This is a genomic window from Corallococcus sp. Z5C101001, from assembly GCF_007352635.1.
GTDB classification, from domain to species: Bacteria; Myxococcota; Myxococcia; order Myxococcales; family Myxococcaceae; genus Corallococcus; species Corallococcus silvisoli.
This window is the reverse complement of the sequence record NZ_VKLU01000013.1, coordinates 1-113,649: the sequence shown is the minus strand read 5'-3', so window position 1 is coordinate 113,649 and position 113,649 is coordinate 1. Positions and strand designations below refer to the sequence as shown.

Below are 113,649 nucleotides of genomic sequence, written 5' to 3'. Positions count from 1 at the left end.
GGTTCCTGGGGCGCGCGCAGGTGATGGACGGCGTGCCGGAGATGCTGCTGGAGGTGCAGGTGGAGGGCACCTTCCCGGACGGCACCAAGCTCGTCACGGTGCACCACCCGGTGGTGGCGGAGCACGGGGACCTGTCGCTGGCGCTCCATGGCAGCTTCCTGCCGGTGCCTTCGCTGGAGCGCTTCACGGTGCCCGCCGCGTCGCCGGAGGGGCCGCCCGGGCACGTGCGCGCGGAGGGCGGCACGGTGGAGCTGAACGCGGGCCGGAGGGCCGTCAGCCTGCGCGTCACGCACCGGGGGGACCGGCCCGTGCAGGTGGGCAGTCACTACCCGTTCGCGGAGGTGAACCGCGCGCTGGTGTTCGACCGGGGCGTCGCCTACGGCCACCGGCTGGACATCCCCGCGGGCACGGCGGTGCGCTTCGAGCCGGGCGAGGTGAAGACCGTGTCGCTGGTGCCCATCGCCGGGGAGCAGGTGGTGCGCGGCGGCAACGCGCTGGGCGGCGGCAAGGTGTCCGACGCGGGCCGCGAGCAGCTGCTCTCGGCCGTGCGCGCGCAAGGCTTCGGTCACGAGGACGCGAAGGAGGAGGACCGCTCATGAGCCGCACGATGGATCGCCGCCACTACGCGGACATGTTCGGCCCCACCACGGGGGACCGGGTGCGGCTGGGGGACACGGGCCTGTGGCTCCAGGTGGAGCGCGACGCCACCGTGTACGGGGACGAGTGCAAGTTCGGCGGCGGCAAGGTGCTGCGCGAGGGCATGGGCCAGCGCGCGGGCGTGGGGGACAAGGGCGCGCTCGACTGCGTCATCACCAACGCGCTCATCGTGGACTGGACGGGCATCCACAAGGCGGACGTGGGCATCAAGGCCGGGCGCATCGCGGGCATTGGCAAGGCGGGCAACCCGGACGTCATGGCGGGCGTCACGCCGGGCATGGTGGTGGGCGTCACCACGGAGGTCATCGCGGGAGAGGGGCTCATCCTCACCGCGGGCGGCCTGGACACGCACATCCACTTCATCAGCCCGCAGCAGGCGGACGAGGCCATCGCCAGCGGCATCACCACCTGGGTGGGCGGCGGCACCGGCCCGGCCACGGGCACCAACGCCACCACCTGCACGCCGGGCGCGTGGAACCTGGCGCGGATGCTGGAGGCCACGGACACGCTGCCCCTGAACATCGGCCTCACCGGCAAGGGCAACACGTCGCTGCCGGACGGGCTGCTGGACCAGGTGCGCGCGGGCGCCATCGGGCTCAAGCTGCACGAGGACTGGGGCACCACGCCGGCCGCCATCGACACCTGCCTCACGCTGGCGGATGGCGAGGACGTGCAGGTCACCATCCACACGGACACCCTCAACGAGTCTGGCTACGTGGATGACTCGCTGGCCGCGTTCAAGGGCCGCACCATCCACACGTACCATTCGGAGGGCGCGGGCGGCGGCCACGCGCCGGACATCATCCGCGTGTGCGGCGCGCCCAACGTGCTGCCCAGCTCCACCAACCCCACGCGGCCGTACACGGTGAACACGCTGGATGAGCACCTGGACATGCTCATGGTGTGTCACCACCTGGACCGCGAGATTCCGGAGGACGTGGCCTTCGCGGAGAGCCGCATCCGCGGGGAGACCATCGCCGCGGAGGACATCCTCCACGACCTGGGCGCCATCAGCATGATGGCCTCCGACAGCCAGGCCATGGGCCGGGTGGGCGAGGTCATCACCCGCACGTGGCAGACGGCGCACAAGATGCGCGAGCAGCGCGGACGGCTCCCGGGCGAGCAGGGCGACAACGACAACCTGCGCATCCGCCGCTACGTGGCGAAGTACACCATCAACCCGGCCATCGCCCACGGGCTGTCCCATGAGGTGGGCTCCGTGGAGGTGGGGAAGCTGGCGGACCTGGTGCTGTGGCGGCCCGCGTTCTTCGGCGCGAAGCCGGAGCTGGTGCTCAAGGGAGGCTTCATCGCCTGGGGGCAGATGGGAGACGCGAACGCGTCCATCCCCACGCCGCAGCCGTACCTCATGCGCCCGATGTTCGGCGCGCGCGGCCGGGCGCTCGGCTCCACCAGCATCGCGTTCGTGTCCGGACGCGCGCTGGCGGAGGGCACCGTGCAGGGCCTGGGGCTCACCAAGCGGCTGTCCGCGGTGGCGAACTGCCGCCGCCTGGGCAAGAAGGACATGCGGCTCAACGACGCGCTGCCGGTCATCACGGTGGATCCCGAGACCTACGAGGTCCGGGCGGACGGAGCGCTCTTGCGCTGCGAGCCCGCGAGCTGGCTGCCCCTGGCCCAGCGCTACTCGCTGTTCTGAGGGACGCGGCCATGGCTTCCGGCTGGAGGGTGTTGCAGCTGGCGGACTCGGGCTTTCCCACCGGGGGCTTCGCGCACTCGGGGGGACTGGAGGCCGCGGTGCAGCTGGGCGAGGTGCGCGGCGCGGCCGGCGTGCGGCGCTTCGTGGAGGCGCTGCTCTGGCAGGCGGGCCTGGGCGGCCTGCCGCTTTTGGGCGAGGCGTGGCGCGACCCCGCGTCGCTCCCGGCGCTGGACGCGCGCGCGGAGGTGTTCCTCACCAACCACGTGGCCCACCGGGCCAGCCGCACGCAGGGGCGGGCCTTCCTGGACACCTGCGCGCGCATCTTCCCGGACGCGGTGGGGCCGGTGCGCGAGGCGGCCCGCGCGGCCGGGGTGCGCTTCCACCATGCGCCGGTGTTCGGCGCGGTGCTGCGCGCGCTGGAGGTGGACCTGGAGGATGCGCAGCGGCTCTTCCTGTCGCTCACGCTCCGGGGGGCGCTGTCCGCGGGCGTGCGCATGGGCGTCATCGGCACCCACGAGTCGCATCAGGTGCAACATCAGGCGACGCCGCTGCTGGACGCGGTGCTGTCGCACTGCAAGGCATTGGGCGTGGAGGACCTGGCGCAGCCCGCGCCGCTCTGGGACCTGATGGGCGCCACGCACGACCGGCTCTATTCGAGGCTGTTCCTGTCCTGACTCCAGGACGAAGGGGAGGGCGACATGCACGACGAAGACCACCGCGGACATGGGCAGGATGGACATGAGCACACGCACGAGGACTGGGAGCACCCCGGCCACTTCGACGCGCGCGACAAGCCGCACCGGCGGGACTATTCGCAGCGGGCGTTCACGATTGGCATTGGCGGGCCGGTGGGCAGCGGCAAGACGGCGCTGGTGCTGGCCCTGTGCAAGAAGCTGCGCGACGAATACCGGCTGGGCGTGGTGACCAACGACATCTTCACGAAGGAGGACGCGGAGTTCCTGGTGCGCAACCAGGCCCTGTCCCCGGAGCGCATCAAGGCGGTGGAGACGGGCGGGTGCCCGCACGCGGCCATCCGCGAGGACATCAGCCACAACCTACTCGCGCTGGAGCAGCTGATGGAGGAGCTGCACCCGGAGCTGCTCATCGTGGAGAGCGGCGGTGACAACCTGGCCGCGCAGTACAGCCGCGAGCTGGCGGACTACACGGTGTACGTCATCGACGTGGCGGGCGGAGACAAGGTGCCGCGCAAGGGCGGGCCGGGCATCACCCAGTCGGATCTGCTGGTCATCAACAAGACGGACCTGGCGCCGCACGTGGGCGCGGACCTGGGCGTGATGGACCGCGATGCCCGGAAGATGCGCGGCGAGGGCCCCTTCGTCTTCACCCAGGTGACGCACGACGTGGGCGTGGACGCGGTGGTGGGCCACCTGCTGGACGCCTGGCGGCGGCGCTAGAGGCGGCGGCCGGAGGCCAGCACGGGCGGTGACTGGATGTCACTCCGCCGGGAGGGGAAGACAGGGACCTGACGGACGGTCCTCCCCGGGGGCACTCCGTCACTGACAGCCGGGGTGGGATGTGTACTCTGCTGTCCGTGGGCATCCTGGAGCGGGCACGTGTGGAGTGGTTCGCGACGGCGTTCGGCCTCGTGGTGGGGACCACGATGGTGTTCGTGCCGTACGAATTCGGGGCGGCCCTCTTCCAGTTCATCTATCCGTACGTCCGCCCGCTCGGGAGCCTGTTCCTGATGGGCTCGGCGACGATGCTCGCCGCGCTCCTGTACCCCAGCTGGCCGGCCTTCGTGGGGTGGCTGGGGCGGGCGCTCTTCCTGGGCGCGGTCGGGTTCTACTGGTGGACCGCCACGGTCCTGCCGGGTGGACTCACGGGGCTGGTGCTGTACCCGCTGCTCGCGGGGCTGCTCCTGCTGGAGCAGGCCCCCCGCTTCCGGGGGCGGGGGCTGCTGGCGGTGTTCATCGCCGCCGTGGCGCTCTTCTTCGGGGTGCTGATGGTGCTGAGCCCCCATGGCTTCATCCGCTTCTCGTTGCTGGCGTTCGGTCCGTTCATCCGGGGGCTGGGCGCGCTCTTCCTTGGGACGGGGGTCCTGCTGTCGGTGGGGTTGTGGCGCGGGTGGCTGGGGCTCAGCCGGGTCGCGCTCGCGGGGTTGTGCATCCTGTTCCTGAACATGGCGCTCGCGTTGGGGTCGCGGGGGTCGTGGGCGGGGGTGGGCGTCTACGCGGTGCTGACCGTGTCGTGCGCGGTGTTGACGTGGGTGCGCGAGCTGCCGGTGCTGAGCGGGGTGCGCTGGCGGCTGTTTCGCGGCATGGCCCTGGCGTCGGTGCTGCCCATCCTGGGGGCGGGCGCGGTGGCGTCGTTCGTCGCGCAGCGGGCCATCGAGGCGGAGCTGCGGAGCAAGGCGCAGCAGGCGGTGTCCGCGGAGACGGCCTGGCTGGAGCAGACGGCGTACATGGCGCGCTCCCTGCTGCGCGCGCAGAGCCGGGATCCGGGCTTCATCGCGGCGGTGCGGGACGGGAACGTGGAGGGCATGAGCGAACGGGTGGACCTGCTGGAGAACGACTCCGGCCTGTTCGACGCGGCGTGGCTGCTGGACTCCGCTGGGAACACGCTGGTGCCCTCCACGAAGTTGAACCGCATCGGCGCCAACCACAACTACGCGAACCGGGAGTACTTCCAGCAGACCATCCAGGGCGACAACACGGTGCTGTTGTCCCGGCCCTTCCTCACCCGCGCGGGCCTGCCCTTCGTGGTCTTCACCACGCAGGTGGAGCTGGGGGGAGGCAGGCGCGCCGTGTTGGTGGGCGGGTTGTCCTTGAGGCGGCTGGGCCTGCAACCGACGCTGGCCTCGCGCAGCTACCACGTGGAGCTGTTCGACCGGCGCGACGGGACCCTGCTGCGGGAGACGGACCGCGGCGACGTGCTCACCCGGGCGCCGGTGCTGGGGATGCTGACGCCGCAGGCGCTGTCGACGCCGGAGGGGATGCTGGAGGCGTTCGACGCGTCGGGGCACCGGCTGCTGGTGGCGCACGAGCAGGTGAGCGAGACGCCCTGGACGGTGGTGGTGACGGCGCGGCTGCGCGAGGCGTTCGCGCCGGTGACGCGCATGGGGGCGTGGGTGGTGGCCATCGCGGTGCTGGCGGGCACCATCTCGCTGCTCTTGTCGCGGTGGGTGGGGCGGGACGTGGCGCGGCGGCTGGAGTCGCTGCGGGACGGCTTCGCCGCGCTGGGCACGCCCGCCCTGGAGCGGCGGGTGCAGGCCGGAGGGGATGACGAGTTCGCGCAGCTGGCGTCGGGCTTCAACGACATGGCGGCGCGCATCGACCGCACGCAGCAGGAGCTCCGCGAGGCCATCGACATCCGGGACCAGTTCCTGTCCATGGCGAGCCACGAGCTGCGCACGCCGCTGACGCCGCTGAAGGCGACGCTGGAGCTGCTCATCCGCCAGTCCGAATCCAGCCAGGGGCTGACGCCGGAGCGGCAGCGCGCCATCTTCGACCGGCTGAACCGGCAGGTGGACCGGCTGACGCGGCTGATTGGCGACATGCTGGACGTGTCGCGGTTGCAGTCCGGGCGCTTCGCGTTGACGGTGGCGCCCATGGACCTGGTGACGCTGATGCACGAGGTGATGGAGCGCGTCCAGTCCACGCGGCCGGAGCGCGAGGGGCTGTTGTCGCTGGCGGTCCCGGACGCGCCGCTGGTGGGCCGGTGGGACGCGCAGCGGTTGGATCAGCTCTTCACGAACCTGGTGGAGAACGCGCTGCGCTACTCGCCGCCGGGGACGCCGGTGGCGGTGCGGGTGCGGGAGGAGGACGGTCAGGTGCGGGTGGACGTGGAGGACCGGGGCATCGGCATCCCGGCGGAGAGCCTGCCGCAGCTCTTCACGCCCTTCTACCGCGCGGGCAACGCCGCCGAGCACTACGCCGGGGGCCTGGGGTTGGGGTTGGCCATCTGCCGTGAAATCGTGGAGCGCCACGGGGGCCGCATCCAGGCGCGCAGCGAGGGGCCGGGCCAGGGCACGTGTTTCACGGTGTGGCTGCCCCGTGCGGCCGTCTCGGGCGCGACCTGATGCGCTACGTGGAGGCGCGTCCGTGCGCGGCGCTGGCGCCGTACGTGGAGTGCTACTGGGCGCTGGAGCTGTCGGGGCCCGCGCCGGTGGGCGTGCACCGGGTGTTGCCGGACGGGTGTCTGGACATCCTGGTGGACCTGTCGGCGGGAGGGGGCCCGAGGGTGGTGGGGGCGATGCGCACGGCGGAGGTGGTGCCGTTGGGGGACGCGGCGTCCTTCATCGCGGTGCGCTTCCGTCCGGGGGGCGCGCAGCCGTTCCTGCGGCTGCCCTTGCTGGAGTTGACGGACGTGAAGGTGGCGCTCGGGGACCTCTGGCCGCGCGAGGCGCGCGAGTGGTGGGAGCGGCTGGCGGAGGCGGAGGGGCGGGCGGCGCGCTTCGCGTTGTTGGAGCGGCTGTTGCTGGAGCGGCTGCCCGGGAGGGAAGGGGACGCGGGGGTGCGGCACGCGGTGGACCTCATCCTGGGGGCCAGGGGGCAGGTGCCGGTGCGTTCACTGGAGGAGGTGATGGGGGTGGGGGCGCGGCAGGTGGAGCGGCGGTTCCTGGCGTCGGTGGGGTTGTCGCCGAAGGTGTTGTGCCGCATCGCGAGGCTCCAGCACGCGGTGGCGCTGTCGAGCGGGCCCCGGGCGCTGGAGGGCGCGGCGTGGGCGTTGGCGGCGGGGTACTACGACCAGGCGCACCAGGTGCGGGAGTTCCGGGCGCTGACGGGGTTGACGCCGGGGGCGTATGTGCGGGAGCAGGCGGAGGTCGGATTCGTCCAATCCCCTGGCGGAGGGGATGCGTAAGGTGGCGGCGTTCTTTTCTTGATGGGGAGGCACTCCATGTCCACCGCACCGCAGCAGGCCGAGCAGCACCACCGCATCGACTACATCGAGCTTCCCGTGAAGGACATGGCGGAGGCGAAGCGCTTCTACGGCGCGGTCTTCGGATGGAAGTTCGAGGACTACGGTCCGCAGTACACGAGCTTCATGGATGGCCGTCTGAGCGGAGGCTTCAACCCGGAGCTGGCGGTGGCGAAGGGGGGCGCGTTGATCATCCTGTATTCGAAGGACCTGGAGGCGACGCACGCGAAGGTGCGCGAGGCCGGTGGGAGCATCGTGCAGGACACGTTCTCCTTCCCCGGCGGCAAGCGCTTCCACTTCACCGACCCCACCGGCAACGAACTGGCGGTATGGGGCGATCCCTAGTCGCGTCCCTGTCTGGTGCGTGGGGGCGGCCGAGCGCCCGGGGTTCAGGCTTGGGGCGGGAGTCCTGGCGCGGGCTGTCCCGCGCGGTCCGTCCACCGGGCGCGGATCCATCCTCGGGCGGGCTTCTCCACGCGCTCGTAGGCCAGCACGCTCAGGGACACCGTGCCCACCGCCAGCGCGGAGACCGCCCACGCGGACGTGGGCGATGCGCCCAGTCTCTTGAGCACGGACTTCCACGCGAACATCACCGGCATGTGCAGGATGTAGAGCGCGTAGCTCGCCTCCCCCAGCAGGCGCAGCGGACGCGAGGCCAGCAGCCGCGCCACCGGGCCCTGGCTCCGAGGCAGCAGCACGATGAGCGCCGCGAACACCGGCGCCAGCAGCCCGTTGTGCAGCAGCGGGAAGGGCAGCGACGTGCTGCCCACCAGCGCCGCGATGACCGCCCCGCCCAGCGCCGCCAGCACCCAGGGCCGGGCGCGCGGGGCCTCCTCCGCGCGCAGCAGGAAGAAGCGCCCCGCGAGGATGCCCAGGACGAACTCCGGCAGCCGCGCCAGCGGATTGAAGCGCAACGCCAGCATCCACGGCCCGGAGTTGTACGCGGACGCCACGCCGCCCGTGTGGTCCGGATCCACCAGGATGTAGAGCGCCGGGAGCCCCAGCGCGGCCAGGTACGCCACGCCCATGCCCACCGCGAGCCCCCGCGTCCCCCACCGCCCCAGCCGCCCCGCCAGGAAGGGGAAGGTCGCGTAGAAGAGCGCCTCCACCGCCAGGGACCAGCCCGCGCCATTCCAGGCGAGCGCCGTCCACGGCATCCAGCTCTGGAGCAGCAGCGGCGCCAGCACCAGCGCCTCGCCCTGCCGCCACGCCTCCGACGGGTCCTCCAGCCACGCGTCGCGCAGGCCCTTGAGGAACGCGGGCGCGGCGATGGCCAGCCCCAGCGCGTAGACGGGGTAGACGCGCGCGAAGCGGGCCACCCAGAACGCCTTGCGCGCCTCGCGCGTGCCGGGCGGCCGCTCCAGGTAGTTGTAGCCAAGGATGAAGCCCGACAGGACGAAGAAGAAGCTGACGCCCACGTACCCGCTGTCCAGCAGCCCGTGCAGGCCCGGCGGGGCCTCCGTGCCGCTGAAGACCAGGTGATACACGTGGTAGGCGACGACGTGCGCGGCCGCGAGGAACCGCAGCCCGGTGAGTGCGTCCAGATGCTGCCGGGAGGAGGCCATGAGGGCCGCGAGTCTCGCAGCCCCCCGCCCACACCTCAATCGGCCCCCGCCGTCCTCCCTAGAGCTGTTCGACCCCCGGCACGCGGGTCGCTCCTCTGACGGTGGCCTTCGCCTCCTCGGGGCGCAGCCTGGCGCGCACGCGGGGGTCCAGCTTGAGGATGACCGCTTCCACGGCCTGGGCCTGGGTGAAGTCCTCCGCCGGCGTGAGCAGGAAGAAGCCGACGGCCGCGTCGCCCCCCGCCGCCAGCGCCACCTGCTGCACGTGCGTGATGAGGTCCCGCTTGGAATCCAACCGCCCCCGGCTGAAGGCCATCTTGCCCAGCAACTGATGCGAATAGCCGTCCTTCGTCGACAGCATGTGGGAGGTCATCTCGATGCCCTCCGGCAACGTCTCCTGCAGGAAGATGACCGACGCGGTGTCCTTCGCCCCTTCCGCGCGGGTGAGCACCTCGCGGTCCCGCTCGGGTCGGTACTCGCCGTAGCCCCGGTACTCGTTCTGCGCCAGGGCCTGCCCCTGCAAGCACATGGGGTTCGCACAGCCCAGGGATGCGCACGTCCCCCATGCGAGGAAGAGACAGAGGGTGCGGAGGTTCATGACCTGGCGTCTAACACACCGCGCTGGGGCTCCTCTGGACGCGGCGGGCACTCTCCCGAGGAATCCGGAAATGGAGTCCCTGGCCCGGGCGTAGAAGAGGCCTCATGCTCAGCCTGCGCAATCTGGTGAAGGTGTATCCGGGCCCGGTCACGGCCCTTCGTGGCATCGACCTGGACGTGCCCCGCGGGATGTTCGGGCTGCTGGGGCCCAACGGCGCGGGCAAGTCCACGCTGATGAAGATCCTCGCCGGCCTGCTGGAGCCCACCTCCGGGGAGGTGACGCTCGACGGGCTGGACCTGGTGCGTCATCCGGAGGCGCTGCGCCCGCACCTGGGCTACCTGCCTCAGGAGTTCGGCTTCTACCCGTACCTCTCCGGCCAGGACATGCTGCGCTACCTGCTGGAGCTCAAGGGCGTCACCGCGCCGCAGGGGCTGAAGGCGCTGTGCGCGGAGCTGCTGGAGCGCGTGAACCTCACGTTCGCGGCGAAGCGCAAGGTGAAGGAGTACTCGGGTGGCATGCGGCAGCGGCTGGGCATCGCCCAGGCCCTGGCGGGGAACCCCAAGCTCCTCATCGTGGACGAGCCCACCGCGGGCCTGGACCCCGAGGAGCGCCAGCGCTTCTACCGCCTCCTGGCGGAGGTGGCCGACGAGCGCACGGTGCTCCTGTCCACGCACATCGTGGAGGACGTGGCCATGCTCTGCCCGCGCTTCGCCGTCGTCCGCCACGGCCGCGTGATGGCCATCACCAGCCCCAGCGAGGCGAAGGCCGCCCTCCATGACACCCTCTTCGAGGGCTCCGTCCCCCCGGCCGACATGGCCGCCTTCCAGCAAGCCCACCGCGTCACCCAGGCCGTGCTCTTCGAGGGCCGCAACCGCGTGCGCATCCACGTGACCCCGGGCGCGCCCGTGCCCCCGGGCTTCGAGCGCACGCCGCCCACGCTGGAGGACGCCTACCTGCTCCTGATGAAGGACGCGCCCGCGCCCGTGGCCCCCGCGCCCGTGGTGGCCACCCCGGCGGTGGGCACATGAACCTGTCGCGGCTGGTCCTCGTGGCGCGCACGGAGTGGCGCCACCAGGTGAAGCGCCCGTTGTTCTGGGTGCTGCTCGTGCTGCTGCTGGCCATCGTGTGGGGCGTGACGTCCGGCAACGTCACCATCTCGGCGGGCAGCTCGGAGGTGGGCGGCAAGAAGGCCTGGGTGACGAGCGCCTTCGCCGTCGCGCAGACGGTGCTGCTGCTCACCTTCCTGGTGTTCACCTTCTTCGTGTCGGTGGGCGCGGGCATGACCCTCATCTCCGACGACGAGGCCCGCGTGCAGCCGCTGCTGCACACCACGCCGCTGACGTCGGCGGAGTACGTGTGGGGCAAGTTCCTGGGCGTCCTGGGCGCGTACGTGCTGGCGCTCGGGCTGATGATGGGAATGCTCGTCTTCTTCCATCACGTCGTGCCGCCGGGCGCGTCCGCGGAGTTCCGCGGGCCCTTCGCCGCGAGCCACTACGCGGGCGCCGCGATGTGGTTCGGCCTGCCGCTCATCGTCGTCATGGCGGGCGCCGCCTTCGCCATGGGCGAGCGCACGCGCCGCGCGGTGCCGGTGTACTTCCTGCCGGTGGGCCTGCTCTTCCTCTGCGCCTTCTTCCTGTGGGACTGGACCCCCGGCTGGTTGGACCCCCGCGTGAACCGGTTCCTGATGGCGGTGGACCCTGGCGGCTACCGCTGGCTCACCGAGACGTGGATCAAGGTGGACCGGGGCGTGGACTTCTACAACACGCAGCCGGTGGGGCTGGACGCGCTCTTCATCACCAGCCGTTTCGTGCTGATGGGCCTGGGCCTGGGCGCGGTGGCGTGGAGCGAGCGCCACTTCCGCCGCGCGCTCCGGGGAGAGGTGAGCACGAAGGCGCCGCGCAAGGGGCAGGTCGTGGCGGCGCCCCCCGCGCAGGTGGCGCTGTCGCACGCGGAGGCGCCGCTGTCCGCGCTGCGCATGGAGGTGCGGCCGCCGGGCTTCTGGACGGGCCTGTGGACGGTGACGCGGGCGGAGGGGCGCGGCCTGCTGTCACAGCCGGGGCTCTACCTGTTCCTGCCGCTGTTGATGCTCCAGATGGTGGCCCAGGCCGCCACGGCGGTGGGCCCCTTCGACACCAGCCTGCTGCTGGTGCCGGGGCGCTTCGCGATGCGCACGATGGATCAGGCGTCGGTGCTCGTGTGTCTGTTGTTGATGTTCTACGTGGTGGAGTCGCTGGAGCGCGAGCTGGCGTCTGGCTTCGCGCCCATCCACGACGCGACGCCGGTGCGCACGCTGTCGGTGCTGTTGGGCAAGGCGCTGGCGAACAGCCTGGTCGCGGGGGCGCTCCTCGCGGCCATGGCGCTCGCGGGCTCGCTGGTGCAGCTGGCCCAGGGGCAGGTGCCGCTGTCGCTGATGCCCTACGCGCTCGTGTGGGGGCTGCTGCTCATGCCCACGTTCTTCCTGTGGACGGGCTTCATCCTGGCCGCGCGCGCGGCCACGGGCGGACGCTTCGGCACCTACGCGCTGGCCCTGGGGGCGCTGGGCCTCTCGGGCTTCTTCGCCGTGCGCCGCGACCTCACCTGGGTGACGAACTGGCCGCTGTGGGACGCGGTGCGGTGGACCGACCTGGGCGCCTTCCAGGTCGACCGCGCGGCGCTGGTGCTCAACCGCGTGGCCGCGCTGGGGCTGGCCGTCTTCTTCACCGCGCTGGCGGTGCGCCTGGACGGACGTCGCGCGCGCGACTCCGTGACGACGCTGGAGGCGCTGAAGCCGTCGGGCCTCATGCGGGGCCTGCGGCGGCTGGCGCCGTACGCGGTGGTGCCGGGAGTGGCGCTCGCGTGGCTGGGAATCCTGGTGGGGCAGGGGCACCAGGGCGCGGCGGCGAAGAAGCGCGCGAAGGAGTACTGGCAGAAGAACCTGGCGACGTGGAAGGACGCGCCGCAGCCGCTGCTGGTGGACGTGGACCTGGACGTGGACCTGGAGCCGGAGGCTGGGGCCTTCCGCATGAAGGGCACGTACGCGCTGGAGAACGCGCGGGACGTGGCGCTGGCGCGCTTCGCCCTCAGCGGGGGCGATGCCTGGACGGACGTGCGCTGGACGCTGGATGGCGCGGACGTGACGCCGGAGAACCGGGCCGGGCTGTATGTCTTCACGCCGTCCCAGCCGCTGGCTCCCGGCGCGAAGGTGCGGGTGGGCTTCCAGTACCGGGGCCACTTGCCGGACGGCGTGTCCCGCGCGGGCGGCGAGGCCAAGGAGTTCATCCTGCCGTCGGGCGTGGTGCTCACCAGCGAGGAGCCCACGTTCGCGCCGGTGGTGGGCTACCAGGAGGAGCGCGGCGTCGACCCCAAGGAGAACCGCTACGAGCCGCGCGTGTATCCGGACGACTTCTACGAAGGCCCCACGGAGGCCGCCTGGGGCAGCAACCTGCCGTTCCCCTTCCGGATCCGCGTCAGCGGGCCGGAGGCCTACACGCTCAACTCCGTGGGCGTGCGCGAGAGCGACACGGTGACGGCCGGGCGGCGCACGACGGTGTGGAAGAGCGACCACCCGGTGAGCTTCTTCAACGTCATCGCGGGGAAGTGGGCCCGCGTGGAGGGCGCGGGCACGGTGGTGTTCCACGACCCGGCGCACGTCTACAACGTGAAGGAGATGTCGCGGGGGCTGGACGCCGCGCGCAAGTACTACTCGGAATGGTTCTACCCGTTCCCGTGGAACGAGCTGAAGCTGTCGGAGTTCGCGGGCCTAGCCAACTACGCGCAGGGCTTCCCCACGAACATCACCTTCTCGGAGTCCATCGGGTTCCTCACGCGCACGACGCCGGAGTCGAACGCGGTGCTGCTCGTCACCGCGCATGAGGCCGCGCACCAGTGGTGGGGCAACCTGCTCATCCCCGGCAAGGGGCCCGGCGGCAACGTGCTGTCGGAGGGCCTGTCGCACTACTCGGCGCTGAAGCTCATTGAACAGCTCGACGGGCGGGAGGCGCGCGTGCAGAACGCCCGGCGGATGGAGGAGCGCTACGGCAAGGACCGGCGCGTGGACGGAGAGCAGCCGCTGGTGAAGCTGGACGGCTCGCGCGAGGGCGACACGGTGGTCCTCTACGAGAAGGGCGGCTGGACGTTCTGGATGTTGGAGGACCTGATGGGCCGGGACGCGATGCACGCGGGGCTCCAGGCCTTCCTCCAGAAGTACATGAACAACACCGACCATCCGGTGCTGCAGGACTTCCTCGCGGTGATGCGCCCCTTCGCGCCGTCCCCGGAGGCCTTCGACCGGTTCACCCGGCAGGCCTTCTTCGAGGTGGTGGTCCCCGAGTACCGCGTCACCGACGCGGAGGTGAAGAAGGTGGACGGAGGGTGGGTGACCACCGCGACGGTGACGAACGTGGGCACCGGCCGCATGCCCGTGCAGGTGGCGGTGATGAAGGCCGGAGAGACCGACGCGCTGCTCAGCGCCGGGACGCGCATCGAACCCGGCGCCGGGGAAGAGGCGCGGGTGACGCTGCGCTCGGAGTTCCCGCCAGAGCAGCTGCTGGTGGATCCGGACGCCCGCGTGCTCCAGCTGCGCCGCGAGCAGGCCCAGGTCGCGCTCGCCCCGCCGTGACACGCTGACACGCTGACACGCGCGCGCTCGCGTGTCGGCGACAGGTTGTCAGCGCGTCCGGCGCCCCGGCGGGTCCTCGCTCTCTCGGAGCAAGCTGGCACATCGATTGCGATGGGCATCCCCCCGCACGACGGACCTTGGGGGTCCGGCGGCATGACGGGGGTTCATCGCATGGTCGCAGGACAGTGGGCGCTGGCGTTGTCGCTGGCGGTGGTGTCGACGTCGGCGTTCGCGCAGGAAGGCGTCACGACGGGTTCGTTTCCCGTGGAGCGGCGCAACGTGGTGACGGTGTCCGTCCCCATCCAGGCGGGCAGCACCCGGGTGGCGCTGGCGGGGGAGCGCGTGCTGGGGGAGCGCTTCTCGCTGGAGTTGGGCCTGTTCGCGGGCTTCAACCACATCCGGCAACGCTTCGAGGAGCCATGGCCCAATGGCGCGGTGGGGAGCAACCAGACGCAGTACGAGCTGGGTCTGATGCCCGGGGTGCGCTTCTACCTGGCGGGCCGGGCGCCCCAGGGGCTGTGGTTGTCACCGCGCCTGGAGGTGACCCTGGGGCGGGCCTCCCATGGGATGCTACCGAGCACCTTGAATGGTCCCCTGCTCCCGGACCTCGACGCCAACCCCTGGTCCGTGGGGGGGATGGCGGTCCTGGGGTACAGCGTGGTGGTGGATCCCGGCTTCACGGTGCAGGCCGGCGTGGGCGTGGGGGCCGTGCGCAGCGCGAACTCCTACGACCAGGGCACGTGGCGCTCCGACGGAGGCATGTCCGTGGAGCGGGCCCACGAAACGACGTGGAGCTTCGCGCAGCGGCTCCTGCTCAACCTGGGCTGGGCCTTCTGACGCTCAGGGCTCGTGGGCCTGGGCGCTCACGGTCCACGGCGTGCGAGAGGTGTCCACCAGAAGCAGCTGGAGGTCCCAGCTCCCGGGCTCGGCGCCGGGCGCGTCGGTGGCGACGGCGAAGAGGCGCGTGTCCGCCACGGGCGTGAGGGAGAAGGTGGTGCGCGGCGCGCGGTTGGCCTCGTTCGTGGGCACCACGCCCAGGGTGATGGCGCCCCCGGAGGGCAGCGGCAGGCCGTCCGGCGCGGTGGCGGCGGCGAAGGGCACGTTGAGGAAGGGCGCGTCCGGCAGCACGCGGCGCCCGGAGCCCAGCGGGCCCACGTCCATGGCGGGCGTGTCCGACGCCGCGTGCACCCACCGCAGTCGCAGGTTGGCGGGGTCGTCCGCGAAGCGCTCCGTCAGGGACAGCAGTGTGAAGGGGTGCGCGGAAGGTCCGGGCGGCGTCAGGTAGCCCGCGGCGACCATCAGGTAGCGCTCGCCCGGGACCAGGGTGGGCGTGGTGATGGAGGCCACCGGCGGGGCCGCGGGCCGCGCTTCCGCGGGCGTGGCGGCGAAGAGGTCCAGCACGTAGGTGCCCGGCGCCACCTGGAGCGGCGAGGACAGCGCGCCGGAGGTCAGGTCCCTGAAGAACGGGTGGTCGCCGGCGAAGAGGTCCAGCGGCGGGGCGTCCGGTGACGCGTTCAACACATACAGCGTCGGGTTCTGCCGCAGGATGGCCAGCGTGCCGTCGCGGCCGGCGGTGAGCAGCGAGAAGCCGTCGCCCGCGCGCGCGGGTTGGGACAGGAGGCCGGTGGCGACGATGAGCGTGTCGGTGCCGGAGCCGAGGGCGGGCAGGGTGAACGACGTCATCACCGGGGCCGCGCCGCCGCCGCGGAGGCCCACCTGGAGCGCCGAGCCCGAGGGCACCACCAGCGCCGTCTCCCCCGAATCACTGAAGCGCGCGAGCGACGCCACCTCCACCGAGCCGTCATTGCCCAGGTCCACGTCCACCGTGGGCGCGTCCGTGCCCGCGTTGACGACGCGCAGGCGTGCCTGTCCTCCGTCCGCGGGCACGGGGTTGTCGCGCAGCAGCAGCAGGCGGAGCGCCGCGTCGGTGGGCGCGGGCGGGGAGCCGCCAGCGGCCACCACCGTCCAGCGCGTCCCGCCCTCCATGCCCACCCCGAGCGAGAGCAGGGGCCGCGACTCCGGCGCGGCGCCCGTGGGGCGCAGCTCGACGGTGATGGGGCCCGCGTCCCGCGTGAGGTAGGGCGTGGTGGCGCCGTAGGCCACGGCGTTGGCCACGGGCGTGGGGTCTCCGGCGATGTAGACGTCCACCGCGGGCGCGCCCGGCGCGGCCTGCACGAGCCGCAGCTGCGCGCGGGTGGGCGGGACGAGCACCGGCCCGTCCTGCGTGGGAGGCGCATCCGGGGCGCCCACCGTGCCGCTCCCACACGCGAGCGCGAGCATGCCCAGCGACGTGAGCGCGACGATCCGCAGTGTCTTCCCCCGCAACCCGCCCATGTTGAAGTCCCCTTCTCCCGGCGAGCCACGGACTCGGCTCGGCACTGATGTCGTCGATCCCGGTAAGGGTGGACATCCTCCAAGGGGTGGCCACCCCCCCTTCGCGGCGGGACTGTCCGCCCGCGACGTTGTGCACTGGCGCACGTCGCAAGCCGAGGGCATCACGGGCGCGTGCGTCCTCCCCGGACGGTGGGTGTGATGGGCGGTGGGACCGGAGCGCCGCGCCTGAGTGCCTGCCCGGTCGCCGCGGCGCATCACACGCGGCGGGTGGCCGCCGGTTCACCTCGCGTCATCGCGGCCGTCGCGGGGAACCGCGCGCGTGGGTGCCTGGAGAGGCGACGGCGCTGGTAGGGTCGGCGCACCATGACCCTCGCGTCCCTTCCGCTCATCGTGTCCCTGCTCGCGGCCCAGACGCCCGCGCCGGCCCCGTCGAAGCCCGCTCCGGCGCCGGCCGCCGCGAAGGCGCCCTCCGCCGTCCCGGGGATCGCGCCGCTGCCCGGCCTGCCCAACCTGTGGACGAGCGGCGTGCCGCCGGTGCCCCCCGCGCTCTCCCAGCGCGTCCAGCAGTACCTGGAGTCGCGCTCCGCGCAGCTCCTGGACGTGAGCGGAGATGGCCAGCAGGTGCTCATCTCCACGCGCTTCGGGGACGTCAATCAGCTGCACCTGGTGGAGATGCCGCTGGGCGCGCGCACCCAGCTCACCTTCACGAAGGAGCCCATCAACCGGGCGCGCTTCCTGCCGGGCAACCCGCAGGTCATCTTCTATCTCCAGGACACGGGCGGCGGAGAGTTCTTCCAGGTGCTCAAGCTGGACCGGCGCACGGGGCGCTCGGAGCTGCTGACGGACGGCAAGAGCCGGCACGAGGAGCTGGTGGTGTCCCGGGACGGGCGCTGGCTCGCGTACGCGGGCACGGGGCGCAACGGCAAGGACACCGACGTGTACGTGGCGCCCACCGCGGACCCCAAGCAGGCGAAGCGCGTGACGGAGGCCGACGGAAGCTGGGCGCCGCTGGACTTCTCCGAGGACGGCTCGAAGCTGCTGGTGCGCCAGTTCCGCGCGGCGGATGACTCGGACCTGAGCGTGGTGGACCTGAAGACGAACGCGCGCACGCAGCTGACGCCCAAGGAGGGCAAGGGCAGCCTGGAGGCCGCCGTCTTCACGCAGGACGGGCAGGGCGTGTACGTGGCCACGGACCGCTACAGCGACTTCTCGCAGCTGTACCGCCTGCCGTTGACGGGCACGCCCCCGGCGTCCCCGCCGTCGCTGACGAAGGCGGTGCGCTGGAACGTGGAGCACCTGGAGCTGTCGCCGGACGGGCGCAAGCTGGCGGTGGCCGTCAACGAGGAGGGCTACGGCCGGCTGTACCTGCTGGACACGCGCACGCAGGCCCTGTCGCCGGTGGAGACGCCGCAGGGGGTCATCGCGGAGGTCCGCTTCCCGCCGAAGCGCTCGGACCGGGTGGCGTTCTCGCTCACGTCGTCGCGGGTCCCGCTGGATGTCTTCACGGTGGACCTGGGCACGAAGAAGAGCACGCGCTGGACGCGCTCGGAGGTGGGCGGGTTGGATCCCGAGACGTTCGTGGAGCCGGAGCTGGTCAGCTACCCGTCCACGGACGGCGTGAAGGTGCCGGCGTTCCTGTACCTGCCGAAGCACGTGAAGGGGAAGGTGCCCGTGGTGGTGGTGTTCCACGGCGGGCCGGAAGGTCAGAGCCGGCCTGGCTTCAGCGCGCAGATCCAGCTGATGGCGACGGAGCTGGGGATGGCGGTGCTCCTGCCCAACGTGCGCGGCTCGGAGGGGTACGGCAAGGCGTTCCGGGCGATGGACGACGGCGTGAAGCGCGAGCAGAGCCTGGCGGACATCGGGGCCACGCTGGACTTCGTCGCGTCGCGGCCGGAGCTGGACGCGTCGCGGGTGGGCATCTTCGGCGGCTCGTACGGAGGCTACATGACGCTGGCGACGGTGGCGTTCTACCCGGACCGCGTGAAGGCGGCGGTGGACGTGGTGGGCATCTCGTCGCTGCCGTCGTTCCTCCAGAACACGCAGGCGTACCGGCGGGACCTGCGGCGCGCGGAGTACGGCGATGAGCGCGACCCGGCCGTGCGCAAGGTGCAGGAGCGCATCTCTCCGCTGGGCTCGGTGGACAGGATCCGCGCGGCGCTCTTCGTGCAGCAGGGCGCCAACGACCCGCGCGTGCCCCAGTCGGAGGCGGAGCAGATCGTCCAGGCGGTGCGCAAGAAGGGCTCGGACGTCTGGTACCTGCTGGCCACGGACGAGGGGCACGGGTTCCAGAAGAAGCCGAACCGGGACATGGCCACGACCACGGCGCTCATGTTCTTCGAGAAGCACCTGCTGAGCCCGTCCGAGGGGCAGGCAGGCGGCACTGCGGACGGGAAATAGCCTTCGGCGCGCAACGACTTCCTCCGCGACGGAGATGGCGTCACCCAGGGTCGTTACACATTGTCAGTGAAGAGGGTGTGGGCCCCGGGTGGGCCCGGAGGAAGGTGTCCATGAAGCGCTTGAGCCAGTCTTTGCGTCGGGGTGTGGGGGTGCTGGGGGTGCTCGTCGCGGTGGGAGGCGCGGTCGCGGCCTCCGACCAGGATCAGCTCTCCTTCCGCATCGCGCGGCAGCAGTTCAACCTGCGGATGACGCCGGACAACGTCACGGGGCAGGAGTTCCAGGTGTCCCGCACACCGGGGGAGCTGCGAGGCCGGGTGGCGGACGCCACGGTGGCGTTGAAGCTGGAGGACCAGAAGGTGAAGGGCAACATCGGTCCGTCGGTGGTGAACCTGGACGTGACGAAGGAGGGCGACGCGCTGAAGGCCAAGGGTGGCTTTGGCGGGCGCCCGGCCTCGTTGACGCTCTCGCCGGAGGAGCTGACGGTGTACGTGCGCGACTGCACGTACCGGCTGAAGGCGAAGGAGCCGGGCCGCACCTACGAAGGGCCGCGAAGCTGCGACCGCTCCCTCACGCCGCCCACGCAGGTCACGCTGCCGGACACCTTCCTCGCGGCCTCGCCCACGGAGCAGGCGTCGCTGCTGCTCCTGGCGCTGTAGTCTCCTCCTCACCCCAGGAGGAGATGGAACGATGAACGGCAGGGCCCTCCGGTGACGCCGCGCGCGCTCTGCCTGCTCATCGCCCTGGCCGCGTTCGCGACCGCCGTGGGCACGGCGGCGTGGCTCGCGTGGCCGGGGCCGGACCTCACCTCCCAGGCCGACCTGTCCGTCGCCCCCGGCGCCGCGCGCCTCGGGCCCCGCGAGGGCTCGGGGGCCAGGGCCGTCATGCTCGCCAACGGCATCCGGCTCCCGAACGTCCCGTCCAACTGCCACGCGGACCCCCAGGGCTCGCTCGCCTGCGAGGACCGCTGCGACGCCGATGCCGCGTGTCCCGCGGGCGACGTGTGCGCGCGCCACCCGGACTTCGGCTTCCGCGAGTGCCAGCCCCGGCGCCGCTTCTGCGAGGACGCGGAGGACTGCCCCCCTTCCGAATCCTGCCACCCGGTGGACCCCTCCGCGTCCGGCCAGGTCCTGCGCCGCTGCACGCCCGAGGGACGGCTGCGCGCCGGCGAGCGGTGCGCGGGCGACGCGCAAGCGCCGGAGGGCCGCTGCGCCCCGGGGCTCCAATGCGTCCAGGGGGCCTGCGGTCCCCCGTGCGACGTGCACGACCCGGGCGCGTGCGCCTCCGGCACAGAGTGCGCACCCAATCCCTACCGCGTGCGCGGCGCCTGCGTTCCCACCTGCCGCGACCGCCCGTGTCCCGAAGGCGAGCGCTGCGCGACGGACGCTCCGGGCGAGGTGCCCCTCTGCCGCCCCTTCGTGGGGCCCGCCTGCGCGGACGGCGCGCCCTGCGCCGCCCACCAGGACTGCCTGCGCGGCTTCGCGGAGCCCTCGCTCGAAACCGAGGCCTTCGAGTGCCGGGCCCGCTGTGATGCGCGCACGCCCTGCGCCCGGGGGCTCAGCTGCGACGAGGCCAGCGGCTACTGCTTCAAGCCCTGCACCCGCGACACCGACTGTCCCACCCCCGAGCGCTGCCACATGCTCCACCGCCGCGAGTCCCAGCGCGGCTGCGGCGTCATCGCCGAAGGGCTCCCCGCCCTCCACCGGTGAGCGCCGGCCTCAGGCCCCGTGGGGCAGCTCCAGGCGGAACGTGGACCCTTCGCCCAGGACGCTGTCCACCTCGATGCGGCCGCCCATGGCCTCGACGATCTGGCGGGCGATCCACAGCCCCAGCCCGAAGCCGCCGTAGTTGCGCTCGGACACCGCGCGCTCGAAGCGGTGGAACAGGCGCGGCAGGTGCTCCTTCGCGATGCCGATGCCGCCGTCCCGCACCCGCACCCGCGCCCGGCCGTCCTCCACGGCCAGCGACACGTGCACCGGGTTGCCCCGCCCGTACTTCAGCGCGTTGGACATCAGGTTGGTGAGCACCTGGTCCAACCGCAGCCGGTCCCACTGGCCGCGCACCTCCGGCCCCAGGGCCAGCTCCAGCGGCGTGCCCGCGCGCACGTACTCCGGCTCGAAGCGTTCAGCCACCTCGCGCACCAGCGCGCCCAGCTCCAGGGGCTCCAGCACCAGCTCCAGCTTCCCCGCGCTCAGCCGCGACACGTCCAGCAGGTCGTTCACCAGCAGCGTCTGCCGCTTCACCTGCCGGTCCACCCGCTCCAGCCCGCGCTTGAGCCGCTCCGGGTCGAAGCTCGCGCCGGAGCGAGTCACCCCCGCCAGCAGGCTCTGCACCTGGAGCTGGAGCGCGCTGATGGGGGTCTTCAGCTCATGGCTCGCGATGGAGAGGAACTCCTCGCGCAGGCGGATGGCCTGCCGCGCGTCCCGGTAGAGGCTGGCGTTGTCCAGGGCCAGCGCCGCCCGCCGCGCCAGCTCCTGCGCCAGCGCCAGGTCTTGCACGTCGTACGCCCGCTTCGACGTGACGAACGTCAGCGCCCCCAGCGTGTGTCCGCGCACCCGCAGGGGCACGCACAGGTACGCGCACGTCCCGCCCGCGCGCGCGCACGACGGATCCGCCTCCGACAGCCCCGAGCGCGACTCCGGCCTCCCGGACTGGATGACCCGCGCCACCACCGCGAGCCCCGGCGGCGGCACCTCGCCATCCACGCTGCCTCCCGCCGTGGCCACGCAGCGCACGCCGCCGGCCTCGTCCTCCAGGAACACGCCGCAGGACTCCGCGTACGCCGGCACCGCCAGGTGGGCCACGCGCTCCAGCGTCTCCTCCTCCTCCAGGCTCCCCGCCAGCACGCCGCCGGCCTCCGCCAGGAAGCGCTGCGCCGCCTCGCCGCGCTGGCGCTCGGTGATGTCCACCATCACGCTCAGACACTGCGGGGGGCCGCTCGCCGGGTGCACGCGGCCCGTCCACACCGCGACCTGCACCGCGCCGCCGTCGCGCCGCCGCGCCGCCATGGGGGCGCCGTCCAGCACCGTGCCCCGGGTGGCGCGCTCCAGGCTGTGCCGGAACGCCTCGAAGTGCTCCGGCGGCACCGCGGGCAACACCTTCCCCAGCACCTCCTCCGTCGTCCACCCCAGCATCCGCTCCGCGGCCGGGTTCCACATCCGCACCGTGCCGTCGGGGTCCAGCAGCATGATGGCCGCGGGGCTCGCCTGGATGATGGCCTCCAGCGTCCCGTGCGCCTCGCGCAGCGCCGCGCGCGCCCGCTGCTCGCGCTCCAGCAGCCGCGCCCGCGCCAGCGCCTGCGCCGCGTGGTGCGCCACCAGCTGGAGGAAGGCCCGCTCGTCGTCGTCGAACGCGTGCGCCAGGCTGAAGGTGAACACCAGCACCCCCAGCGCGCGCCCGTCCGCCACCAGCGGCAGGCACGCCGACGAGGGCGACTGCCGCTCCGGCCCTGCCAGCGCGTCCTCCGACTCCAGCCACACCGGCCGCGACTCCCGCAGCGCCCGCGCCACCGGCGAGTCCCCGTGCAGCGGCAGCCGCTTCAGCCGCTCCGCCGCGTTCGGCGAGCACCCCGCGCAGCGCAGGAGCACGGCGTGGGTCGCGTCCGGCTCCAGGCCCCACAGCCCCCCGGCCGTCGCGTCCGCCACCGCCAGCCCCTGCTCCAGCACCACCTCCGCCACGCGCGCGGCGGTGAGCGCCTCCGACAGCTCCGAGGTGACCTGCTGCAACCGCGCGAGCCTCCCCGCCGCCACCTCCGCCGCCTGCCGCGCCTGCCGCTCCGCCGCGTACGCCCGCGCCACGTCCAGCGCCAGCGCCGCCCGGTCCGCCAGCTCCTGCAACAGGAGCTGCTCCCCCGAATCGAACGGCAGCGGCTCCGGCGCGTCCCGCCACACCGTCAGCGTCCCCAGCGGACGTCCCCGCGCGCGCAGGGGCAGCACCAGCACCGCCTCCACCCCCTGCGCCATGCCCGTGTCCAGCACCTCCGCCGCCACGCCCTCGTCCGCGCGCATCCGCTGGGACAGCAGCGCCTGCAGGCGCCCCCGCGCCTCCGGCACCGACGCCGCCGACGCCACCGTGCGCAGCCACAGCCCGTCCTCCGACAAGAGCCGCAGCGCGCACGCGGACCCCAGCAGCGGCACCACCAGGCCGCACAGCCGCTCCATCACCGCGGGCGGCTCCAGGGAGGCGTCCGCCAGCACCCGGGACGCCTCCGCCAGCAGCGCCAACCGCTCCTCGATTTCCGGAAGCTGCGCCCCGAAACGCCGCGCTTCCCCCAACCTGGATGCCACCATCGTCATACGGCGTCCCCCCGTTGCGCCCCCCATGGGAACACGCCTCCGCCCGACATGCAGTGCGTCCCAGGTCCCGTCATCCCTGCTTTCTCGGATGCAGGACACCCAAACCCCGGAAGCGTTGGTCGTGGGCACGCTCCTCGTTCCCCGGCCTGGGACCCCCAGGGGCAAGGCGCCGAGGCGCGCACATGCGAACACCCTTGACCGGTTGGAAAACAAAGGAGTGGCACGGCGCCGGTTGCGGCGGGCCAGGGTTCGGCTAAAGCGGGGGCCGTGAACGCACCCTCGGATTCATCCGCCGCCTCCTCGGAGGGGCCGGATTCTCCCAAACGCATCCTGATGCTGGCGCTGGGCGCGCTGGGCATCGTCTACGGAGACATTGGTACCAGCCCGCTGTACGCGCTGCGCGAGTGCTTCACCGGGCCGCACGGCATCTCGCCGACGCCCGCGAACGTGATGGGCGTGCTGTCGCTCATCTTCTGGTCGCTCATCATCGTGGTGTCGGTGAAGTACCTGCTGTTCGTGATGCGCGCGGACAACCGGGGGGAGGGTGGCATCCTCGCGTTGATGGCGCTGGCCATGCACCGCCCCCGAGGGCAGGCGCACCGCGCCCGGCCCGTGCTCATCACCCTGGGCATCTTCGGCGCGGCGCTGCTCTACGGCGACGGCCTCATCACGCCCGCCATCTCCGTGCTGAGCGCGGTGGAGGGCCTGAGCGTGGCCACGCCCGTCTTCGAGCCCTACGTCATCCCCATCTCCCTCATCATCCTGGGGCTGCTGTTCCTGGTGCAGCGGAAGGGCACGGGCGGCATCGGCGCGGTGTTCGGCCCGTTCATGTGCGTGTGGTTCCTGGTGCTGGCGGTGCTGGGCGTGAAGGAGCTGCTGCACAACCCCGCGGTGCTCTGGTCGCTGTCGCCCCTGCACGCCGTGCACTTCTTCATCGACAATGGCCTGCACGGCTTCCTGGTGCTGGGCGCGGTGTTCCTGGTGGTGACGGGCGGCGAGGCGCTCTACGCGGACATGGGCCACTTCGGCGCGGGGCCCATCAAGCGCGCGTGGTTCGCCCTGGTGCTGCCGTCGCTCGTCCTCAACTACCTGGGGCAGGGGGCGCTGCTCTTGCGCCACGCGGAGGCGGCCCGCAACCCCTTCTACCTGCTGGCCCCGGACTGGGCCCTCTATCCGCTGGTGGCCCTGTCCACGGGCGCCGCCGTCATCGCCTCCCAGGCGCTCATCTCCGGCTCCTTCTCCATCACCCGCCAGGCGATGCAGCTGGGCTACAGCCCGCGCATGGAGGTGGTGCACACGTCCGCGGAGGAGATGGGGCAGATCTACCTGCCCGGCCTCAACGGCGCGCTGCTGGTGGGCGTGGTGGCGCTGGTGCTGGGCTTCGGCTCCTCCAGCCGGCTGGCGGCGGCGTACGGCATCGCGGTGACGACGACCATGGCCATCACCACGGTGCTCGCCTACGTCGTGGCCCGCGAGCGCTGGGGCGTCAGCCGCGCCGTGGCCCTGCCCGTCGCGGGGCTGTTCCTGGTGGTGGACGTGTCCTTCTTCGGCGCCAACGCGGTGAAGATCTCGGACGGCGGCTGGTTCCCGCTGCTGCTCGCCGTCTGCATCTTCACGCTGATGACCACCTGGAAGCGCGGCCGGGACATCCTCGCGGCCAAGCTGCGCGCGGCGAGCATCAGCCTCAAGGACCTGCTGGGCAGCTTCGGGGACCACCCGCCCGTGCGCGTGCCCGGCACCGCCATCTTCATGACGGGCAACCCGGACGGCACGCCGCCCGCGCTCTTGCACAACCTCAAGCACAACAAGGTGCTGCACGAGCAGGTGGTGCTGCTCACCATCATCCCGGAGGAGATTCCCCACGTCCCGGGCGTGGAGCGCGTGGAGGTGGAGCCCCTGGAGCAGGGCTTCGTGCGCGTCGTCGCCCGCTACGGCTTCATGGAGAACCCCAGCATCCCGGACATCCTCAAGCGCTGCCGGGAGAAGGGCCTCCAGTTCCAGCTCATGGGCACCAGCTTCTTCCTGGGCCGCGAAACGCTCATCCCCACGAAGAAGCCCAGCATGGCCATGTGGCGCGAGGCCCTCTTCTCCTGGATGAGCCGCAACGCCCGCAGCGCCACCGCCTACTTCCGCATCCCGCCCAACCGCGTCGTGGAGCTGGGCAGCCAGGTGGAGCTGTAGCTCCCCCCGCGCCGGAGGCCCTCCTGGGGCCTCCGCGCCGCCGCTTTCCGCCCCACCCGCCACGACGCATCAGGACTTCACCCCACGAGAAGAAAATCTTGTTGGGTCACACCCGGCGTGTTTTCCGGGTCTTGGGCCAAATTAGAGGCACAACCCCTTGGAATCATTGATGTAGGGGTGGGGAGGGGTGGGTCTGATGAGACCACGTGGGGGCAACCCTGGGTGTGACTCGGCCCTTTACGTCCGCGCCTGCCTGCTTCATCTTGCGGCGCCGCACACCCCTAATTCCTGTTCGGATAAAAAAATACGGCAGGGCAGCAACACTTCCGCCGATCAATCGAGAATCTTTTCGCGGGGCAGAGAAAAATCCTGTCCTGTCGTAAAAGAACTTGGTTACCCTGCTTCCAGGTGTCCCCCGACACCCGGCGTCTGAAACGAGGTCAGCTCTTCCATGCTCCAGGCCATCGCCCCCGCCCCCCAGTCGTCGCCGGTGCAGAAGTCCGCCATGCCGTGGGTGACGCAGCCGCTGATGCCTCTGTCGGAGGCGGCGCCGTACACGGTGCTGAGCGCCCAGGAGCTGTACCCGCGCATCTGCGTGCGTGATCCGTACTTCGCGCTGAAGGACGTGACGGTGCTGCCGGGCGAGGTGGTGGCGCGCGTTCCGGTGCAGATGGTGTCGGAGGCGGAGGCGATGCCCATCGGCCTGGGCGAGGCGGGCCGTCACCTGGCCATCCTGGGGTCGTGCGGCGCGGCGCTGGTGGCGCCCAAGGACGGCCAGCACTTCTACCTGGCGAGCGCGGCGCGCGGTCAGTGGCTGCAGCCGTCGGCGCAGGAGCGCGGCACGGACATGCTCTGGGCGCTGGCGCAGGCGGAGTACACGGGCAAGCGCACCTGCACGGCGCGCACGCTGCTGTCCTCGTCGGACGGCACGCCGCTGTTCCGCCTGGAGGTGGACTACAACGTGCTGTCCGCGGCGGCGTTCACCCGCCTGTTCGGCGAGGCCCGCCAGGAGATGCGCCGCGAGCCGCGTCCCTCGGACACCGTGCAGCGCACCCCGGAGGAGTGGGCCAAGCTGCGCCAGAACCCGTACAGCAAGCCGCTGGACCTGCAGGACTGGCGCAACGAGGGCGACATCCTGAGCGCCTCGCTGGTGGTCACCCCGGAGCTGTGCAAGGGCCACTTCGCCATGCACCCGGTGATGCCGGTGGCCGTCGTCGCTGGCGGCATGACGCGGATGGCGACCACGCTGGGCCGCTCGCTGGAGATGAGCCCCGGCGCCCGCTTCGTGGCCAAGGACGTGAAGCTGTCCGCGGACAGCCTGGCCTACGCGGGCCAGAAGGTGGTCTTCGGCGCGCACCGCACCCGCGTCCGCGGCGCCGACCACACCTTCGCCTGCTGGGCGGCGGTGGGCGAGCGCGTCGTCGCGCAGCTGGATGTGACCTACACGCGGGTCGACTGATTCAGGCGGCTCGGGCGACGCGCGGCCCCGCGTCCCACGTCAGCTCCACTGGATGTCGTAGTCCACGCGGTCGATGCCCTGCGCCTTCGCGGTGGCCTTGCCCGTCAAGCCCAAGACCTTGAGTGAGCCGGTGAGGATGCCCACGTGGTACGCGGGCGGCATCATGTCCCGGCGCATCCGCAGGGTGCCCGACTTCGGCCCCGTCGTGAGGTACTCGCGGTTGCCGTAGGACACCGCCGCGCTGTACGCCATCTGCGCGCCCGCGAAGAGCTTCTGGGGGTCCCCCCGGGAGATGATGCCGAACACCAGCATCCCCGGCCCGGTGGAGTAGCGCGTGATGCTCACCTCTCCGCACGCGTGGAACACCCCTTCCGCGGAACCGAACGTCCCCTCCAGGAGATCCGCCGCGTTGAACATCAGCGTGAGGAACTCCCGCGCCGGGTACGAGCGCAGCTCCGCGTAGTCGTGGTCCAGCTCCCCCGTGCGCAGCTTCTCCATCCCGATGGCGCCCGCGTGCTGCTGCACCAGGCCGAAGACGGACTTGAAGATGAGGCCGCGGATGGAGTCCCCCGGTTGGAGGCTGGCGATCCGCGCGGCGAGTTCGGCCTTGTCCGATGGCATGACTTCCACTCCTCGCTTCCCAGGATGGAAGCCGGGTCCAGCTTAACGGGACACTCCCGCCTGTCGACAAAGCGCCTTCACCCGGCGTCACAGCCCACTGGCCACCCAGGCACGACGCCCCATGTCGGGGGCGCGGGCCAACGTGGTGGGTCGCGCGGGTCCCAGGTTCTCTGGTGGCGGATGGCCCCCGGGCCGGTCAGCGCTCGTCGAGCAGCACCGGGGCGAAGCCGGCCGCGTCGCACGACGCGAGCACGTAGCGCACGCCGCCGCGGTCGCCGGTGAAGCCCGCCGGGATGCCGCTCGAGTGCAGGTGGCCGTAGACGCAGACCTTGGGCGCGAACGCTTCAATGGGGGCGCTGAAGGCGGTGGGCCGCTCGTTGGCGTACACGGGGGGGAAGTGCACGGCGACGATGCGCGTGAGCGGCGTGGGGTGCGCCTGCTCCTTCTTCCGCGCGTCCTCAATCGACGTGGCCAGCCTGCGCGTCTCGCGCTCCACGTAGCCCGCGTCGGACGGCTCGTCGCCCATCTCTCCGCCGGGCATGGGCGGGGCCTCTGGCGCGGTCCACAGCCGCGTCCCCGCGATGACCCACGGCCCCAGCACCACCGCGTTGTTGTGGAGGAAGCCCTCCAGCGTGCGGAACGGCTCCAGCAGCTTGCGCAGCTTGGACGCGGAGTCGCCCCACCAGTAGTCGTGGTTGCCGCGCACCAGCACCTTGCGCCCCGGCCGCGCGTCCAGCCACGCCAGGTCGTCCATCACCTCGTGGGGCCGCGTGGCCCAGGAGATGTCGCCCGCGACGATGACCGCGTCCTCCGGACGCACCCGCTCATCCCACGCGCGTTGCAGCGGGAGCGGGTGGTCCGTCCAGCCGAAGCGGTGCATGTCCTTCTGCCGCGTGGAGGGCAGGTGCGTGTCGCCGATACCGAAGAGCCGCATGATGCTGGCGTCATAGCGGATGGCCCGCCCCGTGTCGGCCCTTCCCTCATCCCCGCCCCTTGGGCCGCCTTCTCAGGAGGTCCGGCAAGGCTGAAAATATCAATAGATACAGGAAGATATGTATCAAGTTGTTACGTTTCGGATGTCCTCCAACACGTCAGTGGAGCATGCGTGCACCACGTGTTCTCAAGGCCCGGGACAGTGGCTTCTGGGATGTAGGTAATTACATGATTTCAGGTGTTTGGGTTCCAGGGGGGCATTTCGGGGCCTGAGCAGGTGGAGCATGGATGCACCGGTCCTGGAGGCGAACGGGGGGCGGGCGGGGGGCTGACGGGGGCTGGCACGCGGGGTGCTGAAGGGAGGGCTCCAGACGCCTTCGTGGGAACGCGGAGGCGGACGTGAAGTCCCTCCCCCGACTTTTGGAGTCCCCCTCATGTCATCCTTCCGCAATCCCTTCGCGGCGGCTGCCGCCGCCCTGGTGTTGTCCGCGTGCGGTCCCCAGGCGCAGCAGCCCCAGGAGACGCCCGCCCCCACCGAGACGCCGTCGCAGCCCGGGGCGGAGACGGCGGGCAGCGCGCTGCCGCGTGAGTTGGATCCGCTGTTCGCGCAGGCCGCTCTGGAGTTCAACGTCCCGGCGGAGCTGCTCAAGGCGGTCTCCTACACGGAGACGCGCTGGCAGATGGTGCGGGGCACGGAGGAGTTTCCGGGCCAGCAGCCCGCGTCCGGCCTGATGGCCCTGCGTGGCGAGGACCTGGAGGCGGGCGCGGCGTTGGCTGGCGTGACGGCGGAGGCGGCGCGCACGGACGCGCTGTCCAACCTGCGCGCGGGCGCGGCCCGGCTGTCCCAGCTGGCCACCGAGGCGAACGTGGAGCGTGGGGACCTGGCGGCGTGGGCGCCGGTGGTGGCGCGGCTGAGCGGCATCAGCGACCCGGACGCGCAGGCGGAGCACGTGCACCGGGGCGTGTACGCGGTCCTCAACCAGGGCGCGGTGGCGCTCAACCAGGACGGCTCGGTGGCGGTGTCGCTGGAGCCCGTGCAGGTGGAGGCGAAGTTCGCGCGTCCCCCGGTGCGCGCGCTGGCCGCGGGCCCTGACTACGCCGCGTCCATCTGGCGGCCGGCGCCCACGACCAACTACGGTACGCGCACCACGGGCGCGGCGGGCGACCCGTCGATGATCATCATCCACACCTGCGAGGGCAGCTATTCCTCTTGCTGGAGCTGGCTCACCAACACCGCCGCGGGCGTGAGCGCGCACTACGTGGTGAACGAGAGCGGCAGCGAGATCTCGCAGCTGGTGCGCGAGGCGAACCGCGCCTACCACATTGGCGCGAACTACGACTGCACGCTCAACAGCAACAAGGAGTGCTGGCTCAACGGCACCCAGTCCAACCACTTCACCATCGGCATCGAGCACGGCGGCTACGCCAGCCAGACGTCCTTCCCGGCCGGGCAGATCGACGCGTCCGCGAAGCTGTCGTGCGACATCGCGCGCGACAACGCCATCCTCAAGGACAGCTACCACATCGTGGCGCACGGCAAGCTTCAGCCCGCGACGCGCACGGACCCGGGTCCCAACTGGCCGTGGTCGTCGTACCTCAGCAAGATCAACAGCTACTGCGGCACCGCGACGCCGTCCGGTGAAATCATCATCGACAGCAACAGCGCCAACAACGACGCGGCCAAGGCGCGCTTCGAGCTGACGGGCACGTGGACCGCGGGCACGAGCGCGGGCTACTACGGCAGCGGCTACTACTTCGCGTCCACGGACACGGTCTCCGAGCCGGCGACGTTCTGGTTCTACCTGAGCTCGGCGCAGACGCGCACGGTGGACGCGTGGTGGGTGGCGGGCACGAACCGGTCCTCGGCCGCGGCGTTCATCTCCTTCAACGCCGGTGGCACCAACCTGGGCACGGCGACCGTGAACCAGCAGGCCAACGGCGGCAAGTGGGTGCAGCTGGGCACGTACAGCTTCACCGCCGGCTGGAACAAGGTGCAGCTGAGCCGCTGGCAGGCGCCGGGCTCGGTGGTCATCGCGGACGCGGTCCGGGTGCGCTGACGTGACGCCACGGGGCCTTGAACGGACGTCGCGTTCCGGGTCCCTCCGGGCACGGCGGTGGTGGGCCGTGCTCGGGGTGTTGGGCGCGCTGGGGTGCCAGGGCCGCTGCGGCGGTGCTGGCTCGGCCCCAGCCGCGCCCGGTGCCCTGACGGAAGCGGAGCGGCGGGCCCTGCCGGGCGCCATCGTCTTCCTCTCGGAACGGGCGGGACAGAAGGACGTCTGGCGGGTGACGCCGGACGGGCAGGAGGCGCGGATCACCTCCGCGCCGGAGGACGAATACCCGGGCCCCCCTTCTCCCGAGGGACGGTCGCTGCTGGTGGTGGCGTCGGGGGAGGCGAACGGGCGCGTCTTCCAGCAGCTGCGCGTGCAGCCGCTGGATGGCGGCCCCGCGGTGGCGCTGCATCCGCCCCGGACGCGCGCGCGCAACGCGAGCTGGGGCCCGGACGGCACGTGGCTGGTGGCCGAGTCGGACGCGCAGGGCTTCAGCGACGTGGTGCGCGTGCGGCCCACGGCGGACGCGGTGGACACGCGGCTGACGCACGTGAAGGAGGGCTGCTTCGAGCCCGCCGTGTCTCCGGACGGCCGCGAGGTGGCGTGCGTGTGCAGCGGCGAAGGAGACCCGGAGGTCTACGTCTACCGCGCGGACGGCACGGGCGAGCCGCGCCGCATCACCACCTTCTACCTGGAGGACCGGACGCCGCAGTGGAGCCCGGACGGCAAGTGGCTCCTGTTCGTGAGCAACCGCGAGCGCAGGGAGCGTGTGTACCTGGTGCGGCCGGATGGCTCCGACCTGCGCGTCCTGTCTGGCGAAGGCTTCGCGGGCGACGAGCGCGAGCCGGCCTTCAGTCCGGACAGCCAGCGCGTGGCGTACGTGGCGCGGCACCCGGATGGGAAGAGCCGCATCTGGGTGGCGGACGTCGCGGGGGGCACGCCGGTGGCGCTGACGGACGGCGCGCACCGCGACGACATGCCGGCGTGGAGCCCGGACGGCAAGGCGCTGGTGTTCGTCTCCGAGCGCGAGGGCGACACGGACCTGTACCTGATGCGCCCGGACGGCACGGGCCAGACGCGGCTCACCACGGCGAAGGGCGCGGACTGGCTGCCCCGCTGGTTCGTCCCGCGGTGATCAGCTCGCGCGCTGGCGCAGGGGCTCGGAGTCGGACTCTGGCCGGGCGGAGGGGATCTCCAGCGGCACGCTGAAGAAGAAGGTGGCGCCCCGGTCGGGTTCGCTCTCCACCCAGATGTGGCCGCCGTGGGCCTCCACGATGAGCCGGCTGATGTAGAGCCCCAGGCCCAGGCCCTTGCCGTCCGCGGAGCGGCCGTCCTCCGTGCGGTAGTACTTGTCGAACAGGCGCGCCGCGTCCCGGGGGGACAGCCCCGCGCCCTGGTTGCTCACCGACACCACGGCCTGGTCGTGCACGGCGGACAGGCGCACGTCCACGGGCGACCCCTGGGGGCTGTACTTGAGGGCGTTCGTCAGCAGGTTGGTGACCACGCGCTCCAGCCGCGCCGCGTCCATGGGGACGGGGGGCAGCGGATCCGCCAGGTGCAGCCGGAAGCGCTCGCGTGCGTCGGGGGGCACGTCGCGCTCCAGCACCTCCTCCAGGAAGCGGCCCAGGTCGCGCGGCTCGCGGCGCAGGTTCACCCGGCCGGACTCCAGCCGCGAGCCCTCCAGCAGCTCTTCGATCATCGTGCTCATCCACTCCACGTTGTGGATGATGGCCTGGGCCATGTGGCCCTCGCGCTCCAGCTTGCGCTCGTGCAGCGCGCGCTGGAGCAGGTGGGCGCGCAGGTTGATGGTGTTCAGCGGGTTGCGCAGGTCGTGGGAGATGAGCCCCACGTACTCCTCGCGCAGCTTCTCCAGGTCGCGGCGCTCGGTGACGTCGCGCAGGATGGCGATGCGCGTGGCGTCGTCCTCGCCCTCCAGCGGGCTCAGCCGAACCTCCAGCGGCACGCAGGTGCCGTCCTGCCGCTGGCCGGACACCATCCGCCCGCCGGTGCCGGTCCCGGGGGTGTCCCCCGTGGGGGCCGGGGCGCGGAGCCCCGTGGGGACCAGCAGCGCGACGTCGCGCCCCAGCAGCGCTTCCCGCCGGTAGCCGAAGACGCGCTCGGCCTCCGCGTTGGCGAAGCGCACGCGGCCGGTGGCGTCCACCACGACCATGGGATCCGGCGCGGTGTCCAGGAAGGTGCGGAAGCGCTCCTCGGAGGCCGCCAGCGCGGAGGTGGCCCGCATGCGCTCGGTGTCGATCACGTCCAGCGCCCGCGCCGCCAGCAGCACCAGCGTGGCGCCACCGGCGGCCACCACGGTGGCGAAGAGGGGGAACTTCGCGTCGTGGCTGAGCCCGCCCGTCAGGTGCATCACCACCAGCGTCAGCCCCAGCACCGGCGGCCCCAGCAGCGTCACCGGCACCAGCCGCCGCGCCACGAAGCCCCCCAGCGTGTCGCGGGTGATCCGCGCCATCAGCCCCAGGTGCGGCCGGGCGCACAGCGTGCCCACGCCCAGGAGCATCAACACGCAGGTGGTGTGCAGCCCCATGCTGCGCTCCTGGAAGAACGGCACGGCGGCGGGCGTCACCAGCGGACCCAGCAGGAAGCCGTTGAGGCCCAGCAGCGCCGCCATCAGCGTGAGCGCCACCAGCGCGTCCGACCAGGACAGCCGCTGGGTGTGGCCCCGGTCCACCAGCGCCAGCGCCGGGCCCAGGAGCATCAGGCACAGCGCCGTCAGCGGCGACGGTCGGATGCCAGGAGGCGCGAAGCCGTCCTCCCCCAGCAGGTGCAGGAACATCGCGTCCAGGCCGCCGTTGCCCCCGGTGATGACGCCGTCCACGAGGCTCGCCGCGCCCAGCAGGGCGGTGCTCAGCGCCAGGAGGGTGCCCAGCCGGTGGCGGTGGACGCTGGTGGCGGCCGGCAGGCGCAGGCCCAGCGCGGCGCCCCCGAGCAGCAGGCCCAGCGCGGCGCTGGGGCGCATGGCGGGGAGCGCGGCGCCCATGGACTTGAGCACCATGACATCCAACGCCCAGCCCACCAGCACCAGCAGGCCGACCAGACAGGAGGCCGCCGCGGAGCTGCGCGCAAGGGCACGGGCCAACGCCGTGCTTGGTGGCATGGATCGGCCGCTCATCGTCCGCGTCCCCCCCGGAACGCCAGCCCTGCATCCTGCCACAACATCACGTCTTGAGGGGTTCTCCGGCAATGCGACGCCAGGGTTGGGCGCGTGTCCGCCCTAGGCAGGGCCGTCCGCCGTATCGAGCGCCGTCAGGGCGCGTATCGGCCTGGATACACGGTGAGCACGACGCTCATGCCCGGGCCCGCGTCGACGTTGCGCGGGACGTAGGCGTCCATTCCCTCCACGGACAGCTGGAAGGACGACACGCCGAAGCCGGAGTGCACGAAGAGGAACAGCCCCTGGGCCGCGGTGCCTGTCGTGTTCACGGACGCGAGGTCCTGGGACAGGTAGTAGACGCGGTCCGTCAGGTCGCTCCGGTCGAGCGCCACGCGCACCCCGCTCACGGGCTGGCCGTTCGCGTCCACCACGCGCCCGAGCACGAAGCCCGCGGTGGCCAGTGTGGCGGCGGGGTCCCCGGTGTGGCTCAGGAGGCGCTGCGCACCCACGGCGGCGCCCAGCTGGTCGACGAAGGCCACGGGCAGGGCCCAGACGCGCGCGTCGATGATGTCCGTGCGCGGGCGGGTGCCGGTGAAGGCCGTGTCGTAGACAATCGTGGTGCTGCGCACGAAGCCCTCATGCGCGAGTCCCACCCCGAGCCCCTGGTGCACGTCGCGCACGGGCACGTCGGTGATGCGGAAGGTGCCGTCGTCGGACACCTGCCCGGTGCCGAACGTGGCGGCCGAGTCGTTGACGGCCACGCGCAGGGGCTCCTCCGCGGTGAGCGCCATCCCGCCGAGCGGGATGCCCGTGGCCGTGGCCTCCGGGAACACGTGAGCCTCACCGCTCACGAGGATGCGAAGGTTCTCCAGATCCACCGCCTCGGCGTCCTCGGTCCGCACGCCGGGGTCCGGTGTGAAGCCGCCGTCGCCACAGGCCATCACCCACAGGCCCAGCACGGCACCACCCGCCGCCCGAATGTAGTGTTTCATCGCGCTGCAACCTCTTCACGGCACCGGGGGATCGCAATCCGTCCCGGGGCGCCGTTCGTCCCCTTCACGACGCCTCGGTGGGCCACGGGGCCGGACCCACCAGACACCGGGGGCTCCCGGTGTTGAAAACACGTCGGCACCGGGAGCCTGCCTTCCGTGGAGGACGGAAGGCCGCGCCCGGTGCCGGGGAGTCTCACGCGAGGAGCGGCAGGGGAGAGGCGGAGCGCCTACCAGCGCGTCCCTCCCTTGCCGGAGGAGCTGGAGCCCTTGCCCGTGTTCCAGCCGCCACCGCTGCTGCCGCTGCTGCTTCCACCGCCGCTGCTTCCACCGCTGCTGCCACTGCTCCGGCCGCCGCTGCTTCCGCCGCCGCTGCTGCCAGGGCTGCTCCAACCGCCGCCGCTGCTGCTTCCACCGCTGCTGCCACTGCTGCTCCGGCCGCTGCTCCCGCTATTGCTGCTGCCGCTGGGGCTGCTCCAACCGCCGCCGCTGCTTCCGCTGCTGCTGCTCCCGCTGTTGCCGCTGCTCCCGCTGTTGCCGCTGCTGCTGCTGCTGCTCCCGCTGTTGCCCCAGCCGCCGCTGTTGCCACGGGAGTTGTTGTCGTTGTCGTCGTCGCGGCTCTTGCTGGCCGGGGTGTTCCACCCGCCACCCTGGCTGTTGTTGTTGTCGTCGTCACGCGAGCTGCTCGCGGCGGGGGCGGCGTTGCTGCGGCCCCAGCCACCGGAGCTGCTGGGAGGCCGGGCCCCGGTGCCGGTGCCGCCCGGGGGCGGACGGCGGCCCACGTTGCTGGGGGCCGGGGCGGGAGCGGGAGCGGGCCGCGAGGGGGTGGCGTTGTTGCGGCCATACCCGGCGGAGGCCGCGTGGGTGTTGCTCCAGCGGTAGCCCCGGCTGCCGCGGTCGTAGGAGTAGCCCGCGCCCCACGAGCCCTGCGGGTAGAAGTCGTGCTGGTGGCGCCCGTGGAAGTTGCAGTACCCGCCGCTGGGGATGGGGTGGTAGTCCCAGTACCAGACGACCGTCGGGCCCCGGTAATAGTAGACGTCGTCCGTGTACACGTAGGACGCCTGGGGCGGCTGGTAGTCGTGGACGTGGTTGTAGTCCTCCGGGCACCAGCCGCCGCCGTAGTCGTCGGGGACGGGGTGGGCGCCAGCGAACCGGTACTGCGCCACGGGCGCGACGTAGGCCACGCGCCGGACCGGGCGGTGGGAGTGGGCCTCGACGACGCAGCCGGTCCCCATGAGCAGGGCGAGGGGGACGACCAGGGCGAGCAAACGGTTCATGAGGAGTCTCCTGTCGCGGAAGTGGACCCCCAAAGCGTCCCGCTCCGCAACCTCTGTGCCGTCCGACGGACCGGCGCCCGCTTAATTCATCCCGGCGGGCCGCCCGCCCTGGGAGGAGGGGAGGGGCCCACCTGATATGACGCACGGCGCGCGGCCTCCGGGGGCCGTCCCTGGGGAGGAGAACGGATGTCGGATGCGGATTTCGACCGCGGGATGGGGGCGTCCTGCGCGCTGCACCCGGAGCAGGGAGCCTCGGGCACCTGCGCGCGGTGCGGCAACTTCATGTGTGACGTGTGCAGCCAGGGCGGAACCTCGCCGCGCTGCCCCGCGTGCCGCGAGCGCTTCAGCGCCGCCTTCCCGCTGACCCGGGAGACCTGGAGCATCGGTGGGTTGTTCGCGGTGTGCTGGCCGTTGTTCAAGCGCGAGTGGGGCATGCTGTCGCTGGGGGCGTTGATCTCCATCGGCGTGTCCGGCGGCGCGCAACTGATGGTCCAGGTGGGCACGGGCATCGGTTCCGCGGTGGGAAGCGAGAGCGTCGCGATGGTGCTGGGCGGAGTGGCCTTCGTGGCGCAGTGGGCGGTGCAGGGCCTGGTGCAGCTGGGGCTCATGCGGATGTGCTTCGACGTGCTGAACGGCCGGCGCGCGGACCTGGAGCGCCTCTTCAGCCAGATGCACAAGGTGCTGCCCTACACGCTGACAATGCTGCTCGTCACCATCCTGGTGCTGGTTCCGATGACGCTCCTGGTGGTCCTGGCCGGCATTGGCTTCCTCGCGCTGTCAGGTGTCACCACGACCACGCCGATGGCGGAGGTCTGGCGCTCCGTCTCGCCCCTGCTGGGGCTGCTGGCCCTGGCCGTGATGGCGCTGCTGGTCCCGCTCATCTACGTCGCCCTGCCGCTGTACTTCCTCCAGCCGGAGCTCGCGTACGAAGAGGCGCCGCCGTCCCCCTGGAAGGTGCTGCGTCGCTGCTGGGATTACGTCCGGGGCGAGCGCCTCCCCATCCTGGGCATGATCCTCCTCATCAACCTCCTCCTGCTCGCGGGCTTCTGCCTGTGCTGCGTGGGGCTCGTTCCCGCCATGGCCCTGACCCAGCTGCTCATCGCGGGGCTGTTCCTGGCCCTGCGCTCGCCGCGGGACGAGGCCTCGGGGCCGCATCCGGGCTGAGCACCGGATGGGAGAGGCGCCTTCGCGAAAGGGGCGAAGGCGCGCCGGCGTGGATCAGTGCACCAGCCGTTCGGAGGAGCCGGAGCGGGGCGCCACGACCTTGCCCAGGCACGCGAGGATGTGCTCGCGGTACTCGGACAGCTCACGCAGGCCGCACAGCATCCAGCGGCCACCGATGACCAGCGTGGGGACGCCTCGCACGCCCCGGCTGCCGGCCAGCCGGTGCTCGTCGTAGATGAGCCGGCGCGTCTCTTCCGACCGGAAGGCCGCGGAGAACTGGTTCATGGCCAGGCCCACGCGCGACGCCAGCTCGAACACCACGTCCGAACGCGACACGTTGACGCCCTGCTCCAGCGCGGCGCGCTGCATGGCCCGCGCGAGGAAGGCCCGCGCCTGCGGCCCCTGCAACCGCGCGGCCTCCAGCGCCGCCAGCGCCGGCACGCTGGAGCGGGGCGGATCTCCCCCCAGCCACAGGTCCGTGGAGAGCAGCGCGGCGGAGGGGTCGGTCTCGCGCTGCGCGCGCTTCACCTCTTCCACCAGCCCGCGCACCTCGCGCTCCGTGGGCAGCACATCGTGCAGACGCAGGGGATAGGGACGCACGCTCCAGCGGACCGCGTCGCCGAACTCCTGGCGAAGCACATCCAACCGCTGGTCGGCGAGGTAGCACCAGGCGCAAAGCACATCCTGGTAGACGGTGATCTGCAGCGGCTTGTGCAGCGTTTTCATCGGGGGTCGCCAGATTAGAGGCGCATCCCCGTCGCTGCCAACACCCCCGGACAATCCGCGCCGCGATGCATTCCCGTATTCCTGAGGAGCATCCAAGGCGCCGTGCGCACCGTGAACCGTCGCACGCATGCCATGAAGCAGGCGGGCAGGCACACCGGCGCTGCTCGCGTGCCTGCTTTCATACAACCCTCAGGACGCGCGGCCTGCCCGCGCCTGCAACGCGTTGCCCCGGGTCCCCGCGTACACCAACGCGTGTTCGACGATGGTGCCCGCGATGTCCTGGCCGGTGGCGCCCTCCAGGCCCTCGAAGCCGGGGCTGGAGTTGATCTCCATCAGGCGCGGACCCTCACGGCCCTCCAGCATGTCCACGCCCGCGACCTCCAGCCCGATGATGCGCGCCGCCTTCACCGCGGCCTCCACGTAGGCGGGGGGCAGGATGATGGCGCGGCCCTCGCCGCCGCGGTGGATGTTGGAGCGGAACTCGCCCTTCTTCGCCTTGCGGCGCATGGCGCCCACCACCGTGTCGCCCACGACCAGCGCGCGCACGTCGCGGCCCTCGCTCTCCGCGACGAACTCCTGGAGGACGATCTCCTGTCCCAGGTCCCAGAAGGTGTCGAGGATGGTCTGCACCTCCGGCAGCGTGTGGGCGATCATCACGCCCACGCCCTGGGTGCCCTTGATCAGCTTGATGATGACGGGCAGGCCGCCCACCTCCTGCACCAGCTTGCGCACGTTGCCTCGGTCGTGCGCCATCACCGTGCGGGGCATGTCCAGGCCCGCGCGGGCGAGGAACTGGAGCGCGCGGAGCTTGTCGCGGCTGCGCGCGATGGCGGTGGGCGGGTTGAGCACCGGCACGTCCATCATCTCGAAGTGGTTCACCACCGCCAGGCCATACGCGGTGATGGAGGCGCCAATGCGGGGGATCACCACGTCCACGCCCTTCACCTCCGCGCCGCGGTAGGTCATGCGGGGACGGCCTTGCGCCAGCAGCAGGCAGCAGCGCAGCGTGTCGAAGACGAGCGGCCGGTGGCCCCGGGCCTTGATGGCCTCCACCAGCCGGCGCGTCGAGTAGAGCGAGCGCTTGCGGGACAGGATGGCCACCGTCTTCTTCGCGCGGGGCCTGCGCGGTCGCGGTGCGTCACCGCGCTCGGGTGCCTGTGCGCCAGGGGGGACCGGCGCCTTCTTCGGCTGGGCTTTTCGGGGGGGCATGCGAGGCGCGTGACACTAGCACGCACGGGCGTGGAGGCACGGCGCATGGGCACCCTTTGCTATCCTCGCGTTCACTGATGACCGCCCCGAACCCGCACCCCGACGACATCCACACCAACCCAGGAGACGTCGGACTCGAACTGTCCTCCCAGTCCCCCCTGCTGGGCGAAACGCTGGTGGTGGATCCGCGCGCCACCGTGAAGCTGCACAAGTGCCGGCTGCTGGTGACGTCGGGGCCGGACACCGGGCGCTCCATGGCCAGCGACAAGGAGCGGCTGCGCTGCGGTGCCCACCCGGGCAACGACCTGGTGCTGGTGGAGGACCGCACGGCGAGCCGCTACCACTTCGAGGTCCAGCACACCGAACGCGGCTACCTGCTGGTGGACCTGAACTCCACCAACGGCACCTTCCTGGATGGCCGGCGCATCGAGCGGGCCTACCTGTCCCCGGGCTCGCAGATCCGCGCCGGCTCCTCCGTCATCACCTTCGCCCCCCTGGACGAAGAGGTGGCGGTGGAGCCCGACCGCGAGGGCGAGCTGTGCGGCATGGTGGGCCAGAGCGTGAAGATGCGGCAGGTGTTCGGGCTCATCAAGCGCATCGCGCCCATGGATGTCTCCGTCATCATCCAGGGGGAGACGGGCACCGGGAAGGAGCTGGTCTCCAGCGCCATCCATGAGCTGTCCATCCGCCGCAAGGGCCCCATGGTGGTGCTGGACTGCGGCGCCATCCCCCCGAACCTCATCGAGAGCGAGCTGTTCGGCCACGAGAAGGGCGCCTTCACCGGCGCGACGTCCAGCCGCCCCGGCGCCTTCGAGCGCGCGCAAGGGGGCACCATCTTCCTGGACGAGCTGGGCGAGCTGCGCCTGGACCTCCAGCCCAAGCTGTTGCGGGTGCTGGAGAACCGCGAGGTGCGCCGGGTGGGCGGCAACGACGTCATCGAGGTGGACTGCCGCGTCATCGCCGCCACCCACCGCGACCTGGTGAAGGAGATCGCCGCGGGCAACTTCCGCGAGGACCTCTACTTCCGCCTGTCCGTCATCCACATCCAGCTGCCGCCCCTGCGCCAGCGCCGCGACGACATCCCGCTCATCCTCAAGCAGGCCCTGGCGGAGCCGGAGGTGGTGGAGAAGCACGGCCGCAAGCGCTTCTGCGCGGAGGCCCTGGGCCTGCTGATGGCCTACGCGTGGCCCGGCAACGTGCGCGAGCTGATGAACGTCCTCTCCCACGTGCTGACCTTCTCCGAGGGCGAGGAGATCCTCCCCTCCCACCTGCCCCCCCGCGTCCGGGGCCAGGCCCGGGAGGGGCCCCTGCCCTTCAACGAGCACCTGGCCTTCAAGGACGCCAAGGAGCAGCTCCTGGAGAACTTCGAGCGCGAGTACGTCACCAGCGTCCTCACTCGCTGTGAGGGCAACCTGTCCCGCGCCGCCCGGGAGAGCGGCCTCCACCGCAAGTCCATTGAACGGCTGGTGAAGAAGTACCAGCTCGACGCCAAGGGCCTGAAACCCCGCTGAAACATCGGCGTCACACGGTTTTCCCTTAGAGGAAATGTCACGCCCCAGGAAGTTTCCACTGGGCCCATCCTCTGCGACAATCCAAGACCCCCCTGACGCCGACACGGTGTGTCGGCGGTCACTTGACGGATACTGCGTGACTCCCCCGTCCCGCAGGATGCTTCCCCGCATGAGCGCACGTTCCCCCCGTGAAGCAGGAGAGTCCGGCCAGGCCCTGGTGGAAGCGGCGCTGTCGCTGCCCCTGGTCGTGTTCCTCATCCTGGGCGCGTTGCAGCTCTTCCTGATGATGCAGGCGCGGGTGATGACGCACTACGCGGCCTTCCGGGCGACGCGCGCGGGCAGTGTGGCGCACGGGGACTGCGAGCGGATGACCCACGCGGCCATCCTGGCGTTGATCCCGACGTTCCACTCGTTCATGGGGCAGGGGACGGGGTCGCTGAACGGTCCGCTGGGCCATGGCGCGGGTGGGGATGGGCCGCGGCTGCTGGCGAACGCCTTCGCGGCGCGGATGAACAACCGCTACGCGGGCTCGGGTGCGCCGGGGCCCGGCCTGGACGGCATCCACAACCGCAGCATCGTGTGGATTCTGCGGGACCTGGCGGGCGGCGGGGTGGACAGCCCGGAGGACAAGGACTTCGACCGTCCGGGGCACCTGCGGCGGTTGGAGGTGCAGCTGGTGTTCTGGTACCCGCTGCGCATCCCGTTCGCCAACTGGGTGATGTCGCGCATGTTCCTGGCGCACTTCGGCCTGCGTCCCTACACGGACGCGAACCCGCTGCTCGTCGCCGAGCGCAACGCCAACTGGAACGCGGGCGAGGTGTCGCCGTCGCACGTGCTGGATGGCGAGCTGGCGGCGGAGCTGGCGGACCGCGTGAATTCCCGGCAGTACGTCTTCCCCATCATCACGACGTTCACCATGCGGATGATGACGCCCGTGAAGGCGCGTTTCTTCGCCACCATGAACTGTCCCCGGTGACCTCCATGAAGCGCTCCTCCGCCCAGCGCGGTCAGACCCTGGTGCTGTTCGTCCTCAGCATGCTGTTGCTGGTGCTGATGGTGGTCCTCACGCTGTCGTTCACCATGAAGGTGCGCGAGCGCATCGAGGTCCAGACGGTGGCGGACGCGGCGGCGTACTCCAACGCGGTGGCCACCGCGCGCACGTTCAACACCATCGCCGTCATCAACCGCTCGGAGATCGCCCACATGGTGGCGAACGCCGGCGCGGCCAGCCTCTTGAGCTGGGCGAGCCTCTACCGGGGCGAGCTCAACGCGGCGAAGTTCGGCTACGCGTCGTGGCTGCCCGTCTACCAGGCGTTCGCCACCGCGGGGTGCCCGTGCGCCTGGAGCAACGGCTTCTGCGCGCGCATGTGCCAGTGCGGCATCCGCGGCGTGACGGACCTGGGCCGGCTGATGAGCACGCTCCAGCGCGAGGACATGCGCGTGGAGGCGGTGTTCCAGTCGTTGGATCCGATGGTGGGCTGGCAGATGCGCCTGCACCAGCTGGCCGCGGGCGCGCTCTACGCCTCCGCGCTGGATGATTTCAAGGAGCTCCAGGGCAAGGTGGGTGGCCAGGGCTTCGCCAACGACATCCTGGGCGACCTGACCTCGGGGCAGAACCCCCGCGACGCGGGGTGGCGCGCGCCCTCGGCGGGCAACGTCTCCAGGAACGAGCTGGCGAACAACACGATGTGCGCGGGCAGTGGCGCGGTCTGCGACCCGCTGCCGCTGACGGTGGCCCACAGCGTGGACGCGGCCATGGGCAGCCGCGGGTTCCACTTCGTCACGTCCCGCACCATCATGGATTACGCGGCGCACGACGCGAACCTGGCCTTCGTCATCATGCCGCCGGACATCGCCGCGGTCGTCGAAGGCGAGGGGACGGGCTACTTCGGCAAGCCGGTGCTCCAGTACCCGCTGTTTCCGCCCTATGCCCCCGCGGTGACGGCCGAGGACGCGAGCATCGTGGTCTACCTCTACAACCACATCGCGCACGGTGGCGGCCCGCCGTGTCCGGTGGCGGTGGGCGGTTCGTTGCCGGCCTACGCGCAGGTGGCGGCCTCCGGCGGCATCATGCCCACGCCCACGCATATGTGGCTGGGCGGCGCGGATCCCGCGGCGATGGCGCGTCACATGCTGGTTCCCTGCCTGGGCGGCGTGTCGAGCTGCCCGGGCATCTGGCCGCCCTTCATGGACTACAACCTGCTGGAGCTGTGGCCCAACGGCGAGGGCAACAACTTCGGGCAGCCGAAGAACTTCGCGGTCATCCAGCGCGACCGCAGCAACATGCCCGCGGCGCAGCAGGACCCGTGGAACCTGGCGTTCCGCTTCCGCTTCGAGAACAACAACCCGGATCCGAACGCGGGCAAGTTCGACAACCGCAGCGCGACCATGGCGGACGGCACGCCGCTGGGCATCCAGACGGCGCTGTCCACGGGCATCGCCTACTACCACCGGGGCCGCAGCCTGAGCTTCTCCCACTGGAGCGAGCCGCCCAACCTGCTCAATCCGTACTGGCGCGCCACGCTGGTGCCGGTGGACACCGACAACTCGGGTCTGGCGGACGCCGCCAACGCCCTGGGCGCCAGCTCTCCGGCTTCCGCCCAGATGATCCGGGAACTGCAGCGCGTGGGCTTCAGGGGGTTCCAGTGATGCGCGACATCCTTCGTCACCGTCGGCACGGCCGGGGCCAGTCCATCGTCGAGGCGGCCATCGGGGTCACGCTGTTCATCACCATCCTGGTGTTCGGCATCCACTTCGCGGAGGTGGGCTTCCTGTCGCTGAAGGTGCAGGAGGCCGCGGTGTCCGCCCTGTGGAACGGCACGCACGGAGAGATGCACGACATCCCCGTGGACTACGGCTCGGCCCATGACTCCATGCAGCGGGCGGGGGATGATGCCCAGGCGCGTTACGCGGACTTCAACGGGCTGTCGTCCGTCAACCACGGCGACACCATCACCCAGGTCTTCACCCGCGGCTCGGGCCTGCGCGTCGATTGCCGCCGGAACGGGGGGCTGGGCTGGAACGGCCCCATCCTGACCCGGCTGGTCTACCGCGACGAGGGCGGCACCTCGTGCGGCTCGCAGGCGAACCTGAGCTCGTGGAACCTGCCCAGCTCGTTCCTGGACAATCCGGGCGAGGGTGGGTTGTACAAGGAGCGGCACCAGGATGCCGTCCACGCCAACATCCAGGTGTGCGGCGTGGGGCGCGCGGTGGGCGGCAATTGCAGAGCCCGCTTCTCCATGCTCGTGGATGACTGGGGCCTGTCGAACGAGGTGGAGTCCAGCACCTGTCTGTTGTTCCAGGACATGGCGGTGCCCTGCACCAACGTTCCCTTCTATTCGGCGACGAAGCTCGTCTACGAGCCCACCACGCTGCCCATCCCGACCTACGCCAGCTTCCTGGCGATGGATGCCCTCTTCTACAATCCGCTGCCCCCCCTGGTGCTGATGCAGCGGGAGAACACCTTCTGGATGAGCGCGGCGGGAGAAGAGACCAACTTCATGCAGTACTTCATGCTCCCCGCGCCCCTGGGCAACCTGTGGAACACGACGCCCGGCGCGATGATTGGCATCACCACCCCCCATTACGGAATCTCCTATCTGGAGCGCACCGGCAACGGTGGCTGCTTCCTGGGAAAGGATTGTTGAGATGAAGAAGCGAAGCCTGCTGTCGGGTGGAGTGTTGGCGCTGGTGTTGGGCGTGTGTCTGACGGCGTCCACCGCGCGCGCGGACAGCAACTCCTGCAACACCGACTGCGCGACGAAGAACGGGGACACGCTCCAGGCCTGCATCAGCGCGTGCCCGTCGCCCGGGGATCCCGGCTCCGCCAAGGCCGACAGCAACCGCAGCTGCTCCGTGCGCTGCACCCAGAAGTTCCAGGCCCAGTTCAACCAGTGCAAGTCCCGCTGCCCCAAGGCGGAGGGCGACACGGGGCCGAAGAAGGCGAAGTCCGTCAAGGCCGCGCGTTCGCACCACTAGGGAGGGGCTGGATGCGGCGCGCGATTCGTAGGGCGGTCCTGCTGCTGGCGCTGGGGGCGGTCAGCCCCGGATGGGCCCAGCGGGCCAACTTCACCTGGGAGATTCCACAGACCGTCAGCGTGGTGGACGTGCCGGGGCAGGTGGACGCCAACGGCGTGCCGGTGAAGCTGCGGGCGGTGCGCAGCAAGGAGAAGGCGCAGACCATCCTCCAGAGCGTGGTGGACCGGTTCATCTCCTGGGGCTTCGTGGTGCCGGAGGCCTACAAGCAGCCGCAGTTGTTCCGCGAGCCGATGGTGACCGCCCTCGACACGCGCAACTTCATCTCCTACACGGCCATCCTCCAGGTGAACCCGGACAGCACCACCACGGTGTTCCTGGGGGAGGCGAACCTGGGCGCCGCGAAGGCGCCCAAGCCCGCGGGGCTGCCGCTCTTCCCTGGCGCCTCCAAGGTGCTGACGGCGGAGACGGAGGGCGCGCGCACGCTGAGCTATACGGTGTCCGGCAAGACGAGCGCGGACGTGGAGGCCTTCTACCGCGAGCAGTTGCTCAAGGCGGGCTACAAGGAGATCCAGCCGCGCGTGTTCAAGTCCTCCAGCGAGGAGATCGCGCTCAACCTGGGCGTCACCAGGGAAGGCCCGGTGGCGGTGCGGTTGGTGCGCCGCGCGGCGCTCCCGGATGACGGGTTGTCTCCGGGTGAGTGAAGCTCCTGGACGAGGGAAGACGTGACCGACATGAAGACCCGAATCGCGATGCGTGGCTGGTGGGGATGGGTGGCGCTGGGCGCCATGCTGGTGGCGCCCCAGGCGCTCGCGCAGACGTGCGACCAGAAGTGCTCCCTCAACGCGGGCTCCACGCTCCAGGCCTGTGTGAACAAGTGCTCCGCCAAGGACAAGACGTGCGCTGACCGCTGCACGAAGAGGTTCCAGGACACGAAGGCGAAGTGCGCCAAGAAGTGTCCCAAGGGCAAGGGCAAGTCGGAGTCCGCGCCTCACGCGCACGACCACGACGACTGAGTCCGCGCGTGTGATTGAAGGACCGGCGGGAGGGTGTTACGGGCGCGGGAGCCATGAGCGACGCCCCCTCCCGCAAGGACCTCGACACCACCGTCCACCTGCCGCGCACGGAGTTCCCCATGAAGGGGAACCTGGGCCAGCTCGAGCCGCGCCTGCTCGCGTGGTGGGCAGAGCACGGCGTGTGGAAGCAATTGCTCGCGAAGAACGCGGGCGGTGAGCCCTTCGTGCTGGCGGACGGGCCTCCGTACGCCAACGGCCACCTGCACGCCGGGCATGCGCTCAACAAGGTGCTGAAGGACATCGTGGTGAAGTTCCGGAACCTCTCCGGACGCCCCTGTGACTTCATCCCCGGCTGGGACACCCACGGCCTGCCCATCGAGCAGGCGGTGGAGAAGCGCCTCAAGGAACAGAAGCTGGACAAGCGCACCCTGTCGCGCGACGCGCTGCTGGAGCGCTGCCGCGAGTACGCGCTGGAGTTCGTGGACATCCAGCGCCAGGAGTTCCGGCGGCTCGGCGTCTTCGGCTCGTGGGAGGCGCCCTACCGGACGCTCGACTTCTCCTATGAAGCGCAGGAGGTGCGCGAGCTGGCCGCGTTCGCGCGCAGGGGCATGTTGTACCGGCGCAAGAAGCCCGTGGCGTGGTGTCTCCAGGACCAGACCGCGCTCGCCGAGGCGGAGGTGGAGTACGCGGAGCACACGTCTCCGTCCGTGTACGTGGCCTTCGACGCGGGGGCCTCGCTGGCGGATCGGCTGCCGCGGCTCCAGGGGCAGCGGGTGTCCTTCGTCATCTGGACCACCACGCCCTGGACCCTGCCGGCCAACCTGGCCATCGCGGTGAACCCCACGTTCGAATACGTCTTCTACCGGCTGGAGGACCGCGTCCTCTGCGTGGCGAAGGACCTGCTGGCGAAGGTGCTGGCGGAGGTGAAGGCGGACGAGCTGGCGGTGAAGCACGTGCAGCTGCCCACGGGCGAGGTGTCGTCACCCGCGCTGGTGGACCCCTCGCGCATCGTCGCGTACGCGACGGGCGAGGACCTGGAGCACGTGACGTATCAGCACCCGTTCTACGCACGGCAGGGGCGCGTGGTGCTGGGCGAGCACGTCACGCTGGAGGCGGGCACGGGGTTGGTGCACACGGCGCCGGGGCACGGCCAGGAGGACTACGAGGTCGGCCTCGCGTACGGCCTGGACATCTACAACCCGGTGCGCTCGGACGGCCGCTACGACGACACGGTGGGCGAGGTGCTCGCGGGCAGGCGCGTGTTCGACGCGAACCCGGTGGTGCTGGACCTGCTGGTGCAGCGGGGGGCGCTGCTCAATGACAAGGCGGACACGGTCACGCACAGCTATCCGCACTGCTGGCGCTGCCGTCACCCCGTCATCCAGGCGGCGACGTATCAGTGGTTCATCCCCATGGATGCGCCGTTCCAGGGGACGCGGACCTTCCGGCAGGCGGTGCTGGAGCAGGTGGACACGGTGCGCTGGGTGCCGTCCTGGGGACAGTCGCGCATCCGGGGCATGTTGGAGGGGCGCCCGGACTGGTGCATCAGCCGGCAGCGCAGCTGGGGCGTGCCCATCCCCATCGCGTACTGCGACGGGTGCGACGACGCGGTGGTGTCTCCCGAGGTGATGGAGCGCGTGGCGGCGGCGGTGGAGAAGGAGGGCGCGGGCGTGTGGTACCGCACGCCGGTGAAGGACTTCCTCGGAGAGGACTTCCGGTGTCCGCGTTGCGGCGCGGGTGGGTTCCACCGCGAGACGGACATCCTGGATGTGTGGTTCGACTCGGCGTGCATGGCGTCCGCGGTGCTGGAGAAGCGGCAGCGCGTGCCGGCGGACCTGTTCCTGGAGGGGAGCGACCAGCACCGGGGCTGGTTCCATTCGTCGCTGCTGGTGTCGGTGGGCACTCGCGACGTGGCGCCCTACAAGGCATGTCTCACGCACGGCTTCGTGGTGGATGGCCAGGGCGAGAAGATGTCCAAGAGCCGGGGCAACACGGTGGCTCCGGACAAGGTCATCCAGCAGTACGGCGCGGAGGTGCTGCGCCTGTGGGTGGCGGCGAGCGACTACCGCAACGACGTGCGCCTGTCGGACGCCATCCTCAAGGGCCTGTCGGAGGGCTACCGGAAGATTCGCAACACCTTGCGCTACGCGCTGGGCAACCTGCACGACTTCAACCCCGCGAAGGACGCGGTGGCTGGGGATGCGCTGCCGCCGTTGGACCAGTGGGCGCGTGGACGGCTGGCGCAGGTGGCGGCGCGGGTGCGGCAGGCATACGAGGACTACGAATTCCACCTCGTGTACGCGACGGTGGTGGACTTCTGCGCCAATGACTTGTCAGCCGTGTACTTCGACATCCTGAAGGACCGGCTCTACACGGCGAAGGCGGATGGGCCCGCGCGCCGGGGGGCGCAGACGGTGTTGCACGAGGTGCTCACGGTGCTGCTGCCGCTGTTGGCTCCGGTGATGAGCTTCACGGCGGAGGAGGCATGGCAGCACCTGCCGGGCGAGCGCGCCCAGAGCGTGTTCCTGGCGGGCCTCGCGGAGGCAGGGGCCGCGATGCCGCCGGAGCTGGAGGCGCGTTACACGAAGCTCTTCGCGGTGAGGAGCGCGGTGCAGGGCGTGCTGGAGGCGGCGCGGCGGGAGAAGCGCATCGGCGCGTCGCTGGAGGCGCGCGTGGTGCTGACGGCGGGTGGGGCGGTGAAGGAGCTGCTCCAGGCGCACCTCGCGGAGCTGCCCGGGCTGTTCATCGTGAGCCAGGTGGAGGTGGCGGACACGGCATCCGTCGCGGCGAAGGCGCTGGATGTTTCACAGGTGTTTGGAGAGGGCGCGCCGCTGTCCGCGGAGGTGCTGCCCGCGCTGGGGGCGAAGTGCCCCCGATGCTGGGTGTACTCGGAAGAGGTGGGGCAGGGCGGGGACGTGTGTCTCAAGTGCCGTGAGGCTTTGCCCTGAAGTGAGACATCATTCGGGGCAGGTGGATGTGCTGCCCCCTGGCTAGGTGTCGGAGGTCTCCAGCCGTCGCAGCGTGTCCACCAGGTTCTGCATGCGTTCGTGGTGCGTGCCGGGCCAGAAGACGCGCTGGCAGCCGGGGCACTGGCGGAAGTGGGACTGGCGCTCGGCGACACCTTCGGGGATGCGGCCGCGCACCTCCTCCGGCGTGGCGGGAGACAGCGGGGCGTTGCACGCGAGGCAGCGCGAGAAGGGCTTCATGCGCGACGTCAGGCCATAGCGCCGCACCACCTCCACCAGCTGGTGCGCCGGGTCGGTGGCTCGCGGGAAGTAGCCGTGCACGACCTCCGAACGCTTGAGCAGGCCCAGGTCCCGCGTGAGCAACACCCGCGATTCGTCGCGCGACAACCGCGCCAGGAAGTCGTCCGCGAAGTCGTTGCGCCACAGCGTGTCGAAGCCGAGCATCCGCAGGAAGCCCGAAAGCCTCCCCAGCCCCACGTCCAACACGAAGCGCGGCATCGCCGGGAGCGGCGGTCCCACGCGCGACTCCGCCGCCACGCGCGACACCCGGACCGTCACCGGATACACGTCGACGCGCGTGTCCGCCTCCACCCGGTGCCCGAACCCCACCGGCTCGCCGTCCACCAACACCACGTCCACCTCCGGGTGCGGCGGCCCCAGCGACTCGATGAGGTCCTTCACCGACGGGCTCCCCTGCAACACCTGCGTGAGCACCTGCCCCCGTCGCTCCGGTGCGAGGAAGTCGTTCAGCGCGCCGTGGAACCGCACCGTGAGCTGTCGTGCTGACATCCTGGACTCCTCACGTCTTGCTGCGTCGTGACTGGATTCGTTGATGTCTTCCTTTGAATCCGAGTCTTCCGCAGATACGTGTCGCGGTGGCTCTCGGATTCTTGAAAGGCAGGGGAGGGATTCCTCACGGACAGTCAGGGGACAGCTTCCTTGCAAACTTCTATAATCACGCGCCAGTCGGCGCGCCGAAGCCGATGGGTCACCCCCTCGACACCCTCGGAAGCAAGGATTCAGGCCCTGTATGTCCATGAAGCTCCCCCCGTTCCTCCGCCCACTCGTGGCGCTGGGGTTCCTGGCCCTCGCTTGTGGCCCGGGTGATGAGCCCACGCCTCCGTCGGATTCGGGGACCTCCGCTGATGCGGGCACCCGGAGCGACGCGGGCCCCACCGTGGATGGGGGTATCACCGAGGATGCTGGCTCCGACGCGGGCCCCATCGTCGATGCTGGCGAGCCCGTGGACTCGGACGACGCGGGCACTCCCGTTGATGCCGGATCCGACGTGGACGCTGGCTCCGACGTGGATGCCGGCTCGACGGTCGACGCGGGCACGGACGCCGGCTCGACGGTCGACGCGGGCACGGACGCTGGCTCGACGACGGACGCGGGCACGGACGCCGGCTCGACGGTCGACGCGGGCACGGACGCCGGTTCGACGACGGACGCGGGCACGGACGCCGGTTCGGGCTCCGACGGTGGCTACACGCAGATCCGCCTGATGGCGGCCAACCTCTCCAGCGGCAACGGCCAGAACTACGACCCCGGCCACGGCATCCGGCTGATGCAGGGCGTGAAGCCCGACGTCGTGATGATCCAGGAGTTCAACTACAAGTCGAACTCCGCCGCGGACATCCGGAGCATGGTCGACACCACCTTCGGCCCGGGCTTCTACTACTACCGCGAGGGCGGCGCGCAGATCCCCAACGGCGTCATCAGCCGCTACCCCATCATCGAGTCGGGTGAGTGGGACGACCCCAAGGTCGCCAACCGCGACTTCGCCTGGGCGCGCATCGACATCCCGGGGCCGCGTGACCTCTGGGTGGTCAGCGTGCACCTGCTCACCACCAGCTCCGGCAACCGCTCCGCGGAGGCCACCAGCCTGGTGAGCTACATCAAGTCGAACATCCCGGAGAACGACTACCTGGCCATCGGCGGTGACTTCAACACCGACAGCCGCTCCGAGGCCTGCCTCACCACCTTCAAGCAGGTGGTCGACACGGCCGGCCCGCACCCCGCGGACAAGAACGGCAAGGACGGCACCAACGCGTCCCGCAGCAAGCCCTACGACCACGTGCTGGTGGACAGCGACCTGCGCCCGTTCCAGGTGGCCACCGTCGTCGGCACCAGCACCTTCGCCAACGGCCTGGTGCTCGACAGCCGCGTCTACACGCCCATCTCGGACATCGCCCCGGCGATGAACACCGACAGCGGCGCCGCCAGCATGCAGCACATGGGCGTCGTGAAGACGTTCCTCACGCCCAACTTCTAGTCGGCGTGAACACGGCTCGGGCCGGTCATCGGGGGCTCCCCGGTGTCCGGCCCGTGTCTTTTCAGAAGCTCCACTTGTGCTTGTTCTTCGCGATGAAGCGCCCCACCGGCGGGATGCGCGCGATGAGCGGCGTCAGCACGAACACCGCCGCCAGCCTCAGCGGCTTCACCGCCTGCGAGGCCAGATAGGCCGCGCCCCACGCGCCCGCCTGCGCCCCCGTGCCCTGGGGCTGGAAGCCGGCCCGGATGGCCGCCCAGAAGCCCACGATGACCAGGCCGAAGATGAGGTAGTTCACCGCGATGGCCAGCGGGCCGTAGTCCACCAACAGCGCCTTGAAGCGCGCCATCAGCGAGGGCTTCGTCGCCGGCGGCGCGGTGGTTCCGGGTGGGGCAATGTCGGGAGCGGAGGGTTTCACGTCGGGCTCAACAGGCGCCATGGGCGCACCATGCCCGAAACGCGCGACCTCCGGGAGGGAGGAGGCGAGCGAGCTGGTGGACTCTGGACCGTGTCCGGGTTGTCAGGGCTCCCAGGGGCGCGATAGAGGTCGGGGCACCGCATGAAAGCCTCCCTCCGCCTCCTCCTCGTCGTGGTCCTCGCCGTGCTGGCGGCGGATCAGGTGACCAAGTACCTGGCCGTGTCGCGGCTGACGGAAGCCCTGGATGGCCGCAGCGGCATGTCGCGCGTCGCGGGCTTCCTCAGCGAGCGCAACCTGGACAACGACCCGCCCACGGAGGGCGTGTTCCGCAAGAACACCCGGCCGTACCGCTTCATCGAGGACTACTGGCACTTCCGCTACGTGGAGAACCCGGGCGCGGCGTGGGGCATGTTCTCCAACCTGCCGGACACCGCGCGCAAGGCGTTCTTCCACGTGGTGAGCCTGGCGGCGCTGGCGTTCATCCTGGCGCTGTACCGACGCACGGACGCGTCCCAGCGGCTGGTGCGCGTGGCGCTGGCGCTCATCACCGGCGGCGCGCTGGGCAACTTCGTGGACCGGCTCATCCGGGGCTACGTCATCGACTTCATCGACTGGCACTGGCGCAACCAGCCGGGCATGCGCTGGCCCACGTTCAACGTGGCGGACGCGGCCATCTGCGTGGGCGTGGCGCTGATGCTGCTGGACTCCGTGCGCCGGCCGGCCCCGGTGTCCACTCCGCCGCTCGTCCAGAATCCCTAGCACCCGCGTCCGTGACGCGCCGGGAGGGGGCGGATATAAGCCCTCTTCGTGCCGCGCAAATACGCCATCCTCCTCGCCCTCACCCTGGGCGTCATCGTGCTCGACCAGTGGACGAAGTACCTGGTCGTGCGCGACCTCACCACCCGCTTCGACGGGACCACCACGCTGGGCCAGCGGCTGGGCGCCCTGTACACGCCCGCGGAAGAGGTGGGCCGCAACGGCCTGCACTTCCAGCCCCGCACGCACGTGGAGGTGGTGGAGGACTTCTTCCGCCTCCGCTACGCGGAGAACCCGGGCGCCGCGTGGGGCATGTTCCGCGACCTGCCGCCCAACGTGCGCGGCCCGCTCTTCAACGTCGTGATGCTGGGGGCGGTGGTGCTCATCGTCTTCTACTTCCGGAAGCTGACCGGCACGGACCCCGCGGAGGTGTGGGCGCTGTGGGGCCTGCCGCTGGTGCTGGGCGGCGCGCTGGGCAACTTCATCGACCGCGTGACGCGGGCCTTCGTCATCGATTTCCTGGAGGCCCACTGGTACGACAAGGCCGCCTGGCCGTCGTTCAACGTCGCGGACGCGGCCATCTGCATCGGCGTGGGCATGCTCGTGGTGGACGGCTTCGTGCGCAAGGAGAAGCCCGCCTCCTCGACCGCCAAGGCCTGAGCGTCCCCTCGCCGGGAACGCGCCGCTGAAGTCCGGCCGGGAATGTCGCCTCCGGCCGCTCCGGTTGTCCCCGCCGCTCGTCCGGGCCGCCCCTCCGAGGTCCCCATGCTCCCCGTCCTGTTGCGCCTCACCTTCACCAGCCTGTGGACGCAGCTGCTGCTGTACGCCGTCGCGGTGGGCGTCGTGGCCTCCGTCGCCGTCAACGGCTGGAGGGGCACGCTGGGGCCGGTGGATCCAAAGTCCGGCAAGGAGGCGCCCGCGTCGTCCCAGGACAAGCTCCTGCGCGCGGTGGGGTTCGCGGCGGTGGGCGGCTTGCTCGCGTACTTCGGGCTCAAGTACGCGCTGCCCGCGGACGCGTTCCCCGGTGGCAGGGGCGAGGGCATCCCGCTGCACACCTACGGCGTGCTCCTGGCCACGGGCTTCGTCACCGCGGTGGCGGTGGCGGGCCGGCTGGCGCAGGACGAGTGGCGCCGGGTGACGCACGTGGAGGGCCAGGGCTGGGTGGACACGGAGGGGCCGAAGCGGCGCGAGCAGGTGATGGACATGGCGTTCTGGGTCCTCGTGGGCGGACTCGTGGGCAGCCGCCTGCTGTTCGTGCTGGTGAACTGGCGGGACTACGCGGACGACTGGACGCAGGCCTTCTCCCTGGGCGGCGGGCTGGTGTTCTACGGCGGCCTCATCGGCGCGGGGCTGGCGGCGTTCCTCTTCGCGCGCAGGCACGGGCTGGACTTCCTGCGGCTGGCGGACGTGTGCATCCCCACCGTGTCGCTGGGGCAGTGCCTGGGGCGCCTGGGGTGCTTCTCCGCGGGGTGCTGCTGGGGGGACATGGCGGGGAGCCACTCGGCCACGGGCGTCACCTTCCCGGGCTCCCGGCTGGCCCTGGACCTGTTCGGCCAGCCCGGGGGCGCATCCAGCCTGGCGTATGGCTCGCAGGCGGGGGACAGCCGCTTCGTCGTGGAGGCCACCGGTGAGGTGCTCCACCACGCGGCGCCGGGCGCGGTGCGCATCTCCGACTGGGTGGTCCAGCACGGCACCACCCTGCCGGTGTACCCCACGCAGCTCTTCGAGTCGGTGGGGCAGCTGGTGCTCTTCGTGGCGCTCCTGTACGCGCGCCGCTCCCGTCGCTTCCACGGGCACATCTTCGCCCTCTGGCTGATGGCCTACGCCGTCCTGCGCACCTCGGTGGAGCTGTTCCGGGGCGACCTGGAGCGCGGCACCCTGCACGGCCTGCTGGAGTCGCTGGGCGCCCACGGGCTGGCGGGCGCGGTGCCCCTGGAGGCCTGGTACAACGTGTCCACCAGCCAGTTCATCTCCCTGTGTATGTTTACGTTCGGTGCGGTGCTGCTGGCGCGCCACCGACCGGCGGGTGAGGGGGCTGCCCTGGGGTCCACACCCTCGGCGGCCTGAGGTTGCGAGCCGCGCCCGGGTTGGGGACACTCCGGGGACATGCCGCCGCCCGACAACGCCCGACCCGCCGTCAAAGGCGGGGCCCGGCCCTCCCAGGACGCCAGCTCCTCCAGTGAAGCCGCCCTCCATGAATGCGAGGAGATGGAAGCGGCGATCGCGGAGCTGCGCCACACCTACGAGCAGTACTTCATGGGGATGGAGCGCCAGGCGCCCATCCGCGCGCATGAGGACCTGAAGAAGCGGATGCTGAAGCTCAAGGGGGCCTTCATCCGCAGCACGTCGGTGAAGTTCCGCGTGCAGAGCCTCCACAACAAGTTCCTCACCTACGAGCGGCTGTGGACGCGCACGCTCCAGGAGATCGAGGCCGGCACCTACCGCCGCGACCTGGCCAAGGCCCGCCGCCGCGCCGAGGCGAAGAAGCCCGCGGCCGGGGAGCGCCAGAAGGGCGTGGTGGAGATCCCGGAAGAGATCTCCGACATGGACTTCGAGGAGATCGAGCAGCTCGCCGGGCGCCGGCCCATCAACGAGCCGAAGCTCGCCTCGGAGCTGCTGGGGGTGAAGGACGTGGCGCCGGTGGGCGGAACGCCCTTCCGGGGGACGCCCGCGGTGGCGGCGCAGCCGTCGGGGGCTCCGCCCCGGGGCACGCCCGCCGGGCTGGTGCCGCCCGGCGCCACGCCGAGGTCGGGCACGCCCTCGGTGGCGCCCGTGGGGGGCCTGCCCTCCATCTCGCCCGTGGTCGGCACGCCCCAGAAGGGGACTCCGGCGGTGGGCGCGGCGTCGAAGCTGCCCGCCGTGACACCCGCGGTGGCCGGGGGGACTCCGGCGGCGGGACGTCCCGCGGTGCCTCCTGGCATGGCCGCGAAGGCTCCGGCGGCGGCCCCGGTCGCCGCGCCGCCCCGCCCCGCGGCGGCGGGCCCTGGTGGCGGCATGTCCGACGACAAGCTGCGCGCGGTGTACGACGCCTATGTCACCGCGAAGCGCCGCTGCCAGGAGGACACGTCCAAGATGTCCTACGAGTCGGTGGCGGCCACGCTGCGCAAGCAGGTGCCGGAGCTGCTCAAGCAGCACAACGCGAAGGCCGTGGAGTTCAAGGTCGTCATCAAGGACGGCAAGGCCTCGCTCAAGGCCGTGCCCAAGTAGGGAGGCGCGGATGAACCAGGACCTGGAGGCGCTCAAGGCGCGGGTGGCTCGCCTGTCGGTGATGATCTTCGACATCGACGGCACGCTCACCGACGGCCGCATCTTCTGGGTCCCCCACTCCGGGTGGACGCAGATGTACAGCGTGCGCGACGGGATGGGCATCAAGCGCCTCCAGGAGGCGGGCATCGAGGTGGCCGCCATCTCCGGCGGGGACAGCCTCTCCGCGCAGATGCGCATGCAGTCGCTGGGCTTGCGCCACGTGCACTTCGGCAGCCAGGACAAGGTGGTGCACTTCGAGAAGCTGCTCGGCATCCTCAACGTGTCCGCCGAGCACTGCGGCTACATGGGCGATGAGGTGGTGGACCTGCCGCTGCTCAACGCGGTGGGCTTCTCCGCCACCGTGCCCGAGGCCCCGGACGAGGTGCGCGCGAAGGTGCACTACGTGGCCCAGCGCGCCGCGGGCTTCGGCGCCGCGCGCGAGGTGTGTGAGTTCATCCTGAAGCACCGGGCGCACGCCACGCCCTCGACGTGACGGCTCCTTCCCGTCGCGCGACCGCGAGCGCACCGGGCCTCCCACCACGGGGCTCCGGGTCCTCGTGCATCCTTCATCGTGCGACTCCTCCGGACATGACCCTCCCCATCCGAGGGGTGGGTGCGATGCGGTGAGCGAGGCCCCTTCTGACGCATCGTCAAACCCGCGGGAGAGGAGCGATGCCCGAACGTTCGCTCCTGGAAACGCGCGCATCCCCGCGGCGAGTGCGGGTTGTCGCTCCTGGAGGCCGTTCCTACCTTGCGCTGCCTGACGGCCGGTGGACGGTCCGAGACGCTTGGGAGGCGACGTGGGGATGTGGCGGGTAGGGCTCGGACTGGCAGCGGCCGTGGGGCTCGCCGTGGCCACCGGATGCGGCCAGTCCCCGGAGGACTCCGAAGCGCGCCTCGCGGCCCTGGAGGCCGAGGGCAAGCAGATGGATCAGGCCCTGGACGCGGTCGAGGACCGGCTCATGGGCAGCCAGGGCCGGCTCGCGATGTGGAACGAGCTGGGGAGGCGCCACCAGGAGGTGAGCGTCATCCAGTGCAAGGTGGCCGATGCCCACATCGCCGCCATCCTCAAGCACGAGGACAAGCAGAACCAGAAGGCGCGGACCGTGAAGCAGCGCAACTCCATGGCGTCCGTGGACGCCGCGGTGCTCACCTCTGGCAAGGCGCCCAAGCAGCGCAGCAACTGACCTGGGCGGCCGGCGCGGCGGAGCCGGGTGCTAGCCGGGCATGCGCGTGGCGCGGTCGCGCATGCGCTTCTCCACCGCGATGACGCCCCGGAGGAAGATGCCGGGGGCCAGCCGCCGCAGGCGCCAGAACCAGCGCGCATCCGCCATGGGCAGCACGTGCGGCGCGCCCTGGTCCACCGCCTTGAGCAGCCGCTCGGCGACCCACTCCGGGCCAATCTTCGAATGGTCCACCAGCTTGACGCTCAGGCGGCGCGTGCCCGGGTCGGAGTACGGCGCGGCCGCGGCGGCGATGTTCGTGCGGAAGAACGTGGGGCACGCCACCGTGACGCCCAGCCCCAGCGGCTGCAGCTCCGCGTAGAGCGTCTCCGACAGCGCGACGACCGCGGCCTTGGACGTGTTGTAGGCCGCCAGGTTCGGCGCGTACACGAGCCCCGCGGCGGACGCGATGTTGAGCACGTGCCCCGAGCCCTGCTTGCGCAGCCGGGGGACGAACGCGTGGCAGCCGTGGATGACGCCCCACAGGTTCACGTCCAGCACGCGCTTCCACTCCGCCAGCGGCAGCGTCCCCACCGCGCCGCCGGTCGCGACGCCCGCGTTGTTCACCACCAGGTCCACGCCGCCGAACGCGTCGTCCGTGGCGCGCGCCAACGCCTCCACCGCTTCCGCGTTCGTGACGTCGCACGGGTGCACCCGCGCCTCGCCGCCCAGCGCCGTGACGCGGCGGGCGGTGTCCTCCGCGGCGGCCGCGTTCACGTCCGACACCATCACCCGCGCCTGGCGGGCCGCCAGGGCTTCACAGAGCGCACGGCCAAGGCCACTGCCGGCACCCGTCACCACCGCGCGAGGACGTGAGGGAAGGCTCATGGTTTCAAGACTCCAGGGACGGCGAGGGGAGGGGGCGACGTCGTGACGCGACAGGGCTAGCACGCCGGGCGAAAGGGTGGCCATTCACCCGTGCTCGCTTTTCACGAAGCCCGGGTTTCCGACGGGCGGGCGGGCAGGCGCACGGTTCGTGACCCGGGGGCGGAAGTTGGCTAGAACCCGGGGCGTGCAACGCGTTGGGTTGGCAGCAATGGCGGTCGCGGCGGCCGGGCTCCTCGGGTGCAACAACCTGGAGTCCTGCGGTTCGACGTCAGTGGACATCACCCGGACCGACGGGGGTCTCTACCGTTGCGTGACCTCCGAGGACTGCCCCCGGACCTCGCGTGTCTTCGTCTGCGTGACGGACGTCTCCTCCGAGCGCGAGTGCGTGCGCTGCGACGAGACGCGCTGCGTGCGCCTCATCCCGGAGTCCTGCCAATGACGCGCGGCGCGCCGCGCTGGGCCTGGGTGCTGACGGTGGGGGCGCTCGCCGTCACCGGGTGCCGCGACAAGCCGGTGGACCACATGCAGCGCGCCCGGGACGCCATCTTCGAGAAGCGCCCGGACGAAGCGCTGGTGGAGTACCGCAAGGCGTACGACATGCTGCTGCGCGACGAGTCCGCGGAGGCGCTGGTGATGCGCGCCCGCGCGCTCAAGGGCGCCGCGGACGTGTACTGGCTGGAGCAGCGCAAGGTGAAGGAGGCGGTGTCCGTCTACCGCCAGCTCATCCAGCAGTGCCCGGAGTCCCCGGAGGCGCTGGACGCGCGCATCATCCTGGCGGAGCTGCTGCGGGTGCACTACCGCGACCTGCGCGGCGCCATCGACCAGCTCACCGCGGCCCTGCACCGCAACCCGCCGCAGAGCGCGGAGCTGCAGTACCAGGTGGCCAAGCTCTACTTCGAGCTGGCGGACTATCCGCAGTGCGAGCTGGAGGCGAAGAAGCTGCCCGAGCGCTTCGCCGCCAGCGCCTACGTGGACGACGCGCTGTTCCTCCAAGCGCAGGCCCTGGCCATGGTGGACGGCAAGCGCCAGGAGGCCCTGCGCACGTACGCGGACCTGCGCACGCGCTTCCCGGATTCGGAGCTGGCGCCGTACGCCCTCTTCGAGATGGGCAAGCTGCGCGCGGACGCGGGCGACAACGAGAAGGCCATCGAGACCTGGGTGGAGGCGTTGAAGACGCACCCGGAGCCGGCGCTGGTGCAGGACGCCATCGCGCGGGCTCGCCGCCGGCTGGCGAACCTCACGCCGGAAGGCATTGGTCAGAAGGAAGTGGCGTTCGACCGCAGCAAGCAGGCGCGCACCTCCGTGGAAGCCATGGGCGGCTCCGCCGAGGAAGCGGCCCACGACCGCGGCGACTGAGCGCCCGCCGTCCCTGGCGCATTCGCGTGCGCCCTCCGCTCCCGCGTGCCATGTAACGCTCCGAGCCGGGAGACGGCGGGGCCGTGTCCCTTGCGTGGGAGGCATCACATGAACGTGCTGGTGACAGGGGCCACGGCGGGCATCGGGCAGGCCATCGCGCGCCGCTTCGTGCGGGAGGGCGCGCGCGTCATCGCCGCCGGGCGGCGGGGCGACCGGCTGGAGGCGCTCCGGGCGGAGCTGGGTGAGCGGCTGCTGCCAGTGACGCTGGACGTGACGGACAAGGAGGCCGTGAAGGCCGTGTTCGCTTCGCTGCCCGCGGAGTTCGCGCCGGTGGATGTGCTGGTGAACAACGCGGGGCTGGCGCTGGGGATGGAGCCCGCGCAGGCAGCGCGGCTGGAGGACTGGGACGTGGTGGTGGACACCAACGTGAAGGGCCTCCTGTACTGCACGCGCGAGGCGCTCACGGGCATGGTGGCGCGCGACCGGGGCCACGTCATCAACATCGGCTCCATCGCGGGGGAGTTCCCCTACCCGGGCGGCAACGTGTACGGCGCCACGAAGGCGTTCGTGCATCAGTTCACGCTGAACCTGCGCGCGGACCTGCACGGCACCTCGGTGCGCGTCACCGACATCCAGCCGGGGCTGCTGGGCGGGACGGAGTTCTCCAACGTGCGCTTCCGCGGGGACGACGCGAAGGCCGCCGCGCTCTACGGCAACACCCAGCCGCTCACGCCCGACGACGTCGCGGACACCGTGTACTGGGTGGCCACGCGGCCCGCGCACGTGAACATCAACGTCGTCTCGATGATGCCGGTGGTGCAGGCCTTCGGCCCGCTGCTGGTGAAGCGCCAGGGCTGACGTCCGCGGGCGCGTGCCGCGCGCGCTCAGCCCGGCACGGGCAGCAGCGCTTCCAGCAGCGGCGCGGGCACCGCCGGGTCGTCCGCGTCCGCCACCAGCAGCAGGTGGATGCGTCCGCCCTCCACGCGCGCGTCCACGCCCTCCAGCTTCACGGCGGCGTCCACCGCGTCCAGGTACACCGGCGTGCCGTCCGGCGCGAGCACCCCCACCGCGGAGCCCCGCACCGGCCCATCCGCCACGCGGTCGCGGGACGCCTCCGCCGTGGCGGTGAACACCACGCGCCCGTCCGGCAGCGGCGATGCATCCGTGAAGGACAGCCGGACGCCGTTCGCCTCGCCCAGCTCCCAGCGGCGCACGGTGCGCACCGCCTCCGGCCCCAGCAGGCCCGCGTCCACGCTGCCCAGCACGCGGTCCAGGTCCAGGTCCACCAGCGCGTCCACGCCGCCCTCGCCGTTGCCCCGGTTGAGCAGCCGCAGCCGCTTGCCCGCCACCGCCGCGCCCTCCACGTTGAGCGCCACCAGCTCCCGCTCCAGCTGCACGTAGAGCGCGGCGCAGTCCACCGTGCGCGCCGGCCCCGCGAGCGTCCCGTTCGCGTTCAGGGGCAGCACCGCCGCGCGGCGCCTCGCGGGCGTCGAGCCCGACGGCAGGGCCAGCAGCGCCCCGTGCGCGAAGGACGCGCAGGGCCCCAGCCGGCACAGCGCCTCCAGGTCCGGCTTCGCCGCCTTGCGCGCCGCGTGCGCGTCCGGGAGGTCGCCGGGGAAGAGCCGCACGGTGTGCCCCGGCGCGTCGCCCGTGGCGGGGAACACGGCCAGGTGGAGCGAGTCGTCCGCGACGACGTAGAGCCAGTCCCCCGCGCGCACCAGCCCGCTGGCGGCGGCCACGTGGGCGGGACGGCCAGGGGCTTCGGGCGCCGCGAGGGTGAGCGTGCGCCGACGGGTGGTGGGAATCACGTGGGGCCTCCGGGGCTTCCGGGTGTCAGGCCCCGGAGCGTCGCCGACTACAGCAGGGTGCCGCGAAGGATGAGGCTGGCCGCCGTGAAGTAGATGACGAGTCCGGACACGTCCACCAGCGTGGCCACGAAGGGCGCGGACGCGCTCGCGGGGTCGAAGCCCACGCGCCGCAGGATGAACGGCAGCATGGACCCGGACAGCGTGCCGAACGTCACCACGCCCACCAGTGACGCGCCCACCGTCATGCCAATGAGCAGCGCGTGCTCCCCATAGCTGTGGAACAGGGTCTGCCACACCAGCACGCGCGTGAGGCCCACCGCGCCCAGGACCGCGCCCAGCGCCAGCCCGGTGCCCAGCTCCCGCCGGGCCACGCGCCACCAGTCCTTCAGCCGCATCTCCGACAGCGCCAGGGAGCGGATGATGAGCGTGGTGGCCTGGCTGCCGGAGTTGCCTCCGGAGCTGATGATGAGCGGGATGAAGAGGCTCAAGACCACGGCGCGGGCGATTTCATGCTCGAAGTAGCCCATGGCCGTGGCGGTGAGCATCTCCCCCAGGAAGAGCACCAGCAGCCAGCCGGCGCGCTTCTTGAGCATCGCCAGGAAGCCCACGTCGAAGTAGGGCGCGTCCAGGGCCTCCATGCCGCCGACCTTCTGGATGTCCTCCGTGGCCTCCTCCTGCACCACGTCCACGATGTCGTCCACCGTGACGATGCCCTTCATGTGCCGCGCCTCGTCCACCACCGGCAGGGCCATGAAGCTGTGCTCGGAGAAGGAGCGGCTCACCGCCTCCTGGTCCGTGTTCTCCGCCACCGTGATGACGTCGCGCTGCATGACGTCCGCCACGCGCTTGTCCGGCGCGGCCTGGAAGAGCTGGCGCAGGGACAGCACCCCCTGCAGCCGCTGCTCGGCGTCCAGCACGTAGGCGTAATAGACGGTCTCCACCCGCTCCCGCGCCTGCTTGCGCAGGTAGCCGATGGCCTCGTCGATGCTCATGTCCGGGCGCACGCGGGCGAAGCGCGGGTTCATCAAGCCACCCGCGTCGTCCTCCGCGTACGCCAGCAGGACGTTCACCTCGCGGCGGCTGGCGTCGTCCAGCTGCGACAGGATGGCGTCCACCTGTTCCGCCTCCACCGCCTGGACCAGGTCGGCCAGGTCGTCCGGGGGGAGCAGGCGGACCCAGGTGCGGCGCTCGCCCTGGGGAAGGCTGAGGATGAGTTCGCCCTGTTCGCGCGCCGTGAGGCCCAGGAAGAAGTCGTCCGCCACCGCCGCGGGCAGCAGCCGGAACCCCTCCAGGCGCTCGTCCACGGACAGCACCGCCCAGGCCTCGTGAAGCTCATCGGGGGACAACGCGTTCTGGCTCTGGGGACTCTCCACCATGACGACGGCCTCGGTAAGGGGGGAGGGTGCGCGTCTCGATGCGACGCGCGCGGGCCTCTCTACACCCCTGCCGCGGACACGGCGAGCGGAAGGCGCGAAACATCGCGCTGAATTCGCGTCCGCCTGCCTGGTCTGTCCAACCCTCCCGGCCGCCCCCCGGGCCCGACCCCAGGACCCGGTGCCCGGTCCAGGGGCCTGGCGGCCCCCGCGAGAGGGCGGCCCGCGAGGGGGTCAGGGCTTCTGCTGGATGAGCTCGACCTTGTAGCCGTCGGGGTCTTCCACGAAGGCGATGACGGTGGTGCCGTGTTTCATGGGGCCGGGTTCGCGGACGACCTTGCCGCCGGCCTGGCGGATGGCGTTGGCGGTGGCGTGGATGTCGCTGACGCCCAGGGCGATGTGGCCGTAGGCGGAGCCCAGCTCGTACTTCGCCGTGTCCCAGTTGTGGGTGAGCTCCAGCGCGGGGTGGGTGTCCTCGGGGCCGTAGCCGACGAAGGCGAGCGTGAACCGGCCGTCCGGGTAGTCCTGGCGGCGCAGGAGCGTCATGCCGAGCACGCGGGTATAGAAGTCGAGCGACTTCTCCAGGTCGCCGACACGGAGCATGGTGTGGAGGATGCGCATGGGCTGGCTATAACCGCCGGGGATGGCGGGGTGAAGCCGCGCGTGACGCCTCCCGTCGGGGGGTGACGACCGGGTGACGGACGGCCTCCGGGGGAGGGCGCGGTGCGGGGCCATGCGAGCAGGCGTCCGTTCGAGCGCGAAAAGGCGACACCCGAGGGCCACGCGGGACGGGGACGGGCGTCCGCCGCGTGCTATGGAACACGGCATGAAACACGCTCAAAGCCAGGCCCTCTTCGCCCGTGCGCAGGCGCGCATCCCGGGTGGCGTGAACTCTCCGGTGCGTGCCTTCCGCGGCGTGGGCGGCGACCCCGTCTTCTTCAAGGAAGGCGCCGGCGCGTGGCTCACCGACGTGGACGGCAACCGCTATGTGGACCTGGTGGGCAGCTGGGGCCCGCTCATCCTGGGGCACGCGTATCCGCCCATCATCGACGCCATCCTGGAGTCCGCCCGGCGCGGCACGACCTTCGGCGCGCCCGTCGCGGCGGAGGTGGAGTTCGCGGAGCTCCTCTGCGCCACGATGCCGTCGGTGGAGAAGGTGCGGCTGGTGTCCAGCGGCACGGAGGCCACGGTGGCCGCCATCCGCGTCGCGCGCGGCTTCACCGGCCGCGAACACATCCTCAAGTTCGAAGGCTGCTTCCACGGCGCGGGCGACCCGTTCCTGGTGAAGGCGGGCAGCGGCGTGGAGACGCTGGGCCTGCCGGACTCGCCGGGCGTGCCGGCCGCGCTGGCGTCGCTCACGCTCACCGCGCCCTTCAACGACCTGGAGGCCGTGGAGCGCATCTTCCAGGAGAAGGGCAAGGACATCGCCTGCACCATCATCGAGCCCGTGGTGGGCAACATGGGCGTGCTGGTGCCCCGGCCGGGCTACCTCCAGGGGTTGCAGGCGCTCTGCCAGAAGTACGGCGTGCTCTTCGTGATGGATGAGGTGATGACGGGCTTCCGGCTGGCGCGGGGCGGCGCGCAGGAGCTGTACGGGCTCAAGCCGGACCTGACCACGATGGCGAAGGTGGTGGGCGGCGGCATGCCGCTGGGCGCGTACGGCGGCCGGCGCGACATCATGTCCAAGGTGGCGCCGGAGGGGCCGGTGTACCAGTCCGGCACGCTGTCCGGGAACCCGGTGGCGGTGGCGGCGGGCATGGCGTGCCTGAAGGCGCTGGCGGCGCCGGGCACGTACGCGCGGCTGGAGCAGGTGAGCCTGCTGTTGGAGGAGGGCTTCCTCGCGGAGGCGAAGGCGGCGGGCGTGCCGGTGACGGTGAACCGCGTGGGCAGCATGCTCACGGTGTTCTTCACGTCGGAGCCGGTGTTCGACTACGGGTCCGCGAAGAAGGCGGACACGGCGAAGTTCGGGCGCTTCTTCCACGCGATGCTGAACGAAGGGGTGTACCTGCCGCCCAGCCAGTTCGAGGCGGCGTTCGTGTCGCTGGCCATCGGCGAGCCGGAGGTGGCGCACGTCCTCGCCGCGGCCCGCAAGGCGTTCCGCGCGCTTGGCGACGCCCGTTGAACCGGAGGCCCTGACCGGGCCCGTGCGCTTCGGTCCCTACACCCTCGTGCGCCGCATTGGCGCCGGGGGGATGGGGGAGGTCTTCCTCGCGCGCGAGGAGGGCGTGGGCCGGGCGGTGGTCGTGAAGAAGGTGCTGCCGGGGCTGGTGGACAGCCGGCAGTTCGTGGGCCGCTTCCGCGACGAGGCCCGCGTGGTGGTGCGGCTGGCGCACCCGAACATCGCGCGTGTGTACGCGATGGGGGAGGTGGACGGGCAGCTGTTCCTCGCGATGGAGTACGTGCTGGGCAAGACGCTCAGCCGGCTCGCGTACCGGCTGCGCCAGCGCCAGCGGCTCATGCCCCTGGGCCCGCTGCTGCAGCTGGGCCAGCGGCTGTGCGAGGGGCTGGCGTACGCGCACGACGCGACGGATGAGGAGGGGCACCCGTTGCATCTGGTGCACCGCGACCTGTCCCCCGCGAACGTGTGCGTGAGCTACGCGGGCGAGGTGAAGATCATCGACTTCGGCGCGGCGCAGTCCACGTTGAAGGAGCAGCAGACGGCGCCGCGCGTGGTGATTGGCAATCTCACGTACATGGCGCCGGAGCAGGCCCGCAAGCGCACGGTGGATCGGCGGGCGGACCTGTACGCGGTGGGCGTGGTGTTGTGGGAGTTGTTCTCATGGAAGCCGTTGTCGCAGCGGGGCGACCCGTTGGAGCGCTGGCGGCGCGCGGCCTATCCGCAGTGGGAGCCCGCGGGGCGCTACCGGCCGGACCTGCCGCGCGCGGTGGACGCGTTCCTGGTGCGGGCGCTGGCGTCCGAGCCGAATGACCGCTTCCCCACGGCGACGGCGATGGCGGAGGCGTTGGCGGCGCTGAAGGAGAAGCTGGCGCCGGAAGCGACGGATCAGGACCTGGTGCGGCTGATGTCGGCGGCCTTCCCTCGCGAGAAGGTCGTCGAGCAGCAGACGTTGGATGCCCTGTTGCGGGAACAACCCGAGCGCGCGAGCACGCAGCAGGAGTTCCCGTCGGTGGACCTGCCGCCCACGGCGGACCTGCTCCGGGCGCAGGAGGACATCGAAACGGAGGCGCTGGACGCGGCGAAGTTGCGACGGGCCGCGAATGTCTCCGCGGGCCAGGAGACGGAGGCGCTGGACGCGGCGCAGGTGGAGCAGGCGCTGCGGGCCGCGCGGCTGGACGCGGGGGCGGGCCTCTCCGCGGGCCAGGAGACGGAGGCGCTGGACGCGGCGCAGGTGGAGCAGGCGCTGCGGGCCGCGCGGCTGGGGGCGGGCCTCTCCGCGGGTCAGGAGACAGAGGCGCTGGACTCGGCGCAGGTGGAGCAGGCGCTGCGCGCCGCCGCGGCCTTGAAAGCGGCGAGCACGGAGGGGGCCGTGGCGCGGCGGCCGTGGGTGGTGGTGGCGGATGAGGGCGGTCTCCGCCGGGCGCCTCCGGTGCGGCTGCACAACCAGGAGGTCACGAAGGACGCCTGGGTGCCGGGCGTGGGCACGGCGGAGCCCACCGCGCCGGGACAGCCACCCCTGAGTGGATGGGGCACGAGTGCTGGCGTCGTGGAGCCCACCGCGCCAGGACAGCCATCACAGCGTGGACAGGGCACGAGCGCTGGCGTCGTGGAGCCCACCGCGCCAGGACAGTCCCTATTGAGTGGACGGAGCACGAGCGCTGGCGTCGTGGAGTCCACCGCGCCAGGACAGCCGCCACCGAGTGGGTGGGCCACGGGCACGGGCGCCGCGGAGTCCACCGCGCCAGGACAGCCACCACCGAACGGGTGGGCCCCGGGCACGGGCGCCGCGGAGTCCACCGCGCCAGGACAGCCGCCACCGAGTGGGTGGGCCACGGGCACGGGCGCCGTGGAGTCCACCGCGCCAGGACAGCCACCACCGAACGGGTGGAGCACGGGCCCCGGCATCGCGGAGCCCACCGCGCCAGGACAACCACGACCGAGTGGGTGGGCCCCGGGCCCTGGCATCGCGGAGCCCACCGCATCCGTGACGCCACCCCCTGCCGATGGGACTCCAGGCGCGGGCGGAGAAGCCGCCACCGCGTACGAACGCTCCATGCCCCACCGCGCGGAATGGACGCTGGGGTCGGGGTCGGACGACGCCACCCCACGAGAGGCTTCCACGCCGACGGAACCCTCTCGGGGCCCGGGCTCCGAGGACCCCACCGACCCGGGTGAAGGCGCTCGCGAGGGTGCGGATTCCAGCCCGGACAGGCAGGCTGCGGTTGGCCAACCGCGTCACATCGATTGGAATCCGAGCCCGGACGCGGAAGACTCCGCTTCACACCTTCGAGCGTCTCACCGTGAGGGGCCGCCCCTGGCCCCGGAGGACTCACCGATGCAGAACCGCCCCTCGCGCCCGGGCTGGACTCCCGGCGCAGGCAGTGAGGACTCCACGACGAACGAGCGGCCCTCGCGCAAGAGCGGAGCAGGCTCCGCCGGCTGGACGCCGGGCTCCGGCGAGGACGACGCCACCGAAGGCGCCGCTCCCCTGGCCCGCCACCCGGACACGGACGACGAAGAGGAGAGCACCGACGTCGAAAAGCCGGGACGCTCCAAGGCGAACCCGCCTCCCGCGCAGCGCGCCCCCGCGCCGACAGCGCGCCCCAATACCTCCGTGGGCGCGGCCCCGCAGGCACGCTCCGGCGCCGAAGCCTCTCCCGCGCGCCCCAACACCTCCGTGGGCGCCGCCCCCCAGGCGCGCCCCGCCGCTCCATCGCGTCCCGCCGGCGGGGATGACCCCCAGTCCCGTCCCGCCACGTCCGTCGGGGCCGCCCCCCAGGCGCGCCCCGCCGCCCCGCCGCCCACCGAGTCCTTCCCGGACGCCACCCGGCCCATGTCCAAGGAGGAGCTGCCCGTGCCCTGGACGCCCTCCGGCGCGGGCGAAGCCACCGAGGCGCTGGAGGCCGCGAAGATCTTCGGCGCCTTGTCCCAGACGACGGGCAACATGCCGGCCTACTTGGCGGAGAAGGCCGCACCCTACGTCCCGCCCAAGGAAATCCCTCGCAGGCAGGCGCCCGTCGTCGACGAACGGCCCCACGAAACCCGCCCGATGCAGGTGCGGACCAAGACGCGCGAAACGCTCGTGGGCTACGACATGGACATCTCCGCGGCCCTCAAGGAAGCGGAGCTGAAGCGCCGCGAGGCCGAGCTGGCGGCGCAGAAGCGCGACAACAAGAAGAAGAAGCCCGCGAAGTCCTCCGGCCCCGGGATGCCGCGCCTGTGGCCCATCCCGCCCCAGTACCGCTTCTGGGCCATGCTCGCGGTGGTGGCCCTGGCGGTCGGCCTGGGCTTCGGGCTGGTGTGGCTCTCCCTGGGCCTGGGGGGCGCCGACTGAGCCGCCTGCGTCAGTCCCTCGCCAGCAGCCGGTGCGCGGGCCTTGGCCCGTGAAGCCGCCGCCGGAGTCCTCCACCGGGTCGTCCGGCTGACGCGCGGGCTCGCGTCCCGCCGCGCGCCCTCCGTGTCCGGCTCATCCGCCCGTCAGGGCCAGGGGTGGGGTGGGCCCCAACTGGAGGAACAGCCGGGCGATGGTGCCCCCCTTCTCCGGTATCTCCAGCGACAGCTGGCCCTGATGCGAGTCGATGATGCGCTTCACCACGGCGAGCCCCAGCCCGGTGCCCTGGGCCTTGGTCGTGAAGAAGGGCTCGAAGACGCGCATGCGCAGCTCCTGCGGGATGCCTGGCCCGGTGTCGCAGATCTCCACCTGCACGCCGGCCCGCTCCACCCATGCCTTCCGCGCCACCACCCGCAGCGTGCCGCCATGGGGCATGGCCTGCACCGCGTTGAGCGCCAGGTTGAGGAAGGCCTGGCGCATGAGCCGCTCATCCACCGTCACCGACGGCAGGTCCTCTTCCATCAGCCACTCCACCAGGATGGGCGGAGGCTGGCCGCCGTCCACGTTGGAGAGCGCGCCGCCCACCGCCTCCTCCAGGAGCTGCGTCAGCACCGCGGGATACAGGTGCAGCGACGGAGGCCGAGCGAAGGTGAGCAGGTCCGCGACGATGCGGTTGAGCCGGTCCGCCTCCTCCCCCACGATGTCCACCAGCGGCGTCGCCGGACTCTCCGGACCGATGATGCGGCGGATGGTGGCCACCGAATTGAAGATGGCGCCCAGCGGGTTGCGCACCTCGTGGGCCACCACCGCGGACAGCTCGCCCAGCGCGGCCAGCCGCTCGCGGTGGACCAGCTGCTCCTGCGTGCGCTTCAGCTCCGCGTTGCGCTTCTTCAGGTCCTCCACCAGCCGGGCGCCCTCTAGCGCCAGCGACAACTGGTTGGCGATGGCGTCCGCCCGCTCCAGCTCCGGGGGCGTGAAGCGGCGCGGCCGGCGCGTCTCCACCATCACCGCCACGCCCACCATCTGCGCGTGCACCGCGAGCGGCAGCACCATGTACGCCACGCCGTCCGTGGCCCGGCGCAGCTCGTCGTTCATCCGCACATCCACGCGCGCGTCCTCCACCCGGAGCGGCTGGCGCGTGCGGAACACCTCGCCCGCGAGCGAGTTCGGTGACAGGTCCAGCGGCAGGTGGCGCCCCACCAGCTCCGGGTGTCCCCCCGTCGCCGCGCGGATGGCCAGCCGGGCGCCCTGCTCATCCGGCAGCAGCACGTACGCGTCCGGGACATCCACGATGCGCGCCAGGCTGGTGACGCCCGTGGCCAGCAGCCGGTCCAGCTCCAGCGTGGCCGCCAGCGCCTTGCCCACCTCGTGCATCAGCGCCAGGTCCTCCGCCCGGCCGCGCACCTCGTCCAGCAGCCGGTGGGACTCAATGGCCGCCGCGAAGTGCGTGCCCATGGCCTGGAGCGTCTCCACCTCCAGCGCGGTGAGCCGCCGCCGCGCGTGGAACAGCACGCTCAACGTCCCCACCCCACGCGAGCGCACCCGGAGCGGCACCGACACCAGCGTCTGGAACGCCAGCGCCCGCAGCGCGTCACGCGTGGGCGCGGGGCAGGCCTCCGCGTCCAGCACCTGCACCGCGTCCACCAACCCGCCCGGCCGGGGGAGCGACCCCAGGCGCGCGCGGCGCACGCGCGCCACCGCGTCCTCGGACAGGCCCCGAGCGTAGACCAGCTCCAGGGACTCGCCCGTCTCGTGCCGCGAGTCCGCGGGCAGCAGCAGGCACACCGCGTCGCAGCCCAGCAGCCCGGAGATCTCCTCCGTGCCGGAGCCGAAGAAGGCGCGCGGGTGCGGCGCGGAGGCGGCCTGGGACGCCAGCCGCCCCAGCGCGGTGAGCGCCGTCGCGCGTACGCTCAGCCGCTGGATGGTGCGCGCCGCGTCCAGCGCGGACGACACCTGGTGGCCAAACAGCCGCACCGCGGCCACGTCCTCCTCGCTCAGCCAGTCCGCCGCCAGCACCAGCATGGCCAGGGGCGCGTTCTCCACGTCGATGCGCACCCCCACCGCGTGCTGCGTCTCCGCGCGCCGGAACACCGCCAGCACGGAGTCCATGCGCGCTTCCGACACGAACCGGGACGCCTCCGCGCCCAGGTCCTCCACCCACGCATCCCCGTCGCGCCAGGTGCGCACCAGCGCCGGCGCCCAGCCGCCCGGCGCCTCCGCCCGCACGCGGCCCCCCAGGGATGGCGCGTGCGGCACCAGCCTCGGGGACAGCCCCGCCACCGACAGCTCCACCCCCACGCCGCGAGGCGTCAGCCACGCGAAGCCCAGCTCCAGCGACTCCAGCCCCCGGAACACCTCCTCGCGCACCGCGTCCTCGGAGTGCAGCGTCCGCACCGCGCTCCCCAGCTCCGCCAGCCGCCGCAACACCGTGCGGCGCCTGACCCGGGACGTCACATCCCGCGCTTGCACCACCCAATCCCTTGCATGGGAATGCACTGTCAATTCCACGCGGACTCCGCCGCTCCCGGCGCGGATCCACGCTTCGTACGTGCCCGCCACCGGCGTCGTCCCCAGCCGCCGCGCCATCCGGTCCGCCGGGTCCTCCTGGGGCCCGGGGTCCCAGAGGAGCGCCGTCACCGGCTGCCCCACCAGCTGCTCGCGTGGCACGCCCACCAGGCGCGACAGCGCCGCGTTCGCGTACACGAGCAGGCCGTCCCGAAGCACGAACACGCCCAGGGGCATGTCGTCGAAGAGGCGGTACCCCGCCCCGGGCTCTTCGGGAACCGTCCCCACCCGACGGTTCATGCGCTCTGTGCTTCTCACCCGCGTCACGTTGGCACCCTTGGGGGCCTCCGGTGAAGCCACCCCCGTCACCCAATCGCCCACCAGCGCACAACACGCCCCCACCGCGTCACGCCAACGCGCCGTTTCAAACCTTGCACGTCATGAATCACTTTCATCCACCCAACCCAGGGTGTGGCTTGGTTGACATTGAGAATGGAAACATCTAGAACCATGAATTTATAACAACGCGACTTGCGCTGGACTCCCAGGCCTGACCGGGAGTGACCAGTGTTCGCGTCACCCAGGGGAATGTCTTGAGCCTGCCCCGTGCGACTTCCGGCGTCATCGTCCAGCAGCAGGACGGAGCCTTCTTCCTTCTGGACACCGAAGGGGGAGAGGTCTTCCGGGTGAACGAGACCGCCGCGCGCATCTTCGAGCTGTGCCAGAGCGGCACGTCGCTCGACGGGGCCGTGGCGTCGCTGGCCCGGAGCGCGGGCGCGGTGGGCCAGGACGCGGACATCCGCGAGGACGTCCAGCGCACCGTGGAGCAGTTCCTGGAACTGGGGTTGTGCGAAGCCGCGCAGTCCGTCTGATCGCCTTTCGAAGTCGCCGCCCTCCGCTGTCCGCCGCGAGGATCCCCCTTCCGCGGCCTTGATGCCTCATTCATTCGAAGAGCCGCCCCGTGAGAGGGGTTGGGCCGCGCCATGCCCTGGCTCCAGGTGTCGTGGGTGTCTTGAGCTCAAGACACCTACCGACCTGGTCGTGAAACACGTGTTTCACGGCCGGATGAAGCACGTCTGGGTGTGCCAGGGAATGTCAGACCCCCGGGTCACACTCCGCCGCGCTTCACCGCAGTGCAGTCCCACGCAGCACTCATCCAAGGAGAAACACCATGTACGTCCAGGCCCAGATCGTCCGCGTCGCGGCGTCGTCCGACAAGTGCACCTGCTCCAACGGCATGACCGTCTTCACGACGAACGCGGAGTAGTCCTCCCCAACAGGTCGTTCCACCACACCCAACCCAAGGAGAAACACCATGTACATCCAGGCCCAGATCGTCCGCGTCGCCGCCGCCTCCGACAAGTGCACCTGCTCCGGCGGCATGACCGTGCTCACGAACAGCACGAGCGTGGAGTAGTCGCCGTCCGCTGCGTCCGTCGCACCGTGGTTCCCAAATCCCAGACGAGGAGAAACACCATGTACATCCAGGCCCAGATCGTCCGCGTTGCCGCCGCCTCCGACAAGTGCACCTGCTCGAACGGCATGAACGCGAACCTGTCGACCACCAGCGCGGAGTAGTCGCGTCCCGCTGTCTTCGCAGTGCCGCAGTCCCCACACCCCAGACGAGGAGAACCACCATGTACATCCAGTCCCAGATCGTTCGCGTTGCCGCGGCCTCCGACAAGTGCACCTGCTCGGGCGGCATGACCGTCATCGTGCGCAACGACGCGCTCAACCAGGCGGAGTAGCGCTGTCTTCAGCCGGGGGGAGGCCGCTGTCGCCTCCTCCCGGCTGTCTTTTCCTCCCCCGCGCGCCGACGCCCCATGTTTCCCGCCTCCACCTCGTTGCTGCTCTTCACCCAGGCGGACGTCGGCGGACACGCGCTCTTTCGCGTCGTGGCCGTGGACGTGTCCGTGCGCCCCGGCCAGGGTCGGCTGTGGACGGACCTGTCCCGGGGCAATGCCTTCACGCCCGCGTGGCAGGACCACGCGCGGCACCTCGCGGCGCTGGGCCGCGAACACTACGCGCTGCCGTGGGAGCGGACGGACCTGCACGTGTCGCCGCGCGGCAGGGGCGTGACGCTGGATGGCCGCAGCGCCTCGCTGCCGCTGTTCGTCGCGTGGGTGGCGCTCTTGAGCGGCCGCCCGCTGCCTTCGCCCTTCCTGGGCACGGGGGTGGCGCTGGAGGCGCACGGCGAGCGGCTGGCGCCCGCGCCGCGCGAGTTCCTGCAGGGAAAGCTGGGCGTGGCCCAGGCCTACGTGAAGCAGGTGTTTCCGAGGGCGGGGAAGGTGGCGGTGTACGTGCCAGAGGGCAGTGGCTTCGACGCGGCGCCGCTCACCGCGCTGGACGTGCGGCCGGTGCCCACGCTCACGAAGGCGGTGGCGGCGGTGCTGGGGCTCGGGACGCGAACGGACGCGGCGGACGCCGCCACGAACGGGGAGGCGAAGGAATGATCCGCCAGGGCGTGCGCGCCATCCGGGAGATGTACGGGCTGACGGCGGGGCTCACCAACCTGCGCGTGATGCTGGGCTCGGGCCTGGTGGGCATGGTGGCCGCGGGCCTGCTCAACCCGGTGATGCCGCTGTACCTGCGCTCGCGCGGGCTGGGCTTCCAGGAGATTGGCGTCCTCTACACCGTGGGCTCGTTGCTCCCCATCTTCGTGCAGCCGGTGCTGGGAACGTTGTCAGACCGCCATGGCAGAAAGCCCTTCGTGGTGGGCCTCTCGCTCATCACGTCGCTGATGGTGCCCGCGGTGGCCCTGGTGGATGACCCGAAGCCGCTCGCCGCGGTGATGATCTTGAAGATGCTCCTGTCGCGCAGCGCGGCGCCCGTGTCCAACGCGATGGTGGCGGACTTCGCGCCCACGAAGCAGCGCGCCACCATCTTCGCGATGCTGGACGCCACGTCGAACCTGGTGTTCGTGGCGGCGCTGTTCGCCTCGTCCGCGGTCATCCGCGCGCTGTCGGTGAGCGGCACGTTCTTCCTGGCGGGGGGCCTGTTCCTGGTGAGCAGCCTGCTGCTGCTGTCGCTGGACGACGCCCGGCCCGCGCCGCGCGCGGACGCCGCGGCCGGCGGGGTGCGGGCGGGGTGGCGGCTGGCGTTCCAGGGGCTCTTGTCCCCCATGACGTACGTGAAGCAGCACCCGGGGCTGCTGAGCCTGTTCCTCTGGCAGTTCTTCTTCACCTTCGCGCTGGCGCTGTTCCCCACGTACCTGCCGCTGTACGCGGTGGAGCTGGGCGCGCCCCGGGAGATGGTGGGCCCGCTGGTGGCGGTGTCGTGGCTCGTCTTCGCCTTCGTGCAGCCCTTTGGCGGACGGCTGTCGGACCGGCTGTCCCGGCGCGTGGGGCTCATCACGCTGGGCCAGGCGGGCATGGCGGTGATGGCGGCGGTGCTCGGCGCCTCTGGCTGGCTGCCGCACGGCTACGCGCTGGGCTCGCTGGTGGTGGCCTGGATGCTGCTCGCGGTGCCGGACGGCCTGCACCGCTCGTCCGCCGCCGCGCTGGTGGTGGAGCAGGTGCCTTCACCCACGGAGCGCGGCCGCTTCATGGGGGCGCTGGGGTCCTGCGCCGCGCTGGCCGGCGTGCTCGCGCCCATCACCTACGGCTTCGTCGCGCAGAAGGCCGGCATCGGCTTCACGTTCCTCCTCTCGTCGGTGTCCTTCGTGCTGGCGCTCGGCTGCGTGTCGAGGGTCCGCGAGTCCACCGACGCCCCCCCTGTCGCGGCCCCCGTGGCCGCCCTCACTCCCACCTCGGAGCCCGGATGAGCCCTCAGAGCCATGTGTGTCGTTGGGGCACCGCGCTGTTCGTCGCGCTGGTGCCCACCCTGGGATTCGCTGATTCGACCTACAAGGTCACGGCGACGCGGACGCAGGACGTCATCACCATCGACGGCAAGGGGGACGAGCCCGCGTGGCAGACGGCGCCGGAGATTGGCGGCTGGTACCTGACGCGCATCAACTACGGCAAGCCCGCGCCGGACGACACCAAGGTCCGCATCCTCTACGACAAGGACAACCTCTACTTCCTCTTCCACTGCCTGGACTCGAAGCCGGAGCGCATCACCGGCTACACGGTGCAGAACGAGGGGTTCCTCCACCAGGAAGACAACATCACCATCATCCTGGACACGTACCTGGACCACCGCAACGCGTACTACTTCTGGACCAACCCGCTGGGCGTGCGCACCGACGGGCGCATCGTGGATGACGGCGAGGCGTTCTCCACCAACTGGCGCGGCGAGTGGGAGACGAAGTCCACCATCGTGGCGGACGGTTGGATTTCGGAGGTGCGCATCCCGTTCGCGAACTTCCAGTTCGAGAAGAAGGACGACATCACCTTCGGCATGCTCCTGGACCGCGAGCAGTCGCGCAACCAGGAGTGGAGCAACTGGACGCCGGACGGCATGAACAGCGCGAAGGTGAGCCGCTATCCGCACCTGGCGGGGCTCAAGGACATCAACCCGCGCTCCATCTTCAGCATCACCCCGTACGTGGCCACCACGGTGGCGCTCAAGTACAACGACGACCGCGGCGCGTTCCGCCCCAACGTGGGCGCGGACGCGCGCATCGACCCGGCGCCCTGGGTGTCGCTGAAGCTGACGGCCAACCCGGACTTCAGCGACGCGGAGGCGGACCAGGGCTTCCTGCTGCTGGACACCGAACAGCCGCTGCTCCCGGAGCGCCGCCAGTTCTTCCTGGAGAGCGAGCACCTCTTCATCGCGCCCATCAACATCTTCACCTCGCGCCGCATCGCGCTGCGGCCGCATGACCGCGTGTGGGGCGGCCTGCAGCTCACCGGCAAGGTGGGCGGCATGAACTTCGCGATGATGGACGTGCAGCACCGCGACTTCACCGGCAAGGACGCGGGAGGCCGGGACATCTACGAGAACGTCAACTCCGGCGTGCTGCGCCTGCAGCAGGACATTGGCAAGCGGTCCATGATTTCGCTGGTGGCGCTCAACCGCAGCGGCCGGGGCGGCATCTTCGGGGACTCCGACTTCCAGACGCTGGGCGTGGACGGCAACTTCCACCTCTTCGAGGAGTTCTTCATCCAGGCGCAGGCGCTGCGCAGCTGGAGCCCGCTGGGCAACGTGGACGCGGACGCGTACCACGTGGGCCTGCACCGCTTCGACACGCTGTCGGAGTTCTGGTTGCAGTTCGAGGACATCGGGAAGAACTACGCGAACCCGCTGGGCTGGACGCCGGTGGTGGACAAGCAGGGCTACAACTCACACCTGTTCCTCAACCCGTTCCCCAAGTGGCGCTTCCTGCCCCGGCTGGACGTGACGTGGGACACGCTGTGGCGCCGCAACCACGAGCACCAGCGCACGCGCTGGCGCCAGCGGCTCAACGTCCAGCCGTACCTGCACCACGACTTCGCGCTCTACATCGACGGCGTCTACGACGACAACGAGGGCTTCAAGAACCGCGTGGGCACGTTCGGCTTCACCCTGTTCCCGCACGACTGGCAGAACTACACGCTGACCGCCATTGGCGGACGCTTCCTGGGCGGCGAGCTGCGCGGCCTCAACGGGGCCGTCAACTTCAAGGTGGGGCCGCACATCGTCGCGCGCTTCAGCGGCTTCTACACGCGCAACTTCGGCGTGCCGACGAACAGCGACCTCTTTGGCAAGTCCGGCGACGGCTACAGCTTCTCCGGCTACGCGCAGCTGCGCTACCACTTCAGCCCGGACCTCTACGCGCGCCTCACGCTGCAGAAGGGCGACGTGTACGAGCTGGCGGACTACAACTCCGTGAAGGGCACGTTCCTGGACGCGATGGTGGGGTGGCACTACCGCCAGTGGAGCGACATCTTCCTCGTCTACACGGATCAACCGTTCGCCGGCTCGCAGGAGCGGCGGATCCTCTCGAAGATCTCCTTCAACTACTGACCTTCTTGCGTCCCCTTGATTCGGGAAGAGAGCACACGCATGAGCACCGCCGACCCCGCAGGCCTCAAGCGCCGCTACGATGAGGTGTCCCCCCGGTATGACCAGGGAGGCCCCAGCCAGGTCGCCATCAAGCTGTTCTGGCTCACCTACGAGCACCTCACCTGGAAGCCGGTGGAGGCGCTGCTGCCCAAGGACGGCACGTCCTGGCGCGTGCTGGACGCGGGCGGGGGCGGGGGCAAGTTCGGCACGCGCTTCGCGGAGGCCGGCCACCACGTCACCGTGCTGGACATCTCTCCGGGCATGCTGGAGGGCGCGCGCGCGCAGTTTGGCGCCAGGGGGCTCCTGGACCGCGTGCGCTTCGTGGAGGGCAACGTGGCGGCGCTGGAGCTGGAGGACCAGTCGTTCGACCTGGTCTTCTGCGAAGGCGACCCGGTGTCCTACTGCCTGGAGGCCTACCCCCAGGCGGTGAAGGAGCTGGTGCGCGTGGCGAAGCCGGGCGCGCCGGTGGTGCTGGGCGTGGACAACCGCTACGAGGCGTTCTCCGGCTACCTGAAGATGGGCAAGCCGCAGGAGGCGTTCCGCACGCTCCAGGACGGCCGCACGACGTGCCCCTACGGCCTGCCGGTGCACGCGTTCACGGTGCGCGAGCTGGAGCAGGCGGTGGCGGACGCGGGCGCGGAGCTGCTGGAGATCTTCGGCAAGCCGGTGATGTTCTTCGACATGCTCAACGCCATGTCCGCCGCGCGCGGCGGCTCCGCGGAGAAGCCGTGGGACGCGTGGAGCGCGCGCGAGGAGATCCTGGCGTTGCAGGAGAAGCTGGCGCACGAGGGCTTCGCCGTCCTGGGCCAGCACTTCCAGGTGATGGCGCGGCGCCGGGCCTGAGGGGAGCGCGCACCGTGGGCCTTCCCTTCCTTGGCGTGGGACTCAGCTACCGCTGGGACCTCAATCCGCACCTCGCGCGAGGCAACCCCGGCGTGGACTGGCTGGAGGTGACGCCCGAGCACTTCCTGCCGCTCACGCCGGACGCGGAGCGGCGGCTGGACCTGCTCGCGAAGCGCTATCCGCTGGTGGGCCACAGCCTGGAGCTGTCGGTGGGCTCCGACGGCGTGGACGCGCCCGGCTACCGCGAGGGCTTGCGGCGCATCACCCAGCGCACGAAGAGCGCGTGGCACGGGGACCACCTGTGCTTCACGCGCGTGGGCTCCTTGCCGCTGCGCGCGCTCACGCCGGTGCCGCTGACGGACGAGGCGGTGGCCACCTGCGTGCGCAACGTGAAGGCGGCGCGGGAGGACCTGGGCGTGCCCTTCGTGGTGGAGAACATCGCCTACCTCTTCCACACCCCGCTCAACACGCTGGACGAGGCGGAGTTCCTGCGCCGCGTGGTGGAGGGCGCGGACTGCGGGCTGCTGCTGGACCTGCACAACCTGTACTGCAACGCGGCCAACCACGGGTTCGACCCGTATGCCTTCCTGGACCGTCTGCCTTTGGAGCGCGTGGTGCAGATCCACCTGGCGGGCGGCGTCACGATGGAGGGCTTGCGCTTGGACAGCCACTCCGCGCCGTCGCCGGAGGAGGTGTGGCGCTTGTTGGAGTACGTGGCGCCGCGCTGCCCGGTGCGCGGGGTGAACTTCGAGATGGACAGCGGCTTCCCGCCCTTCGCGCGGCTGGTGGAGGAGCTGGCCCGCGCGCGCGCCATCCTCCAACGCTGCGGCGCGCACGCGGCCTGAGGAAGGGCAGGGGAGGGCAACGGCATGGGCTATCCAGAGACCTTGGAAGTGCTGGCGAGGCTGCACGTGGACCCGCGCTTCCGCGCGGCATGGACCGAGGACGCGGCGCGCGCGCTGGCCCCGCTCCCATTGATGCCCGCGGAGGCCGCGGCGCTGTGCCGCGTGGACGGGCCGGTGGTGGAGCGCGCCGGGCGGATGATGGACTACCACCGCGCCGAGCGCGTGCGCGAACAGCTCCCCTGGGTGGATGAGGCGAAGCGGCCGGAGCTGGGGCCGCTGCGCCAGCGCTTCCTCCAGGACGTGCTGCCAGAGGTGCTCAACCGCGAGGAGGCCATCGTCTGGTGTCGCTTCCTGGAGGCGGACGCGCGGGCACCCCACGCGCCCCTGCTCCAGGGGCTGCCGGCCTACGTGCCGCAGCTGGCCCGCTGCGAGCGGCTGCGCATCGCGCTCGCGTGGGGCCTGTTGCCCCTGCCGCCGGTGGGGCCCCATGTCGAGGCCTTCGACTTCCCGGTGCTGAGCCTGCTCGCCGCGCTGGAGGCGCCGGGCTGGCCTCCGGCGGAGGCGCGGCCCACGCGCGTGGAGTACCTCAAGGTGCCGGGCCTGCCCGCGGTGATGGTGCGCGAGCTGCCGTCACCCTGAGGGAGCCTCCATCACTGTCAGCGCCTTGGGGCGGGGACCTCCGTCCTCAGTGGGGACGGCCGCCCGGCTTGCGGTGGTGCGCCTTCTCATAGGTGCCCATGAGCTGGGTCTCACCCACGATGTGCCCCTCCATGGCCTTGAGCAGGTCCGCGCGCGACGGGTGGCCCAGGTCCGGCAGCACCGTGTCCAGGGCGTACAGCCGGAAGAAGTAGCGGTGGTTGCCCACGGGCGGCATGGGCCCGCCGTAGTCCTGCCGGTTGAAGTCGTTGCGCCCCAGCTTCACCCCCTCCGGCAGCACGTCCAGGGTGGCCCCGTCCGGGATGTTCTGAGCGTTGACGGGGAGGTTGTAGAGGACCCAGTGGCAGAAGGTGCGCTGGGGGTTCGCGGGGTCCGGGGCGTCCGGGTCCTCCACGATGAGGGCCAGGCTCTTCGCGCCCGCGGGGAGGTTCTCCCAGTGGAGGGGGGGCGCCTTGTCGTCGCCCTCGCCGGTGTAGGCGATGGGGATGGGCATCCCGTCCTTGAACTTCGGCGAGGTGAGCTCGAGCGGTTTCGGCATGCGTGACTCCTGTGGGCAAGCCCGGCCAACGTGTCCGTCGGCAAGCTGGTGATGCCCCCGCCCCGGTGCGCAGAGGCGGAGGGCGCTCCGCCCGGCCGCCCGTCACCCCCCTGGGGGCATGCCGCCCGCTGATCCACCGGGCGCCCCCCGGGCCGCCTGCCATGGCGGGGCGGTTCCTCAGAGGAGGAATCCCCCCTGCTGGCACCGCGCCGTGGTAGCTGCGCTTGCGGGTTCGGCAACCCCTGCTGGACGCGGGGTGGCCCGCGCCCCCGTAGCGGTTGCACGCGCCGCGCATTCGGTGCTAAGCGGCGCCCGCGCGTGTATGGGCGGGGTCGGGGTTGGCGAAGGAAACCCAAGACTTTCCCGGGGTTTGGTGAGGCGTCCGCATGACAGACCAGGAGCCACGGGAGCGGGCGGACGCGCCGGGCAGTGAGCTGGGCGAGACGGCCCGGCAGATGCGGGCGGCGGAGCCGTACATCTCCGCGGTCTGGAAGCTGGTGGGCGGGGCGGTGGTGGGGGTCCTGGGAGGGTACTTCCTGGACAAGTGGCTGAAGACGTCACCCTGGCTGCTGCTGGGCCTGAGCCTGCTGGGGATTGGCGTGGGGTTCTACAGCTTCCTCCATGCGATGGCGCGGCTGGGGAAGCGCAAGTGACGGGGACGGGCGGCGGGAAGCAGGGGCGAGACCCGTTCTGGACGCACGCGGGGCTGGCGGCGACGGTGATGGGCGTGGGCGCGGTGGTGGCGGCGGCCTTGCCGAAGGCGGCGGAGGACCGGGTCGCCGCGCTGCTGGGCGTCGGGGTGGCGGCGGTGACGGGCGTGCTGGCGCTGGTCCTGAAGCGGCGCGCGGCGCTTCAGGCGGACCTGAAGGCGGCGTTGAAGGTCGTGGGTGTGGTGTTCGCCCTCAGGGGCGTGGGCGTGGGGATTGGGCTGGCGTGGGTGGTGTCCCGGGGTTTGAGCGCGATCGCGTTCGTGGGCGGCTTCTTCGGCGTCTACTTCGCGCTCCAATGGATTGAAGTCAGCTACGTGATGGCCGCTTCGAAAGACGCGGCGGGCGGAGACGAGTGATGCGCAAGGCAATGGTGCTGTTCGCCTGTCTGTTCGCGGGCACCGTGTGGGCCTCCGAGCCGCATGGCGGGAGCGCGGCGGCGGGTGAGCACGGCAAGCCCCACGACGAGACGGACGCCGAGGGCGAGGACGTCGCCGGCTACATCCTCCACCACGTGTCCGACTCGAACGAGTACGAGTTCGAGATCCCCCTCAGCCACGAGCACGTGGCCTTCCACCTGCCGAAGATCCTCATCCCCTTCCACGAGGGCGCCTGCACGCCCGTGGTGGACCCGCACGGTGGCCACGGCGAGGTGTACCCGGGCCTGGGCGCCGGCTGCCTGGACCTCTCCATCACCAAGCACACGGTGATGATGTGGCTGGCGGCGCTGCTGCTCATCGGCTCGCTGCTCCTCTGGAGCAACCGCGACAAGACGAAGCTCGTGCCGCGCGGCGCCGGGGCGAACCTCTTCGAGATGCTGGTGCTCTTCGTTCGCGACGAGCTGGCCATCAAGAACATCGGCAAGGAGGAGGGCCCCCGCTACGTGCCCTACCTGCTCACCGCGTTCTTCTTCATCCTCTTCATGAACCTGCTGGGCCTGTTCCCCTGGATGGCGACGGCCACGGGCAACATCGCGGTCACGTGCGGCCTGGCGGTGTGCACCTTCATCGTCACGCAGGTCGCGGGCATCCGCGCGGCGGGCCTGGGCGGCTACCTGAAGCACCTGACGGGCGGCGTGGCCCCCTGGCTGTGGCCCATCATGATTCCGGTGGAGTTCCTGGGCCTGTTCACCAAGCCCTTCGCGCTCACCATCCGCCTCTTCGCCAACATGCTGGCGGGCCACATCGTCATCTTCTTCCTGCTGGGCCTCATCTTCATGCTCCGCAGCCCCGCGGTGGCGCTGGTGAGCGTGCCGTTCGCCTTCGGCATCTACCTGCTGGAGCTGTTCGTGGCCTTCGTGCAGGCGTACGTGTTCACCATGCTGTCGGCGCTGTTCATCGGGATGAGCGTGGCCATGGGCCACCACGATGACCACGGCCACGGGCACAAGGAAGGTGGCGAGAGCCACGACCACGGCAAGGCGCACCACGCCTGAGCCGCTTCCCCTCAAGGTTGACGGGGCGCCTGTCGGTGTGACGGCGCGCCCCGGTTGAAGACCCGGCGGTTCGAAAGGCCGCCGGAGGTAGTCCTAAAGGGCCTTCACGACCCCCCCACAAGCGGGTCCCGCCTCACGAAAGAAGACGTGCTCCCATGACCAACATCGCTCTTGCCTTCCTCGCCGCCGGTATCGGCGCGGGTCTCTCCATCATCGGCGCCGCGCTCGGCATCGGCAAGCTGGCCGCCGCCGCCATGGACGCCACGGGCCGTCAGCCGGCCGCGGGCGGCGACATCCGCACCACGATGATCATCGCCGCGGCGCTCATCGAAGGCGCCACGCTGTTCGCGCTGGTCGTCTGCATCCTGCTCGCCATCAAGGTCTAGGCAGGGTTGGCAGTCACGGGAGCCGGCGTCCACTTCGGGAAGAAGGGGCGCCGGCGCTCCGGCTGTAGGTACCGTCGCACCTGTCTCACCTGTTGTTCCCGCACCTCACCTTCGCTGTCCGTTGCATCCGGGACCCGCCATGTTCCTGCCCTCAGTCCTCGCCGCCAGCAGCTTCGTGGAGGTCCGTCCGGGCCTCATCTTCTGGACCATCGTCACCTTCGTCATCGTCATGCTCGTCCTGCGGGCGAAGGCGTGGGGGCCCATCCTGTCGCTCGTGGAGGAGCGCGAGAAGCAGATCTCCAACGCCATCGAGAGCGCCAAGCGTGAGCGCGCCGAGGCGGAGAAGCTGCTCGCCGACCAGAAGACGGCCATCGCGGAGGCCCGCCGCGAGGCGGCGGAGATGATGCGCCGCAACACCGCGGACATGGAGAAGTTCCGCGACGAGCTGATGGCCAAGAGCCGCAAGGAGGCCGAGGAGCTGAAGCTCTCCGCCCGCCGCGAGATTGAAGACCAGAAGGCCAAGGCCATCTCGGAGGTCCGCTCCATGGCCGTCGACCTGGCGATGGAAGTGGCCGGCAAGCTCATCAACGAGCGGATGGACGACTCGAAGCACCGCGCCCTGGCCGAGCAGTTCGTGCAGGGCCTGCCCGGGGCGACGAGCGCCACGGCGACCCGCCGCTCGGCCTAACCCAGGCCGGGAGTCTTCCGCCGCGCCCGCCCGTTCCAGGATTCCATCATGGCTCTCTCCATTGGCATCGTCGGTCTGCCCAACGTGGGCAAGTCCACCCTGTTCAACGCCCTGTCCGCCGCGGGCGCGCAGGCGGCGAACTATCCGTTCTGCACCATCGAGCCGAACGTGGGCGTGGTGCCGGTGCCGGACGACCGCCTGGACCAGCTGTCGGCGCTCATCAAGCCGCTGAAGAAGATCCCCACCTCGCTGGAGTTCGTGGACATCGCGGGCCTGGTGCGCGGCGCCTCCAAGGGCGAGGGCCTGGGCAACCAGTTCCTGGGGAACATCCGGCAGGTGAACGCGGTGCTCCACGTGCTGCGCTGCTTCGAGGACGACAACGTCACCCACGTCGAGGGCGGCGTGAATCCGGTGCGGGACCGGGACGTGGTCGACACGGAGCTGTGCCTCAAGGACCTGGAGACCGTGGAGAAGCGCCGCGAGCGCTCGCTGAAGAACACCAAGGTGGGCGGCAAGGCCGGCGAAGAGGCGAAGGCCGAGGTCGCCCTCCTGGAGCGCATCAAGGCGAAGCTGGATGAGGGCGTCACGGTGCGCGCGCAGAAGCTCACCGACGAAGAGAAGGTGGCCATCCAGGACCTGTTCCTGCTGACGGACAAGCCCGTGCTGTACGTGGCCAACATCAGCGAGAAGCAGATTGGCAAGGAGGACGCGGACCCGCGCGTGCAGGCGGTGCGCGAGATGGCCGCGAAGGAGGGCGCGGGCGTGGTGGTGCTGGCGGCGGCGCTGGAGTCGGAGATCCAGCAGCTCCCCGAGTCCGACCGCCCTGGCTTCCTGGCGGACTCCGGCCTGACGGAGCCGGGCCTGCACAAGGTGGTGCGCGAGGGCTACAAGCTCCTGGGCCTGTGGACGTACTTCACGGTGGGCGAGCAGGAGTGCCGCGCGTGGACCATCCACAAGGGCTTCAAGGCGCCGCAGGCGGCGGGCGTCATCCACTCCGACTTCGAGCGCGGCTTCATCAAGGCGGAGGTCTTCGGGTGGACGGACCTGGTGAAGCTGGGCAGCGAGGCGGCGGTGAAGGAGAAGGGCCTGCTGCGCGTGGAAGGCAAGGAGTACGTCGTGCAGGACGGCGACTGCATGCACTTCCGCTTCAACGTCTGACGCGGGCTTCCGCTTTCGCGGTGGCGACGGGCGCTGCCTTCCACTTTGGAAGGGGCGCCCGTTTCGTTTCTAGCGAGGGCCGCTCAGCCAGGTGAACACCCAGAGGCCCACGGCGAGCAGGGCCAGCACGGTGGAGAAGATGGCGGAGCGCTTCGCGCGGCCCGTGGGGTCCGGGGTGTTCCGGGCGTAGCGCCACACGCCGCCCACGCGCAGCGCGAGGAAGAGGGCGAGCAGCACCGGGCCCACGACCTGCCAGCCTTCGGGGCGTTTGAGGATGACGATCCACGACGCGATGAAGGCGACGTTGCCGAGCAGCATCACGGCGGGATAGGGCAGGTTGGGACGTGGGGTGCTCACGGGGCGCCAGTCTGCGCATCGCGGGCCGGAGGGCAACGGGGAATGCGCGCGGCGTGCATGGCAGGTGACAGCCGCGCGCCATGGCTTCCGGGGCTAGCGTGAGGGCGACCCGAGGGGATCCACGTAGCGGGCGCGGGGGCGGAGCAGGTGGCCCTGGTCGCGCTGCTCCAGGACGTGGGCGACCCAGCCCGCGGTGCGGCCCAGGCTGAACATCACGGTGGCCGCGCCCGGGGGCAGGCCCAGCGCGTCCGCCAGCATCACCAGGCCCAGGTCCACCGAGGGCGGCGGGTGGCCGGCGTCGCGCAGGGTGTCCATCACCGCGCGGGCCACGCGGACCTTCAGGGCTTCGGGCTTCACGCTCAAGGCGGCCTCGATGAGCGGAGGCGTGCGGGGGTCTCCGTGCGAATAGAGGCGGTGGCCGAAGCCCGTCACGGCCTCACCCCGGCGCAAGCGGCCGTGGAGCACGGGCGCGGCGCGCTCGGGGCGCCCCACCTCCGCGAGCAGCGCCTCCACGCGGTCACAGGCGCCGCCGTGTCGGTGGCCGGAGATGGCCGCCAGCGCCGCGCTCACGCACGCGTACAGGTCCGCTCCCGAGGAGGCCGTCACGCGGGCGGCGAAGGTGGAGGTGTTCAGCTCGTGGTCCGCGCAGAGCACCAGCGCCAGGTTGATCAGCTCCGGCGCCCGCTTCGACTTCGCGGCCCAGGCGGTGGCCAGCGACGCGGCCACCGTGGGCTCCCGCAGCGCGAGCAGGACGCGCTCCGGAGCCTGCGCCACGCAGACCCACGCGCCCAGGTGGCGGATGAGCGCGCGGGCGCGGACCTTGTCCTGCTCCACCGGCGCGGAGAACCGGCCCGCGTCATTGGCCGCCAGCAGGGGCACCAGCGCCGCCAGCGCGGACAGGGGCGGCGTGTCTCGCGGCAACATCGCCGCGAGCGCGGCGGGAGAGACCCGGGGAGCGCTTCGCGACGAAGGTGCCTCCGGTGCGGGCCACGCGGTGGGCCCTGGCGGCAGGCGGCCGGTCCACAGCAGCTCCGCGACGTCCTCGAACAGGTGCCCGTCGGTGGCCAGCCTCACGGCGTCATGGCCCCGGTACTGAAGCCCCTCCTCGCCAATGCGAGACACCGAGGAGTCGATGACCGGCTCACCCCAGCGCAGCGCCCCGGACGCCACCGCCGCGTGGCCCGCACGGGCATCGTGGCGCGTCTTCAGCCGCTCCACGTCCGTGCGCAGGTAGCGATTCTCCTTCGTGCCCTTCTCCGGCACGCACCGCACGAGCCCTCGGCTCACGTACGTGTAGAGCGTCGCCCGCTTCACCCCCAGCAGGGCCGCCGCTTCGTCCGCGCGCAGCAGCTCCTCCTCAGGTGGATGGTCGAATCGAGATTGAGAGCGGCCCCCTGTACGACGCACCATGCTTCACGTGCCTCCTGGAGCAGGAGTCTCGACTCGACTGGATATCCTGTCGAGTTGAACCCTCCGCACGGGAGGCCTTTCGAGCGGGGAGCGACCATGCCAGTGGACTTCGGACGCACGTCGTTGGACTACGCGAAATACCGGGCTGGATTCCCGGAGGCCTTCTTCACGCGGCTGGAACGGGACGGGGTCATCGCACCGGGCCTGCGCGCGCTGGACCTGGGCACCGGCACGGGCACCATCGCCCGGGGACTCGCGCGGCGCGGCCTTCAGGTGACTGCGCAGGACGTGTCCGCTCCGCAACTGGAATCCGCCGGACTGCTGGCCCGCGAGGAGGGCCTCACCGTGGACTTCCTCCAGGGACGGGCGGAGGAGACCGGCCTGCCTTCGGGCTCGTTCGACCGCGTGTTCGCGGGCCAGTGCTGGCACTGGTTCGACCGCGCCGCCGCCGCGCGCGAGGTCCTCCGGCTGCTCAAGCCCGGGGGGAGGTTGATCCTCGCCTACTTCGACTGGCTGGCCCTCCCCGGCAACGTGGTGGAGGCCACCGAAGCGGTGATGGAGGACTTCAGCCCCCGCGCCCACCTGAACGTGGATCGCTTCGGCCACGGCGTGGGCCTCTACCCGGAGTGGTTCCGCGACCTGGGCGTGGCCGGCTTCCAGGACCTGACGTCGTTCACCTTCGAGTCGCCCACGCCATACACGCACCTGGCCTGGCGCGGACGCCTGCGCGCCAACGCGCGGATCGGCGCCCTGCTTCCCCCGGACGCCGTGGCCCGCTTCGACGCCGCGCTGGCCGCGCTGCTCGCCGAGCGCTTCCCCCAGGAGCCCATGTCCGTGCCCCACCGCGTGTTCGCGCTCGTCGGGGTGCGCCCGTGAAGCCCGCCGCCCACTTGGTCCACGCGGACGACCTGCCCTGGACCGACGTCGCCCACGGCACCCGCGTGGCGCTCAAGCGCAAACAACTGGGCGCCGCCGCGCACGGGCGCAAGCTCGGGTGCAGCCTGGTGGAGGTGCCGCCGGGCCGCGCTTCGTGGCCCCTGCACTACCACCTGGGCAACGAGGAGGCCGTCTACGTCCTGTCCGGCGCGGGGACGCTGCGCCTGGGCGCGGAGACGTTGCCCGTGCGCCCGGGTGACTACGTCGCGCTGCCGCCGGGCGCGGAGTGCGCGCACCAACTCATCAACGACGGGCCGGAGCCGCTGCGCTACCTGTGCTTCTCCACCATGGAGGCGCCCGACGTGCTCGTGTATCCGGATTCGAGGAAGGTGGGCGTCTTCGCGGGCGCCGCGCCCGGAGGGGACAAGGCCGCGCGCACGCTGCATGCCTACCTGCCCCTCGCCGCGGCGGTGGACTACTGGGAGGGCGAACCCCCCTGATAGGGTGCGCGGCCCATGGCCCCCCTGCTGGACGTGCTCGACCGCGAGCGGCTGCTCAAGGACTCCGCCGCGGCCTCCGCGCTGCTGCCCAAGGGCGAGCCTCCCCACGTGTCGTTGCTGCGCCTGTGCGAGGCGGGCTTGCTCGTGGGCGGGCTCACCGTGGGGTACGGCGTCCGGCCGGATGAGCTGGTGGGCCCCCTCACCCTGGCCATGGGGGGCGCGGCCCGGCGGCTCAAGGTCGTGGACGTGCGCGAGCGCCCCGCCCTGGAGCTGCACGTCGCGATGGGCGACGTCACCGAGCGCTGGGAGGTGGAGGACGTGCCCGCGCTCGTGCACAACCTCAACGACCTGTACCGGGACGCGGCCGACGTGCGCGCGGTGGCCGTGCTGGGGGAGTGGGAGGACTCGCTTCAGCTCTGGTGCGTGGAGCGCCGGAGTCTGGGGCGGCTGTCGCGGCAGCCCTTCTTCGCGCCCGTCAATGCCCGGGCGCTCGCGGACCTGGGAACGCCGCGCTGAAGGGGGTGGGCCTCACTCGACCCCGGACGCCCGGTGGGGCACCATGGGGGCATGCGGATCCCCCTGGCCCTCATCGTTGGATTGCTCCTGGCGCAGGTCGCTCGCGCGGAGCCGGACTCCTTTGGACTGGGCACCGGACGTGATGGCGTGCTGGCCCTCACCTCCGGCCAGGGCGTCACCCTGGGGGAGTCCGCGCCCCTGGGCAAGTCCGTCGCCGAGGGCGCGAAGGAGCTGTCGGCGTCTGGCTTCAAGATCTCCACTGGCGACCTGCTGATGATCCACCAGAGCACGGGCCTGTCGACCCTGCCGGACGTGGGGAGCACCACGGCCTTGTTGCTCGCGACCCGGTCGGACCCGAGCCACTGGGAGCTGGCGCGGGTGGCGGGGGTGAGCGCGGGGCTCATCACGCTGACCGCGCCCCTGCGCCATTCCTACATCACGGGTCGTGCCCAGGTGCTGCGCGTACCCGAGTACTCCGACGTCGTCGTCCCGGAGGGGGCCCGGCTCACGGCGTCGCCGTGGACCGGCAAGTCCGGCGGCATCCTCGCGATGCTGGTGTCCGGCAAGGTCGTCAACAATGGCTCCATCGACGCGGACGGCGCGGGCTTTCCAGGCGGCGGCTTCGCGGTGGGCACCGTCGGTCAGAAGGCCTGCACCGGGCTGGAGCTGACGAAGAGCGCGGGCGGCTCCATGCGCGGGGAGGGCGTGGCGGGCGTCGCGTCGCAGAAGGGCCTCATCACCGGGCGCGGCAACCTCGCCAACGGCGGGGGCGGAGGCAACTGCGACGCCGCGGGAGGTGGCGGGGGCGGGCACGGGGGCGTGGGCGGCAATGGGGGCGACACGTCGGCCGGGGACGGGCCGCGCGTGGAGGGAGGGCAGGGCGGGACGGCGCTGAACTACCTCATCTTCGACCGGTTCATGTTCGGCGGTGGCGGTGGCTCGGGCCAGGGCGCCGAGTCCACCGGCTCCAGTGGTGGCGCCGGCGGCGGCGTGGTGTTCATCCGGGCCACCGCGTTCGAGGGCAAGGGCCTCTTCAGCGCCTCTGGCGCGGCGGCGGCGGCCTCGCTCGGCTACGCGGGGGCGGGGGGCGGCGGCGGGGGCGGGGTGGTGACGCTGCGCGCGGTGGAGTCCGTGTCCTGCGGCGCGTTGGTGGCGGCGGGCGGCGCGGGCGGTGACGCGAAGCTGGACAAGGTGCCCCAGGGGCCGGGCGGCGGTGGCGCGGGTGGCCGCGTGCTGGTCCAGGGCAAGCAGCTCGACTGCGCGCCGTCCGTGAACGCGGGGAGCCCGGGGACGTCCAGCTACCCGGGCGCGGGTTCGCACGGCGCGGGGCCGGTCTCCACGGGCGAGGGCCCTTCGGCGGGGACGGTGCAGGTGCTGGACTACGCCTTCCAGCTGCCGTCCACGCCCACCATCACCGCGCCTGTGTCGGGCACGGCGTCCACCACCACGCGCCCCCGCTTCGAGGGGATCGCGGGAACGAACGGGCCCGTCGTGCACATCGTCGTGGATGGACGGGAGATCGGCGCGTCGGTGCCGGGGACGGACGGCCGCTTCGTGCTGAACACCCCCTCGCCGCTGGCGGCAGGCGAGCACGTCGCGGTCGCCTGGGCGGAGGGCTTCGGCGTGGCCAGCCCGGGGTCTGATCCGGTGCGCTTCAGCTCATCCCCGGTGGTGCTGGCGGACGGCGGCGTCGTGCAGATGGCCGTGCTGGTGGTGCCCTCGAATGGGGACACCGTGAGCCCCACCCCGCTGTTCGCCGGGACGACGTCCAACGGCGTCACCGTGGGGGTCGTCATCGACGATGGGCCGGATCGCGTCGTGCCGGTGGACCTGCTGGGACGCTTCCGCTACCAGGTGCCGGCGTCGGCGCCGCTGGCGGTGGGCGTGCACAAGGTCACCGTGCACGCGCACAACGAGAAGGGTGAGGACGGGCTGTACTCCGACGCCGTGGGCTTCGAGGTGGTGGTGCCCGGCGCGGACGGTGGGACGGAGGGCGGCAGCGACGCGGGCTCGGTGGATCCCGCGGTGCCCCTGATGGTGGTGCCCGCGCAGGACGCGAGCGTGGATCCGACGTTCACGTTCGTGGGCGTGGCGCTGCCCGGCACGTCCGTCCGGGTGGTGCTGGATGGCACCGCGCTGGCCACCGTCACCGCGGACGACGAGGGCGTCTTCCGCCACGAGGTGGGCGCGGACAAGGCGCTCGCGTCCGGCGCGCACCAGGTCGTCGCGCAGGTCGTGACGGCCGAGGGCGAGGCGGGCCTGCGCTCACCGGAGGTGGGCTTCCAGGTGCGCGGTCCCACCAACCTGGACGTGGGGTGCGGCTGTGGCACGGCGCCCGCGGGGGTGCTGGCCCTGTGGGCCCTGGTGGGACTCGCGGTCCTGACGCGCCGCCGCGCCCGGGGCTGATCCTCGGAAGGCCCGGCGCCCGGGCCGCTGCCCCCCAGGCCGCCCTGGCGCGTCCTCGGCCCGGGCCTGGGGGGCACGCCGTGGAGCCCGCGAGCCGCGGGGCCTCCGGAGGGGTTGCCGGGCGCGGCCCGAGGGGCCCCGTTATCTTCCCGCGCTCGAAGGCGTCCCGGTTCCCGGGGCGACAGGGTGGTGCGCGTGACGACGGATGTGTCCTCGGGTGAAGCCCCCTCGCGGCGGGCGCGGCGTTCCTCCGGTGCTCCACGCTCGCGGTGGGGGCTGGCCCTGCTCCTGGGGCTGGGCCTGCCCATGGCCCTGCACGTCTACATCGGCCTGCGCCTCTTCACCGCCCCGGCGTGGCCCGCCCCCTGGGCCGCCCTGGGGTGGGGACTCCTGGGCGCCTGCTACCTCGTCCTGCTGGCCGGCTTTCGCGCCTCGCGCCGCGAGGCCACCGGCTTCACCCGCGTCATCCAGTGGGCCGCCTACCTCTGGCTGGGCACCTTCGGCATGCTCCTGACCGCCGTGCTGGCGTCGGACGTCGTGGGCGCGGTGCTGTCCGTCTCCGGCGCCGTCACCGACATGCACGCCCTGGCCCGCGGTCGCGCGGCGGCCGTGCTGGGCACCGTCGCGCCCGCGGTGGCCTTCGCCTTCGTCACCGCGCGCGGCAGGGCCCGCGTGGAGCGCACCACCGTGCCCATCCGGGACCTGGGCCCGGGCCTGGAGGGCCTCCGCGTCGTGCAGCTGTCCGACGTCCACGTGGGCCCCACCCTGGACGGCGTCTGGCTGCGCCGCGTGGTGGAGCAGGTGAACGCGCTGAAGCCAGACGTCGTCGCCATCACCGGCGACCTGGTGGACGGCGCCGTGGAGCAGCTGCGCGACCAGATGACGCCGCTCTCGGAGCTCCGGGCCCCGCTGGGCGTCTACTACGTCACCGGAAACCACGAGTTCTATCACGGCGCCCGCGCCTGGATGGCGGAGGTCGCCCGGCTGGGCATCACCGTCCTCACCAACGAGCACCGCGTGGTGGAGCGCGGCGGCGCGAGGCTCGTCGTCGCGGGCGTCACCGACCACGACGCGGGCCACATCGATCCTCCGCTGGAGAGCCGCCCCGACCTGGCGCTCGCCGGCGCCCCCGCGGACGTGCCCCGCCTGCTGCTGGCCCACCAGCCGCGCACCGCCCTGTCCCTGGAGGGCCTGCGCGTGGACCTCCAGCTGTCCGGCCACACCCACGGCGGGCAGATCTTCCCCTTCATGTTCTTCGTGAAGCTCCAGCAGCCCGTCGTGAAGGGCCTGGCCACCGTCGCGGGCACCCGGGTCTATACGCACCGGGGCACCGGCTACTGGGGCCCCCCGCTGCGCCTGGGGCCCGCCCCGGAGATCGCCGCCCTCACCCTCGTGGCCGCTCCCCGGGCTGGCGGTGATTCAAGCCAAGATTGATATTTCCGTTCTAGCTGCTTATTATGGGCACGTGGCCATTGCACCGTCTTCCCTCCTAGTCCCGGAATTCGCCTTCAGCCGTCCCACGGCGCCCGCGGTGACGGGTGCGCGGCGCGGAGGGGTCACTCCGGTGGCGGCGGTCCGGACCCCCGCTTCGGCGCCGGCGCTGCTGGTGGTCTCCGAGTCGCCCGTGGTGCGGTTGGCGGTGGCTCGGGAGGTGGGGCTGAGGTGCCGGGTGGTGACGGCGCTGGGCGCGACGTCGGCGGACCGGCGGTTGGACCTGGGCGTGGCGGTGGACGGGCTGGTGCTGGACCTCGACGCGGATCGCCGCGTCGTGAGCGACTTCCTCTGCCGTCTGGTGGACCGGGGCTTCCACGGTCCGCGCATCCTCCTGTCCTCCGGTTTCCGTCCCGAAGCGAGCGCCACGTTCCGGACCGCGAGCCACACCCACTTCGCACTTGGCCGGCCCTGGCGCTCCGGTGAGTTGCGATCGCTCCTGGAGAGGGTCCTTGGGGTCTCCCACCTCGCTGAATCCGCAAGCCGTCCGTGACACCCGCCGTGAGGGCCGGCTCGCGCCGCTGACCGAGCGGGTCGCGGACGCCGGCCACGGGCTGTTCACCGGCATCGCCGGGGCGTCCGCGGGCGCCGCGCGCGGTGCGTACCTGGCGCTGATGCTGCTGGCGGGCGGCATGGCCCGCTGCGCGAAGGGGCGTTCCCGCGAAGGGCTGCCGCAGCTCAAGCGCGGCCTGTTCCGCGTGGCGCAGGTGCCGGTGGACCTGGTGCTGATGTTGGGCGGGCGCGTGCTCAGCGCCGTGCAGGTGGTGGCCGGCCTGGAGCCGGTGGGCCGCGTGCTGACGGACGCGGAGGTGGCGCGGCTGCGCCCCATCTTCGGCGACAGCGTGGACTACGGCTGCGTGCGCGTGAAGGAGGGGGCGCTGGGCGTGCTGGGCCTGCCGGGCCGCGCGTTCGCCCACGGCGACATCCTCTACGTGCCCCCCGGCTACGGCGCGGTGGGCTTCCGGCTGCTGGTGCACGAGCTGACGCACGTGTGGCAGCACCAGCACGGCGGCACGGGCTACCTGAGCGGCGCGCTCGCGGCGCAGTACCTGGGCGACGGCTACGACTGGCGCAAGGCCGTGGGCCACCGGCGGTGGGCGGAGCTGAACCCGGAGCAGCAGGCGCAGTTCATCGAGGACGCCGCCGACGCGCAGCTCATCCCCCACGTGGGCCGCCCCACGCCCCAGCAGCGGCTGCGCGGCTGGAGCGACGCCGCCCTGTGCCTGCTGGACGAGGCGCTGGACAGCCTCTACGCCGGACGGGGCGCGCCGTGAGGGAGGCCGCGCGGTGACGGCGGGCCCCCGGAGGCCCCTCCCGCGGGGGTCCCCGCGATGACGGCGCCCGCCTCCCGGTCCGGCGGCACGCCCGAGGGTCGCTGCGTCCAGGTCGTGACCTGGCGGCGCCTGGAGTCCCCCGGCACCGAGCACTGCGAGCTGTGGGAGTCCGCCGAAGGCCCGCTGCTCGCGGGCACGGTGGTGCTGGTGAGCGAGGGCCTGCCGCTGCTCGTGCGCTACACGGTGGCGTGCGACCCGGACTGGAACACGCGCGAGGCGCGCCTGTCCCTGCACCAGGGCGGCACGCGGCGCACGCTGGTGCTCCAGGTGGACGACCACCAGCGCTGGTGGCGCGACGGACGCGAGCTGCCCGAGCTGCGCGGCTGCGTGGACGTGGACCTGAGCGTCACGCCCGCCACCAACACCCTGCCGGTGCGCCGGCTGGGGCTGGAGGTGGGGCAGGCCCGCGACGTGACGGCCGCGTGGGTGCGCCTGCCGGCCCTGTCCCTGGAGCGGCTGGAGCAGCGCTACACCCGGCTGTCCACCACCCGCTACCGCTACGAGAGCGCGGGCGGCGCCTTCGTCGCGGAGGTGGACACCGACGCCCTGGGGTTGGTCACGCACTACCCGGATGGCTGGGAGCGCGTCGCCGCCTCGGAGGGTTGAGCCCGGCGCAACCCCAGGCCTCCGCGCGCGGACAATCCCTCACGGACCCCCGCGGCAATTCATGTCGTTTCATGTAGGACCCGGGGGCCTGGAGAGGAACCCTCCGGTGCCCGGGGCATCGCAAGACAACCTGTCATATAGGGATGGGCCCGAGTGACGTGGCGGGTTATAACGACCCGCGAACCGTTCCGGCGGTGGAGGGGCCGTGGGCCACCCCACCGGACGTCACGTGCAAGGTTGATGTGGTGAAAACCCACCCCCGAGGTCCTCTTGCTCCCGGCCGCGTCCGGAAGAAGCGCCGTGTGGCGCCCGCGTCGGCGGCCGCGCTGTCGCGGCGGCAGTTGGAGCGCAAGCTGGCGGTCAGCGTGGGCGCGGCGGCCCGGGCCGCGCGGCTGCGGGCCGGGTTGACGCAGGCGGACGTTGCGGACCGCGTCGGCATCGCGTCGGAGGTCTACGGCCGGCTGGAGCGCGGCAAGATGATGCCCAGCGTCCCCACGCTGTTCCGGCTGTGCCTGGCGTTGCAGCTGTCCGCGGACGCGTCGCTGGGGCTGGCCGTGGCCGCAGCGGCGGGCGCGGGGCTGTGGGAGGAGGACTCCACGGACAAGGATGACCTGCCGGAGATGCGCCGCCTGCTGCGCGCCGTGCGCCGGCTGCCGCGCCCCCAGCTCAAGCTGATGAGCCTGGTGGCCAGCGCCATCCTGCCCACGCGCCGGTAGGCCGCCCGGGCGCCCCGGCCTTTCAGGGGGGCGCGGAGGCGGGAGTCCGGGGCGTGTCCTGGCGGCGCTCCGTCACCCGCCACACCCAGCCGGAAGGGGTGGGGTCTCGGCGCGCGGTGTTCACGTCCACCGCGTACACGTCCAAGGTGTGCTCGCCGGGGGACAGGTCCTTGAGGCGCCACGGGGACTCGCAGGGGATGAAGAGGCTGCTGTCCAGCGAGCACCAGAACACGGGCTTCAGCGTCGTGGCGGTGAAGACGAAGGTGGCCTCCCGCGACGGCGTGGCGCCCGGCGGCCCCTCGTCGATGAACGTGTCCGGCCCTTCGCTCCCCGCCCGCGCCAGCGAGGGCGGGAACAGCAGCGGCATCAACACCATGCCCAGCAGCAGGGACGCGAACAGGCCATGGGGAAGGTAGCGCAGGGACGGCGGGGGAATCATGAGCGGGCTCGCGGAGCATGGAGGAACCCCGCGCGCACCCGGTCCACGGTGCTGGCGCAGGGCAGCGGCGTGGAGTGGCAAGGGCGTTCCATGGCGTCCGGGAAATGGGAAAGGGCGACTTCCTGGAAGGTGGGGATGGATCTGAAATGGGGCGCCCTGTCCCGGGGACGGGGAGGGGCATCCACGGCCCGACGGCACCGGGGAGGGGAGTGTCCGGCAGCGGAAAAGGCGCGCGGTCCGGGTGGCGTGCGGGCGGCGGTGTCGCCACGACGCCACGGGGGGGTGCTTGTCAGGGCGGACATCCCCTGGCCTCATGGATGCTGGCTGGGACCCGCCTTGGACGAACGCCACCGCCCATGACCGTCGCGACGAGGAGCACGACCTGGCGCCGTGCCGCGCTGGCGGTGGGGTGGGGGCTGGGGGTCCTGCTGGCGCCTCCGCTCCCCGCGCGCGCGCAGGCGCCGGAGGCCCGCGCGGTGGCCCCCGTCGGCGACGCGGGCCTGCCCGTCACCCCGGAGGAGCTCACCCCGGACTCCGCCCCCAGGGGGACGGACGCGCCGTGGACGCAGGGGGACCCCGCGTGGGACGGGGGCGTGGGCGGCACCGCCACCGAGGCGGACCTCCAGCGCACCGACGCGGGCTGGGCGGTGGAGGCCGGCGCATCCCCGGACGGCGGGCCCGCGACGGCCGCCTTCGCGCCGCCCGCGCTGGTGCGGGACTCGCCCGCGCCGTACCCGCCCCGGCTCGTGGGCGAGGGCGTGGCGGGCACGGTGAAGCTGGAGCTGCTGGTGGACGAGGCGGGCGAGGTGGACACCGCCACGCTGGTGGAGGGCGTGCACCCGCTGCTCGACGAGGCCGCGCTGCACGCGGCGCCCTCGCTGCGCTTCTCCCCGGCGCGGATGGAGGGCCGGCCCGTCGCGGTGCGCCTGTTCTTCGAGTACCGCTTCGAGGCGCCCGTCCCGGTGGCCACCGGCGCGGACGGGGGCACGCCCGCGCCCCAGGGGCCCATCACGCTCCAGGGGCTGGTGCGCGAGAAGGGCAACCGCAAGCCGCTCATCGGCGCCACGCTGGTGTCGGACGCGGCGCCGGACTCGCCGGTGCAGACGGATGAGCAGGGCCGCTTCGTGGCGCGCTTCCCCACGGGCGGCCAGGCGGTGCGGGTGTTCGCCCAGGGCCACAAGCCTGGCCTGTTCCGCGAGGCCTTGAAGGGCACCGAGTCGCTGGAGGTCGTCTACGGCCTGGAGCCGCTCGTGGTGAACCCCTACGAGACGGTGGTGCGGGGCGACCGGGAGCGCACGGAGGTCAGCCGCATCACGCTGCATGACGCGGAGCTGCGGGAGGTGCCCGGCACCATGGGCGACCCCTTCCGCGTGGTGATGCTGCTGCCGGGCGTGGGCAGCATGCTGTCCGGCGTGGCCTACCCGGTGGTGCGCGGCAGCCAGCCCGCGTCCACGGGCTACTTCCTGGACGGCATCCGCATCCCCATCCTCTTCCACCTGTTCCTGGGGCCCGCGGTCATCCACCCGGACTTCCTGGACGCCATCGACTTCTATCCGGGCTCCCCGCCGCCGCAGTACGGCCGGCTGATGGGCGGCGCCATCGACGGGCGCCTCACCCGGCCGCGCGACGACCGCGTGCACGGCAGCGCGTACGCGGACTTCATCAACGCGGGCTTCTTCGTCGAAACGCCTTTCAAGTCCACCGGCACCAACGTCAGCCTCGCGGGCCGCTATTCCTATACACCGTGGCTCATCGCGCTGGCGGCCAACCAGCTCCAGGACCCGGCGCCGCCCGGGCGCACCAATCCAAAGGTGGTGCTCGACTTCTGGGATTACCAGGGCCGCGTGGAGCAGGACGTGGGCCAGGGCAAGCTGCGGTTGTTTGCCTTTGGCTCGTCGGACACCTTCGGCTCCCAGGCGCAGGACGCGCTGGGGGACACCGCGCTCCAGTCCATCCTCTTCCACCGCGTGGACCTGCGCGGCCGGCATCCGCTGGGGAAGGGTGAATTCGAGGTCGGCGGCACGTGGGGCCTGGACCGCTTCTCCGTGGTGTCGCGCGGGCCGGACAGCGGGAACGAGATCCACATCGACCAGGGCACCTTCTCCGGGCGCGTGGGCTACAGCGTGCCATTGGATGCGCGGCTGCTCCTGCGCGCGGGCGCGGACGTGGACCACAAGCGCGCCATCGTGGACGTGCTCCGGGTGGAGAACGGCCAGGAGGTGCCGGAGGACTCCGTCCGCGTGCCGGTGGCGCTGGCCACCTTCGCCGGCGTGTACGCGGAGGGTGTGTGGACGCCCGATGACCGGTGGACGGTGGTGCCCGGGCTGCGCCTGGACAGCTACCACCTGTCCGGCGGGTTCGACCACAAGGTCATCGAGCCGCGCCTCACCGTGCGCCGCAGGCTCACCGACACCGTGACGCTCAAGGGCGGCGCCGGCATCTTCCACCAGCCACCCACCACCCTCATCAGCCTGCCGGTGGTGGACGTGGGCAGTCTGATGTTGGGCCTCCAGGAGGGCGTGCAGCTGTCCACGGGCGTGGAGTGGAAGGCCTTCGACAAGTGGGAGGTGGGGCTGGATGTCTATGTGAACCCCATGCTGCGCACCATCGAGCTCACGCCCTTCTCCGACGAGGGCCTGGGCGACGACCTGGGCACCGGCGGCGGCCCGGACACGCCGCCCACCCAACCAGGAGAAGACCCCACCGGCAGCGGCTTCCGCCGGGTGGGCGCGCGGCGGATCAACGTGGACACCCCGTCCGGCAACCGCGACGACTGGGACCTGCCGGACTTCCAGAGCCATGGGCTGGCGTATGGGTTGGAATTGCTCATCCGCTACCCGCTGGGGAACAACTGGTTCGGCTGGCTCTCCTACAGCCTCCAGCGCAGCACCCGGCGCACCACCTTCTACCGCTATGACTCCCTGGGGCGGGTCTCCTCCGAGGCCCAGGCCGACCTGCCCTTCGCCTTCGACCAGACACACATCCTGAACCTGGTGGTCAGCCACAAGTTCTCCAACAACGTCACCCTGGGGGGCGTGCTCCACTTCAACACCGGACGCCCCGAATACGGCAGCCTGGGAAGCCAGACGCACCGCGAGGGCACCGACACCGACGGCCGCCCCACCTGGGTGCAGGTGGACAGGGATCGCGTGGACCGCCTGCCCCCCTTCTTCCGCTTCGACGTGCGCGTGTCCAAGGCCTGGGCCTACGAGACCTTCAGCCTGGAGGCGTACCTGGACATGCTCAACGTCACCCTCAACACGGAGACCCTGGGCTTCGAATACCAGGGCGGCGGCTACAGCCGCCAACCCCTCTCCAAGAGCCCCGTGGGGCTGCCCATCGCCCTGCCCATCATTGGCATCAAGGGCAGGTACTGACCCCTCCCCCAGGGACAACCGGAGTGCTCAGCGCTGAGCAGTTTTTCGTGCTCCCTGCCCTGGGGGGCCGATCCACCCGGGGTCAATTGTGTCAGTATTCCTGGAGACGCGGGTTTTTCCAGCCTGCCCGCCACCGAGTTGAAAGGTGGGGGACAGGCCGAAGCGTCGGGGGGAGCACGATGATGGGTTTGTCTTGGGGCCCGGGCATGGCCCCCGCGTGGGAACTGCCCGCCGACAATGAGACTCCCTGCATCCTCCTCGAGCCATTGCACGGGGAGACGGGTGAGGTGCTCGACTTTCGCTGGACGTCCATGAACGTCCCCGCGGAGGGGTGGGTGCGTTCGCTGGAGTTGGGCCGTCACCTGTCCCTGTGGATGCGGGAGGGCACCGCGCTGTTCGACGTGGCGGCGTTCGCGCGGGTGCTGACGCGCGGCGTGCCGCACGTGGGGCTGTTGCCGGGGGACGCGGCGCGGCGGCAGGCGGTGGTGGTGCGCCACGGTGACGGGCTGGTGTTGTGGCTGCTCCCGCGCGACGAAGGCCAGGCGGCGGACGCGCAGCAGGCGGAGCGTGAGCGGGCGGCGCGGCACGAGGTGGAGCAGGCGCTGGCGCGGGCGGAGCAGACGGTGGGGGCGCTGCGCGAGGCGGAGGAGCGCTACCGGCTGGCGACGCGGGCCACGCACGACGTGCTGTGGGACTGGCACTTCGCCACGGACCGCGTGCGGTGGGACCCGGGCACGGGGGATGCGTTCGGTCACGCCACGTCCGTGCTGGAGCACAACCTGGGCTGGTGGGGCGAGCGGGTGCACGAGGACGACCGCTACCGGGTCGTGGACCAGCTGATGGAGTTCGTCGCGTCCACCGGCGACGTGTGGAACGAGGAGTACCGCTTCCAGCGCGCGGACGGCAGCTGGGCGCATGTGCTGGACCGGGGCGTGCTGGCGCGCGACGACGAGGGGCGGCCGGTGCGGATGATTGGCTCGATGATGGATGTCACCGAGCGCACCCGGCAGATGGAGACGATGGTGGAGGAGGCGCGCTTCCGCGAGCGCTTCATCGGCATCCTGGGCCATGACCTGCGCAACCCGCTCAACGCCATCGTGCTGTCGGCGCGGGCGCAGAAGCGCCGGGGGCCGCTGGAGTGCACCACCGAGCAGCACCGCCAGCACGCGCAGCGCATCGAGTCCTCCGCGACGCGCATGGGGAACATGATCGCGGACCTGCTGGATTTGACGCGCGCCCGGCTGGCCGGCGGCATTCCACTGCGCAAGGGCCCCACGGACCTGGGGGCGGTGTGCAAGCAGGTGGTGGACGAGCTCTCGGCCGCGTACCCGGACCGCGCCATCGCGGTGGACGTGGACGGCAAGGCGGAGGGTGAGTGGGACGCGGAGCGGCTGGCGCAGGTGTTGTCCAACCTGGTGGGCAACGCGCTGGAGCACGGCAGCGCGGAGGCGCCGGTGTTCCTGCGCTGCTTCGCGAAGGGAGACCATCAGGTGGTGGAGGTGCAGAACCCCGGCACGCCCATCCCGGAGGAGCTGCGCGAACGCCTGTTCGACCCGTTCCGCCAGGGCGAGGGTGAGCGCGAGCACGGGCGCCGCCGCAACGGCGGGCTGGGGCTGGGATTGTTCATCGTGAAGGAGATCGTCCAGTCGCACGGCGGGCTGGTGGAGGTGACGTCATCGGAGAAGGACGGCACGACGTTCACGGTGCTGCTGCCTCGTCCGCCGCGTCCGAAGGCGAAGGTGAAGTCAGGCAGGGGTCGCACTCGAACCGCCTGATCTTTTGGAAGGGGTGACCGTTCGCCGCCATGCGGTGAACGGGGGAGCGTCCGCCGCCACACGCCGCGCGTGTTGTGCGAACGACCGAAGGGGATGGGCCGCGGGGGCAGGAGACCTGCTCGTCTCGTTGGAGTGCGTTTACCGATTGATCAGGCCGTGCGGCTCGCGCGGCCACCCACGCGGAGGCAGTCCTCATGCACCTCATTCCCCCACGTATCTCCTTGTTTCGTTCTTCTTCCTGGGCGGCGCTGTGGCTCGCCGCGGCGCTGGTGGGTTGTGGCGCGCCAGCAACAGAGGAGGACGTCTCCCTGGGGCGGTCCGCGGAGGGGTTGGTCTCCACCAATGGCCTGTCGACGAATGGCCTGTCGACGAATGGCTTGTCGACGAATGGCCTGTCGACGAATGGCTTGTCGACGAATGGCCTGTCGACGAATGGCTTGTCGACGAATGGCTTCCAGACATGGTTCACGCAGGACCCCGCTTTGGCGGACATGGTGATGCGCTACGTGGTGCAGTGTTCGATGGCGGCGGGGGCCACGCTGTCGTACCAATCGCCGGCCGGCACGAACTACACGTGGCACGGGAGTCTGGGATTGGCGCCAGGGTGGGCAGGAGGGCAGCCCGCGACGCTGGCGGAGCAGCAGGTGGTGAGCGCCTGCCTGGCGGCGCACGCGAACAAGTACGGCGTGCACGTGAACATCTCCGTCCTGGGACGCGACGCGGTGGGCGGGGAGATGCCGTATTCGACGGACGAGCTGAACACCTACGCGGAGCGCGAGGCGTGTTTCTTTGGCAATCTCTTCACGGGCGAGGGCACGTTCGCGGCCAATGACGGCGCGTACCTGAGCTACGACGAGAGTACGGTGCGCACGTGCGGCCTGTCGTCCTGGAGTGAGACGACGACGTGCGCGCCGATGAAGCACGTGGGCGCGTGCCGGTACTACTGCACGCTGGACGCCACGCGGACGTACTACACGCGCTGCAAGTACAACGGCGTGAACTACCGCCCCATCACCACGCGCATGCTGCCCCAGGACATCTACCGCTGCGGCGACGGCGTGTGCCAGCTGACGGAGAAGTGCGGCACGGGCAACACGCCCGACAGCTGCGCGGCGGACTGCGGCGCCTGCAATTAGGGGCTGTCCCTGCGCTCCAGACCGGAGATCGACCTGGCGGGTCGCTTCCTCGACCCGCCCGGGCCCTCGGGCAGCTCGCGGTCGCCGACGAGCAGGACGGCCCATGCCCTAGAAGACGTAGCCCTTGGCTCCCACCAGGAGGGACTGGCTCAGCAGGGAGTGGAACTCGGTGCGGTTGCTGCCGTGGTTGATGACGCCCACCCCGAAGAGCGCCAGTCGGGGCAGCACGCTCCACTCGACATACGCGGACGCCTGTCCGCTCCCATCCACCAGGTTGAGGGAGTAGCGCAGCTGCCAGGTGGGCCCGCTGTCGGTCGGGTTGTTCTGCACCTGGAGGAACAGGTAGTGGCGCCCCTGAAGCGCCAGCCCGTTGCCGAGCGCGGCCCCCAACGTCTGGCCCGCGAGCGCCGAGTCAGGGGAATGGGAGGCCAGTGAATCCGAAGCGCTGGCGGCGATGTCGAAGTACCGCACGCCGTCCGCCCACCGGTAGCCTTCGTTGTTGGTCAGGTACTCCAGATAGACGGTGTGGCCCGAGTCCAGCGTGTAGCCTCCACCGACGAGCGCGGAATAGAACAGCCGCGGGTCTCCGGCATGTCGGGGCACGAACGCCCCTCCCACCGGGGTCGGCAGCGTCTCCGGGTACAGCGCGGACGTCCCCTGCCGCAGCCCGGCCTCCACATAGACGAGCAGCGCCTCGCTGACGGTGGCCTGTCCGAACGCTCCGAAACGCGGATGCTCGTCGGACCACCGCTTCGAGGCATTCACGCTCGCGACATAGACATCCGCGGTGAAGTCCACCTTCAGCAGCGACAGCGCCTGGAAGCCCTCGTCCTTCTCCCACTGCCAGTCGCCCCGCCCGTCGCCGAAGACGTGCATCAGCGTCAGGGACAGCTCCGGCGCGGGGGACCAGGCCACCTGGGCCACGTCCACTCCGAGCAACTCCCGGATGGGGTTGTTCCGCCCGTTCTCGAAGTAGATGGGGTTGCTGGGAGAGCGGAAGTTGGAGGGCCCCCAGGTGAGGAGGTCCCTGCCCACCGACACGGCGAGCTCCTGGTGCGGGTAGGCCGTCAGGGACCACTGGTTCACCCAGGCATCGAGCCGCGTCTCCGGCCCGTCGTCTTCAAAGCGCCGCCACTCGAAGCGGGCCCGCGGCTTCACGCTCAGCACCACCGCCTCCGTGGTGAGCTTCAAATCCAACCGGGGCTCCACCTCCGTCTGTCCCCCAGGAAGACGGGCGATGCGGTTCCCCGGGTTGAGGAGGCTGTCCTCCTGGAGTCCTCGCTCGGTGTCATGGGCGAGGACCTGGAGGCTGTAGGTGGTCTTCTCCTGAAGGGACTGGAAGCCGCCGGCTGCGGCCGGTGCCCCCCATCCCGCCAGCAAGGCCGCCAGCAGCGGCAGGCCCGACGTGGCGGTCTCCGCGATTCGCCGCGCTCGCATCGGCTCAGTTCCCCAGGCGGTTGACGTCGAACTCGGCGCGGGCCAGCTCCGTCACCTGCACGTCCGAGTACACCAGCGTCGTCTCGGCGGACGTGAGCGCGTCCTTGAGGGTCATCTTGCTCACGAAGGGGAACGTCTTCCCTTCGTGGGAGAGCTGATTGCCATACTCGAAGGTGGCGGACTTCAGCCGCTTGCCGGAGAGCGAGATGAAGTCCGCCTTCACCCCCACCATCCGTTCCTTGGAGACCCAGTAGGTGATGCGGTCATAGGTGCAGAACTTGTTGATGGCCGTCAGCTCCAACACATACGTGGCTTCGCCGAGCACCTCCTCCTCGCGCAGCAGCTTCCCCTGATAGTCGACGGCGTAGTGGGTGGAGGCGATGTCGCCCTGCGAGGCCTGCCCGGAGAGCTTCTGGCGGGGGGAGATGGGAATGGGCTTGCGGAGGCCCGGCCGGCTCATCCACATGTTCCGGTCCACCTGCAACAGCTTGGAGCCCTTGAACCGCACCGGCTCGCGGGTCTCCGCGAGGCTCGAGGTGGCGGTGGCCTTCAGCGTGAGCACCCGCTCGGGCTCCGCGTCCGAGCCGTTGACCGACACGATTCGGACCGTCCAGCGGATGCCAGGGAGGCCGCCTCCCCGCGCCCGGTCCGAGGCCTTGAGGATGTCCATGGCATCCGGCGTCGCCGCCCGAGCGGACCCCGCCGACAGCACCAGCCCGACGATGAGAAATAAGGTGTTCTTCATGATGGCCTCCCTCGTGCGCTCAGACATGGCCCAACGTGTCGATGATGGGCTTGCGGGAGGCCTTGCGCGCCGGGAAGAAGGCCGCGGTGACTCCCAGGACCGAGAGCATGAGGAACGCCCTCACCATCCGGGGCACGTCGAGGTCGACCATGAGCTTGACCACGTTGGAGGAGTTCGGAGGCGTATAGGTGATGCCCGCGCTGTTGATGACCAGGCGCACCAGCAACGTGAAGAGCACTCCCGCGGTGCAGCCAATCACCACCAGGACGAAGGCCTCCGTGGTGAAGAGCCGGAGGATGCCCGAGCCGCGCAGGCCCATCGACCGCAGGGTGCCGATCTCCCGCGTCCGCTCCACCACCGTCATGGTCATGGAGTTCACGATGCTCATGATGACCACGATGAAGACGTTGCTGAAGATGAAGGCGAAGATCATGTCGAACATCCGCTTCACCTGGGAGTAGAAGCTCGAAAGCTCCAGCCACGTCTTGATCTCCACGTCGAAGCCCGCTTGCTTGAGCCGGGCCGTGAGGTCCGTCCGGGCCTGCTCCGTGAGCTCCTTGTCGTTCAACAGGACGATGAGTCGCTCGGCGCCATCGAAGTCATACAGCGACTTCGCCAGGTCGAAGGGCAGGTACACGAACTTGTCATTGGTGCCGGCGTTGCCCGTGTTGAACGAATCCACGATGTCCACGTCCAGCGCGTTGGCCTGACCCGTCACGGTGCTGACCAGCAGGGAGGCCGAGTCCCCCGGTTTCAGGTCGAGGATCTTCCCGAGGTCCTCCGCCGTCGCCACGCCGATGGGGTTGTCCGCCTTGAGGTCCCCCGCGAGCTTGCGCTGGAAGTCCCCCTGGAGCTTCTTCACGTCCTCGGGCACCAGCCCCTCGCCGACGAAGATGGTGGACGCCGTGCCGTTGGACACGATGCCGCTGAGGGACATGCGGGGCGTGACGAGCACCGTGTGCGGGTATTGCTGGAGGATGGGCACCGCCCGCGCCAGGTCCTCCTTCGTGAACATGTATCGGGCCGGGTGGAGCCTGCCCTCGGTGCGCAGGCCGCTCTTCATCACGGTCAGGTGCCCCAGCAGCTCTCCCTGGATGGCCTGCCGGGCCAGCCCCGCATACACGTTGTGGATGTATCCCGCGAAGAGGCTGATGGAGGCGAAGCCGAACCCCACGGAGATGAGGGTGGCGAGGCTCCGACGGCGGTTCTTCAGGAGGTTTCGGAAGCCGATGGTGAAGTAGTTCATCGAAGACTCTCGTCCGTGCGGAGCAGGCCGTCCTTGAGCAGGAGCTTGCGGTCGACCAGCTCCAGCAGACGCGGGTCGTGGGTGGTGAAGATGAAGGTGACGCGCCGGGTGCGGTTGAGCTCGCGCATGAGCTCGACCACCATGACGCTGTTCTCGGAGTCCAGGTTGGCCGTGGGTTCATCCGCCACGACGATGGAGGGCGAGGTGACCAGCGCGCGGGCAATCGCCACGCGCTGGCGCTGGCCGCCGCTCATCTTGTCGGGGCGCGCGTGGAGCTGGCCCTCCAGCCCCACGTCCTTGAGCGCCTGGGTGGCCCGCTCGCGCGCCTTCGGGTCGGCCACGCCCTGGATTTGCAGCGGCACCATGACGTTCTCCAGCGCGCTGAGCACGGGGATGAGGTTGAAGCTCTGGAAGACGAAGCCAATCTTCCGGCTGCGCAGGTCCGCCAGCGCGTCGTCCGACAGGTGGCTGACGGGAAGACCCTCCAGCGTCACCTCCCCGGAGGAGGGCGCGTCCACCAGCCCCAGGATGTTCATCAGGCTGGACTTGCCGCTGCCGGAGGGGCCCCAGATGGCCACGAACTCGCCCCGGTGGATGCGCAGGGACACGCCCTTCAACGCCTGGACCTTCGTCTCTCCCAGCACGTAGTCCCGTTTGATGTCGCTCAAGGACAGGAGCACCTCCGCCCCCGCCGTGCTCGTCGCCATGCCCGCGGTGTCCGCGGCCTGATTCGAGTGGCTCATGTCAGTTCTTCCATCGGCTGGATGGCCCGGATCAACGCCGCGCCGGCGTTGCCTCCGAACGAATAGGAATGCGCCAGTGCCGCACGGACCGGCGGGTGTGCCTGGGGCTGTCGCACCAGGTTCAGCTCGAACTCCGGCTGGTCGGTGCCCGCCTGGACGGGCAACCCACCGCCCCGGACCGCGCCGACGCAGGCCAGCAGGTTGAACATGTCGCTGGCGGACTCCGCCTCGCCGGTGAGCGCCTTGAGGCTGCTGATGGGGATGGTGCTCGCCGCCGGGCCCAGCACCGTCCGGAGCGCGGCCACCTCCGCCCGGTCCAGCGACTGCGTGGAGTTGCTCGCGGCGGCGATATAGCCCACGTCCCCGGGGGATGAGGCCGCTTCCCGGAGCGCCTGCTCCATCGCGGAGGCGAGCCCCCGGCCCTCGGGGTGGTGGTGGGCGAAGGCATGCCCGTCATGCGCCACGCCCAGCCCCGCCAGCTCCGCGAGGACGGTGGCTCCTCGCGCCCTCGCGGACGCGAGCGTCTCGAGCACCACCACCCCGGCTCCTTCGCCCAGGATGTGGCCATCCCTCCGCGAGTCGAACGGGCGGCTCACGTTGGCGTCGCTCAGCATGCCGATGTCGTCCATGTCGTAGTGGGTGGCCTCGGTGAAGAGGTCGAACGTGCCCGCGATGATGGCGTCGGCCCTCCCGCTCCTCAGCGCGCGCGCCGCCAGGGCGAGCACCTGGAACCCGCACGCGTTTCCCGCGCTGATGGCGTAGTTGGTGCCGTGCCAGCCCCAGCGGATGCTGAGGGCGCTCGCCACCGCGTTCGTCACCGTCTCCTGGAACAGCAGCGGTTGGACGAAGCGGGGCTCGCTCGTGATGATGCGATGCCAGATGTCCTGGCTGACCTCGGTCATCGCCCGGTACGTGCCCAGGAACACGCCCACCCGCTCCGAGTCCCACGTGGACGGGCCATACCCCGCGCCCTGGAGCGCCTCCTCGGTGGCGAGCATCGTGAACTGCGTGGCCCGGGGCGCGCGCCGGAGGTTGTTGGAGCCTGTTAGCGCCGCGAGGCTCCCCTGGGGAACCCGCGCCCCCTGCTTGCACGCGCACCCGGACGCATCGAAGTCCTCGATGGGGCGGATGGCGCCGCGCCCCTCCGCGAGCGCGCTCAGCAGGGCCGGGGCACCCGCTCCGTAGGGCGACACCGCCCCCATGCCCGTGATGACAATCCGCGTCTGCCCTTCGTCCCCCGTCCTCCGCGTGGAGCCATTCATCGTCTGCCTCTCCGTTCCGTCTTCGAGCTCTCGAGACACCTCAGGCCTCCCAGCGCCGGAAGACCATGGCCGCGTTGTTTCCGCCGAAACCAAAGGCATTGGCGAGGACGGCCTCCACCCGCGCCGGCCGGCTGCGATGGGGTACATAGTCCAGGTCGCACTCGGGGTCGGGCGTCTCCAGATGCAGCGTGGGGGGCAGGAAGCCCTCGTTGAGCGCCACCACCGCCGCCGCGGCCTCCACGGCCCCGCTCGAACCCAGGCTGTGGCCAATCATCGCCTTGATGGAGCTGACGGGGACCTGGCACCGCTCGCCGAAGACCTGCTTGATGGCGCGGGTCTCGATGATGTCGTTGGCCGGCGTGCCCGTGCCGTGCGCCTTGATGTAGCCGATCTGCTCGGGCCGCATGCCGGCATCCGCCAGCGCGGCCCGCATGGCTCGCGCGGGACCGCGTCCCGTCTCGTCCGGGCGGGTCATGTGGTAGGCGTCCGTGGAGCCGCCATGGCCGGCGAGCTCCGCCAGGATGCGCGCCCCCCGTCGGGTCGCATGCGCTTCGCTCTCCAACACCCAGAACGAGGCGGACTCACCCAGCAGTGTCCCGTCGCGGTCCTTGCTGAAGGGCCGCAGCTTGTCGCTCGCCAGCGAGCGGAGGACTCCGAAGCCGGCCTGGGGCATCTCGCTGAGCGGGTCCACGCCTCCGGAGAACATCACCTCGGTCTGACCCGACCGGATCGCATCCACCGCGACGCCGAGCGCATGCAGGCCCGCGCTGCACGCGGTGGACATGACCAGACTGAGCCCTCCCAGCCCATGATGGCGGGCCACCTGGTCGCTCATGGCGCAGATGAAGCTGTCGAGCACCAGCGAGCGCCAGGGCTCGTCCTCGCGCGCACGGCCCTTGCGGTAGGGGTGATGGAGCGCGGCGTAGCCCTCCTTCGCCGCCGGCATTCCGCCCAGGTTGGTCCCGAGCACCACCCCGGCGCGCTCCCGCTCCGCGTCGGTCAACGTCAGTCCCGAGGCCGCGAGCCCCTGGGCCGCCGCCACGCGGATCATCTGGGTGCCCCGGCTGAGGTGGGGCAACTCCCCGGCGCTGAAGTGCGCCGAGAAGTCGATGTTCTTCAATTCCCCGGCTGACTGACAGCGATGCTTGCTGGCGTCGAAGCGGGTGACGGGGGCAATGCCATCCCTCCCCGCACGCAGGCCCTCCGTGAACTCCTTCAGGTTGTTTCCGATGGGCGTGAGAACGCCAATTCCCGTGACGACGACCCTGGTGCTCATCCTGTTCCTCTCGAATGTGATTGCGCGTCTCCGCGGAGCCGCTCCGGTCCCGTGCCGACGGCGCGCGCTACATCGTCAAACCGCCATTCACGAGCAGCACTTCTCCGACCACGTAGGCGCTCTCCGACGAGGCGAGGAAGAGCGTGGCCTGGGCGATGTCCTCCACCGCGCCGAGCCGGCGGATGGGCGTGGCCTGGATGAATCCCTCGCGGACTCCCGGGCGATTCATCAGCCCCGACACCATCTCCGTGTCCACGAAGCCGGGCGCCACGCAGTTGACCCGGATGCCCTGGGGGCCCAGCTCCCCCGCCAGCGTCTTGGTCAGGCCGATCAACGCGCCCTTGGTGGCCGCATAGGGCACCTGGCCCGCGCGTCCCCGAACCCCCGCGGTGGAGGACATGTTGATGATGGAGCCACGGCCCTGCTCCACCATGGGCCCGATGACCGCCTGACAGCAGGCGATGGCGCCATGGAGGTTGACGTCCACCGTCTCCCGCCAGGACGGCACGGGCATCATCATCAAGTGCCCATCCCGGCTGATGCCGGCGTTGTTCACCAGCACGTCGATGCGCCCGAAGCTGGAGAGGGCCGCCTCCCGAAGCCGCTCTGGGACATCGGGGCTCGCCACGGAGCCGGGCACCAGCACGCAGCGCCGTCCCGTCGCCTCGACCTCCGCGGCGGCCTGACGCGCGGCCTCCGCGTTGCTGCCGTAGTTGAGGACGACGTCCGCCCCCTCGGAGGCGAACGCGATGGCGATGGCCTTGCCGATGCCTCGCGAGGCGCCGGTGACGATGACCGCCTGTCCCTGGAATCGCTGTCTTGTCGTCTCGCTGTGACTCACCATGAACCTCCGGTCGCCGACAGGCGCTGTCCCGTCGTGAGATTCGCCGCGCTGGTGACGAGGAAGAGCGCCGCCTCGGCGATCTCCTTCGCGCTTCCTGGCCGCCCCAGGGGACCGAGCTCTCCGCCGAGGCGTTCGCGCTGCGCCGGGGGCAGCTGCTCGGCCTCCTCCGGTAGGAGGTGGACCGCCAGCGTGTTCACGGAGATGCCCTGGCGCGATACCTCGTTCGCCAGCGAGCGGGTCATGGCGGCGATCCCCTCGGCGGCCACCCTGTTCGCGCCTCCCGAGGCGACGTCCAGGAGGCTGAGAATCCTCCCCGCGCGTTTGCGCATCATCGGGCGGATGACCTCCTTGCAGAACCAGGCCGTGCCGCTGAGCTGCCGTTCGATGGTGAGTCGCCACTGGTCGGCGACCTGTTCACTCAACCGGCCCGGTGCGCGACCCAGGTAGGCATTGGCGAGCACGTCGACGCCTCCCAGCTCCGTGGCGACGCGGCGGACCGCCGCGCTCACCGCCTGGGCGTCCGACAGCTCGCAAGCCAGGGCCAGCCCGGCGCCGAGGTGGGTCGCGAGCCGCGCCGCCGCGTCCTCGTGCTCGGGCAGGAACACCAGGGCAACCTTCGCGCCCGCCCGGGCGTAGCGCCGTGCGATGGCATCGGCGATGGGTTGCCCGGCGCCTGTCACGAGCGCCACCTTCTGGTGGAGCAGGCCCTCGACGAATGGTGTGTGGATTTCCGCGCTAGTCATTGCGTCCAGCCCCTCCCTGAGAAAGCACCATGAATCCGCTGGCGACGGGCTCCGCGCCGAGCCAGGCCTTGACCTGGATCCGGGCGGTGGCCCGCCAGCGTTTGAGGACGGTCGCCTCCATCCGCAGCTCGCTGCCGGCCGGGATGGGGGCGTGAAAGGTCATGGCCTCGATGCCGCCGAGGTACCAGACCGAGGCCGCCGTGGCGTCGCTCCCGCGCAGGAGCATGATGGCCACCTGCCCCAAGGCATCCACCAGCAGCGCGGAGGGCAGGGCGGGAGGTGCGTCTCCAAAGCGCTCGAACAGCACCTCGTTGACGCTGACGAGCTTGCGCGCGCGGCCATGCCCTGGGGCGAGCTCCTCCACGGCATCGACCAGGAGCATGGGAAACCGGTGGGGCGTCCCCCCGAGGATGGGGGCCATGGGGTGGTCGCTCATGGGCGACTCCGACGCAGCACCACGGCCACGGCGCTGCCCTCCGCGCCCAGGGCGGTGACGAGCACCCACTCGGGGGTGAGTCGCCGCGCCGCGCCTGTCACGAGCCGGAGCTCGGATCCGGGACCCGGTCGAGGGCTCCCGGGAATGCCCGGGACCCAGCCGGTGTCCAGGGCGAGCGCGGCCAGCAGCACGGCCAGCGTGCCCGAGGCGCTGAATGTCTCGCCCAGGACCGCCTTGGGGCAGGTCACTGGCACCCGCGCCGCGTGCTCACCGAGCGCCTCGTGGAGCGCGCGGTACTCCCATGCGTCGAAGTCCCGCCGGCCATTCGCGCTGGAGAACACGGCGCCCAGCCGTTCGGGTTCAATCTCCGCCAGGGACAGCGCGTCCCTCACGGCGTGGGCCAGCGTCCGCGCCTGCGCTTGGGGCGGGCCTCCGCGCTGCCCGGTGCCGGCGACCTCCGCGTAGACGCGCGCCCCCCGCGCCCGGGCCCGCGACTGCTCCTCCAGCACGAGGGTGCACGCCGCCTCGCTGACCCGCATGCCATTGGATTCCTCGGCGTACGGACGCGTCATTCCCGGGGGGCCGAGCCATCCCTGGAGCGACAGCCCCTCCAGGAGCCTCGGGCTGACCGTGTCCGCGCTTCCCACGACCATCCGCTCGGCCCTGCCCTCGTCGATCTGCTGCCCGCCGAAGCGCAGCGCCTCCAGGCCCGCTGCCCAGCCAGAGCACAACGTCGCGGTGGGGCCGCGAAGGTCGTGCACCATGGAGAGATAGCCGGTGGCCGCGTTGGTGACCGTGTTCTGGAACACCACCGGATTGCCGTAGCGGGGACCCCGTTCGAGGATGCCCTCCAGGTACTCCTCGTTGGTGGGCAGGCAGCCATGGCCCGAGGCGAAGACGACGCCCGTCTGTCGTGGATCCCCAGGCGACGTCGCCAGTCTGGAGTCCTCGATGGCGAGGGTGGTGGCGGCGAGCGAGATGCGCCCGAGCCGGTCCATGTGCCGCAGCTGCGCGGGCTGGTTGTCGAATACCGCGTCCGGAATCCGCTCTGGGGCGACGGTGCCGACGGGCTCATGGCCGTCTCGCGGGAAGAGCTCCCACAGGGCCTCGTGACCCGCGGCCGCCGGGCACACCGCTCCGAGCCCACTGATGACGATGGTCCGGCTCATCGTCCCTCCCTCCCGGCTTCCGGGAGACGCCGGGCGATGAGGGCGACGTTCGCCCCACCGAAGGCGGACTTGGTGCTCATCAGAACGTCGATGTGGCGCTTGCGCCCCTCGCCCCGGACCACGTCGACGTCGCACTTCGCGTCCAATTCCTCGCAGTGGAGCGTGGGCGGGATGAAGTCGCGCTCCATGCCCAGCAACGAGCCGATGAGCTCCAGCGCGCCCGAGGCGCCCAGGGTGTGACCGAAGTAGGGCTTGAGGGAGTTGACCGGCAGCGACGCGGTCCGCGCGCCGAAGACCTGGCGCAGGGCATGACATTCCGCCGGGTCATTGGCCGGCGTCCCGGTGCCATGGAGGTTGACGAAGTCGATCTCCTCCGTCGTCAGTCCGGACTGGAGCAGGGCGCTGGCCATCGCCTGCTGGAGGCCGCGTCCCTCCGGGTGGGGACTGGTGGGGTGGTGCGCGTCGCCGGCCGTCCCCCAGCCGCACAGCTCCGCGTGGATCTTCGCGCCCCGCTGGCGCGCGTGCTCCAGCGCCTCGAGGACGAGGATCCCCGCGCCTTCTCCCAGGACCATCCCATTGCGGCGGTGGTCGAAGGGGCGGCACACCGTGGGCGTCATCGCCCGCAGCACGGAGAAGCCGCTGAAGCTGAGCTGGGTCAGCGCGTCCGCGCCCCCTGCCACCATCAGCGACGCCCGACCCCGGCGGATCTCATCCACGGCCCGCCCGATGGCGAGGCTGCTGGAGACGCAGGCCATCGTCACGGTGGACAGGACGCCGCCCAGCCCGAACCGGGTCGCGATGTTGCGGGCGATGGACGAGAAGGGGACCTCCGCGAAGAGCTTGCGTCGTGCCTCCGCATCCCCGGAGCGCATGAAGCGTTCGAGCGACAGCGCCGGCCCTCGGCTGGTGCCGATCATCACCCCCGTGTCCTCGCTCCAGCGTCCACCCGGCGCGAGGCCGCTGTCCTGGAGGGCCTGCTCGGCGGCATGGAGGGCCAGTCGTGACACCCGGTCCTCTGCGTCGAGGGGGGGGCCGGGCAGGTCGACCTCGCCGGCCGTCCGCGCCCGTCCCTCCGTCCCGAAGGCCGCCGTCTCCCGGATTCCGCTGCGCCGCTCCTCCAGGGCCCGCGCGAGCGCGCCTGTCGACAGCGCGTTGGCGGCGGTCACTCCCATCCCCGTGATGACGACCCGATGCGCGGTCATGGGGCCTCCACCAGTCCGTCGTGGCCCGGGATGATGTGGCGGTACTCGCTCAGCAGCTTCCTGCGCGTGTGGCTGTACAGCGCGGTGTCCTGGGCGAGCTGGAGCTCCCGCTCCGCGTCCTCCAGCAGCGTCTTGCGCGTGAAGAGCGCATCCCCGGCGATGAGGATCTTCCTCGGCGCCTCCTCGCTGTCGGTCCGGGCGCCATGGGCGACGATGGAGATGTGGCCGTGGGTATGGCCCGGCGTGGGCAATACCTCGACCTCCTCGGTGAGCCAATGACTGCCCTCGATGGGGACGAAGCGCGCGTCCCGCTCGAGGACCCGGTTGTAGAACTCGATGTTTCGAGACACCTCGCGCACGATGGAGCGGACGTAGAAGTCCTTCACCGTCTGGTAGTGCTCGCGCAGCAGGTCGGAGGTGGCTGTCTTTCCAGGCGTGGCATCCTGGTGGTAGGCCTCGATGAACCTCGCGTTCTCGATGAAGTCCTTGGCCCCCACGATGTAGCGGGCGTTGCGGAACAGCAGGTGGTTGCCGCAGTGGTCGTAGTGCAGATGCGTGGCGACGACGACGTCGACATCGTCCGGGGTCAACCCCCGTTCCTTGAGCGCGAGCACCAGCCGTCCCGCATCGTCGCTCAGGCCGCTGTCCACCAGGATGTTCCGCTTCTGTGATTGGAGGAGGGTGACCGTGGAGCGCAGCCGCGGGAACCCACTTCCCTGGATCAAGACATTCAAGAGCATGGAGGTGTATTCCCCGAGACTAGGAGCCGAGCATCAGCTCGCCGTCGGCGACGAGTTCTTCGCCCACGAGTGCTTCGACCTTCACTTGATGGATGGTGCCCAGGCTCTTCAGGTGCGTGGCCCGCACGCGGAGCTGGTCACCCGGGACCACCGGACGCCGGAAGCGCATCCGCTGGATGCTCGCCATCACCCCCGGGCGCGCCGGCTTCGAGCCTGCCTCCGGGGCGGGGAGGCTCCGCGCGCGCAGCATGACGCCCGCGACCTGGGCCATGGACTCGACGATCAGCACCCCCGGCATGATGGGGTGTTCGGGGAAGTGACCCTGGAAGAAGGGCTCGTTCGCCGTGACGCACTTGATGCCCTCGGCGAACTCGCCGGGCCTCAGGTCGTCGATCCGGTCGACCATGAGCATCGGATAGCGGTGCGGAAGGATTTGGAGGAGCTCCAGGACGCCCAGCCTGGAGGACTCCGTCGGCGTGTCACGCACTGGCGGCCTTCTTGCCGCCCTCGGCGAGCAACCGGCTGACCAGCGCCGCGAGCGTGTCGATGGAGTAGAACTCCTTGGACACGCTGTCGTCCGCGATGACGACGCCCCACTTCTCCTCGATGCCGACGACGATCTCCAACGCCTCGACGCTGTCGAGCGCCAGGCCCGCGAACTCGGCGGTGCCGCTTCCGAACAACGGCGCGCCGTCTGGGATGCTCGCGGGAGCGATGCTCAGCCGCAGGCGATCCACAATCATCGACTTCAATCCGGCCTTCAGTTCGTTGATGTCTACCTGCATCGACTGCTCCTTGCGTTGAAGAGTCAACGTATCGAGCACGTCTGACATCACCGTTGGCGATGCGATGTCGCGCCAGGACCTGTTCAGTCCATTTTTCTCAAGACGCGAGTATTTGCGCCCGCGCAGGTCTCCAGCGAGGTCGGGGATGACTGAGGAACCCACTCCAGGGACTGGAATGACCCGTAGGGTGTCCGCCTTGAACTCGGCGACCGTCGCGGTGTCTGGCGTGAAGCCCAGGGTGTCCGCCCCCGCGCCCGCGTTGGTCTCCGCGAAGGAGGGACTCAGCGCAGCGCAGCGCTGGCTCAATCAGGCGGAGGTGGAGATTTCCCTGCGCTCCCGTCAGTGATTGGGGACGCGGCGCATCTCCACGCGTGACACAAGCCTCGCCGCGAAACACAGGCATGGCGGAAGTGTGCCAACCGCCACCGGCTCCAGAGTCGAAGGCGTCTTCCTCGAAGGTCTCCAGCAGGTGGCCGCCGGGGCCGGGCGGGTCGAAGCGCGGGGTGCCGTTGGGGTGCTGGCGGGCGGGGTCCGCGGGGAGGGGCCGTCAGGACTTGCGGCCTCGCGGTGGCTTCGTGCCCCGCGTGCGCTCCGCATGGGCCTTGAAGCCGTCCAGCGGCTCCGCCCAGCAGGACTCCACCTCGTCCAGCCAGCCGCGCAGGGCGGAGAAGGGCTCCGGGCGCAGGCTGTAGACGCGCACGCGGGCGTCGTCCGCGTCGGCGTGCTCCTCCACCAGCCCCGTCTGACGGAGCACGCGCAGGTGGCGGGACATGGCCGGCGGGCTCATGCCGAACGCGGCGGCCAGCTCACCGGCGGGGTGGGGCCGCCGCCGCAGCCGGTCCACCACGCCCCGGCGCGTGGGGTCCGCGAGGGCGGCCAGGGTGCGGTCGAGCGCGGAGGGGGCGGGCATGGCCTGGGGCTACGCCGGACCGGCGACGCGCTGGGTGAACCACCAGCGGTGGCCTTCGGAGTCCGTGGCGCCATAGGTGCGGTTGGTGCCCCAGTCGTCGCCGTAGTTCTTGGTTTCGGGCTCCTGGATGATGACGGCGCCGGCCGCGCGCGCGTGGGCGCAGTGGGCGTCCACGTCGTCCACGTAGACCATCAGCGTCTGGGTGTTGAGGCCGCCGTGAGGACGGGGGCTGTGATGGGCGTCGTGCTGCCGGGCGGAGCTCACCATGATGACGCCGTCGCCGTAGATCAGCTCCGAGTGCTTCACGGTGTTGCCCGGGCCCTCCACCTTGAGCCGTGTCTGGAAGCCGAAGGCGCGCTCCAGCCAGTCGATGGCGGCGGAGGCGTCCTCGTAGAAGAGGCTGGAGGAGATGCGCGGCCAGCCCTTGGGCGTCTGCTTCATGGTGGTGGCTCCTGGGATGAGTCGTTAACGTCAGGGTGAATGATTGACCCTGACGTTAACGTTCTTCAACCGGGGCCGCTAGGCCGTGTCTGATGGATGTGGGAGCGCCGGTTGTTGTCTCCGCAAGGAGGCAAGGCGAGATGATGCGCTACGAG

General features: G+C 71.2%; 100 protein-coding genes (1 of these 100 only partly in view). 62 read left to right on the top strand and 38 right to left on the bottom strand.

What is annotated here, in order from left to right:
• The 7 genes from ureA to FOF48_RS27450 all read left to right on the top strand — a co-directional run.
• Window positions 1–599: the 3' portion of an urease subunit gamma gene (gene ureA, locus FOF48_RS27480; RefSeq protein ID WP_143906232.1), read on the top strand. It extends 184 nt beyond the left edge of the window; only the last 599 of its 783 coding nucleotides appear in the window; its start codon lies off the left edge, out of view; its stop codon occupies window positions 597–599.
• Complete coding sequence (gene ureC, locus FOF48_RS27475) at window positions 596–2,311, top strand: urease subunit alpha (protein WP_143906230.1); 1,716 nt, start codon at window positions 596–598, stop codon at window positions 2,309–2,311. The genes ureA and ureC overlap by 4 nt, the downstream gene beginning before the upstream one ends.
• Before the next feature lie 11 nt (window positions 2,312–2,322).
• The gene (locus FOF48_RS27470) at window positions 2,323–2,985 is read left to right on the top strand and encodes an urease accessory protein UreF (protein WP_143906228.1); all 663 of its coding nucleotides are present in this window, start codon (window positions 2,323–2,325) and stop codon (window positions 2,983–2,985) included.
• A 24-nt stretch (window positions 2,986–3,009) separates the two neighbouring features.
• Entirely contained in the window at window positions 3,010–3,726 is a 717-nt protein-coding gene (gene ureG, locus FOF48_RS27465; RefSeq protein WP_143906226.1) for an urease accessory protein UreG, read from the top strand.
• A 119-nt stretch (window positions 3,727–3,845) separates the two neighbouring features.
• The gene (locus FOF48_RS27460) at window positions 3,846–6,350 is read left to right on the top strand and encodes a sensor histidine kinase (protein WP_186002095.1); all 2,505 of its coding nucleotides are present in this window, start codon (window positions 3,846–3,848) and stop codon (window positions 6,348–6,350) included.
• Window positions 6,350–7,132: an AraC family transcriptional regulator gene (locus tag FOF48_RS37600; RefSeq protein ID WP_143906611.1), complete on the top strand. Its 783-nt coding sequence runs from the start codon at window positions 6,350–6,352 to the stop codon at window positions 7,130–7,132. The genes FOF48_RS27460 and FOF48_RS37600 overlap by 1 nt, the downstream gene beginning before the upstream one ends.
• A gap of 36 nt (window positions 7,133–7,168) precedes the next feature.
• Window positions 7,169–7,534, top strand: coding sequence for a VOC family protein (locus tag FOF48_RS27450; RefSeq protein ID WP_143906224.1), 366 nt, complete (start codon window positions 7,169–7,171; stop codon window positions 7,532–7,534).
• Between the two features lie 44 nt (window positions 7,535–7,578).
• On the opposite strand, the gene FOF48_RS27445 is transcribed toward FOF48_RS27450, so the two are convergent.
• Both FOF48_RS27445 and FOF48_RS27440 read right to left on the bottom strand, forming a co-directional pair.
• Window positions 7,579–8,754, bottom strand: coding sequence for an acyltransferase (locus FOF48_RS27445; RefSeq protein ID WP_143906222.1), 1,176 nt, complete (start codon window positions 8,752–8,754; stop codon window positions 7,579–7,581).
• A 58-nt stretch (window positions 8,755–8,812) separates the two neighbouring features.
• Complete coding sequence (locus FOF48_RS27440; protein WP_143906220.1) at window positions 8,813–9,349, bottom strand: hypothetical protein; 537 nt, start codon at window positions 9,347–9,349, stop codon at window positions 8,813–8,815.
• A 104-nt stretch (window positions 9,350–9,453) separates the two neighbouring features.
• Between FOF48_RS27440 and FOF48_RS27435 the strand changes: the two genes are divergently transcribed.
• From FOF48_RS27435 to FOF48_RS27425, 3 genes are all read left to right on the top strand, one after another.
• Window positions 9,454–10,377, top strand: a complete 924-nt coding sequence (locus FOF48_RS27435) for an ABC transporter ATP-binding protein (RefSeq protein WP_143906218.1) — start codon at window positions 9,454–9,456, stop codon at window positions 10,375–10,377.
• Entirely contained in the window at window positions 10,374–13,946 is a 3,573-nt protein-coding gene (locus FOF48_RS27430; RefSeq protein ID WP_143906216.1) for a M1 family aminopeptidase, read from the top strand. The genes FOF48_RS27435 and FOF48_RS27430 overlap by 4 nt, the downstream gene beginning before the upstream one ends.
• A gap of 171 nt (window positions 13,947–14,117) precedes the next feature.
• On the top strand, window positions 14,118–14,783 hold the full coding sequence (locus tag FOF48_RS27425; RefSeq protein ID WP_143906214.1) for a hypothetical protein: 666 nt from the start codon (window positions 14,118–14,120) through the stop codon (window positions 14,781–14,783).
• Window positions 14,784–14,786: 3 nt separating this feature from the next.
• Here the strand turns inward: FOF48_RS27425 and FOF48_RS27420 are convergent, their stop codons facing one another.
• Entirely contained in the window at window positions 14,787–16,280 is a 1,494-nt protein-coding gene (locus FOF48_RS27420) for a DUF4397 domain-containing protein (protein WP_186002094.1), read from the bottom strand.
• A gap of 363 nt (window positions 16,281–16,643) precedes the next feature.
• Between FOF48_RS27420 and FOF48_RS27415 the strand changes: the two genes are divergently transcribed.
• From FOF48_RS27415 to FOF48_RS27405, 3 genes are all read left to right on the top strand, one after another.
• Window positions 16,644–18,677 carry an alpha/beta fold hydrolase gene (locus tag FOF48_RS27415; protein WP_143906210.1) on the top strand — a complete coding sequence of 678 codons (2,034 nt, stop codon included), beginning with the start codon at window positions 16,644–16,646 and terminating at the stop codon, window positions 18,675–18,677.
• 110 nt (window positions 18,678–18,787) lie between these two features.
• Complete coding sequence (locus tag FOF48_RS27410) at window positions 18,788–19,333, top strand: hypothetical protein (protein ID WP_143906208.1); 546 nt, start codon at window positions 18,788–18,790, stop codon at window positions 19,331–19,333.
• A gap of 51 nt (window positions 19,334–19,384) precedes the next feature.
• Window positions 19,385–20,383, top strand: coding sequence for a hypothetical protein (locus FOF48_RS27405; protein ID WP_143906206.1), 999 nt, complete (start codon window positions 19,385–19,387; stop codon window positions 20,381–20,383).
• Window positions 20,384–20,392: 9 nt separating this feature from the next.
• Here FOF48_RS27405 and FOF48_RS27400 read toward each other — a convergent pair whose 3' ends face one another.
• A complete protein-coding gene (locus FOF48_RS27400) occupies window positions 20,393–22,969 on the bottom strand; it encodes a GAF domain-containing protein (RefSeq protein ID WP_143906204.1) in 2,577 nt (858 codons plus the stop codon).
• Between the two features lie 333 nt (window positions 22,970–23,302).
• Between FOF48_RS27400 and FOF48_RS27395 the strand changes: the two genes are divergently transcribed.
• Window positions 23,303–25,150 (top strand): potassium transporter Kup, encoded by a 1,848-nt coding sequence (locus tag FOF48_RS27395; RefSeq protein WP_143906609.1) that lies wholly within the window; start codon window positions 23,303–23,305, stop codon window positions 25,148–25,150.
• Between the two features lie 451 nt (window positions 25,151–25,601).
• The gene (locus FOF48_RS27390) at window positions 25,602–26,609 is read left to right on the top strand and encodes a hypothetical protein (protein WP_143906202.1); all 1,008 of its coding nucleotides are present in this window, start codon (window positions 25,602–25,604) and stop codon (window positions 26,607–26,609) included.
• 39 nt (window positions 26,610–26,648) lie between these two features.
• Here the strand turns inward: FOF48_RS27390 and FOF48_RS27385 are convergent, their stop codons facing one another.
• Together FOF48_RS27385 and FOF48_RS27380 are read right to left on the bottom strand one after the other, a co-directional pair.
• Window positions 26,649–27,230, bottom strand: a complete 582-nt coding sequence (locus FOF48_RS27385; RefSeq protein WP_143906199.1) for a DUF2378 family protein — start codon at window positions 27,228–27,230, stop codon at window positions 26,649–26,651.
• Window positions 27,231–27,426: 196 nt separating this feature from the next.
• Window positions 27,427–28,164 (bottom strand): metallophosphoesterase, encoded by a 738-nt coding sequence (locus tag FOF48_RS27380; RefSeq protein WP_143906198.1) that lies wholly within the window; start codon window positions 28,162–28,164, stop codon window positions 27,427–27,429.
• A 433-nt stretch (window positions 28,165–28,597) separates the two neighbouring features.
• On the opposite strand from FOF48_RS27380, the gene FOF48_RS27375 reads away from it, so the two are divergent.
• Both FOF48_RS27375 and FOF48_RS27370 read left to right on the top strand, forming a co-directional pair.
• Window positions 28,598–30,220 (top strand): N-acetylmuramoyl-L-alanine amidase, encoded by a 1,623-nt coding sequence (locus FOF48_RS27375; RefSeq protein WP_143906196.1) that lies wholly within the window; start codon window positions 28,598–28,600, stop codon window positions 30,218–30,220.
• Window positions 30,221–30,296: 76 nt separating this feature from the next.
• A complete protein-coding gene (locus FOF48_RS27370; protein ID WP_221938260.1) occupies window positions 30,297–31,346 on the top strand; it encodes a tolB protein precursor protein in 1,050 nt (349 codons plus the stop codon).
• Here FOF48_RS27370 and FOF48_RS27365 read toward each other — a convergent pair whose 3' ends face one another.
• From FOF48_RS27365 to FOF48_RS36590, 3 genes are all read right to left on the bottom strand, one after another.
• The gene (locus tag FOF48_RS27365; RefSeq protein ID WP_143906192.1) at window positions 31,347–33,326 is read right to left on the bottom strand and encodes a cell wall metabolism sensor histidine kinase WalK; all 1,980 of its coding nucleotides are present in this window, start codon (window positions 33,324–33,326) and stop codon (window positions 31,347–31,349) included.
• A 149-nt stretch (window positions 33,327–33,475) separates the two neighbouring features.
• Window positions 33,476–34,315 (bottom strand): carboxypeptidase regulatory-like domain-containing protein, encoded by an 840-nt coding sequence (locus FOF48_RS27360; RefSeq protein ID WP_143906190.1) that lies wholly within the window; start codon window positions 34,313–34,315, stop codon window positions 33,476–33,478.
• Between the two features lie 227 nt (window positions 34,316–34,542).
• Window positions 34,543–35,589 carry a hypothetical protein gene (locus FOF48_RS36590; protein WP_186002093.1) on the bottom strand — a complete coding sequence of 349 codons (1,047 nt, stop codon included), beginning with the start codon at window positions 35,587–35,589 and terminating at the stop codon, window positions 34,543–34,545.
• Window positions 35,590–35,775: 186 nt separating this feature from the next.
• Here FOF48_RS36590 and FOF48_RS27350 point away from each other — a divergent pair, with 186 nt between their 5' ends.
• Window positions 35,776–36,753: a hypothetical protein gene (locus FOF48_RS27350; RefSeq protein WP_143906188.1), complete on the top strand. Its 978-nt coding sequence runs from the start codon at window positions 35,776–35,778 to the stop codon at window positions 36,751–36,753.
• A 54-nt stretch (window positions 36,754–36,807) separates the two neighbouring features.
• On the opposite strand, the gene FOF48_RS27345 is transcribed toward FOF48_RS27350, so the two are convergent.
• Window positions 36,808–37,479 carry a DsbA family protein gene (locus FOF48_RS27345; RefSeq protein ID WP_143906186.1) on the bottom strand — a complete coding sequence of 224 codons (672 nt, stop codon included), beginning with the start codon at window positions 37,477–37,479 and terminating at the stop codon, window positions 36,808–36,810.
• A 189-nt stretch (window positions 37,480–37,668) separates the two neighbouring features.
• Window positions 37,669–38,688 carry a RimK family alpha-L-glutamate ligase gene (locus FOF48_RS27340; protein ID WP_143906185.1) on the bottom strand — a complete coding sequence of 340 codons (1,020 nt, stop codon included), beginning with the start codon at window positions 38,686–38,688 and terminating at the stop codon, window positions 37,669–37,671.
• A gap of 77 nt (window positions 38,689–38,765) precedes the next feature.
• Between FOF48_RS27340 and FOF48_RS27335 the strand changes: the two genes are divergently transcribed.
• From FOF48_RS27335 to ileS, 8 genes are all read left to right on the top strand, one after another.
• Entirely contained in the window at window positions 38,766–40,199 is a 1,434-nt protein-coding gene (locus FOF48_RS27335) for a sigma 54-interacting transcriptional regulator (protein WP_186002092.1), read from the top strand.
• 169 nt (window positions 40,200–40,368) lie between these two features.
• Window positions 40,369–41,175 (top strand): TadE/TadG family type IV pilus assembly protein, encoded by an 807-nt coding sequence (locus FOF48_RS27330; RefSeq protein WP_143906183.1) that lies wholly within the window; start codon window positions 40,369–40,371, stop codon window positions 41,173–41,175.
• Window positions 41,176–41,180: 5 nt separating this feature from the next.
• A complete protein-coding gene (locus tag FOF48_RS27325; protein WP_143906181.1) occupies window positions 41,181–42,848 on the top strand; it encodes a pilus assembly protein TadG-related protein in 1,668 nt (555 codons plus the stop codon).
• Window positions 42,848–43,846, top strand: a complete 999-nt coding sequence (locus tag FOF48_RS27320) for a pilus assembly protein (protein WP_201756027.1) — start codon at window positions 42,848–42,850, stop codon at window positions 43,844–43,846. The genes FOF48_RS27325 and FOF48_RS27320 overlap by 1 nt, the downstream gene beginning before the upstream one ends.
• Window position 43,847: 1 nt before the next feature.
• Window positions 43,848–44,177, top strand: coding sequence for a hypothetical protein (locus FOF48_RS27315; protein WP_143906176.1), 330 nt, complete (start codon window positions 43,848–43,850; stop codon window positions 44,175–44,177).
• Window positions 44,178–44,188: 11 nt separating this feature from the next.
• Window positions 44,189–44,878 carry a hypothetical protein gene (locus FOF48_RS27310; protein WP_143906174.1) on the top strand — a complete coding sequence of 230 codons (690 nt, stop codon included), beginning with the start codon at window positions 44,189–44,191 and terminating at the stop codon, window positions 44,876–44,878.
• 30 nt (window positions 44,879–44,908) lie between these two features.
• A complete protein-coding gene (locus FOF48_RS27305; protein ID WP_143906172.1) occupies window positions 44,909–45,190 on the top strand; it encodes a hypothetical protein in 282 nt (93 codons plus the stop codon).
• Between the two features lie 53 nt (window positions 45,191–45,243).
• Window positions 45,244–48,138, top strand: coding sequence for an isoleucine--tRNA ligase (ileS, locus tag FOF48_RS27300; RefSeq protein ID WP_143906170.1), 2,895 nt, complete (start codon window positions 45,244–45,246; stop codon window positions 48,136–48,138).
• Window positions 48,139–48,180: 42 nt separating this feature from the next.
• On the opposite strand, the gene FOF48_RS27295 is transcribed toward ileS, so the two are convergent.
• Entirely contained in the window at window positions 48,181–48,945 is a 765-nt protein-coding gene (locus FOF48_RS27295) for a Mut7-C RNAse domain-containing protein (protein WP_143906168.1), read from the bottom strand.
• 241 nt (window positions 48,946–49,186) lie between these two features.
• On the opposite strand from FOF48_RS27295, the gene FOF48_RS27290 reads away from it, so the two are divergent.
• Window positions 49,187–50,431, top strand: a complete 1,245-nt coding sequence (locus tag FOF48_RS27290; RefSeq protein ID WP_143906166.1) for an endonuclease/exonuclease/phosphatase family protein — start codon at window positions 49,187–49,189, stop codon at window positions 50,429–50,431.
• Window positions 50,432–50,492: 61 nt separating this feature from the next.
• On the opposite strand, the gene FOF48_RS27285 is transcribed toward FOF48_RS27290, so the two are convergent.
• Window positions 50,493–50,846 (bottom strand): hypothetical protein, encoded by a 354-nt coding sequence (locus tag FOF48_RS27285; RefSeq protein WP_143906164.1) that lies wholly within the window; start codon window positions 50,844–50,846, stop codon window positions 50,493–50,495.
• Between the two features lie 141 nt (window positions 50,847–50,987).
• Here FOF48_RS27285 and lspA (FOF48_RS27280) point away from each other — a divergent pair, with 141 nt between their 5' ends.
• The 6 genes from lspA (FOF48_RS27280) to FOF48_RS27255 all read left to right on the top strand — a co-directional run bounded on the left by lspA (FOF48_RS27280) (window position 50,988) and on the right by FOF48_RS27255 (window position 56,035).
• On the top strand, window positions 50,988–51,605 hold the full coding sequence (lspA, locus tag FOF48_RS27280) for a signal peptidase II (protein ID WP_143906162.1): 618 nt from the start codon (window positions 50,988–50,990) through the stop codon (window positions 51,603–51,605).
• 48 nt (window positions 51,606–51,653) lie between these two features.
• Entirely contained in the window at window positions 51,654–52,262 is a 609-nt protein-coding gene (gene lspA / locus FOF48_RS27275; RefSeq protein ID WP_143906160.1) for a signal peptidase II, read from the top strand.
• A 105-nt stretch (window positions 52,263–52,367) separates the two neighbouring features.
• Complete coding sequence (locus FOF48_RS27270; RefSeq protein WP_143906158.1) at window positions 52,368–53,669, top strand: prolipoprotein diacylglyceryl transferase; 1,302 nt, start codon at window positions 52,368–52,370, stop codon at window positions 53,667–53,669.
• 39 nt (window positions 53,670–53,708) lie between these two features.
• On the top strand, window positions 53,709–54,809 hold the full coding sequence (locus FOF48_RS27265; protein ID WP_143906156.1) for an MXAN_5187 C-terminal domain-containing protein: 1,101 nt from the start codon (window positions 53,709–53,711) through the stop codon (window positions 54,807–54,809).
• Window positions 54,810–54,819: 10 nt separating this feature from the next.
• Complete coding sequence (locus tag FOF48_RS27260; RefSeq protein WP_143906154.1) at window positions 54,820–55,341, top strand: HAD family hydrolase; 522 nt, start codon at window positions 54,820–54,822, stop codon at window positions 55,339–55,341.
• A gap of 358 nt (window positions 55,342–55,699) precedes the next feature.
• Window positions 55,700–56,035 carry a hypothetical protein gene (locus FOF48_RS27255; protein ID WP_328700857.1) on the top strand — a complete coding sequence of 112 codons (336 nt, stop codon included), beginning with the start codon at window positions 55,700–55,702 and terminating at the stop codon, window positions 56,033–56,035.
• Between the two features lie 30 nt (window positions 56,036–56,065).
• Here the strand turns inward: FOF48_RS27255 and FOF48_RS27250 are convergent, their stop codons facing one another.
• Window positions 56,066–56,899 carry an SDR family NAD(P)-dependent oxidoreductase gene (locus tag FOF48_RS27250; protein WP_143906152.1) on the bottom strand — a complete coding sequence of 278 codons (834 nt, stop codon included), beginning with the start codon at window positions 56,897–56,899 and terminating at the stop codon, window positions 56,066–56,068.
• 435 nt (window positions 56,900–57,334) lie between these two features.
• On the opposite strand from FOF48_RS27250, the gene FOF48_RS27240 reads away from it, so the two are divergent.
• Complete coding sequence (locus FOF48_RS27240) at window positions 57,335–58,255, top strand: tetratricopeptide repeat protein (protein WP_143906148.1); 921 nt, start codon at window positions 57,335–57,337, stop codon at window positions 58,253–58,255.
• Between the two features lie 108 nt (window positions 58,256–58,363).
• Window positions 58,364–59,113 (top strand): SDR family NAD(P)-dependent oxidoreductase, encoded by a 750-nt coding sequence (locus FOF48_RS27235; protein WP_143906146.1) that lies wholly within the window; start codon window positions 58,364–58,366, stop codon window positions 59,111–59,113.
• A 26-nt stretch (window positions 59,114–59,139) separates the two neighbouring features.
• Here FOF48_RS27235 and FOF48_RS27230 read toward each other — a convergent pair whose 3' ends face one another.
• From FOF48_RS27230 to gloA, 3 genes are all read right to left on the bottom strand, one after another.
• Window positions 59,140–60,063: a hypothetical protein gene (locus tag FOF48_RS27230; protein ID WP_143906145.1), complete on the bottom strand. Its 924-nt coding sequence runs from the start codon at window positions 60,061–60,063 to the stop codon at window positions 59,140–59,142.
• A 47-nt stretch (window positions 60,064–60,110) separates the two neighbouring features.
• Window positions 60,111–61,439, bottom strand: a complete 1,329-nt coding sequence (mgtE, locus tag FOF48_RS27225; RefSeq protein WP_143906144.1) for a magnesium transporter — start codon at window positions 61,437–61,439, stop codon at window positions 60,111–60,113.
• Window positions 61,440–61,670: 231 nt separating this feature from the next.
• Complete coding sequence (gloA, locus tag FOF48_RS27220) at window positions 61,671–62,057, bottom strand: lactoylglutathione lyase (protein ID WP_143906143.1); 387 nt, start codon at window positions 62,055–62,057, stop codon at window positions 61,671–61,673.
• Window positions 62,058–62,262: 205 nt separating this feature from the next.
• Here gloA and hemL point away from each other — a divergent pair, with 205 nt between their 5' ends.
• Both hemL and FOF48_RS37595 read left to right on the top strand, forming a co-directional pair.
• Window positions 62,263–63,558: a glutamate-1-semialdehyde 2,1-aminomutase gene (hemL, locus tag FOF48_RS27215; RefSeq protein WP_143906142.1), complete on the top strand. Its 1,296-nt coding sequence runs from the start codon at window positions 62,263–62,265 to the stop codon at window positions 63,556–63,558.
• On the top strand, window positions 63,542–66,889 hold the full coding sequence (locus FOF48_RS37595; protein WP_304503241.1) for a serine/threonine-protein kinase: 3,348 nt from the start codon (window positions 63,542–63,544) through the stop codon (window positions 66,887–66,889). The genes hemL and FOF48_RS37595 overlap by 17 nt, the downstream gene beginning before the upstream one ends.
• Before the next feature lie 132 nt (window positions 66,890–67,021).
• Here the strand turns inward: FOF48_RS37595 and FOF48_RS27205 are convergent, their stop codons facing one another.
• Window positions 67,022–69,691: an ATP-binding protein gene (locus FOF48_RS27205; RefSeq protein ID WP_255442737.1), complete on the bottom strand. Its 2,670-nt coding sequence runs from the start codon at window positions 69,689–69,691 to the stop codon at window positions 67,022–67,024.
• 293 nt (window positions 69,692–69,984) lie between these two features.
• Here FOF48_RS27205 and FOF48_RS27200 point away from each other — a divergent pair, with 293 nt between their 5' ends.
• The 7 genes from FOF48_RS27200 to FOF48_RS27170 all read left to right on the top strand — a co-directional run bounded on the left by FOF48_RS27200 (window position 69,985) and on the right by FOF48_RS27170 (window position 77,646).
• The gene (locus FOF48_RS27200) at window positions 69,985–70,263 is read left to right on the top strand and encodes a PqqD family protein (protein ID WP_161664883.1); all 279 of its coding nucleotides are present in this window, start codon (window positions 69,985–69,987) and stop codon (window positions 70,261–70,263) included.
• 951 nt (window positions 70,264–71,214) lie between these two features.
• The gene (locus FOF48_RS27195) at window positions 71,215–71,844 is read left to right on the top strand and encodes a hypothetical protein (protein ID WP_143906140.1); all 630 of its coding nucleotides are present in this window, start codon (window positions 71,215–71,217) and stop codon (window positions 71,842–71,844) included.
• Entirely contained in the window at window positions 71,841–73,154 is a 1,314-nt protein-coding gene (locus tag FOF48_RS27190; RefSeq protein ID WP_143906139.1) for an MFS transporter, read from the top strand. The genes FOF48_RS27195 and FOF48_RS27190 overlap by 4 nt, the downstream gene beginning before the upstream one ends.
• Window positions 73,151–75,280, top strand: a complete 2,130-nt coding sequence (locus tag FOF48_RS27185) for a carbohydrate binding family 9 domain-containing protein (RefSeq protein ID WP_143906138.1) — start codon at window positions 73,151–73,153, stop codon at window positions 75,278–75,280. Before FOF48_RS27190 ends, FOF48_RS27185 begins: the two co-directional genes overlap by 4 nt.
• 39 nt (window positions 75,281–75,319) lie before the next feature.
• Window positions 75,320–76,162: a methyltransferase domain-containing protein gene (locus FOF48_RS27180; protein ID WP_143906137.1), complete on the top strand. Its 843-nt coding sequence runs from the start codon at window positions 75,320–75,322 to the stop codon at window positions 76,160–76,162.
• Between the two features lie 14 nt (window positions 76,163–76,176).
• Window positions 76,177–77,007: a DUF692 family multinuclear iron-containing protein gene (locus FOF48_RS27175; protein WP_161664885.1), complete on the top strand. Its 831-nt coding sequence runs from the start codon at window positions 76,177–76,179 to the stop codon at window positions 77,005–77,007.
• A 24-nt stretch (window positions 77,008–77,031) separates the two neighbouring features.
• Complete coding sequence (locus tag FOF48_RS27170) at window positions 77,032–77,646, top strand: hypothetical protein (RefSeq protein ID WP_143906132.1); 615 nt, start codon at window positions 77,032–77,034, stop codon at window positions 77,644–77,646.
• A gap of 46 nt (window positions 77,647–77,692) precedes the next feature.
• Here FOF48_RS27170 and FOF48_RS27165 read toward each other — a convergent pair whose 3' ends face one another.
• Entirely contained in the window at window positions 77,693–78,202 is a 510-nt protein-coding gene (locus FOF48_RS27165) for a YbhB/YbcL family Raf kinase inhibitor-like protein (protein WP_143906131.1), read from the bottom strand.
• A 386-nt stretch (window positions 78,203–78,588) separates the two neighbouring features.
• Here FOF48_RS27165 and FOF48_RS27160 point away from each other — a divergent pair, with 386 nt between their 5' ends.
• From FOF48_RS27160 to ychF, 6 genes are all read left to right on the top strand, one after another.
• Window positions 78,589–78,855: an AtpZ/AtpI family protein gene (locus FOF48_RS27160; RefSeq protein WP_143906129.1), complete on the top strand. Its 267-nt coding sequence runs from the start codon at window positions 78,589–78,591 to the stop codon at window positions 78,853–78,855.
• Window positions 78,852–79,268 (top strand): hypothetical protein, encoded by a 417-nt coding sequence (locus FOF48_RS27155; RefSeq protein ID WP_143906127.1) that lies wholly within the window; start codon window positions 78,852–78,854, stop codon window positions 79,266–79,268. The genes FOF48_RS27160 and FOF48_RS27155 overlap by 4 nt, the downstream gene beginning before the upstream one ends.
• Window positions 79,268–80,344 carry a F0F1 ATP synthase subunit A gene (gene atpB / locus FOF48_RS27150; RefSeq protein WP_143906125.1) on the top strand — a complete coding sequence of 359 codons (1,077 nt, stop codon included), beginning with the start codon at window positions 79,268–79,270 and terminating at the stop codon, window positions 80,342–80,344. Before FOF48_RS27155 ends, atpB begins: the two co-directional genes overlap by 1 nt.
• A gap of 155 nt (window positions 80,345–80,499) precedes the next feature.
• Entirely contained in the window at window positions 80,500–80,730 is a 231-nt protein-coding gene (locus FOF48_RS27145) for an ATP synthase F0 subunit C (protein ID WP_014400382.1), read from the top strand.
• 139 nt (window positions 80,731–80,869) lie between these two features.
• A complete protein-coding gene (gene atpF, locus FOF48_RS27140; protein ID WP_143906123.1) occupies window positions 80,870–81,418 on the top strand; it encodes a F0F1 ATP synthase subunit B in 549 nt (182 codons plus the stop codon).
• 48 nt (window positions 81,419–81,466) lie between these two features.
• Window positions 81,467–82,576, top strand: a complete 1,110-nt coding sequence (gene ychF / locus FOF48_RS27135) for a redox-regulated ATPase YchF (RefSeq protein WP_143906121.1) — start codon at window positions 81,467–81,469, stop codon at window positions 82,574–82,576.
• Between the two features lie 69 nt (window positions 82,577–82,645).
• Here the strand turns inward: ychF and FOF48_RS27130 are convergent, their stop codons facing one another.
• Window positions 82,646–82,933 carry a hypothetical protein gene (locus tag FOF48_RS27130; protein ID WP_255442734.1) on the bottom strand — a complete coding sequence of 96 codons (288 nt, stop codon included), beginning with the start codon at window positions 82,931–82,933 and terminating at the stop codon, window positions 82,646–82,648.
• A gap of 93 nt (window positions 82,934–83,026) precedes the next feature.
• On the bottom strand, window positions 83,027–84,343 hold the full coding sequence (locus FOF48_RS27125) for a citrate synthase family protein (RefSeq protein ID WP_143906119.1): 1,317 nt from the start codon (window positions 84,341–84,343) through the stop codon (window positions 83,027–83,029).
• A 96-nt stretch (window positions 84,344–84,439) separates the two neighbouring features.
• Here FOF48_RS27125 and FOF48_RS27120 point away from each other — a divergent pair, with 96 nt between their 5' ends.
• The 9 genes from FOF48_RS27120 (at window position 84,440) to FOF48_RS27080 (ending at window position 92,788) form a co-directional block, all read left to right on the top strand.
• Window positions 84,440–85,219 (top strand): class I SAM-dependent methyltransferase, encoded by a 780-nt coding sequence (locus FOF48_RS27120; RefSeq protein WP_143906117.1) that lies wholly within the window; start codon window positions 84,440–84,442, stop codon window positions 85,217–85,219.
• Window positions 85,216–85,719 (top strand): cupin domain-containing protein, encoded by a 504-nt coding sequence (locus FOF48_RS27115; RefSeq protein WP_143906115.1) that lies wholly within the window; start codon window positions 85,216–85,218, stop codon window positions 85,717–85,719. The genes FOF48_RS27120 and FOF48_RS27115 overlap by 4 nt, the downstream gene beginning before the upstream one ends.
• Before the next feature lie 15 nt (window positions 85,720–85,734).
• Complete coding sequence (locus FOF48_RS27110) at window positions 85,735–86,235, top strand: hypothetical protein (protein WP_143906113.1); 501 nt, start codon at window positions 85,735–85,737, stop codon at window positions 86,233–86,235.
• Between the two features lie 51 nt (window positions 86,236–86,286).
• Entirely contained in the window at window positions 86,287–88,641 is a 2,355-nt protein-coding gene (locus FOF48_RS27105) for a hypothetical protein (RefSeq protein ID WP_143906111.1), read from the top strand.
• 306 nt (window positions 88,642–88,947) lie between these two features.
• Window positions 88,948–90,075 (top strand): metallophosphoesterase, encoded by a 1,128-nt coding sequence (locus FOF48_RS27100; RefSeq protein ID WP_143906598.1) that lies wholly within the window; start codon window positions 88,948–88,950, stop codon window positions 90,073–90,075.
• A gap of 130 nt (window positions 90,076–90,205) precedes the next feature.
• Entirely contained in the window at window positions 90,206–90,625 is a 420-nt protein-coding gene (locus FOF48_RS27095) for a hypothetical protein (RefSeq protein ID WP_255442733.1), read from the top strand.
• Window positions 90,585–91,406: a hypothetical protein gene (locus FOF48_RS27090; RefSeq protein ID WP_235685566.1), complete on the top strand. Its 822-nt coding sequence runs from the start codon at window positions 90,585–90,587 to the stop codon at window positions 91,404–91,406. The genes FOF48_RS27095 and FOF48_RS27090 overlap by 41 nt, the downstream gene beginning before the upstream one ends.
• Window positions 91,407–91,463: 57 nt before the next feature.
• Window positions 91,464–92,072, top strand: a complete 609-nt coding sequence (locus tag FOF48_RS27085) for a putative glycolipid-binding domain-containing protein (RefSeq protein ID WP_143906109.1) — start codon at window positions 91,464–91,466, stop codon at window positions 92,070–92,072.
• 341 nt (window positions 92,073–92,413) lie between these two features.
• On the top strand, window positions 92,414–92,788 hold the full coding sequence (locus FOF48_RS27080) for a helix-turn-helix transcriptional regulator (protein WP_167497754.1): 375 nt from the start codon (window positions 92,414–92,416) through the stop codon (window positions 92,786–92,788).
• Between the two features lie 22 nt (window positions 92,789–92,810).
• On the opposite strand, the gene FOF48_RS27075 is transcribed toward FOF48_RS27080, so the two are convergent.
• Complete coding sequence (locus FOF48_RS27075) at window positions 92,811–93,227, bottom strand: hypothetical protein (protein WP_143906104.1); 417 nt, start codon at window positions 93,225–93,227, stop codon at window positions 92,811–92,813.
• A 356-nt stretch (window positions 93,228–93,583) separates the two neighbouring features.
• Between FOF48_RS27075 and FOF48_RS27070 the strand changes: the two genes are divergently transcribed.
• The 3 genes from FOF48_RS27070 to FOF48_RS27060 all read left to right on the top strand — a co-directional run bounded on the left by FOF48_RS27070 (window position 93,584) and on the right by FOF48_RS27060 (window position 99,515).
• Window positions 93,584–96,604, top strand: coding sequence for a TonB family protein (locus FOF48_RS27070; RefSeq protein ID WP_255442732.1), 3,021 nt, complete (start codon window positions 93,584–93,586; stop codon window positions 96,602–96,604).
• Window positions 96,605–96,810: 206 nt separating this feature from the next.
• A complete protein-coding gene (locus FOF48_RS27065) occupies window positions 96,811–98,379 on the top strand; it encodes an ATP-binding protein (protein WP_186002089.1) in 1,569 nt (522 codons plus the stop codon).
• A gap of 194 nt (window positions 98,380–98,573) precedes the next feature.
• Complete coding sequence (locus FOF48_RS27060) at window positions 98,574–99,515, top strand: hypothetical protein (protein ID WP_143906102.1); 942 nt, start codon at window positions 98,574–98,576, stop codon at window positions 99,513–99,515.
• 108 nt (window positions 99,516–99,623) lie between these two features.
• Here the strand turns inward: FOF48_RS27060 and FOF48_RS27055 are convergent, their stop codons facing one another.
• From FOF48_RS27055 to FOF48_RS26980, 16 genes are all read right to left on the bottom strand, one after another.
• Window positions 99,624–100,952 carry a hypothetical protein gene (locus FOF48_RS27055; protein WP_235685569.1) on the bottom strand — a complete coding sequence of 443 codons (1,329 nt, stop codon included), beginning with the start codon at window positions 100,950–100,952 and terminating at the stop codon, window positions 99,624–99,626.
• A gap of 4 nt (window positions 100,953–100,956) precedes the next feature.
• A complete protein-coding gene (locus FOF48_RS27050) occupies window positions 100,957–101,697 on the bottom strand; it encodes an outer membrane lipoprotein-sorting protein (protein ID WP_143906100.1) in 741 nt (246 codons plus the stop codon).
• A 19-nt stretch (window positions 101,698–101,716) separates the two neighbouring features.
• A complete protein-coding gene (locus FOF48_RS27045; protein ID WP_143906098.1) occupies window positions 101,717–102,943 on the bottom strand; it encodes an ABC transporter permease in 1,227 nt (408 codons plus the stop codon).
• Window positions 102,940–103,686 (bottom strand): ABC transporter ATP-binding protein, encoded by a 747-nt coding sequence (locus FOF48_RS27040; RefSeq protein ID WP_255442731.1) that lies wholly within the window; start codon window positions 103,684–103,686, stop codon window positions 102,940–102,942. The genes FOF48_RS27045 and FOF48_RS27040 overlap by 4 nt, the downstream gene beginning before the upstream one ends.
• Window positions 103,683–104,948 carry a beta-ketoacyl synthase gene (locus FOF48_RS27035; protein ID WP_143906097.1) on the bottom strand — a complete coding sequence of 422 codons (1,266 nt, stop codon included), beginning with the start codon at window positions 104,946–104,948 and terminating at the stop codon, window positions 103,683–103,685. The genes FOF48_RS27040 and FOF48_RS27035 overlap by 4 nt, the downstream gene beginning before the upstream one ends.
• A 40-nt stretch (window positions 104,949–104,988) precedes the next feature.
• Window positions 104,989–106,224 (bottom strand): beta-ketoacyl synthase, encoded by a 1,236-nt coding sequence (locus FOF48_RS27030; protein ID WP_143906095.1) that lies wholly within the window; start codon window positions 106,222–106,224, stop codon window positions 104,989–104,991.
• 67 nt (window positions 106,225–106,291) lie between these two features.
• Window positions 106,292–107,068: an SDR family NAD(P)-dependent oxidoreductase gene (locus FOF48_RS27025; protein ID WP_143906093.1), complete on the bottom strand. Its 777-nt coding sequence runs from the start codon at window positions 107,066–107,068 to the stop codon at window positions 106,292–106,294.
• A complete protein-coding gene (locus FOF48_RS27020; RefSeq protein ID WP_143906091.1) occupies window positions 107,062–107,811 on the bottom strand; it encodes an SDR family oxidoreductase in 750 nt (249 codons plus the stop codon). The genes FOF48_RS27025 and FOF48_RS27020 overlap by 7 nt, the downstream gene beginning before the upstream one ends.
• Entirely contained in the window at window positions 107,804–108,247 is a 444-nt protein-coding gene (locus FOF48_RS27015; RefSeq protein ID WP_143906089.1) for a 3-hydroxyacyl-ACP dehydratase FabZ family protein, read from the bottom strand. Before FOF48_RS27015 ends, FOF48_RS27020 begins: the two co-directional genes overlap by 8 nt.
• The gene (locus FOF48_RS27010) at window positions 108,244–109,416 is read right to left on the bottom strand and encodes a beta-ketoacyl synthase N-terminal-like domain-containing protein (RefSeq protein WP_143906087.1); all 1,173 of its coding nucleotides are present in this window, start codon (window positions 109,414–109,416) and stop codon (window positions 108,244–108,246) included. Before FOF48_RS27010 ends, FOF48_RS27015 begins: the two co-directional genes overlap by 4 nt.
• Window positions 109,413–110,618 (bottom strand): beta-ketoacyl synthase, encoded by a 1,206-nt coding sequence (locus FOF48_RS27005; RefSeq protein WP_143906085.1) that lies wholly within the window; start codon window positions 110,616–110,618, stop codon window positions 109,413–109,415. The genes FOF48_RS27010 and FOF48_RS27005 overlap by 4 nt, the downstream gene beginning before the upstream one ends.
• A complete protein-coding gene (locus tag FOF48_RS27000) occupies window positions 110,615–111,358 on the bottom strand; it encodes an MBL fold metallo-hydrolase (protein ID WP_143906083.1) in 744 nt (247 codons plus the stop codon). The genes FOF48_RS27005 and FOF48_RS27000 overlap by 4 nt, the downstream gene beginning before the upstream one ends.
• Window positions 111,359–111,377: 19 nt before the next feature.
• Entirely contained in the window at window positions 111,378–111,845 is a 468-nt protein-coding gene (gene fabZ, locus FOF48_RS26995; RefSeq protein ID WP_143906081.1) for a 3-hydroxyacyl-ACP dehydratase FabZ, read from the bottom strand.
• Window positions 111,838–112,449: an acyl carrier protein gene (locus FOF48_RS37270; RefSeq protein ID WP_255442728.1), complete on the bottom strand. Its 612-nt coding sequence runs from the start codon at window positions 112,447–112,449 to the stop codon at window positions 111,838–111,840. Before FOF48_RS37270 ends, fabZ begins: the two co-directional genes overlap by 8 nt.
• A gap of 241 nt (window positions 112,450–112,690) precedes the next feature.
• Window positions 112,691–113,053: a helix-turn-helix transcriptional regulator gene (locus FOF48_RS26985; RefSeq protein WP_143906079.1), complete on the bottom strand. Its 363-nt coding sequence runs from the start codon at window positions 113,051–113,053 to the stop codon at window positions 112,691–112,693.
• Between the two features lie 9 nt (window positions 113,054–113,062).
• Window positions 113,063–113,494 (bottom strand): VOC family protein, encoded by a 432-nt coding sequence (locus FOF48_RS26980; RefSeq protein ID WP_143906077.1) that lies wholly within the window; start codon window positions 113,492–113,494, stop codon window positions 113,063–113,065.
• Window positions 113,495–113,649 lie beyond the last annotated feature (155 nt).

Coding starts and splice junctions, on each gene's coding strand:
- FOF48_RS27270 (WP_143906158.1), top strand. CDS start 52,368: ATGCTCCCCGTCCTGTTGCGCCTCACCTTCACCAGCCTGTGGACGCAG.
- FOF48_RS27020 (WP_143906091.1), bottom strand. CDS start 107,811: ATGACTAGCGCGGAAATCCACACACCATTCGTCGAGGGCCTGCTCCAC.
- FOF48_RS27335 (WP_186002092.1), top strand. CDS start 38,766: ATGACCGCCCCGAACCCGCACCCCGACGACATCCACACCAACCCAGGA.
- FOF48_RS27305 (WP_143906172.1), top strand. CDS start 44,909: ATGAAGACCCGAATCGCGATGCGTGGCTGGTGGGGATGGGTGGCGCTG.
- FOF48_RS27395 (WP_143906609.1), top strand. CDS start 23,303: ATGCTGGCGCTGGGCGCGCTGGGCATCGTCTACGGAGACATTGGTACC.
- FOF48_RS27120 (WP_143906117.1), top strand. CDS start 84,440: ATGCCAGTGGACTTCGGACGCACGTCGTTGGACTACGCGAAATACCGG.
- FOF48_RS27055 (WP_235685569.1), bottom strand. CDS start 100,952: ATGCGAGCGCGGCGAATCGCGGAGACCGCCACGTCGGGCCTGCCGCTG.
- FOF48_RS27460 (WP_186002095.1), top strand. CDS start 3,846: ATGTGTACTCTGCTGTCCGTGGGCATCCTGGAGCGGGCACGTGTGGAG.
- FOF48_RS27105 (WP_143906111.1), top strand. CDS start 86,287: ATGCGGATCCCCCTGGCCCTCATCGTTGGATTGCTCCTGGCGCAGGTC.
- FOF48_RS27000 (WP_143906083.1), bottom strand. CDS start 111,358: ATGCTCTTGAATGTCTTGATCCAGGGAAGTGGGTTCCCGCGGCTGCGC.
- FOF48_RS27050 (WP_143906100.1), bottom strand. CDS start 101,697: ATGAAGAACACCTTATTTCTCATCGTCGGGCTGGTGCTGTCGGCGGGG.
- FOF48_RS27070 (WP_255442732.1), top strand. CDS start 93,584: ATGACCGTCGCGACGAGGAGCACGACCTGGCGCCGTGCCGCGCTGGCG.
- FOF48_RS27260 (WP_143906154.1), top strand. CDS start 54,820: ATGAACCAGGACCTGGAGGCGCTCAAGGCGCGGGTGGCTCGCCTGTCG.
- FOF48_RS27240 (WP_143906148.1), top strand. CDS start 57,335: ATGACGCGCGGCGCGCCGCGCTGGGCCTGGGTGCTGACGGTGGGGGCG.
- FOF48_RS27425 (WP_143906214.1), top strand. CDS start 14,118: ATGGTCGCAGGACAGTGGGCGCTGGCGTTGTCGCTGGCGGTGGTGTCG.
- FOF48_RS27350 (WP_143906188.1), top strand. CDS start 35,776: ATGTCGGATGCGGATTTCGACCGCGGGATGGGGGCGTCCTGCGCGCTG.
- FOF48_RS27030 (WP_143906095.1), bottom strand. CDS start 106,224: ATGAGCACCAGGGTCGTCGTCACGGGAATTGGCGTTCTCACGCCCATC.
- ureC (WP_143906230.1), top strand. CDS start 596: ATGAGCCGCACGATGGATCGCCGCCACTACGCGGACATGTTCGGCCCC.
- FOF48_RS27145 (WP_014400382.1), top strand. CDS start 80,500: ATGACCAACATCGCTCTTGCCTTCCTCGCCGCCGGTATCGGCGCGGGT.
- FOF48_RS27365 (WP_143906192.1), bottom strand. CDS start 33,326: ATGCCACCAAGCACGGCGTTGGCCCGTGCCCTTGCGCGCAGCTCCGCG.
- FOF48_RS27470 (WP_143906228.1), top strand. CDS start 2,323: ATGGCTTCCGGCTGGAGGGTGTTGCAGCTGGCGGACTCGGGCTTTCCC.
- FOF48_RS27440 (WP_143906220.1), bottom strand. CDS start 9,349: ATGAACCTCCGCACCCTCTGTCTCTTCCTCGCATGGGGGACGTGCGCA.
- FOF48_RS27075 (WP_143906104.1), bottom strand. CDS start 93,227: ATGATTCCCCCGCCGTCCCTGCGCTACCTTCCCCATGGCCTGTTCGCG.
- FOF48_RS27345 (WP_143906186.1), bottom strand. CDS start 37,479: ATGAAAACGCTGCACAAGCCGCTGCAGATCACCGTCTACCAGGATGTG.
- FOF48_RS27430 (WP_143906216.1), top strand. CDS start 10,374: ATGAACCTGTCGCGGCTGGTCCTCGTGGCGCGCACGGAGTGGCGCCAC.
- FOF48_RS27450 (WP_143906224.1), top strand. CDS start 7,169: ATGTCCACCGCACCGCAGCAGGCCGAGCAGCACCACCGCATCGACTAC.
- ureG (WP_143906226.1), top strand. CDS start 3,010: ATGCACGACGAAGACCACCGCGGACATGGGCAGGATGGACATGAGCAC.
- FOF48_RS27330 (WP_143906183.1), top strand. CDS start 40,369: ATGAGCGCACGTTCCCCCCGTGAAGCAGGAGAGTCCGGCCAGGCCCTG.
- FOF48_RS27015 (WP_143906089.1), bottom strand. CDS start 108,247: ATGAGCGACCACCCCATGGCCCCCATCCTCGGGGGGACGCCCCACCGG.
- FOF48_RS27310 (WP_143906174.1), top strand. CDS start 44,189: ATGCGGCGCGCGATTCGTAGGGCGGTCCTGCTGCTGGCGCTGGGGGCG.
- mgtE (WP_143906144.1), bottom strand. CDS start 61,439: ATGGTGGAGAGTCCCCAGAGCCAGAACGCGTTGTCCCCCGATGAGCTT.
- FOF48_RS27235 (WP_143906146.1), top strand. CDS start 58,364: ATGAACGTGCTGGTGACAGGGGCCACGGCGGGCATCGGGCAGGCCATC.
- FOF48_RS27025 (WP_143906093.1), bottom strand. CDS start 107,068: ATGGTGAGTCACAGCGAGACGACAAGACAGCGATTCCAGGGACAGGCG.
- atpF (WP_143906123.1), top strand. CDS start 80,870: ATGTTCCTGCCCTCAGTCCTCGCCGCCAGCAGCTTCGTGGAGGTCCGT.
- FOF48_RS27340 (WP_143906185.1), bottom strand. CDS start 38,688: ATGCCCCCCCGAAAAGCCCAGCCGAAGAAGGCGCCGGTCCCCCCTGGC.
- FOF48_RS27410 (WP_143906208.1), top strand. CDS start 18,788: ATGAAGCGCTTGAGCCAGTCTTTGCGTCGGGGTGTGGGGGTGCTGGGG.
- FOF48_RS27390 (WP_143906202.1), top strand. CDS start 25,602: ATGCTCCAGGCCATCGCCCCCGCCCCCCAGTCGTCGCCGGTGCAGAAG.
- FOF48_RS27205 (WP_255442737.1), bottom strand. CDS start 69,691: ATGAACCGTCGGGTGGGGACGGTTCCCGAAGAGCCCGGGGCGGGGTAC.
- FOF48_RS27190 (WP_143906139.1), top strand. CDS start 71,841: ATGATCCGCCAGGGCGTGCGCGCCATCCGGGAGATGTACGGGCTGACG.
- FOF48_RS27125 (WP_143906119.1), bottom strand. CDS start 84,343: ATGGTGCGTCGTACAGGGGGCCGCTCTCAATCTCGATTCGACCATCCA.
- hemL (WP_143906142.1), top strand. CDS start 62,263: ATGAAACACGCTCAAAGCCAGGCCCTCTTCGCCCGTGCGCAGGCGCGC.
- FOF48_RS27445 (WP_143906222.1), bottom strand. CDS start 8,754: ATGGCCTCCTCCCGGCAGCATCTGGACGCACTCACCGGGCTGCGGTTC.
- FOF48_RS36590 (WP_186002093.1), bottom strand. CDS start 35,589: ATGAACCGTTTGCTCGCCCTGGTCGTCCCCCTCGCCCTGCTCATGGGG.
- FOF48_RS27035 (WP_143906097.1), bottom strand. CDS start 104,948: ATGAATGGCTCCACGCGGAGGACGGGGGACGAAGGGCAGACGCGGATT.
- FOF48_RS27375 (WP_143906196.1), top strand. CDS start 28,598: ATGTCATCCTTCCGCAATCCCTTCGCGGCGGCTGCCGCCGCCCTGGTG.
- FOF48_RS27110 (WP_143906113.1), top strand. CDS start 85,735: ATGGCCCCCCTGCTGGACGTGCTCGACCGCGAGCGGCTGCTCAAGGAC.
- FOF48_RS27180 (WP_143906137.1), top strand. CDS start 75,320: ATGAGCACCGCCGACCCCGCAGGCCTCAAGCGCCGCTACGATGAGGTG.
- FOF48_RS27290 (WP_143906166.1), top strand. CDS start 49,187: ATGTCCATGAAGCTCCCCCCGTTCCTCCGCCCACTCGTGGCGCTGGGG.
- FOF48_RS27360 (WP_143906190.1), bottom strand. CDS start 34,315: ATGAAACACTACATTCGGGCGGCGGGTGGTGCCGTGCTGGGCCTGTGG.
- FOF48_RS27380 (WP_143906198.1), bottom strand. CDS start 28,164: ATGCGGCTCTTCGGTATCGGCGACACGCACCTGCCCTCCACGCGGCAG.
- FOF48_RS27005 (WP_143906085.1), bottom strand. CDS start 110,618: ATGACCGCGCATCGGGTCGTCATCACGGGGATGGGAGTGACCGCCGCC.
- FOF48_RS27400 (WP_143906204.1), bottom strand. CDS start 22,969: ATGACGATGGTGGCATCCAGGTTGGGGGAAGCGCGGCGTTTCGGGGCG.
- FOF48_RS27085 (WP_143906109.1), top strand. CDS start 91,464: ATGACGGCGCCCGCCTCCCGGTCCGGCGGCACGCCCGAGGGTCGCTGC.
- FOF48_RS27160 (WP_143906129.1), top strand. CDS start 78,589: ATGACAGACCAGGAGCCACGGGAGCGGGCGGACGCGCCGGGCAGTGAG.
- FOF48_RS27420 (WP_186002094.1), bottom strand. CDS start 16,280: ATGGGCGGGTTGCGGGGGAAGACACTGCGGATCGTCGCGCTCACGTCG.
- FOF48_RS27065 (WP_186002089.1), top strand. CDS start 96,811: ATGGCCCCCGCGTGGGAACTGCCCGCCGACAATGAGACTCCCTGCATC.
- FOF48_RS27165 (WP_143906131.1), bottom strand. CDS start 78,202: ATGCCGAAACCGCTCGAGCTCACCTCGCCGAAGTTCAAGGACGGGATG.
- FOF48_RS27060 (WP_143906102.1), top strand. CDS start 98,574: ATGCACCTCATTCCCCCACGTATCTCCTTGTTTCGTTCTTCTTCCTGG.
- FOF48_RS26980 (WP_143906077.1), bottom strand. CDS start 113,494: ATGAAGCAGACGCCCAAGGGCTGGCCGCGCATCTCCTCCAGCCTCTTC.
- lspA (WP_143906162.1), top strand. CDS start 50,988: ATGAAAGCCTCCCTCCGCCTCCTCCTCGTCGTGGTCCTCGCCGTGCTG.
- FOF48_RS27250 (WP_143906152.1), bottom strand. CDS start 56,899: ATGAGCCTTCCCTCACGTCCTCGCGCGGTGGTGACGGGTGCCGGCAGT.
- FOF48_RS27415 (WP_143906210.1), top strand. CDS start 16,644: ATGACCCTCGCGTCCCTTCCGCTCATCGTGTCCCTGCTCGCGGCCCAG.
- FOF48_RS27315 (WP_143906176.1), top strand. CDS start 43,848: ATGAAGAAGCGAAGCCTGCTGTCGGGTGGAGTGTTGGCGCTGGTGTTG.
- atpB (WP_143906125.1), top strand. CDS start 79,268: ATGCGCAAGGCAATGGTGCTGTTCGCCTGTCTGTTCGCGGGCACCGTG.
- FOF48_RS27295 (WP_143906168.1), bottom strand. CDS start 48,945: ATGTCAGCACGACAGCTCACGGTGCGGTTCCACGGCGCGCTGAACGAC.
- FOF48_RS27435 (WP_143906218.1), top strand. CDS start 9,454: ATGCTCAGCCTGCGCAATCTGGTGAAGGTGTATCCGGGCCCGGTCACG.
- FOF48_RS27385 (WP_143906199.1), bottom strand. CDS start 27,230: ATGCCATCGGACAAGGCCGAACTCGCCGCGCGGATCGCCAGCCTCCAA.
- FOF48_RS27010 (WP_143906087.1), bottom strand. CDS start 109,416: ATGAGCCGGACCATCGTCATCAGTGGGCTCGGAGCGGTGTGCCCGGCG.
- ychF (WP_143906121.1), top strand. CDS start 81,467: ATGGCTCTCTCCATTGGCATCGTCGGTCTGCCCAACGTGGGCAAGTCC.
- FOF48_RS27185 (WP_143906138.1), top strand. CDS start 73,151: ATGAGCCCTCAGAGCCATGTGTGTCGTTGGGGCACCGCGCTGTTCGTC.
- FOF48_RS27320 (WP_201756027.1), top strand. CDS start 42,848: ATGCGCGACATCCTTCGTCACCGTCGGCACGGCCGGGGCCAGTCCATC.
- FOF48_RS26985 (WP_143906079.1), bottom strand. CDS start 113,053: ATGCCCGCCCCCTCCGCGCTCGACCGCACCCTGGCCGCCCTCGCGGAC.
- FOF48_RS37600 (WP_143906611.1), top strand. CDS start 6,350: ATGCGCTACGTGGAGGCGCGTCCGTGCGCGGCGCTGGCGCCGTACGTG.
- FOF48_RS27100 (WP_143906598.1), top strand. CDS start 88,948: ATGGCCCTGCACGTCTACATCGGCCTGCGCCTCTTCACCGCCCCGGCG.
- gloA (WP_143906143.1), bottom strand. CDS start 62,057: ATGCGCATCCTCCACACCATGCTCCGTGTCGGCGACCTGGAGAAGTCG.
- FOF48_RS27325 (WP_143906181.1), top strand. CDS start 41,181: ATGAAGCGCTCCTCCGCCCAGCGCGGTCAGACCCTGGTGCTGTTCGTC.
- ileS (WP_143906170.1), top strand. CDS start 45,244: ATGAGCGACGCCCCCTCCCGCAAGGACCTCGACACCACCGTCCACCTG.
- FOF48_RS27265 (WP_143906156.1), top strand. CDS start 53,709: ATGCCGCCGCCCGACAACGCCCGACCCGCCGTCAAAGGCGGGGCCCGG.
- FOF48_RS27170 (WP_143906132.1), top strand. CDS start 77,032: ATGGGCTATCCAGAGACCTTGGAAGTGCTGGCGAGGCTGCACGTGGAC.
- FOF48_RS27045 (WP_143906098.1), bottom strand. CDS start 102,943: ATGAACTACTTCACCATCGGCTTCCGAAACCTCCTGAAGAACCGCCGT.
- FOF48_RS27040 (WP_255442731.1), bottom strand. CDS start 103,686: ATGAGCCACTCGAATCAGGCCGCGGACACCGCGGGCATGGCGACGAGC.
- FOF48_RS27195 (WP_143906140.1), top strand. CDS start 71,215: ATGTTTCCCGCCTCCACCTCGTTGCTGCTCTTCACCCAGGCGGACGTC.